Source organism: Streptomyces sp. NPDC026515 (assembly GCF_055567595.1).
Genome location: NZ_JBVHQD010000013.1, coordinates 87,260 through 179,674, shown reverse-complemented (window position 1 = coordinate 179,674; position 92,415 = coordinate 87,260). Strand labels below are relative to the sequence as shown.

Annotated in this window: 83 protein-coding genes; 69 read left to right on the top strand and 14 right to left on the bottom strand. The window is 71.3% G+C overall.

Annotation, left to right across the window (positions count from 1 at the left end; all coding sequences use genetic code 11):
- Nucleotides 1–126: 126 nt before the first annotated feature.
- On the bottom strand, nucleotides 127–852 hold the full coding sequence (locus tag ACZ4O3_RS27030; protein ID WP_467724671.1) for an exonuclease domain-containing protein: 726 nt from the start codon (nucleotides 850–852) through the stop codon (nucleotides 127–129).
- Nucleotides 853–1,021: 169 nt separating this feature from the next.
- Here ACZ4O3_RS27030 and ACZ4O3_RS27025 point away from each other — a divergent pair, with 169 nt between their 5' ends.
- The 3 genes from ACZ4O3_RS27025 to thrS all read left to right on the top strand — a co-directional run bounded on the left by ACZ4O3_RS27025 (nucleotide 1,022) and on the right by thrS (nucleotide 4,898).
- The gene (locus tag ACZ4O3_RS27025; RefSeq protein WP_362732319.1) at nucleotides 1,022–1,588 is read left to right on the top strand and encodes a DUF4365 domain-containing protein; all 567 of its coding nucleotides are present in this window, start codon (nucleotides 1,022–1,024) and stop codon (nucleotides 1,586–1,588) included.
- Nucleotides 1,585–2,811: a serine/threonine-protein kinase gene (locus ACZ4O3_RS27020; RefSeq protein WP_384993761.1), complete on the top strand. Its 1,227-nt coding sequence runs from the start codon at nucleotides 1,585–1,587 to the stop codon at nucleotides 2,809–2,811. The genes ACZ4O3_RS27025 and ACZ4O3_RS27020 overlap by 4 nt, the downstream gene beginning before the upstream one ends.
- Nucleotides 2,812–2,921: 110 nt before the next feature.
- On the top strand, nucleotides 2,922–4,898 hold the full coding sequence (gene thrS, locus ACZ4O3_RS27015) for a threonine--tRNA ligase (protein ID WP_362719333.1): 1,977 nt from the start codon (nucleotides 2,922–2,924) through the stop codon (nucleotides 4,896–4,898).
- A gap of 30 nt (nucleotides 4,899–4,928) precedes the next feature.
- Here thrS and ACZ4O3_RS27010 read toward each other — a convergent pair whose 3' ends face one another.
- Complete coding sequence (locus tag ACZ4O3_RS27010) at nucleotides 4,929–5,612, bottom strand: potassium channel family protein (RefSeq protein WP_362719330.1); 684 nt, start codon at nucleotides 5,610–5,612, stop codon at nucleotides 4,929–4,931.
- 67 nt (nucleotides 5,613–5,679) lie between these two features.
- Between ACZ4O3_RS27010 and ACZ4O3_RS27005 the strand changes: the two genes are divergently transcribed.
- Nucleotides 5,680–6,246 (top strand): HIT family protein, encoded by a 567-nt coding sequence (locus ACZ4O3_RS27005; protein ID WP_362719327.1) that lies wholly within the window; start codon nucleotides 5,680–5,682, stop codon nucleotides 6,244–6,246.
- A 56-nt stretch (nucleotides 6,247–6,302) separates the two neighbouring features.
- Here the strand turns inward: ACZ4O3_RS27005 and ACZ4O3_RS27000 are convergent, their stop codons facing one another.
- Together ACZ4O3_RS27000 and ACZ4O3_RS26995 are read right to left on the bottom strand one after the other, a co-directional pair.
- Nucleotides 6,303–7,946, bottom strand: coding sequence for a hypothetical protein (locus ACZ4O3_RS27000; protein ID WP_467724668.1), 1,644 nt, complete (start codon nucleotides 7,944–7,946; stop codon nucleotides 6,303–6,305).
- A 170-nt stretch (nucleotides 7,947–8,116) separates the two neighbouring features.
- Nucleotides 8,117–10,315, bottom strand: a complete 2,199-nt coding sequence (locus tag ACZ4O3_RS26995) for an elongation factor G-like protein EF-G2 (RefSeq protein WP_362719322.1) — start codon at nucleotides 10,313–10,315, stop codon at nucleotides 8,117–8,119.
- A 280-nt stretch (nucleotides 10,316–10,595) separates the two neighbouring features.
- Between ACZ4O3_RS26995 and pgsA the strand changes: the two genes are divergently transcribed.
- The 15 genes from pgsA to ACZ4O3_RS26920 all read left to right on the top strand — a co-directional run bounded on the left by pgsA (nucleotide 10,596) and on the right by ACZ4O3_RS26920 (nucleotide 26,558).
- On the top strand, nucleotides 10,596–11,273 hold the full coding sequence (gene pgsA / locus ACZ4O3_RS26990; RefSeq protein WP_467724666.1) for a phosphatidylinositol phosphate synthase: 678 nt from the start codon (nucleotides 10,596–10,598) through the stop codon (nucleotides 11,271–11,273).
- Nucleotides 11,270–12,178 carry a phosphatidylinositol mannoside acyltransferase gene (locus ACZ4O3_RS26985; protein WP_362719316.1) on the top strand — a complete coding sequence of 303 codons (909 nt, stop codon included), beginning with the start codon at nucleotides 11,270–11,272 and terminating at the stop codon, nucleotides 12,176–12,178. Before pgsA ends, ACZ4O3_RS26985 begins: the two co-directional genes overlap by 4 nt.
- Nucleotides 12,175–13,335, top strand: coding sequence for a glycosyltransferase family 4 protein (locus ACZ4O3_RS26980; protein WP_384993781.1), 1,161 nt, complete (start codon nucleotides 12,175–12,177; stop codon nucleotides 13,333–13,335). The genes ACZ4O3_RS26985 and ACZ4O3_RS26980 overlap by 4 nt, the downstream gene beginning before the upstream one ends.
- Before the next feature lie 122 nt (nucleotides 13,336–13,457).
- A complete protein-coding gene (locus tag ACZ4O3_RS26975) occupies nucleotides 13,458–14,009 on the top strand; it encodes a LemA family protein (RefSeq protein ID WP_362726737.1) in 552 nt (183 codons plus the stop codon).
- Nucleotides 14,010–14,113: 104 nt separating this feature from the next.
- Nucleotides 14,114–15,019 (top strand): pyridoxal 5'-phosphate synthase lyase subunit PdxS, encoded by a 906-nt coding sequence (gene pdxS / locus ACZ4O3_RS26970; RefSeq protein WP_362726733.1) that lies wholly within the window; start codon nucleotides 14,114–14,116, stop codon nucleotides 15,017–15,019.
- The gene (gene pdxT / locus ACZ4O3_RS26965) at nucleotides 15,019–15,621 is read left to right on the top strand and encodes a pyridoxal 5'-phosphate synthase glutaminase subunit PdxT (RefSeq protein ID WP_362726730.1); all 603 of its coding nucleotides are present in this window, start codon (nucleotides 15,019–15,021) and stop codon (nucleotides 15,619–15,621) included. The genes pdxS and pdxT overlap by 1 nt, the downstream gene beginning before the upstream one ends.
- 52 nt (nucleotides 15,622–15,673) lie before the next feature.
- Nucleotides 15,674–16,426 carry a YebC/PmpR family DNA-binding transcriptional regulator gene (locus ACZ4O3_RS26960; protein WP_362643727.1) on the top strand — a complete coding sequence of 251 codons (753 nt, stop codon included), beginning with the start codon at nucleotides 15,674–15,676 and terminating at the stop codon, nucleotides 16,424–16,426.
- A 153-nt stretch (nucleotides 16,427–16,579) separates the two neighbouring features.
- A complete protein-coding gene (gene ruvC, locus ACZ4O3_RS26955; protein WP_362726725.1) occupies nucleotides 16,580–17,119 on the top strand; it encodes a crossover junction endodeoxyribonuclease RuvC in 540 nt (179 codons plus the stop codon).
- Nucleotides 17,116–17,721 carry a Holliday junction branch migration protein RuvA gene (ruvA, locus tag ACZ4O3_RS26950; RefSeq protein ID WP_467724662.1) on the top strand — a complete coding sequence of 202 codons (606 nt, stop codon included), beginning with the start codon at nucleotides 17,116–17,118 and terminating at the stop codon, nucleotides 17,719–17,721. The genes ruvC and ruvA overlap by 4 nt, the downstream gene beginning before the upstream one ends.
- 27 nt (nucleotides 17,722–17,748) lie before the next feature.
- The gene (gene ruvB / locus ACZ4O3_RS26945) at nucleotides 17,749–18,816 is read left to right on the top strand and encodes a Holliday junction branch migration DNA helicase RuvB (RefSeq protein ID WP_384993790.1); all 1,068 of its coding nucleotides are present in this window, start codon (nucleotides 17,749–17,751) and stop codon (nucleotides 18,814–18,816) included.
- A gap of 850 nt (nucleotides 18,817–19,666) precedes the next feature.
- Nucleotides 19,667–20,218, top strand: a complete 552-nt coding sequence (gene yajC, locus ACZ4O3_RS26940; RefSeq protein WP_362713779.1) for a preprotein translocase subunit YajC — start codon at nucleotides 19,667–19,669, stop codon at nucleotides 20,216–20,218.
- Nucleotides 20,219–20,359: 141 nt separating this feature from the next.
- On the top strand, nucleotides 20,360–22,150 hold the full coding sequence (gene secD / locus ACZ4O3_RS26935) for a protein translocase subunit SecD (RefSeq protein ID WP_467724660.1): 1,791 nt from the start codon (nucleotides 20,360–20,362) through the stop codon (nucleotides 22,148–22,150).
- 3 nt (nucleotides 22,151–22,153) lie between these two features.
- Nucleotides 22,154–23,266 (top strand): protein translocase subunit SecF, encoded by a 1,113-nt coding sequence (gene secF / locus ACZ4O3_RS26930; protein ID WP_362713783.1) that lies wholly within the window; start codon nucleotides 22,154–22,156, stop codon nucleotides 23,264–23,266.
- Nucleotides 23,263–23,802, top strand: coding sequence for an adenine phosphoribosyltransferase (locus tag ACZ4O3_RS26925; protein ID WP_362713785.1), 540 nt, complete (start codon nucleotides 23,263–23,265; stop codon nucleotides 23,800–23,802). Before secF ends, ACZ4O3_RS26925 begins: the two co-directional genes overlap by 4 nt.
- Nucleotides 23,803–24,029: 227 nt before the next feature.
- Nucleotides 24,030–26,558: a RelA/SpoT family protein gene (locus tag ACZ4O3_RS26920; protein ID WP_362713787.1), complete on the top strand. Its 2,529-nt coding sequence runs from the start codon at nucleotides 24,030–24,032 to the stop codon at nucleotides 26,556–26,558.
- Between the two features lie 74 nt (nucleotides 26,559–26,632).
- Here the strand turns inward: ACZ4O3_RS26920 and ACZ4O3_RS26915 are convergent, their stop codons facing one another.
- Together ACZ4O3_RS26915 and ACZ4O3_RS26910 are read right to left on the bottom strand one after the other, a co-directional pair.
- Nucleotides 26,633–27,862 (bottom strand): DUF349 domain-containing protein, encoded by a 1,230-nt coding sequence (locus ACZ4O3_RS26915; protein WP_362713789.1) that lies wholly within the window; start codon nucleotides 27,860–27,862, stop codon nucleotides 26,633–26,635.
- A gap of 135 nt (nucleotides 27,863–27,997) precedes the next feature.
- Entirely contained in the window at nucleotides 27,998–28,819 is an 822-nt protein-coding gene (locus tag ACZ4O3_RS26910) for a peptidylprolyl isomerase (protein ID WP_362713791.1), read from the bottom strand.
- A 178-nt stretch (nucleotides 28,820–28,997) separates the two neighbouring features.
- Between ACZ4O3_RS26910 and ACZ4O3_RS26905 the strand changes: the two genes are divergently transcribed.
- Together ACZ4O3_RS26905 and hisS are read left to right on the top strand one after the other, a co-directional pair.
- Entirely contained in the window at nucleotides 28,998–29,705 is a 708-nt protein-coding gene (locus ACZ4O3_RS26905; RefSeq protein ID WP_362713793.1) for an MBL fold metallo-hydrolase, read from the top strand.
- 13 nt (nucleotides 29,706–29,718) lie between these two features.
- Nucleotides 29,719–30,981, top strand: a complete 1,263-nt coding sequence (hisS, locus tag ACZ4O3_RS26900; RefSeq protein ID WP_362713795.1) for a histidine--tRNA ligase — start codon at nucleotides 29,719–29,721, stop codon at nucleotides 30,979–30,981.
- Between the two features lie 41 nt (nucleotides 30,982–31,022).
- On the opposite strand, the gene ACZ4O3_RS26895 is transcribed toward hisS, so the two are convergent.
- Complete coding sequence (locus ACZ4O3_RS26895) at nucleotides 31,023–31,763, bottom strand: response regulator (protein ID WP_467724656.1); 741 nt, start codon at nucleotides 31,761–31,763, stop codon at nucleotides 31,023–31,025.
- Nucleotides 31,748–32,197 carry an ATP-binding cassette domain-containing protein gene (locus tag ACZ4O3_RS26890; RefSeq protein ID WP_467724654.1) on the bottom strand — a complete coding sequence of 150 codons (450 nt, stop codon included), beginning with the start codon at nucleotides 32,195–32,197 and terminating at the stop codon, nucleotides 31,748–31,750. The genes ACZ4O3_RS26895 and ACZ4O3_RS26890 overlap by 16 nt, the downstream gene beginning before the upstream one ends.
- 145 nt (nucleotides 32,198–32,342) lie before the next feature.
- Between ACZ4O3_RS26890 and ACZ4O3_RS26885 the strand changes: the two genes are divergently transcribed.
- The 3 genes from ACZ4O3_RS26885 (at nucleotide 32,343) to rpsD (ending at nucleotide 35,316) form a co-directional block, all read left to right on the top strand.
- Complete coding sequence (locus ACZ4O3_RS26885; protein WP_362713801.1) at nucleotides 32,343–32,999, top strand: vitamin K epoxide reductase family protein; 657 nt, start codon at nucleotides 32,343–32,345, stop codon at nucleotides 32,997–32,999.
- Nucleotides 33,000–33,042: 43 nt separating this feature from the next.
- Nucleotides 33,043–34,398 carry a replication-associated recombination protein A gene (locus ACZ4O3_RS26880; RefSeq protein WP_362713803.1) on the top strand — a complete coding sequence of 452 codons (1,356 nt, stop codon included), beginning with the start codon at nucleotides 33,043–33,045 and terminating at the stop codon, nucleotides 34,396–34,398.
- A 303-nt stretch (nucleotides 34,399–34,701) separates the two neighbouring features.
- Nucleotides 34,702–35,316, top strand: coding sequence for a 30S ribosomal protein S4 (rpsD, locus tag ACZ4O3_RS26875; protein ID WP_351707197.1), 615 nt, complete (start codon nucleotides 34,702–34,704; stop codon nucleotides 35,314–35,316).
- Nucleotides 35,317–35,343: 27 nt separating this feature from the next.
- Here rpsD and ACZ4O3_RS26870 read toward each other — a convergent pair whose 3' ends face one another.
- Nucleotides 35,344–37,509: an ATP-binding protein gene (locus ACZ4O3_RS26870; protein WP_467724652.1), complete on the bottom strand. Its 2,166-nt coding sequence runs from the start codon at nucleotides 37,507–37,509 to the stop codon at nucleotides 35,344–35,346.
- A gap of 148 nt (nucleotides 37,510–37,657) precedes the next feature.
- On the opposite strand from ACZ4O3_RS26870, the gene ACZ4O3_RS26865 reads away from it, so the two are divergent.
- The 13 genes from ACZ4O3_RS26865 (at nucleotide 37,658) to nusB (ending at nucleotide 50,554) form a co-directional block, all read left to right on the top strand.
- Complete coding sequence (locus ACZ4O3_RS26865) at nucleotides 37,658–38,098, top strand: DUF948 domain-containing protein (RefSeq protein WP_384993818.1); 441 nt, start codon at nucleotides 37,658–37,660, stop codon at nucleotides 38,096–38,098.
- Nucleotides 38,099–38,109: 11 nt separating this feature from the next.
- The gene (locus ACZ4O3_RS26860; protein WP_362713809.1) at nucleotides 38,110–38,457 is read left to right on the top strand and encodes a hypothetical protein; all 348 of its coding nucleotides are present in this window, start codon (nucleotides 38,110–38,112) and stop codon (nucleotides 38,455–38,457) included.
- Nucleotides 38,457–41,129: an alanine--tRNA ligase gene (gene alaS, locus ACZ4O3_RS26855; RefSeq protein WP_467724649.1), complete on the top strand. Its 2,673-nt coding sequence runs from the start codon at nucleotides 38,457–38,459 to the stop codon at nucleotides 41,127–41,129. Before ACZ4O3_RS26860 ends, alaS begins: the two co-directional genes overlap by 1 nt.
- 15 nt (nucleotides 41,130–41,144) lie before the next feature.
- Nucleotides 41,145–41,609, top strand: a complete 465-nt coding sequence (gene ruvX, locus ACZ4O3_RS26850) for a Holliday junction resolvase RuvX (RefSeq protein WP_467724647.1) — start codon at nucleotides 41,145–41,147, stop codon at nucleotides 41,607–41,609.
- A gap of 122 nt (nucleotides 41,610–41,731) precedes the next feature.
- Complete coding sequence (mltG, locus tag ACZ4O3_RS26845; RefSeq protein WP_362728045.1) at nucleotides 41,732–43,441, top strand: endolytic transglycosylase MltG; 1,710 nt, start codon at nucleotides 41,732–41,734, stop codon at nucleotides 43,439–43,441.
- Complete coding sequence (locus tag ACZ4O3_RS26840; RefSeq protein WP_362728043.1) at nucleotides 43,422–44,261, top strand: shikimate dehydrogenase; 840 nt, start codon at nucleotides 43,422–43,424, stop codon at nucleotides 44,259–44,261. Before mltG ends, ACZ4O3_RS26840 begins: the two co-directional genes overlap by 20 nt.
- Before the next feature lie 168 nt (nucleotides 44,262–44,429).
- Nucleotides 44,430–45,614 carry a chorismate synthase gene (gene aroC, locus ACZ4O3_RS26835; protein ID WP_362728041.1) on the top strand — a complete coding sequence of 395 codons (1,185 nt, stop codon included), beginning with the start codon at nucleotides 44,430–44,432 and terminating at the stop codon, nucleotides 45,612–45,614.
- A gap of 32 nt (nucleotides 45,615–45,646) precedes the next feature.
- The gene (locus ACZ4O3_RS26830; protein WP_384994068.1) at nucleotides 45,647–46,129 is read left to right on the top strand and encodes a shikimate kinase; all 483 of its coding nucleotides are present in this window, start codon (nucleotides 45,647–45,649) and stop codon (nucleotides 46,127–46,129) included.
- Nucleotides 46,126–47,217 carry a 3-dehydroquinate synthase gene (gene aroB, locus ACZ4O3_RS26825; RefSeq protein ID WP_362732269.1) on the top strand — a complete coding sequence of 364 codons (1,092 nt, stop codon included), beginning with the start codon at nucleotides 46,126–46,128 and terminating at the stop codon, nucleotides 47,215–47,217. Before ACZ4O3_RS26830 ends, aroB begins: the two co-directional genes overlap by 4 nt.
- 142 nt (nucleotides 47,218–47,359) lie before the next feature.
- Entirely contained in the window at nucleotides 47,360–48,193 is an 834-nt protein-coding gene (locus ACZ4O3_RS26820) for a Pro-rich N-terminal domain-containing protein (RefSeq protein WP_467724644.1), read from the top strand.
- A gap of 209 nt (nucleotides 48,194–48,402) precedes the next feature.
- Nucleotides 48,403–49,509 carry an aminopeptidase P family protein gene (locus ACZ4O3_RS26815; protein WP_362731103.1) on the top strand — a complete coding sequence of 369 codons (1,107 nt, stop codon included), beginning with the start codon at nucleotides 48,403–48,405 and terminating at the stop codon, nucleotides 49,507–49,509.
- Nucleotides 49,510–49,553: 44 nt separating this feature from the next.
- Nucleotides 49,554–50,120 carry an elongation factor P gene (efp, locus tag ACZ4O3_RS26810; protein ID WP_384993843.1) on the top strand — a complete coding sequence of 189 codons (567 nt, stop codon included), beginning with the start codon at nucleotides 49,554–49,556 and terminating at the stop codon, nucleotides 50,118–50,120.
- Between the two features lie 2 nt (nucleotides 50,121–50,122).
- On the top strand, nucleotides 50,123–50,554 hold the full coding sequence (nusB, locus tag ACZ4O3_RS26805) for a transcription antitermination factor NusB (protein WP_384993846.1): 432 nt from the start codon (nucleotides 50,123–50,125) through the stop codon (nucleotides 50,552–50,554).
- Nucleotides 50,555–50,837: 283 nt separating this feature from the next.
- Here the strand turns inward: nusB and bldD are convergent, their stop codons facing one another.
- The gene (gene bldD / locus ACZ4O3_RS26800) at nucleotides 50,838–51,341 is read right to left on the bottom strand and encodes a transcriptional regulator BldD (protein WP_020938842.1); all 504 of its coding nucleotides are present in this window, start codon (nucleotides 51,339–51,341) and stop codon (nucleotides 50,838–50,840) included.
- Nucleotides 51,342–51,595: 254 nt separating this feature from the next.
- On the opposite strand from bldD, the gene pyrR reads away from it, so the two are divergent.
- From pyrR to ACZ4O3_RS26730, 14 genes are all read left to right on the top strand, one after another.
- The gene (pyrR, locus tag ACZ4O3_RS26795; RefSeq protein WP_362721538.1) at nucleotides 51,596–52,171 is read left to right on the top strand and encodes a bifunctional pyr operon transcriptional regulator/uracil phosphoribosyltransferase PyrR; all 576 of its coding nucleotides are present in this window, start codon (nucleotides 51,596–51,598) and stop codon (nucleotides 52,169–52,171) included.
- Between the two features lie 85 nt (nucleotides 52,172–52,256).
- Nucleotides 52,257–53,237, top strand: a complete 981-nt coding sequence (locus tag ACZ4O3_RS26790; RefSeq protein ID WP_362721535.1) for an aspartate carbamoyltransferase catalytic subunit — start codon at nucleotides 52,257–52,259, stop codon at nucleotides 53,235–53,237.
- A 5-nt stretch (nucleotides 53,238–53,242) separates the two neighbouring features.
- The gene (locus ACZ4O3_RS26785; protein WP_362721532.1) at nucleotides 53,243–54,529 is read left to right on the top strand and encodes a dihydroorotase; all 1,287 of its coding nucleotides are present in this window, start codon (nucleotides 53,243–53,245) and stop codon (nucleotides 54,527–54,529) included.
- Nucleotides 54,526–55,095, top strand: a complete 570-nt coding sequence (locus ACZ4O3_RS26780; RefSeq protein ID WP_362721529.1) for a PH-like domain-containing protein — start codon at nucleotides 54,526–54,528, stop codon at nucleotides 55,093–55,095. The genes ACZ4O3_RS26785 and ACZ4O3_RS26780 overlap by 4 nt, the downstream gene beginning before the upstream one ends.
- Nucleotides 55,092–56,246 carry a glutamine-hydrolyzing carbamoyl-phosphate synthase small subunit gene (carA, locus tag ACZ4O3_RS26775; protein WP_362721527.1) on the top strand — a complete coding sequence of 385 codons (1,155 nt, stop codon included), beginning with the start codon at nucleotides 55,092–55,094 and terminating at the stop codon, nucleotides 56,244–56,246. The genes ACZ4O3_RS26780 and carA overlap by 4 nt, the downstream gene beginning before the upstream one ends.
- Nucleotides 56,239–59,547, top strand: a complete 3,309-nt coding sequence (gene carB / locus ACZ4O3_RS26770) for a carbamoyl-phosphate synthase large subunit (RefSeq protein ID WP_362721524.1) — start codon at nucleotides 56,239–56,241, stop codon at nucleotides 59,545–59,547. The genes carA and carB overlap by 8 nt, the downstream gene beginning before the upstream one ends.
- Before the next feature lie 121 nt (nucleotides 59,548–59,668).
- Nucleotides 59,669–60,775 (top strand): quinone-dependent dihydroorotate dehydrogenase, encoded by a 1,107-nt coding sequence (locus tag ACZ4O3_RS26765; RefSeq protein WP_362723819.1) that lies wholly within the window; start codon nucleotides 59,669–59,671, stop codon nucleotides 60,773–60,775.
- Entirely contained in the window at nucleotides 60,772–61,617 is an 846-nt protein-coding gene (gene pyrF / locus ACZ4O3_RS26760; RefSeq protein ID WP_467724640.1) for an orotidine-5'-phosphate decarboxylase, read from the top strand. Before ACZ4O3_RS26765 ends, pyrF begins: the two co-directional genes overlap by 4 nt.
- A gap of 299 nt (nucleotides 61,618–61,916) precedes the next feature.
- Entirely contained in the window at nucleotides 61,917–62,240 is a 324-nt protein-coding gene (locus ACZ4O3_RS26755; RefSeq protein WP_003977346.1) for an integration host factor, read from the top strand.
- Nucleotides 62,241–62,300: 60 nt separating this feature from the next.
- Nucleotides 62,301–62,894 carry a guanylate kinase gene (gene gmk, locus ACZ4O3_RS26750; RefSeq protein WP_362723824.1) on the top strand — a complete coding sequence of 198 codons (594 nt, stop codon included), beginning with the start codon at nucleotides 62,301–62,303 and terminating at the stop codon, nucleotides 62,892–62,894.
- Between the two features lie 51 nt (nucleotides 62,895–62,945).
- Entirely contained in the window at nucleotides 62,946–63,218 is a 273-nt protein-coding gene (gene rpoZ, locus ACZ4O3_RS26745) for a DNA-directed RNA polymerase subunit omega (protein ID WP_039649019.1), read from the top strand.
- 151 nt (nucleotides 63,219–63,369) lie between these two features.
- On the top strand, nucleotides 63,370–64,575 hold the full coding sequence (gene coaBC, locus ACZ4O3_RS26740; protein ID WP_467724638.1) for a bifunctional phosphopantothenoylcysteine decarboxylase/phosphopantothenate--cysteine ligase CoaBC: 1,206 nt from the start codon (nucleotides 63,370–63,372) through the stop codon (nucleotides 64,573–64,575).
- 239 nt (nucleotides 64,576–64,814) lie between these two features.
- Nucleotides 64,815–66,023: a methionine adenosyltransferase gene (gene metK / locus ACZ4O3_RS26735; protein WP_362723830.1), complete on the top strand. Its 1,209-nt coding sequence runs from the start codon at nucleotides 64,815–64,817 to the stop codon at nucleotides 66,021–66,023.
- A 402-nt stretch (nucleotides 66,024–66,425) separates the two neighbouring features.
- A complete protein-coding gene (locus ACZ4O3_RS26730; protein WP_467724636.1) occupies nucleotides 66,426–68,573 on the top strand; it encodes a primosomal protein N' in 2,148 nt (715 codons plus the stop codon).
- A gap of 82 nt (nucleotides 68,574–68,655) precedes the next feature.
- Here ACZ4O3_RS26730 and ACZ4O3_RS26725 read toward each other — a convergent pair whose 3' ends face one another.
- A complete protein-coding gene (locus ACZ4O3_RS26725) occupies nucleotides 68,656–69,204 on the bottom strand; it encodes a hypothetical protein (RefSeq protein WP_384993872.1) in 549 nt (182 codons plus the stop codon).
- A 276-nt stretch (nucleotides 69,205–69,480) separates the two neighbouring features.
- Between ACZ4O3_RS26725 and fmt the strand changes: the two genes are divergently transcribed.
- The 4 genes from fmt (at nucleotide 69,481) to ACZ4O3_RS26705 (ending at nucleotide 73,919) form a co-directional block, all read left to right on the top strand.
- Nucleotides 69,481–70,413: a methionyl-tRNA formyltransferase gene (fmt, locus tag ACZ4O3_RS26720; RefSeq protein WP_362731286.1), complete on the top strand. Its 933-nt coding sequence runs from the start codon at nucleotides 69,481–69,483 to the stop codon at nucleotides 70,411–70,413.
- Between the two features lie 84 nt (nucleotides 70,414–70,497).
- Entirely contained in the window at nucleotides 70,498–71,925 is a 1,428-nt protein-coding gene (locus ACZ4O3_RS26715) for an RsmB/NOP family class I SAM-dependent RNA methyltransferase (protein ID WP_384993878.1), read from the top strand.
- Between the two features lie 185 nt (nucleotides 71,926–72,110).
- A complete protein-coding gene (gene rpe, locus ACZ4O3_RS26710; RefSeq protein WP_362717080.1) occupies nucleotides 72,111–72,797 on the top strand; it encodes a ribulose-phosphate 3-epimerase in 687 nt (228 codons plus the stop codon).
- A gap of 78 nt (nucleotides 72,798–72,875) precedes the next feature.
- Nucleotides 72,876–73,919 (top strand): sugar-binding transcriptional regulator, encoded by a 1,044-nt coding sequence (locus ACZ4O3_RS26705; protein WP_360495407.1) that lies wholly within the window; start codon nucleotides 72,876–72,878, stop codon nucleotides 73,917–73,919.
- Nucleotides 73,920–73,975: 56 nt separating this feature from the next.
- Here ACZ4O3_RS26705 and ACZ4O3_RS26700 read toward each other — a convergent pair whose 3' ends face one another.
- Together ACZ4O3_RS26700 and ACZ4O3_RS26695 are read right to left on the bottom strand one after the other, a co-directional pair.
- Complete coding sequence (locus ACZ4O3_RS26700) at nucleotides 73,976–74,578, bottom strand: TetR/AcrR family transcriptional regulator (RefSeq protein WP_467724633.1); 603 nt, start codon at nucleotides 74,576–74,578, stop codon at nucleotides 73,976–73,978.
- A 54-nt stretch (nucleotides 74,579–74,632) separates the two neighbouring features.
- On the bottom strand, nucleotides 74,633–75,928 hold the full coding sequence (locus tag ACZ4O3_RS26695; RefSeq protein WP_467724631.1) for an MFS transporter: 1,296 nt from the start codon (nucleotides 75,926–75,928) through the stop codon (nucleotides 74,633–74,635).
- A 260-nt stretch (nucleotides 75,929–76,188) separates the two neighbouring features.
- Between ACZ4O3_RS26695 and ACZ4O3_RS26690 the strand changes: the two genes are divergently transcribed.
- The 4 genes from ACZ4O3_RS26690 (at nucleotide 76,189) to ACZ4O3_RS26675 (ending at nucleotide 79,923) form a co-directional block, all read left to right on the top strand.
- The gene (locus ACZ4O3_RS26690) at nucleotides 76,189–77,160 is read left to right on the top strand and encodes a Dyp-type peroxidase (RefSeq protein WP_467724630.1); all 972 of its coding nucleotides are present in this window, start codon (nucleotides 76,189–76,191) and stop codon (nucleotides 77,158–77,160) included.
- Nucleotides 77,161–77,242: 82 nt separating this feature from the next.
- Nucleotides 77,243–77,554, top strand: coding sequence for a barstar family protein (locus ACZ4O3_RS26685; RefSeq protein ID WP_362717068.1), 312 nt, complete (start codon nucleotides 77,243–77,245; stop codon nucleotides 77,552–77,554).
- A gap of 171 nt (nucleotides 77,555–77,725) precedes the next feature.
- Nucleotides 77,726–79,168 carry a GuaB1 family IMP dehydrogenase-related protein gene (locus ACZ4O3_RS26680; RefSeq protein WP_362717066.1) on the top strand — a complete coding sequence of 481 codons (1,443 nt, stop codon included), beginning with the start codon at nucleotides 77,726–77,728 and terminating at the stop codon, nucleotides 79,166–79,168.
- A gap of 302 nt (nucleotides 79,169–79,470) precedes the next feature.
- Entirely contained in the window at nucleotides 79,471–79,923 is a 453-nt protein-coding gene (locus ACZ4O3_RS26675) for an Lrp/AsnC family transcriptional regulator (RefSeq protein WP_046726552.1), read from the top strand.
- Between the two features lie 87 nt (nucleotides 79,924–80,010).
- Here the strand turns inward: ACZ4O3_RS26675 and ACZ4O3_RS26670 are convergent, their stop codons facing one another.
- Nucleotides 80,011–80,751 carry a GntR family transcriptional regulator gene (locus ACZ4O3_RS26670; protein WP_362717063.1) on the bottom strand — a complete coding sequence of 247 codons (741 nt, stop codon included), beginning with the start codon at nucleotides 80,749–80,751 and terminating at the stop codon, nucleotides 80,011–80,013.
- 239 nt (nucleotides 80,752–80,990) lie between these two features.
- Between ACZ4O3_RS26670 and ACZ4O3_RS26665 the strand changes: the two genes are divergently transcribed.
- From ACZ4O3_RS26665 to ACZ4O3_RS26620, 10 genes are all read left to right on the top strand, one after another.
- Nucleotides 80,991–82,151, top strand: coding sequence for an ABC transporter substrate-binding protein (locus ACZ4O3_RS26665; RefSeq protein ID WP_384993901.1), 1,161 nt, complete (start codon nucleotides 80,991–80,993; stop codon nucleotides 82,149–82,151).
- Nucleotides 82,148–83,047: an ABC transporter permease gene (locus ACZ4O3_RS26660; protein WP_362717058.1), complete on the top strand. Its 900-nt coding sequence runs from the start codon at nucleotides 82,148–82,150 to the stop codon at nucleotides 83,045–83,047. Before ACZ4O3_RS26665 ends, ACZ4O3_RS26660 begins: the two co-directional genes overlap by 4 nt.
- On the top strand, nucleotides 83,032–83,850 hold the full coding sequence (locus tag ACZ4O3_RS26655; protein WP_362717056.1) for an ABC transporter permease: 819 nt from the start codon (nucleotides 83,032–83,034) through the stop codon (nucleotides 83,848–83,850). Before ACZ4O3_RS26660 ends, ACZ4O3_RS26655 begins: the two co-directional genes overlap by 16 nt.
- A gap of 3 nt (nucleotides 83,851–83,853) precedes the next feature.
- Nucleotides 83,854–84,927, top strand: a complete 1,074-nt coding sequence (locus tag ACZ4O3_RS26650) for an ABC transporter ATP-binding protein (protein WP_467724626.1) — start codon at nucleotides 83,854–83,856, stop codon at nucleotides 84,925–84,927.
- Nucleotides 84,928–84,982: 55 nt separating this feature from the next.
- Entirely contained in the window at nucleotides 84,983–86,434 is a 1,452-nt protein-coding gene (locus ACZ4O3_RS26645; RefSeq protein ID WP_467724625.1) for an HAD-IA family hydrolase, read from the top strand.
- A 94-nt stretch (nucleotides 86,435–86,528) separates the two neighbouring features.
- Nucleotides 86,529–88,787, top strand: a complete 2,259-nt coding sequence (locus ACZ4O3_RS26640; protein ID WP_467724623.1) for a sensor histidine kinase — start codon at nucleotides 86,529–86,531, stop codon at nucleotides 88,785–88,787.
- Nucleotides 88,777–89,205 carry a roadblock/LC7 domain-containing protein gene (locus tag ACZ4O3_RS26635; protein ID WP_362733171.1) on the top strand — a complete coding sequence of 143 codons (429 nt, stop codon included), beginning with the start codon at nucleotides 88,777–88,779 and terminating at the stop codon, nucleotides 89,203–89,205. The genes ACZ4O3_RS26640 and ACZ4O3_RS26635 overlap by 11 nt, the downstream gene beginning before the upstream one ends.
- 7 nt (nucleotides 89,206–89,212) lie before the next feature.
- Complete coding sequence (locus tag ACZ4O3_RS26630) at nucleotides 89,213–89,593, top strand: DUF742 domain-containing protein (protein ID WP_467724621.1); 381 nt, start codon at nucleotides 89,213–89,215, stop codon at nucleotides 89,591–89,593.
- Between the two features lie 151 nt (nucleotides 89,594–89,744).
- Nucleotides 89,745–90,533 carry a carbon-nitrogen hydrolase family protein gene (locus ACZ4O3_RS26625; protein ID WP_467724620.1) on the top strand — a complete coding sequence of 263 codons (789 nt, stop codon included), beginning with the start codon at nucleotides 89,745–89,747 and terminating at the stop codon, nucleotides 90,531–90,533.
- Nucleotides 90,534–90,592: 59 nt separating this feature from the next.
- Nucleotides 90,593–92,290 carry a flavin monoamine oxidase family protein gene (locus ACZ4O3_RS26620; protein ID WP_362730382.1) on the top strand — a complete coding sequence of 566 codons (1,698 nt, stop codon included), beginning with the start codon at nucleotides 90,593–90,595 and terminating at the stop codon, nucleotides 92,288–92,290.
- Nucleotides 92,291–92,415: the final 125 nt, after the last annotated feature.

Below are 92,415 nucleotides of genomic sequence, written 5' to 3'. Positions count from 1 at the left end.
AGGGAGTCTCTCCCGGGGTTTTCCCGGGAGAAACTCACGAAAAAAAAACCCAGAAAGAAAAAAAAACCCCAAGAAAAAAACCACTCCGGCACGGGGCGGGGCGCGGGGGGCCCGCCCCCCCGCCACTCACGCTGCCGCCGGCAGTTCCGGCCGCAGCGGCCAGTACGTGTTCACCGTCTCCGGTGTGCCGCTGCGCGCGAACCACGCCTGCAGCCCGCGTGCCTGCGCCGCGTGCCACGTCGTCTGCAACGTGTGCAGCTCGGCGGGGCTCAGGCGCTCCAGCCGGGCCGCGAACCTGCGGCCCAGCGCTCGTACCAGATCCAGTGAGGCCAGCGCGTCGGCGGCCGCGTCGTGCGCGCCCTCCAGGGTGACCTCGTAGTGCGCACAGAGGTCGGTCAGGGTCCGACGGCCCTTGCGGTAGCGGTCCAGATGCTTGTCCAGGACCCGCGGGTCGAGGACGAGCAGGGGGCTCGCCTCGAACCAGCGGTCCAGTGCGGACGCCCGGTGCCGCCTCAACTCGCGGTCCAGCAGCGTCAGATCGAACGGCGCGTTCATCACCACCAGCGGGCGGTGCATCGCCGCGTGCTCGGCCAGATGCTCGGCTATCTCGTACATCACCGGCGCCGGCCAGCGGCCGTTGCGCTGCAGGTGTTCGTCCGTCAGCCCGTGCACCGCCGTCGCCGCTTCCGGCACCGGCATGCCCGGGTTGACCAGCCAGCGGGTCACCCGGGGCCGGGTGCCCGGGGCGTCCTGGACGACGACCGCGGCGGACACGATGCGGTCGGTCTCCACGTCCACGCCCGTGGTCTCCGTGTCGAAGGCCGCCAAGGGCCCCTCGTACCAGCACGTCATGCCAATACAACTCCTTGTTCACCCACGGCAGCTGACGTTCCGTCTTCTGCCTGTTTGGTGATACCCGGGCCGTTTGCGGCGTACGCCGGAAGGACACAACAGGAGTGCGGGTCTTTGCAGTTCAGCGGCTCGCCACGGGGAAACTCTTTGGCTGGGAAGGCTGTTGGTCATGGCGATAGCGCAGCCCGAGCGGGGCGGGCTGCTGCCCGAACGCACGGGCCCCCATCGCGGCACACTCGCCACCACCGCCTGCATGGAGACACTGCAGGTGGGATATCTGCACGCCGTCGCCGCGGCGGCCGGCTGCTCGCTCTCGCAGCCGTTCCCGGACAACGGCATCGACTGGCACGTCAGCCACGGCTCGCCCGGTCACACCGTCGACGACGAGGTGACGATAAAGGTGCAGCTGAAGTGCACGTACCAGGTCCCACCCAACCCTCCGGGACGTTTCTTCTCCTTCACGCTGGACAACGACCACCTGCGCAAGCTCGCCCGCACACCGGTGTCGGTGCACAAGATCCTCGTGGTGATGCTGGTTCCGCGCTCCCAGGACGACTGGCTGCGCGCCAGCCACGACCGGCTCGATCTGCGCCACTGCTGCTACTGGGTCAACCTGGCAGGGCATCCGATCACCGGCCGGAACCGGACCACCGTGCGGATTCCGGCCTCGCGCATCTTCGACGACCGGGCGCTCTGCGAGATCATGACGCGGGTCGGGACGGGAGGACGACCATGAGGCACCGTCCGTACGAGGAGCAGCTGAGGGAAGTCCGGCCGCATCCGGTGGACCCCCACTGGAACCGTCCTCCCGAGCCCACCGACGTCGACCCCGCGGTCCTCGGCGCCCTGCTGCGCAGGCACGGCTGGCAGCGGCGCGGGGGAGCCCCGGGGCGTTACGGCCGCTGGACTCCACCCGGGCCGGGCAACACCGGCACCAGCCTGCTGGTACCCGAGAGCCGCGCCTTCCCGGACAGTGACGACCTGCTCGGGGAGGCGCTCACGGCTCTCGTGCGCAGCGGGACGCCCGCCGCCCGGGAGGTGCTGGTCGCTCTCGCGGTACCCAGCGACGAGATCCGCTGGTGGCGCGATGTGCCGGGCGGGCCCGCGGACACGGCGCCCTGGACGGTCGAGGAGCAGCTGCGCACCGCCGCCCGGCAGACACTGCTGGCCGGCGCGCTCGCCACGCGCGCGCGTGCCGGTTACTACGGCGCCCGGCACAAGCGCGCGGCCGCCGCCCTGCTGGAGACCGTCCTGGTCGGCTCGGCGGAGGGCGGCCGGGGCCTGACCGCCTTCGTGCCCGTGGGTACCGGACGGCCCCTCGCCGTACGCCTCCACCAGGCTTTGTACGCCACCCGTGAGGCCATCGACTACCAGCGGGCCACCGGCGGCATGGACGCCTTCGACGGAGCCGTCGAGGCCGGCGTGAGCCGTGAGCTCACCGACGCCCTGATCACGCTCGTGCGCGGCACCGAGGGCGCCCGGATCTCCGTCGAGTGGGCGCCGGGCGCCGGGGCCCCCGACGACTGCGCGTCGACCGCCGAGCCCGTCGAGTTCTCGCCCGGCGACCTGCCCGTGCTGCGCGAGGCGGGCGCCCGCTTCCTGCGCGACGAACCCTCCGTACCGGTCCGGATCACCGGCACCGTGGTCCGGATGCGCCGCCCGGAGCCGCGCGGTGCCGGCACGGTACGGCTGCGGGTCCTGGCCGGCGCCGAGGTGCCCTACGTGCGGCTCACCCTCGACGAGGAGGACTACCGCATCGCCGGGCAGGCCCACCTGGTCGGCCTCCCGGTGCGGGTGCACGGGCGGCTGGAGAGCCGGGGCGGGTTCCGGCGGCTGTCGGGGGCCGGCGGGGTCGTACCGGTGCAGGTGGACGAGGCCGAGCGGGACCGGCTGGTGAAATCGCTGCAGGAGAACCTCGACTTCTTCGAGGAGGCGTGCAGTGGCGACGACTGCGACTGACCGGCGACTGCGGGTAACCGTTTAGCGGTCGGTGGGGCCGGGTCGGTACGATCCGGTATTGCGCGCGCTCCTGGTATGGCGCCGCATCCACCTTCAGGCAGGAGAGACCGGTGTCAGACGTCCGTGTGATCATCCAACGCGATTCCGAGCGGGAAGAACGCGTGGTGACGACGGGCACTACGGCCGCCGAGCTCTTCGCCGGCGAGCGCTCGATCATCGCCGCGCGGGTGGGCGGCGAGCTCAAGGACCTCGCGTACGAGCTGAAGGACGGCGAGACCGTCGAGGGCGTCGAGATCTCCTCCGAGGACGGACTGGGCATCCTGCGCCACTCGACCGCGCACGTCATGGCCCAGGCCGTGCAGGAGCTGTTCCCCGAGGCGAAGCTCGGCATCGGCCCGCCCGTCAAGGACGGCTTCTACTACGACTTCGACGTCGAGAAGCCGTTCCATCCCGATGACCTCAAGGCCATCGAGAAGAAGATGCAGGAGATCCAGAAGCGCGGGCAGAGGTTCTCCCGCCGGGTGGTGACCGACGAGGCCGCCCGCGAGGAGCTGGCGAACGAGCCGTACAAGCTGGAGCTGATCGGCCTCAAGGGCTCGGCCTCCAGCGACGACGGCGCGGACGTCGAGGTCGGCGCCGGTGAGCTGACGATCTACGACAACCTGGACGCCAAGACCGGCGAGCTGTGCTGGAAGGACCTCTGCCGCGGTCCCCACCTGCCCTCCACCCGCCTCATCCCGGCGTTCAAGCTGATGCGCAACGCGGCCGCCTACTGGCGCGGCAGCGAGAAGAACCCGATGCTCCAGCGCATCTACGGCACCGCCTGGCCGTCCAAGGACGAGCTGAAGCAGTACCTCGACTTCCTCGCCGAGGCCGAGAAGCGCGACCACCGCAAGCTGGGCAACGAGCTGGACCTGTTCTCCATCCCGGAGCAGATCGGCTCCGGCCTCGCCGTCTTCCACCCCAAGGGCGGCGTGGTCCGCCGGGTGATGGAGGACTACTCGCGCCGCCGGCACGAGGAGGAGGGCTACGAGTTCGTCTACACCCCGCACGCCACGAAGGGGAAGCTCTTCGAGACGTCCGGGCACCTGGACTGGTACGCCGACGGCATGTACCCGCCCATGCAGCTCGACGAGGGCGTGGACTACTACCTCAAGCCCATGAACTGCCCGATGCACAACCTGATCTTCGACGCGCGCGGCCGCTCCTACCGTGAACTGCCGCTGCGGCTCTTCGAGTTCGGGACCGTGTACCGCTACGAGAAGTCCGGTGTCGTGCACGGCCTGACCCGGGCCCGCGGCTTCACCCAGGACGACGCGCACATCTACTGCACCAAGGAGCAGATGGCGGAGGAGCTCGACAAGACGCTCACCTTCGTCCTGAACCTGCTGCGCGACTACGGCCTCACCGACTTCTACCTGGAGCTGTCGACCAAGGACCCGGAGAAGTTCGTCGGATCCGACGAGGTCTGGGAGGAGGCGACCGAGACGCTGCGCGCGGTCGCCGAGAAGCAGGGCCTCCCGCTCGTCCCCGACCCGGGCGGCGCCGCCTTCTACGGCCCGAAGATCTCCGTGCAGACCAAGGACGCCATCGGCCGCACCTGGCAGATGTCCACCGTCCAGCTCGACTTCAACCTGCCCGAGCGGTTCGACCTGGAGTACACCGCGGCCGACGGCTCCAAGCAGCGCCCGGTGATGATCCACCGTGCCCTGTTCGGCTCCATCGAACGGTTCTTCGCGGTGCTCCTGGAGCACTACGCGGGCGCCTTCCCGGCGTGGCTGGCGCCGGTCCAGGCGGTCGGCATCCCGATCGGCGACGGACACGTCGAGTACCTGCAGAAGTTCGCGGCCGAGGCCAAGAGGAAGGGCCTGCGGGTCGAGGTCGACGCGTCGTCGGACCGGATGCAGAAGAAGATCCGCAACGCCCAGAAGCAGAAGGTGCCCTTCATGGTCATCGCGGGCGACGAGGACATGGCGGCCGGCTCGGTCTCCTTCCGCTACCGCGACGGCTCGCAGGAGAACGGCATCCCGTTCGAAGAGGCCATCGCCAAGATCGCGAAGGTGGTCGAGGACCGGACCCAGGTCTGATCCCGCACCCCTGAGACAGGCCCCCGGGGATCACTTCTCCGCGGGCCTGTCGTCCGTCCGGCCCACCAGCGCGTCCTCCTCGCCCTCCAGCGCGAACCGTTGCAGCAGCATCGAGGAGAACGAACCGGTGACCGCGCCCAGCAGAGCGATCCCGCAGGCCATCAGCCCGACCGCGATGGTCCGGCCGAGCGTGGTCACCGGGGTGACGTCGCCGTAGCCGACGGTCGACAGGGTCGAGCACGTCCACCACACGGAGTCGCCGAAGGTGCGGATCGTGGCGTTCGGGGCGCCGCGTTCGACCTGGTAGACGGCGAGCGCCCCGGCGAAGCCCAGCAGGGCGATCGACAGGCTCGCGTAGGCCATCACGCGGGCCTGCAGCGCGAGCCGGGTGTGCCCGTGCCTGCGCTGCATCGCCTCGTAGGTGCGCACGATCCGCACCGGCCGCAGCAGGGGCAGCAGCAGGACGACCGTGTCCAGCCACTGCCGTCGTACGAAGTACGGGCCGTCACCGCTGATCCGCCAGCGCACCCCGTAGTCGACGGCGAACAGCGCCCACGTCCCGTAGGTCAGCGACAGGAACAGGTCGTGTACGCCCCCGGGCAGACCGGGCGCCAGCACATGCACCGCGTACGCGCCCAGGAACACCAGGGACGCGATGGCGAGAGGAAGGTCCGTCCCGTGCTGCCAGCGGTCCAGGCGGCTGTCGTCGTCCATCCGCCCAGCTTCGCCGCACGGCCGTTTCCGCTGGCCCCGGCGACACGCCGCGAACGGGCGAAGCCATATGCTGCCTAGCATGACGAGTGAGCCGGAGCAGCAGATCGGAGTGGGGACGCAGGACGCGTTCCAGCGCCTGTGGACGCCCCACCGGATGGCCTACATCCAGGGTGAGAACAAGCCGACCGGCCCGGGGGCCGACGACGGCTGTCCCTTCTGCTCGATCCCGGCCAAATCCGACGAGGACGGGCTGATCGTCCGGCGCGGCGAGCACGTCTACGCGGTGCTCAACCTCTACCCGTACAACGGCGGCCACCTGATGACGGTCCCGTACCGCCATGTCGCCGACTACACGGACCTGACCGGCCCGGAGACGGCCGAACTGGCCGAGCTGACCAAGCAGGCGATGACCGCGCTGCGCACGGCGTCCGGTGCCCACGGGTTCAACATCGGCATGAACCAGGGCACGGTGGCGGGTGCGGGCATCGCGGCCCACCTGCACCAGCACATCGTCCCCCGCTGGGGCGGCGACACGAACTTCATGCCGGTGGTGGGCCACACCCGGGTGCTGCCCCAGCTGCTCGCCGACACCCGCAAGATGCTGGCCGAGGCCTGGACGGCGGCGCGGGCCTGACGGTTCCCTCCCCGGGGACGGTTTCCCCGGTGAGCGTCTCCCGGCGCGGGGAGGGGTCACGCGTCGTACTTGTCGGCCTTCTTGGGCGACGCCTCCTGGACCGACCCGCTGAGCGCTCCGGCCCGCGAGTTGAACTTGTCGAGGTTGACGTCGTGCTCCCTGAGCACGCTGAGCGCGGCCCGGTGCACGGCACGGAGTATCGGCGTGGCCGCGCGCAACGCGTCGTCGGCCATGAAGCGGTGGTCCCAGGGCTGGTCGGCCCAGGCGTGCCGCAGACCGAACGGCTCGGGCAGGCCTATCGAACCGCCGAGCCACTTCAGCAGCGGCGGGTACCAGCTGATGGTGGCACGGGCGCCGAGCCGGACCACCTCGTCGGGGGTGACCAGCGGCAGCTTGACGGTACGGGTCTCCCAGAACCGCACGGTCTTGGCGACCGTCTTGGTGGGGGCGGCGGGCTTCTCGTTGAACAGGCCGTTGACCGGGCCCAGGGCGTGTCCGGTGACCTCGATGCGGAGGGTCTCCTTCAGCACGGTCACGGTCGCCATCATCGTGATGATCAGGTCACCGTTCCACAGGTGGGGCCACTGCACGCCCAGGTAGTGCCGGTCGCCCTTGTCGAAGTGGTTGTTGTTGCAGATGTCCTCGACGACCTTGGGTCCCACCTTGTAGTCGGTGCCCTCGGACCGGGACACCGCCTTGGCGCCCGCTCCGACATGGGTGACGATCCAGTGCCTGACCTGGGGTTCGGGGAAGCCGCCCGTCTTCAGGTGCTGCCGGTGCAGCACGCTCAGCTCCTTCTCGATCTCCCGGACGACCGTCCAGGCCCGGAACTCGTGGACGCCCTTGACCGGATCGAGCGGGAGCAGTTCCTCCGCGAGCACCCAGGAACCCCAGCGGGTACCCATACCGAGTATGCCCTTGGTGCCGGCGTAGAAGACCGAGTTGGACTGCTGCTCGGCGCTGAGCCGGGCCAGTGACTGGCGCAGCTGCTCGGCCGCGGCCTGGTCGGGGCTGGTCGGCACCGCCTCGGGGACCTTCGCGCCGACGCTGCCGCCGGAGAGCAGGCCGTCCCAGGCCGCGCGCAGGTCCGTCGCGGTCCTTTCGCAGAGCCGCTTGGCCAGGTACCAGCCGACCACGGGGAGCACGATGCAGCCGCGCGCGTACCAGCCCCAGAAGCCGGTGAACGGCATCCTGATCAGGAAGATCACCGCGAGGACGCCGACGGCGGCCAGCAGGGCGCTGCCGAACCCGGAGACCCGCTTGTCGCCGGCCTTCAGCATGGTCGCGCGGAGCTGGAAGACCAGCAGCCAGATCACCAGGCCGGGCAGGAACAGCACGCCGCACAGGAACATGATGGCGGTCAGGCGCTGGTCGCGTTCCTTGCGGATGCGGTTGGCCGCCAGGCAGTGCTCGACGACCACCTGGGGTTCGCTGCCGAAGGACTGGATGAGCGGTTTGCGGCCGACACCCAGCATCCGGTCGATGACCGCCTGGGAGTACGCCTCACCGAAGTTGGGCCGGAAGATCTTCGCCCATGCGCGGCCCTCGTTGACCGTGGACTGGTGCCACTCGTTGTCGGCCTTCTTGATCTCCTCCATCGGCGTGTCCCGGTAGGCCGCCGAGGCCAGGGCATAGGTCGGGGCCTGCGCCTCGCCACCCGGCCTCGGCACCTGTGGCCCGAAGAAGTCCTCGAAGCTCATTCCCGCCCCCTTGCCGCCGTCCCGCTTCTGCGGCCTTCCCGACTTCCGTACTCCGCACACCTGTTGATCAAGTACTCAGGGTATCCCCGGCCACCGACAACCGTCGGCGGACGGCCGAAGCCGTCCGCCGGACGTCCGTGTCGGGTCCTTGCCGTCGACTATGAGGCCTCCTACGAGGCTTCCCCGACCTGTTCGCGAATCTTCTCGGCGATCTGTGGCGGCATCGGCTCATGACGGGCGTACGCGCGGCTGAAACGCGCCGTACCGTGCGCGAGGGAGCGCAGGTCGACCGCGTACCGGCCGATCTCGAACTCGGGCACCTCGGCCTTGATCAGCGTCCGTCCGCCATTGGTCTGCTCGGTGCCCAGCACCCGGCCGCGCCGTCCGGACAGGTCGCTCATCACCGCGCCCACGTAGTCGTCGCCGACCAGCACGGAGACCTCGGCCACCGGCTCCAGGAGATGGATCCTGGCGTCCGCCGCGGCCTCCCGCAGCGCCAGTGCGCCCGCCGTCTGGAAAGCGGCGTCGGAGGAGTCCACCGAGTGCGCCTTGCCGTCGAGCAGGGTGACCCGCACGTCGACCAGCTGGTAGCCGGCGGCGACCCCCTTGGTCGCCTGGGCCCTGATGCCCTTCTCGACGGACGGGATGAACTGCCGGGGCACCGCGCCGCCGACGACCTTGTCGACGAACTCGATGCCGGAGCCGCCCGGCAGCGGCTCCACCTCGATCTCGCAGATCGCGAACTGCCCGTGCCCGCCTGACTGTTTGACGTGCCGTCCGCGCCCGGCGGACCGGCCGGCGAACGTCTCCCGCAGGGACACCTTGTGCGGTACGACGTCGACCTGGACCCCGTACCGGCTGCGCAGCCGCTCCAGGGCGACGTCCGCGTGCGCCTCCCCGAGGCACCACAGCACCACCTGGTGGGTGTCCGGGTTCTGTTCGAGCCGCATGGTCGGGTCCTCGGCGACCAGGCGGGCGAGGCCCTGCGAGAGCTTGTCCTCGTCAGCCTTGCTGTGTGCCTGGATGGCCAGCGGCAGCAGCGGGTCGGGCATCTCCCACGGTTCCATGAGCAGCGGGTCGTCCTTGCCGGAGAGGGTGTCCCCGGTCTCCGCGCGGCCGAGCTTGGCCACGCACGCGAGGTCGCCGGCGATGACATGGGTGACCGGCCGCTGCTGCTTGCCGAAGGGCGTGGACAGGGCGCCGATCTTCTCGTCGACGTCGTGGTCCTCGTGGCCGCGGTCGGCGAGGCCGTGCCCGGAGACGTGGACCGTCTCGTCGGGGCGCAGGGTGCCGGAGAAGACCCGGACCAGCGAGACCCGGCCGACGTACGGGTCGGAGGCGGTCTTCACCACCTCGGCGACCAGCGGACCGCCCGTGTCGCAGGGCTTGATCTCGCGCGGCTCGCCGCCGATGGTGGTGACCCCCGGAGTGGGGTGCTCGAACGGGGTCGGGAACCCGCCCGTGATCAGCTCCAGCAGTTCCACCGTGCCGAGCCCCTGGCGGGCGCCGTCGGTGGCCGGAGCGGCGGCCAGCACGGGGAAGAACGCCCCGCGTGCCACGGCCCGCTCCAGGTCCTCGATCAGCGTCTTGAGGTCGATCCGCTCGCCGCCCAGATAGCGGTCCATGAGCGTCTCGTCCTCGCTCTCCGAGATGATCCCCTCGATCAGCCGGTTGCGGGCCTCGTCGATGTCCGGCAGCTGGTCGGGCCCGGGCTCGGACTCCCTGCGCTCCCCGGACGAGTAGTCGAACAGCTTCTGCGTGAGCAGCCCGACCAGGCCGGTCACCGGCGCGTGTCCGTCCGGCCCCTGCGCGCCGTGCAGCGGCAGGTAGAGCGGGAGCACGGCGTCGGGGTCGTCGGCGCCGAACGCCTCGGCGCACACCCGGGTCATCTCCTCGAAGTCCGCGCGGGCGGCCTCCAGGTGCGTGACGACGATCGCCCGGGGCATCCCGACGGCCGCGCACTCCTCCCAGACCATCCGCGTCGAGCCGTCCACCCCGTCCGAGGCCGAGACGACGAAGAGGGCCGCGTCCGCCGCACGCAGACCGGCCCTCAGCTCACCGACGAAGTCGGCGTATCCCGGGGTGTCCAGGATATTGATCTTGATTCCGTTCCATTCGACCGGTACCAGTGACAGCTGTACGGACCGCTGCTGCCGGTGCTCGATGTCGTCGTAGTCCGAGACGGTGCCGCCGTCCTCCACCCGGCCCGCCCGGTTCACCGCTCCCGCGGTCAGCGCGAGAGCCTCCACCAATGTCGTCTTGCCCGATCCGCAGTGGCCGACCAGCACCACATTCCGTACGGACGCGGGGTGGTCGGCCGCTGTCGCCCTGCCGGCGGCTCCGGGGTGTTCCCTGACCTTGTCGCCCATGGCTATGCCTCCCGTGCACGGTGAGGTCTGTGTGGGCGCGGGCGAGCGAGCCGGGCCGCGTGCGGCGGCGGCTGCGATGACGCCCGCGGTTATTCGAGCTTTCCACTCCCGTCACGGTGCGTCCATACGAAGGACGCGACCCTGCCCGTGCGCCCCCCGGCACCCCGCCACCGGTCGCGACTGCGAGTGCCCACCCGTCGCACCCCCGCGCGCGTGGCTACGATGGGCCAGCCGGGGTGGCCAGCAGGGGCCGCACGGCGCAACGACCGTCGGGAAGGCCATGCTGAACAAGTACGCGCGTGCATTTTTCACGCGTGTCCTCACGCCGTTCGCCACGTTTCTCATCCGCCGGGGTGTGAGCCCGGACACGGTCACGCTCCTCGGCACGGCCGGAGTGGTCGCGGGCGCGCTGGTCTTCTTCCCCCGGGGCGAGTTCTTCTGGGGGACGATCGTGATCACGCTCTTCGTCTTCTCGGACCTGGTGGACGGCAACATGGCCCGCCAGCTGGGCCGTACCAGCCGCTGGGGCGCCTTCCTGGACTCCACCCTGGACCGGGTCGCCGACGGCGCCATCTTCGGCGGCTTCGCCCTCTGGTACGCGGGCAACGGCGACAACGACGTCCTGTGCGCGGTCTCCATCTTCTGCCTGGCCAGCGGCCAGGTGGTGTCGTACACCAAGGCGCGCGGCGAGTCGATCGGACTGCCGGTGGCCGTCAACGGCCTGGTCGAGCGGGCCGAGCGCCTGGTGATCTCGCTGGTGGCCGCCGGTCTGGCCGGTCTCCACAAGTTCGGTGTGCCGGGCATCCAGATCCTGCTCCCGATCGCCCTGTGGGTCGTCGCCGTGGGCAGCCTGGTCACCCTCGTGCAGCGGGTCGTCACGGTCCGCCGGGAGTCCGCCGAGGCGGAGGCCGCGGCCGAGCGGGAGAAGACCGCCCACGGGAGCGAGGCCGGGCAGTGACCGCCGCCGACCGGCTCACCGACGGTCTGTACGGGCTCGGCTGGAGCACCGTGAAGAAGCTGCCCGAGCCGGTCGCCGTGCGCCTCGGCAGGACGGTCGCGGACCTCGCCTGGCGGCAGCGCGGCAAGGGCGTCCAGCGCCTGGAGTCCAACTACGCGCGCGTGCTGCGCGACGCGAGCCCTCAGCGGCTGCGCGAGCTGTCCCGTGCGGGCATGCGGTCGTACCTGCGGTACTGGATGGAGTCCTTCCGGCTGCCGGCCTGGAGCGAGGACCGGATCCGGGCCGGCTTCGACGTCAAGGACGTCCACCACCTCACCGACGGCCTCGCCTCCGGCCGGGGCGTGATCATCGCGCTGCCGCACCTTGCCAACTGGGACCTGGCCGGCGCCTGGGTCACCACCGAGCTGGAGACCCCGTTCACCACGGTCGCCGAGCGCCTCAAGCCGGAGACGCTCTACGACCGTTTCGTCGCCTACCGCGAGGGCCTCGGCATGGAGGTCCTGCCGCACAGCGGCGGCTCCGCCTTCGGCGCGCTGGCCCGCAGGCTGCGCGACGGCGGCCTGATCTGCCTGGTCGCCGACCGTGACCTGTCCGCCTCCGGCGTCGAGGTCGACTTCTTCGGCGACACCGCCCGGATGCCCGCGGGACCGGCCCTGCTGGCCCAGCAGACCGGCGCCCGCCTGCTCCCTGTGACCCTCTGGTACGACGACACGCCCGTCATGAAGGGCCGGGTGCACGCCCCGATCGACGTACCCGAGTCAGGTGACCGGGAGTCCAGGACGTCTGTCATGACACAGGCGCTGGCGGATGCCTTCGCCACCGGGATCGCCGACCATCCGGAGGACTGGCACATGCTCCAGCGACTGTGGCTGGCCGACCTCGACCCCGCGAAGGGACCGTCGTGAGGATCGGCATCGTCTGCCCCTACTCCTGGGACGTGCCCGGTGGCGTCCAGTTCCACATCAGGGACCTCGCCGAGTACTTCATCCGCCTCGGCCACGACGTCTCCGTCCTGGCTCCCGCGGACGACGACACCCCTCTCCCGCCCTACGTGGTCTCGGCCGGCCGCGCCGTCCCGGTGCCGTACAACGGCTCCGTGGCCCGCCTCAACTTCGGTTTCCTGTCCGCCGCGCGGGTACGGCGCTGGCTGCACGACGGCGCGTTCGACGTGGTCCACATCCACGAGCCGGCCTCGCCCTCCCTGGGCCTGCTGACCTGCTGGGCTGCGCAGGGCCCGATGGTCGCGACCTTCCACACCTCCAACCCGCGCTCCCGCGCGATGATCGCGGCCTACTCGATCCTGCAGGCTGCCCTGGAGAAGATCAGCGCCCGGATCGCGGTCAGCGAGTACGCCCGCCGCACCCTGGTGGAGCACCTGGGCGGTGACGCGGTGGTCATCCCCAACGGCGTCGACGTCGACTTCTTCGCCAAAGCCGAGCCGCGCCCCGAGTGGCAGGGCGACACCATCGGCTTCATCGGGCGGATCGACGAGCCCCGCAAGGGCCTGCCGGTGCTGATGAAGGCCCTGCCCAAGATCCTCGCCGCCCGTCCGCAGACCCGGCTCCTGGTGGCCGGCCGCGGCGACGAGGAGGCCGCGGTCGAGTCCCTGCCCGCCGAGCTGCGCTCCCGCGTCGAGTTCCTCGGCATGGTGAGCGACGAGGACAAGGCCCGCTTCCTGCGCAGCCTCGACCTGTACATCGCGCCCAACACGGGCGGCGAGAGCTTCGGGATCATCCTGGTCGAGGCCCTCTCCGCCGGGGCGCCGGTCCTCGCCTCCGACCTCGACGCCTTCGCCCAGGTCCTCGACCAGGGGGCGGCCGGTGAGCTCTTCGCCAACGAGGACGCCGACGCACTGGCCGAGGCGGCGGTACGGCTGCTGGGGAACCCGGAGCGCCGGGCAGAGCTGCGGGAGCGCGGCAGCGTCCATGTGCGCCGCTTCGACTGGTCGACCGTGGGAGCGGACATCCTGTCGGTCTACGAGACGGTGACGGCGGGCGCGGCGGCGGTGGCGGCGGACGAACGCCCGGGGTTGCGGGCGCGGTTCGGGCTGGCGCGGGACTGAACGCTCCGCCGGGACGGCCGCGGTGCGTCGTCCGACGGCCGCGGCGCCCTTGTGGCCGGGCGCCCGGTTCCCCGCGCCCCTGACGGGGCGCTGCCGCGGGCGTTTCCTATAGCGTTCCGCCCGTGACCGCAACGCTCATCTGGACGCTCTGGATCCTCGCCGCCCTCGTGGTGACCGGCCTGTACCTGAGCTGGACCGCAGGCCGTCTCGACCGGCTGCACTCGCGCATCGACGCCGCCCGTGCCGCCCTCGACGCCCAGTTGCTGCGGCGCGCCTCGGTGGCCCAGGAGCTGGCGACCTCGGGCGTACTGGACCCGGCCTCCTCGATCGTGCTGTACGAGGCCGCGCACGCCGCCCGGCAGGCCGAGGAGGACCAGCGGGAGGTCGCCGAGAGCGACCTGAGCCAGGCCCTGCGCGCGGTCTTCGAGCACCCTCAGCAGGTCGAGGAGGTCCGCGCGGCGCCCGGCGGTGAGGCCGCCACGGGCGAGCTGGCCGAGGCCGTACGCCGGGTCCCGATGGCCCGCCGCTTCCACAACGACGCCGTCGGTGCCGCCCGCCGGCTGCGTGAACACCGCAAGGTCCGCTGGTTCCGGCTGGCCGGACACGCCCCCTTCCCGCTGGCCTTCGAGATGGACGACGAACCGCCGGCCGCGCTGGTGGAGCGCACGGCCTGACCGGAAAACGATCCACCGCCTTCCCATTGGCCCTTGCTGTGGACTGGTCCACTCGCGTTTCCTCGGTGTTTGCAGAAACCCTCTTTCAGCGAGTGAGGTCACCCGTGTCCACCATCGACAACCAGGCCCCCGAGACCGGTACCGCCCGTGTGAAGCGCGGCATGGCCGAGCAGCTCAAGGGCGGCGTGATCATGGACGTCGTCACGCCGGAGCAGGCGAAGATCGCCGAGGACGCGGGCGCCGTCGCCGTCATGGCCCTGGAGCGGGTCCCGGCGGACATCCGCAAGGACGGCGGAGTGGCCCGCATGTCCGACCCGGACATGATCGAGGGCATCATCGAAGCCGTCTCCATCCCGGTCATGGCCAAGTCCCGGATCGGCCACTTCGTCGAGGCCCAGGTCCTCCAGTCGCTCGGTGTCGACTACATCGACGAGTCCGAGGTCCTCACCCCGGCCGACGAGGTCAACCACTCCGACAAGTGGGCCTTCACCACCCCCTTCGTCTGCGGCGCCACCAACCTCGGCGAGGCCCTGCGCCGGATCGCCGAGGGCGCGGCCATGATCCGCTCCAAGGGCGAGGCCGGCACCGGCAACGTCGTCGAGGCCGTCCGTCACCTGCGCCAGATCAAGGGTGAGATCGCCAAGCTGCGCGGCTGCGACAACAACGAGATCTACGCCGCGGCCAAGGAGCTGCGCGCCCCGTTCGAGCTGGTCAAGGAGGTCGCCGAGCTCGGCAAGCTGCCGGTGGTGCTGTTCTCCGCCGGCGGTGTCGCCACCCCCGCCGACGCCGCCCTGATGCGCCAGCTCGGCGCCGAGGGCGTCTTCGTCGGCTCCGGTATCTTCAAGTCCGGCGACCCGGCCAAGCGCGCCGCCGCCATCGTCAAGGCGACCACCTTCTACGACGACCCGAAGATCATCGCCGACGCGTCCCGCAACCTCGGCGAGGCCATGGTCGGCATCAACTGCGACACCCTCCCCGAGACCGAGCGCTACGCGAACCGGGGCTGGTGATGACCACTCCCGTGGTCGGCGTGCTCGCGCTCCAGGGCGACGTACGGGAGCATCTCGTCGCCCTGGCCGCGGCCGACGCCGTGGGCCGGCCGGTCCGCCGTCCCGAGGAACTCGCCGAGGTGGACGGCCTGGTCATCCCGGGCGGCGAGTCCACCACCATCTCCAAGCTGGCCGTGCTGTTCGGCGTGATGGAACCGCTCCGCGCGCGCGTGCGGGCCGGAATGCCCGTCTACGGCACCTGCGCGGGCATGATCATGCTCGCCGACAAGATCCTCGACCCGCGCTCGGGCCAGGAGACGATCGGCGGCATCGACATGATCGTGCGCCGTAACGCCTTCGGACGGCAGAACGAGTCGTTCGAGGCGGCGGTCGACGTCAAGGGTGTCGCGGGCGATCCTGTAGAGGGCGTGTTCATCCGCGCGCCCTGGGTCGAGTCGGTCGGCGCCGCGGCCGAGGTGCTCGCCGAACACGGCGGCCACATCGTCGCGGTCCGCCAGGGCAACGCGCTCGCCACGTCGTTCCACCCGGAGCTGACCGGCGACCACCGAGTGCACTCCCTGTTCGTCGACATGGTGCACGCGAACCGGGCGGCGGAGTCCTAGTAGGATCTCTGGCGTTCGTTGCAGAGATGGGTTACGCGAAGGAGACAGGCAGATGTCCGGCCACTCTAAATGGGCCACGACGAAGCACAAGAAGGCCGTGATCGACGCCAAGCGCGGCAAGCTCTTCGCGAAGCTGATCAAGAACATCGAGGTCGCTGCCCGGATGGGCGGCGTCGACATCGAGGGCAACCCGACCCTCTACGACGCCATCCAGAAGGCGAAGAAGCAGTCGGTCCCGAACAAGAACATCGACTCCGCGGTCAAGCGCGGCGGTGGACTCGAGGCCGGCGGCGCCGACTACGAGACGATCATGTACGAGGGCTACGGCCCGAACGGTGTCGCGGTGCTCATCGAGTGCCTCACCGACAACCGCAACCGCGCGGCCTCCGACGTCCGGGTCGCCATGACCCGCAACGGCGGCTCCATGGCCGACCCCGGCTCGGTGTCGTACCTCTTCAACCGCAAGGGCGTCGTGATCGTCCCCAAGGGCGAGCTCTCCGAGGACGACGTCCTCGGCGCCGTCCTGGACGCGGGCGCCGAGGAGGTCAACGACCTCGGTGAGTCCTTCGAGGTGCTCAGCGAGGCCACGGACATGGTCGCCGTCCGCACCGCCCTCCAGGACGCCGGGATCGACTACGACTCCGCCGAGGCCAACTTCGTCCCGACCATGCAGGTCGAGCTGGACGAGGAGGGCGCCCGGAAGATCTTCAAGCTGATCGACGCCCTCGAGGACAGCGACGACGTGCAGAACGTCTTCGCCAACTTCGACGTCAGCGACGAGGTCATGGAGAAGGTCGACGCGTAGCGCCGCCGCGCGGGCTGAGCCGACCGAGCGGGCCGACGGGACACACCCGTCGGCCCGTCGTCATGTCGGCCGTTGTCGGTGGCACCGGCTAGCCTGCACGAACTGGGGGCACCTCCCAGCGACAGCCGGGAGAGAGCGAAGGGAGGGGGCGCGGTGCGCGTACTGGGGGTGGACCCGGGACTGACCCGATGCGGCGTCGGGGTCGTCGACGGCGTCGCAGGACGGCCGCTCACCATGGTCGCGGTGGGAGTCGTCCGCACGTCCGCGGACGCCGAACTCGGCCATCGCCTGGTCGCCGTCGAGCGGGGCATCGAGCGGTGGCTGGACGAGCACCGGCCCGAATTCGTCGCCGTGGAGCGGGTGTTCAGCCAGCACAACGTCCGGACCGTGATGGGCACCGCCCAGGCCAGCGCCGTCGCCATGCTGTGCGCCGCCCGCCGGGGCATCCCGGTCGCCCTGCACACCCCCAGTGAGGTCAAGGCCGCCGTCACCGGCTCGGGGCGCGCCGACAAGGCCCAGGTCGGCGCCATGGTCACCCGGCTGCTACGGCTCGACGCGCCGCCCAAGCCGGCCGACGCCGCCGACGCCCTCGCGCTCGCCATCTGCCACATCTGGCGCGCCCCCGCACAGAACCGACTCCAGCAGGCCGTCGCCCTGCACGCAGCCAACGCAACGAAAGGCCGTACGGCATGATCGCCTTCGTGAGCGGCCCGGTCGCCGCCCTCGCCCCGGACTCCGCGGTCGTCGAGGTGGGCGGGATCGGCCTCGCGGTCCAGTGCACGCCCAACACTCTGTCCGGGCTGCGCATGGGCCAGCAGACCAGGCTCGCCACCTCCCTCGTCGTCCGGGAGGACTCGCTCACCCTGTACGGCTTCGCCGACGACGACGAGCGCCAGACCTTCGAACTGCTGCAGACGGCGAGCGGGGTCGGACCCCGCCTCGCCCAGGCCATGCTGGCGGTGCACAGCCCCGACGCCCTGCGCCGGGCCGTCGCCACCGGCGACGAGAAGTCGCTCACCGCCGTCCCCGGCATCGGCAAGAAGGGTGCCCAGAAGCTGCTCCTGGAGCTGAAGGACCGGCTCGGCGAGCCCCTCGGCGCCCCCGCGACCGGCGCGCCGGTCAGCCAGGGCTGGCGCGATCAGCTGCACGCCGCGCTGATCGGCCTCGGCTACGCGACCCGGGAGGCCGAGGAGGCCGTCACCGCCGTCGCCCCGCAGGCCGAGGCCGCCGCCGGCACCCCGCAGGTGGGCCAGCTCCTCAAGGCGGCCCTGCAGACCCTCAACCGCGCCCGCTGACCCCACCACCGCTGAGGCACATCACTTATGAACTGGGACGACACGACCGACACCGGCGCCGACGCGGAGCGGTTGGTGGGCGCCGTCGCCGACCGTGAGGACCAGGCCGTCGAGGCCGCCCTGCGCCCCAAGGACCTCGGCGAGTTCATCGGCCAGGAGAAGGTCCGCGAGCAGCTCGACCTGGTCCTGCGGGCCGCACGCGCGCGCGGCGCCACCGCCGACCACGTGCTGCTCTCCGGCGCCCCCGGCCTCGGCAAGACCACCCTCTCGATGATCATCGCGGCGGAGATGGGCGCTCCCATCCGCATCACCTCGGGCCCCGCCATCCAGCACGCCGGTGACCTGGCCGCGATCCTCTCCTCCCTCCAGGAGGGCGAGGTCCTCTTCCTCGACGAGATCCACCGCATGTCCCGGCCCGCCGAGGAGATGCTGTACATGGCGATGGAGGACTTCCGGGTCGACGTCATCGTCGGCAAGGGCCCCGGCGCCACCGCCATCCCCCTGGAACTGCCCCCGTTCACCCTGGTCGGCGCCACCACACGCGCGGGGTTGCTGCCCCCGCCGTTGCGTGACCGTTTCGGTTTCACCGCCCACATGGAGTTCTACGAGCCGAGGGAACTGGAGCGGGTGGTGCACCGGTCGGCGCACCTGCTGGACGTCGAGATCGACCCGGCCGGTGCCGCCGAGATCGCAGGCCGCTCGCGCGGCACGCCCCGGATCGCGAACCGCCTGCTGCGCCGCGTCCGCGACTACGCGCAGGTCAAGGCCGACGGACTGATCACCCGCGAGATCGCGCACGCGGCACTGGCCGTCTACGAGGTGGACGAGCGCGGCCTGGACCGGCTCGACCGGGCGGTACTGGAGGCGCTGCTCAAGCTGTTCGGCGGCGGTCCGGTCGGCCTGTCCACGCTGGCCGTGGCGGTGGGGGAGGAACGCGAGACGGTCGAGGAGGTCGCCGAGCCCTTCCTGGTCCGCGAGGGCCTCCTCGCCCGCACCCCGCGCGGCCGCGTCGCCACCCCCGCCGCCTGGGCCCACCTGGGCCTGACGGCTCCCCGGGGGACGGGATCAGGCCAGCAGGACCTGTTCGGCACCTGACACGGGGCGGACCCCCGGGTTCCGCCGCGCACCGCCGTGCCGACGCCGCGGTCACCATCGGCTCCGGACGCCGGGGCCGCGAGGCGCGCCGCACTCGGCGGCAGCACCGGCCGCGGGATGCTGCGGGCCGGCGCTCGCCTGTCGCCCAGGCCGCGAACCGCACCCCGCTCGGCTGCCGTCGTGTCGCAGCGGCCACCGGATCCGCGGCGCTCGGCTGTCGCGTCGGGCGTCGGGCGTCGGGCGGGCCGCTGTCGCGCCGGTCTTCGGGTGGGACTCGGCCGGCTGTCGCGTCGGGCTGGGGATGGTGCGGTTTCCGGCCGTTGCGTCGGGTGTCGGTCGGCGGTTGCACACGCCCCGGCACGTGCTGCGGTCGGTTCGCGTACGGCCGCGGGATGTCGCGGTGCTCGGCCGTCGTGTCGCAGCGGCCACCGGATGCGCGGCGCTCGGCCGTGGCGGCCGGCGCCGGATGGGCCGCGTTCTGCTGTCGGACCGGGCGTCGGGAGCGGGGGGCCGGGGTGGTCGGGCCCGATGGGCCCGGGCTCGGTGTGCGGCGTCGGCCGTGCCGTGCCCGGTACGCGTGTCCGCGGCGGGATGTGTCCCGTCTCTCCCTCACCTCTTACCCTTGACCCGGTCGTCGGGCCGCCGCCCCGCGGGGCCCGTGGGGCAGACGTGATCTCTTCGTGACGGCGGGGCATTGGCGGGTGCAGGAACCCAGGTGCCATGCTGAGCGTTGTTCCATGCGCGCGGACTCGCTTAGACTCCGCCGATGCTGCCTTTGCGGGCGGCGCCGACCACACCCCCATCATCCAGGCCGCTCTCCGCCGCGGCTGCGCGAAGGAAATTCCGTCTCGTGAATACCTTGCCTCTTCTCTTCTTCATCGTCCTTATCGCAGCCATGTTCCTGATGACGCGTTCCAACCGGAAGCGCCAGCAGCAGGCGAAGCAGATGCGGAACGAGATGCAGCCCGGCAGTGGCGTCCGCACCATCGGGGGCATGTACGCGACGGTCAAGGAAGTCAACGAGGACACGGTCCTCCTCGACGCCGGCCCGGGTGTCGACCTCCTCTTCGCGAAGAACGCGATCGGCGCTGTGCTGACCGACGACGAGTACAACCGCATCGTGCACGGCATCGAGCACGACCTGAAGTCCGACACCGACATCGTTCCGGACAACGCCTCCTCCCTCACCGAGACCGACGGCGAGCCCGCCGGCGCTGCCGCCGCCTCCGGCGACAAGACCGTCGACTTCGGCAAGAAGGACGTGGCCGGGGAGAAGGCCGACGAGAAGGCCGACGAGAAGGCCGAGGACACGGTGGCGGCCAAGGCCGAGGAGACGGAGCCCTCCGAGGCGAAGGCCGACGAAGAGCCGAAGAAGACCGACGGCGACTCCGACACGAAGTAGCCGTGTCCCGGGGAGCACGGCGCGCGTCAGGCGTGCCGGGCGCACCCCGGGCGCGTCTGTTTCCCGCACGGGATCCCGACACCATGTCATGGCCGACCGCGCCGACCAGGCGCGCGGCGGCCCGAGAGGGAGTACGAGAAGGTGGCAGCACCTAAGAGGGGCCGGAGCGCGAGCGCCCAGAGCAAGCCAGGGCGCTCGCTGGCCTTGATCCTGATCGCCATCGTGGCGCTCACCGGAGGGATGTTCGCCTCGGGGCACACCACTCCGCGTCTCGGCATCGACCTTGCCGGCGGCACGAGCATCACGCTGCAGGCGGAGAACGAGCCGGGCCAGCCGAACGCGATCAACAAGGCCAACATGGACACCGCGGTCGACATCATGAACCGCCGTGTCAACGGCCTCGGTGTGTCCGAGGCGGAGGTACAGACCCAGGGGACGAGCAACATCATCGTCAACATCCCCAAGGGCACCAACTCCGAGGAGGCCCGCCAGCAGGTCGGCACCACCGCGAAACTGTACTTCCGTCCGGTCCTGGCCAGCGAGGCCAGTGCCGGCGCCGCTGCGTCCGCCTCCCCGAGCGCGTCCGCGAGCGGCGGCTCCAGCGCCTCCCCGAGCACCAGCGCGAGCCCGTCGAGCAGCGCGTCGTCGTCCGAGAAGGCGACCGGTTCGTCCGCCTCGCCCTCCTCGTCCGCCACCTCCCAGGGCCGCGCCCTCACGGACGCCCTGAAGGCGGACTCCACGCCGTCCTCCTCGGCGTCCGCGAACCCGTCCGCGAGCCCCTCCGCCTCGGTCGACCCGAGCGCCTCCGCCGCGGCCAGCAAGCTGGAGGCCCAGTACACCGCGCTGGACTGCTCCAAGGCCGCCCAGCGCGCCACGGCCGGCAAGAGCGCCAAGCCCACCGACTCGACGGTGGCCTGCGGGCAGATCTCCGGCGTCTGGTACAAGTACGTGCTCGGCCCGGCCGCCGTCGACGGCACCGAGGTCAAGAAGGCCCAGGCCGTCTTCGACACGCAGACCGCCGCCGGCTGGCAGGTCCAGATGAACTTCAACTCCAGCGGAGCCAAGAAGTTCGCGGACATCACCGCCGAGCTGGCCAAGAACCAGCAGCCGCAGAACGAGTTCGGCATCGTCCTGGACGGCGAGGTCGTCTCCAGCCCGTACGTGAGCCAGTCGATCACCGGCGGACAGGCGGAGATCTCCGGCAGCTTCACGCAGGAGGAGGCCCAGAGCCTCTCCAACATGCTGTCCTACGGCGCGCTCCCGCTGTCCTTCAAGGAGCAGAGCGTCACCACCGTCACCGCCGCGCTCGGCGGCGAGCAGCTGCACGCCGGTCTGCTGGCCGGTGCCATCGGCCTCGCCCTGGTCGTGATCTACCTGGTGGTCTACTACCGCGGCCTGTCGCTGGTCGCGATGGCCTCCCTGCTGGTCTCCGCGATCCTGACCTACGTGCTCATGGCGCTGCTCGGCCCGGCCATCGGCTTCGCGCTGAACCTGCCGGCCGTCTGCGGTGCGATCGTCGCGATCGGTATCACGGCGGACTCGTTCATCGTGTTCTTCGAACGCATCCGGGACGAGATCCGCGAGGGCCGCACGCTGCGTCCCGCCGTCGAGCGGGCCTGGCCGCGCGCCCGGCGCACCATCCTGGTCTCCGACTTCGTGTCGTTCCTGGCCGCGGCCGTGCTGTTCATCGTGACCGTCGGCAAGGTCCAGGGCTTCGCGTTCACCCTCGGTCTGACCACGGTGCTCGACGTGGTCGTCGTCTTCTTCTTCACCAAGCCGCTGATGACGATCCTCGCCCGGCGTAAGTTCTTCGCGAGCGGCCACAAGTGGTCCGGGCTCGACCCGAAGGGTCTGGGCGCCAAGCCCCCGCTGCGCCGCACCCGCCGTCCCGCCGGTCCTGTCGCCGGCCCTGTCGACCCGAAGGAAGCGTGAGCGATGTCGAAACTCGGCAGCCTCGGCGCCCGACTCCACCGCGGCGAGATCAGCTACGACTTCGTCGGCAAGCGCAAGATCTGGTACGGCGTCTCCATCCTGATCACCATCACGGCCATCGTCGGCCTGGCGGTGCGCGGCCTGAACATGGGCATCGACTTCCAGGGCGGTGCGGTCTTCACCACCCCGAAGACCAGCGTCTCGGTCTCCCAGGCGGAGACCTACGCGCAGCAGGCCGCCGGTCACGACGCGGTCGTGCAGAAGCTCGGCACGGGCGGTCTGCGCATCCAGATCGCCGGCATGGACACCGAGAAGTCGGACGCCACCAAGGCCGAACTGGCCAAGGACATGAAGCTGGACCCGGAGTCCATCGCCGCCGACCTGGTCGGGCCCAGCTGGGGTGACCAGATCGCCAACAAGGCCTGGGAAGGCCTCGCCATCTTCATGGTCCTCGTGGTGATCTACCTGGCGATCGCCTTCGAGTGGCGGATGGCGATCGCGGCCCTGGTCGCGCTGATCCACGACATCACGATCACGACCGGCATCTACGCCCTGGTCGGCTTCGAGGTCACGCCCGGCACGGTCATCGGTCTGCTGACGATCCTCGGTTACTCGCTGTACGACACGGTCGTCGTCTTCGACAGCCTCAAGGAACAGACGAAGGACATCACCAAGCAGACCCGGTTCACCTACAGCGACATCGCCAACCAGTCGATCAACGGCACCCTGGTCCGTTCGATCAACACCACGGTGGTCGCGCTGCTGCCGGTCGCGGGTCTGCTGTTCATCGGCGGCGGCGTCCTCGGCGCGGGCACGCTGAACGACATCTCGCTGTCGCTGTTCGTCGGTCTGGCCGCGGGTGCCTACTCGTCGATCTTCATCGCCACGCCGCTGGTCGCCGACCTCAAGGAGGCCGAGCCGCAGATGAAGGCGCTGCGCAAGCGCGTCCTCGCCAAGCGGGCCCAGGCCGCCGCCGAGGAGGAGCTCGCCGGGGCCCGGGTCGGTGGCGCGGAGGGACCCGAGGACGCCGCTCCGGCCGTCGTCGGCCCGCGCAACCAGCCCGCCTCCCCCCGCAACAGGGGCGGCCGCGGGCGTCCGTCGGGGAAGCGCCGATGACCGACATCCGGGAGCTGCTGCTCAGCCGCATCCGGGACGTCGCGGACTACCCGGAGCCGGGCGTGATGTTCAAGGACATCACCCCGCTGCTGGCCGACCCCGCCGCGTTCACCGCGCTCACCGACACCCTCGCGGAGATCGCCACGCGCACCGGTGCCACCAAGATCGTCGGTCTGGAGGCCCGCGGCTTCATCCTCGGCGCCCCGGTCGCGGTCCGGGCCGGCCTCGGCTTCATCCCGGTCCGCAAGGCGGGCAAGCTCCCCGGAGCGACCCTGAGCCAGGCCTACGACCTGGAGTACGGCTCGGCCGAGATCGAGGTGCACGCCGAGGACGTCGGCGTGCGCGACCGGATCCTGATCGTCGACGACGTGCTCGCCACCGGCGGCACCGCCGAGGCCTCGATCCGGCTGATCCACCGGGCCGGCGCCGCGGTCGCGGGCGTCGCGGTCCTGATGGAGCTGGGCTTCCTGAGCGGCCGCGCCCGCCTGGAACCGGCCCTGGACGGAGCGCCGCTGGAGGCTCTCCTCCAGATCTGAGCGTCGTACGACTGATCGAACGGCCGCCCCTCGGGGGCGGCCGTTCGCGTGTGTCCGGGGCCCGCGCAACCCTTGAGGACACCCGCTTGGAATCCCTCGGTGGCCTCCCGTGTTACTCCCGTATACGGTTCCCGGTTCCGCCTGCAGGCGATGACATGGCCCAGGATCGCTACCATGGGCACTCCGGAGCCTGACCGGGGGACCCGGATCGCGCACGAGGAGCCCTCTTGCCAGACGAGGCCCAGCCACTGACCGCCGCCAAGCCCGAGCACGCCTCGGCGCCCGCGGCCAAGCCCGCGCCGAACGTGTCGCAGACCAAGAACGACACCCGTGGGCCGGTCGAGCACGCCCAGTCCGCGCCCGCCGAGAAGTCGGCCGAGTCCTCGCGCCCCAAACCGGCCCCGGCCGAGCGTTCCACGACCCGCCCCAACAGCGGCCAGCCCGCGCGCACCGGCTCCTCGAACCGCGTCCGTGCCCGCCTGGCCCGTCTCGGCGTGCAGCGCGCCAACCCGTACAACCCGGTCCTCGAACCGTTGCTGCGCATAGTCCGCAGCAACGACCCCAAGACCGAGAACGCCACGCTGCGCCAGATCGAGCGCGCCTACCAGGTCGCCGAACGCTGGCACCGCGGGCAGAAGCGCAAGAGCGGCGACCCGTACATCACCCACCCGCTCGCGGTGACCACGATCCTTGCCGAGCTGGGCATGGACCCGGCGACCTTGATGGCGGGCCTGCTGCACGACACCGTCGAGGACACCGAGTACGGGCTGGAGGACCTGCGCCGCGACTTCGGCGACGTCGTCGCGCTGCTGGTCGACGGCGTGACCAAGCTGGACAAGGTCAAGTTCGGCGAGGCGGCGCAGGCCGAGACCGTGCGCAAGATGGTCGTCGCCATGGCCAAGGACCCGCGCGTCCTGGTCATCAAGCTCGCCGACCGGCTGCACAACATGCGCACCATGCGCTACCTCAAGCGCGAGAAGCAGGAGAAGAAGGCGCGCGAGACCCTGGAGATCTACGCGCCGCTCGCCCACCGCCTGGGCATGAACACCATCAAGTGGGAGCTGGAGGACCTCGCCTTCGCGATCCTCTACCCCAAGATGTACGACGAGATCGTCCGGCTGGTGGCCGAGCGCGCCCCCAAGCGTGACGAGTACCTGGCCATAGTGACCGACGAGGTCCAGGCCGACCTGCGCGCCGCCCGCATCAAGGCGACCGTCACCGGCCGGCCGAAGCACTACTACAGCGTCTACCAGAAGATGATCGTCCGCGGCCGGGACTTCGCGGAGATCTACGACCTGGTGGGCATCCGCGTCCTGGTGGACACCGTCCGCGACTGCTACGCGGCCCTGGGCACCGTCCACGCGCGCTGGAACCCGGTTCCGGGGCGCTTCAAGGACTACATCGCGATGCCCAAGTTCAACATGTACCAGTCGCTGCACACCACGGTCATCGGCCCCAACGGCAAGCCCGTCGAACTCCAGATCCGCACGTTCGACATGCACCGCCGTGCCGAGTACGGCATCGCCGCGCACTGGAAGTACAAGCAGGAGGCCGTCGCCGGCGCCTCCAAGGTCCGCACCGACGTGCCGAAGTCGTCCGGGAAGGGCAAGGACGACCACCTCAACGACATGGCGTGGCTGCGGCAGTTGCTGGACTGGCAGAAGGAGACCGAGGACCCCAGCGAGTTCCTGGAGTCCCTGCGCTTCGACCTGTCCCGCAACGAGGTCTTCGTCTTCACCCCCAAGGGCGACGTCATAGCGCTCCCGGCCGGGGCCACCCCGGTCGACTTCGCGTACGCCGTGCACACCGAGGTCGGCCACCGCACGATAGGCGCGCGGGTCAACGGCCGCCTGGTACCGCTGGAATCCACCCTGGACAACGGCGACCTGGTCGAGGTCTTCACCTCCAAGGCACCGGGGGCCGGCCCCTCCCGGGACTGGCTGGGCTTCGTCAAGTCACCGCGCGCCCGCAACAAGATCCGCGCCTGGTTCTCCAAGGAGCGTCGGGACGAGGCGATCGAGCAGGGCAAGGACGCCATCGTCCGCGCGATGCGCAAGCAGAACCTGCCGATCCAGCGCATCCTCACCGGCGACTCGCTGGTCACGCTCGCCCACGAGATGCGCTACCCGGACATCTCCTCGCTGTACGCGGCGATCGGCGAGGGCCATGTCGCCGCGCAGAACGTCGTGCAGAAGCTGGTGCAGGCGCTCGGCGGCGAGGAGGCCGCCACCGAGGAGATCGACGAGGCGGTACCGCCGTCCCGCGGCCGGCGCAGCAAGCGCCGCAGCAGCCAGGACCCCGGTGTGGTGGTCAAGGGCGTCGACGACGTCTGGGTCAAGCTGGCCCGCTGCTGCACGCCCGTACCCGGCGACCCGATCATCGGGTTCGTCACCCGCGGCAGCGGCGTGTCGGTGCACCGCAGCGACTGCGTCAACGTGGAGTCGCTGTCCCGGGAACCGGAGCGCATCCTCGACGTCGAGTGGGCGCCCACCCAGTCCTCGGTCTTCCTGGTCGCCATCCAGGTCGAGGCCCTGGACCGCTCCCGGCTGCTGTCCGACGTCACCCGTGTCCTGTCCGACCAGCACGTCAACATCCTCTCCGCGGCGGTCCAGACCTCCCGCGACCGGGTGGCCACCTCCCGGTTCACCTTCGAGATGGGCGACCCCAAGCACCTGGGCCACGTCCTGAAGGCCGTACGGGGCGTGGAGGGCGTCTACGACGTCTACCGGGTCACGTCGGCCCGCAACCGGTCGTAGGGCCCGGGAGACGACGAGAGGGGCCCCGCACGACGTCGTATGGGGCCCCTCTCGTGGGAATCGTCCTGCGCGCGCTAGCCGCCGAACTCCTGGAGGCCCTTCAGAGCCTGGTCCAGGAGCGCCTGGCGGCCTTCCAGCTCACGCTCCAGCTTCTCCGCCTTCGACGTGTTGCCCTGGGCGCGGGCCTGGTCGATCTGCCCCCTCAGCTTGTCCACGGCGGCCTGCAGCTGGCCGGTCAGACCCGCGGCACGCGCGCGTGCCTCCGGGTTGGTCCGCCGCCACTCGGTCTCCTCGGCCTCCTGGATGGCCCGGTCGACGGTGTGCATCCGGCCCTCGACCTTCGGACGCGCGTCGCGCGGCACGTGGCCGATGGCCTCCCAGCGCTCGTTGATCGAGCGGAAGGCGGCCCGCGCGGACTTCAGGTCCGTGATCGGCAGGAGCTTCTCGGCCTCGACGGCCAGCTCCTCCTTCAGCTTCAGGTTCTCGGTCTGCTCCGCGTCCCGCTCGGCGAAGGCGGACCCGCGGGCCGCGAAGAACACGTCCTGGGCGCCGCGGAAGCGGTTCCACAGGTCGTCCTCGTGCTCGCGCTGGGCGCGGCCGGCGGCCTTCCACTCCGTCATCAGCTCGCGGTAACGCGCGGCCGTCGGACCCCAGTCGGTCGAGTCCGACAGCGCCTCGGCCTCGGCGACCAGCTTCTCCTTGGCCTTGCGGGCGTCCTCGCGCTGCGAGTCGAGCTGCGCGAAGTGCGCCTTGCGGCGCTTGGAGAACGCCGACCGGGCGTGCGAGAAGCGGTGCCACAGCTCGTCGTCCGACTTGCGGTCCAGCCGGGGCAGGCCCTTCCAGGTGTCCACGAGGGAGCGCAGCCGTTCACCGGCGGCCCGCCACTGGTCGGACTGGGCCAGCTGCTCCGCCTCGACGACCAGGTCCTCCTTGGCCTTGCGGGCCTCGTCGGACTGCTTGGCACGCTGCGCCCGGCGCTCCTCGCGACGCGACTCGACGGTCTTGACCAGCTCGTCGAGCCGGTTCCGCAGCGCCTGCAGGTCACCGACCGCGTGGTGCGCCTCCACCTGCTCGCGCAGATGGTCGATGGCGGCCTGGGCGTCCTTGGCGGACAGGTCGGTGGTCCGCACTCGCTTCTCGAGGAGGCCGATCTCGACAACCAGGCCTTCGTACTTGCGCTCGAAGTAGGCCAGCGCCTCGTCAGGGGAGCCGGCCTGCCAGGAACCGACGACCTGCTCGCCGTCGGCCGTACGCACGTACACGGTCCCCGTCTCGTCGACGCGGCCCCACGGGTCGCTGCTCACAGCGCCTCCTCCACATGATGCCCGCGAGGGGCCTCAGCGCCCCCGGGCATCGTCCACAGTTTCGTCACGGCCAACATAGGCGACCGGCGGGTTGCCTGTCCGCATCCCGCGCGACCGAAGTTTCGCAGTCCGACCTCAGGATTTCGTGACCGTCGCCTTGTTGATGACGACCGTCGCGTTCGGGGCCCCGTCACCGGCTCCGGTGCTCTCGCCGGCGGCCGCGATCTTCTTGAGGACCTTGAGTCCGGCGGCGTCCACCGTGCCGAACGGGGTGTAGCTGGCCGGCAACTGGCTGTCCTGGTAGACCAGGAAGAACTGGCTGCCGCCGGTGTGCTTCTGGCCGGTGTTGGCCATCGCGATCGTGCCCGCCGGGTAGACGCCGCCCGTCAGGCTTTTGTCCTTGAGATTCTCGTCGGGAATCGTGTACCCGGGACCGCCGCTGCCGGTGGCCGTCGGGTCGCCGCACTGCAGCACGTAGATGCCGTTGGTGGTGAGCCGGTGGCACTTGGTGTGGTCGAAGTACCCCTTCGACGCGAGGAAGTCGAACGAGTTCACCGTGTGCGGGGCGGCCGCCGTCTTCAGCGCCACGTCGATGTCACCGCAGGTCGTCGCCAGCTTCATGGTGTAGTCCGCCGACGTGTCGATCGACATCGCCGGCTCCTTCTTCCAGCTCAGCTTCGCCACCTTGCCGGCGGCGGGCTTCGCACACGGGTCCGCCGGCTTGCTGGCGGACGGCGCGGCGCTCGGGGTCGTCTCCGAGCTGGCGTTCGCCTTGTCGTCGTTCTTCAGCACGCCGGTCGTGTACAGCGCCACACTGCCGATCACGATCACGCCGAGGACGGACGCGATCACGGAGTTGCGCATGCGTGACTTGCGCCGTGCGCTGGTACGCCGCTGCTGCTGCCGCAAGAACTTCTCCCGGGCGAGCTGACGCCGCCGCTGCTCCTGGGTGACCACCGGGTTCTCTCCTCATGCGTGTCGTATGTCGACCGGTACGCGTGCGTCCTGTGCGCTGTGTGAGCCGACCACTGCGTGTAGCCCCGTACCGTATATGGGTTCGCTGAGGAAACGGCAGCGCCGGTAGGCTCTGGACCACAGCTGGTAGCCACCCGAACCGACACAACAAAGGACGATCGTGCTCATTGCCGGGTTCCCCGCCGGGGCCTGGGGGACGAACTGTTATCTCGTCGCCCCCGCCGCCGGTGCGGAGTGCGTGATCATCGACCCCGGCCACCAGGCCGCCGAAGGCGTCGAGGAAGCACTGAAGAAGCATCGGCTCAAGCCCGTCGCCGTCGTCCTCACCCACGGCCACATCGACCATGTGGCCTCGGTCGTCCCCGTGTGCGGCGCGCACGACGTGCCGGCCTGGATCCACCCCGAGGACCGGTACATGATGAGCGACCCCGAGAAGGCGCTCGGCCGGTCCATCGGCATGCCGCTGATGGGCGAGCTGACGGTGGGGGAGCCCGACGACGTCTTCGAACTGACCGACGGCGCGAAGCTGGAGCTGGCCGGACTCGAACTCTCCGTCGCGCACGCGCCGGGCCATACCAAGGGGTCGGTGACCTTCCAGATGCCGCAGACGGCCGACGTCCCGTCGGTCTTCTTCTCGGGCGATCTGCTCTTCGCCGGCTCCATCGGACGCACGGACCTGCCGGGCGGCTCCATGGACGACATGCTGGCCTCACTGGCCCGTGTCTGCCTGCCGCTCGACGACTCCACCGTGGTGCTGTCCGGCCACGGCCCCCAGACGACCATCGGCCAGGAGCGCGCCACCAACGCCTATCTGCGGCAGGTGGCGACCGGCCTCGGGAGCGCGGACGCTCCCCGACGAGGAATGTGACGAGAGACCTTCCGTGAGCACCTTTCAGGCCCCCAAGGGCACCTACGACCTGATCCCGCCGGAGAGCGCCAAGTACCTGGCCGTGCGTGAGGCGATCGCCGCGCCGCTGCGCGGCTCCGGCTACGGCTACATCGAGACGCCCGGCTTCGAGAACGTGGAGCTGTTCGCGCGCGGGGTGGGCGAGTCGACCGACATCGTCACCAAGGAGATGTACGCCTTCGAGACGAAGGGCGGCGACAGGCTGGCGCTGCGCCCCGAGGGCACCGCGTCCGTCCTGCGCGCCGCCCTCGAGGCGAACCTGCACAAGACCGGCAACCTGCCGGTCAAGCTCTGGTACTCCGGCTCGTACTACCGCTACGAGCGTCCGCAGAAGGGCCGTTACCGCCACTTCTCGCAGGTCGGTGCCGAGGCCATCGGCGCGGAGGACCCGGCGCTGGACGCCGAGCTGATCATCCTGGCCGACCAGGCGTACCGCTCGCTGGGCCTCAGGAACTTCCGCATCCTGCTGAACAGCCTGGGCGACAAGGAGTGCCGTCCGGTGTACCGGGCCGCGCTCCAGGACTTCCTGCGCGGCCTGGACCTGGACGAGGACACCCTGCGCCGGGCGGAGATCAACCCGCTCCGGGTCCTGGACGACAAGCGGGAGTCGGTCCAGAAGCAGCTGGGCGGTGCCCCGCTGCTCCGCGACTACCTCTGCGACGCCTGCAAGGCGTACCACGAGGAGGTCCGTGAACTGATCACGGCCGCGGGCGTGGCCTTCGAGGACGACCCGAAGCTGGTACGGGGCCTGGACTACTACACCCGTACGACCTTCGAGTTCGTCCACGACGGTCTGGGTTCGCAGTCCGCGGTGGGCGGCGGCGGCCGCTACGACGGCCTGTCGGAGATGATCGGCGGCCCCGCGCTGCCGTCCGTCGGCTGGGCGCTGGGCGTCGACCGCACGGTGCTGGCGCTGGAGGCGGAGGGAGTCGGACTCGACATCCCCTCCCCGACGAGCGTCTACGCGGTACCGCTCGGCGAGGAAGCCCGCCGGATCCTGTTCGCCAAGGTCACCGAGTTGCGCCGGGCCGGCGTCGCGGCGGACTTCTCCTACGGCGGCAAGGGCCTCAAGGGCGCGATGAAGAACGCCAACCGCAGCGGGGCCCGCTACGCGATCGTCGCCGGCGAGCGCGACCTCGCCGAGGGCGTCGTCCAGCTGAAGGACATGGAGTCCGGCGAGCAGACGTCGATCGGCGTGAACGAGATCGTGGCGGAGCTGGAGTCGAGGCTGGGCTGAGCCCGGCAGGGTGAGGGGGCCGCGGGCCCCCTCACCCCCGCTCAGTCCAGCAGCCCGAACCGCATCGCGCGCGTCACCGCCGCCGTCCGGTCGTCCACACCGAGTTCGGCGAAGGCCCGCGGCAGGTGCGTCATCACCGTCGACTCCCCGATGAAGAGCCGGCGGCCGATCTCCGCGTTCGTGCAGCCGTCGGTGACCGGGCGCGGCGCCGCCACCTCACGCTCCGAGAGGCGGGGGCGCTCCGGGCGGACCCGCAGCGGGTCCACCAGCCGCGCCGCCACCGACGACGCCAGCACCGTCTCGCCCCGCGCGGCCGCCCGTACCGCGTCCGCCAGTTGACCCCGGAGCAGGTAGCCGGCGGCACCCGCCTCGACGGCGCGCAGGATGTCCCCGCCGTTCTCGTACGTGGTCAGCACCACCACCCGGCAGGGCAGCCCCGCCTCGGACATGCGGACGATCGCGTCGACGCCCGCGCCGCCCGGCATCCGCAGGTCCATCAGCACGATGTCGGGGCGGAGTTCCGCCGCCAGCGCCTCCGCCAGCGCCTCCGCCTGCGGCCCGCTGGCCGCGTCGGCTACCACCCGGCCGGCGGCCACGATCGCCAGCCGGTCCGCGAGCGCCTCCGCCTCCTCCAGGTAGTGGGTGGCGAGCAGGATCGTGGTGCCCTCGTCCGCGAGGAGCCGGACGAGATCCCGGAACTGTCGCCTGGCCGCCGGGTCGAAACCGGTCGTCGGCTCGTCCAGGAGGAGCAGTTCGGGGCCGCCGATCACCCCGAGCGCCACGTCCGGCCGGCGGCGCTGGCCCCCGAGAGTGCCTTGACCTGGCTGTCGGCCTTGGCTTCGAGACCGACCAGGGCGGTCACCCGCTCCGGGTCGCGCGGCCGCGGGTAGTAGTGCGCGAAGTGCCGCACCGTCTCGCGGACCGTCAACTCGGCGGGCGCCGATTCGTCCTGCCAGACGATTCCCACCCGGGACCGCCACGCGCGCGTGCCCGTCGCCGGATCCGCCCCCAGCACCGAGACCTCGCCGCCGTCCCTGGTCCGGTTGCCCTGGAGGATCTCCACCGTCGTGCTCTTGCCCGCCCCGTCGGGTCCGAGCAGGCCGAACACCTCACCTCGCCGGATGCCCAGGTCGACACCGTCCACCGCGGTCACGCCCCCGTACCGCTTGCGCAGCCCCCGGACGTCCCCCGCGAGTTCGTTCGCGTGTGCTGTCATGCCCCGGGCATCGGCCAGAACCGGACGCTCCGGGAGGACCGTGCGTACTTCCTTATGTCCACCGAACGGTGGACAGGGCGCCTCGTGCGGCACAATGGCCCCTGCCCGAAGGAGTTCCAACTCTCACACAGACGGAATCGGCGTGATGAGCAAGACGACAGTCCACGACGTCTCCACCGAGCCCGAGCCCGAGCACGCCTCCGCGGCACCGCGGACCGAGGGTGGCAGCCTCGCCTTCGGGCTGCTGCTGATCATCACCGGCGCCGCCGGCCTGCTGGCCGCCTGGGTCATCACGATCGACAAGTTCAAGCTGCTGGAAGCCAAGGCCGAAGGCAAGACGTTCACCCCCGGGTGCAGCCTCAACCCGGTCGTCTCCTGCGGCAGCGTCATGGAGTCCAAGCAGGCCGCCGCCTTCGGTTTCCCGAACCCGATGCTCGGCCTGGTCTGCTACGGCATCGTCGTCTGCGTCGGCATGAGCCTGCTGGCCCGTGCCCGCTTCCCCCGCTGGTACTGGCTGACCTTCAACTTCGGCACCCTCTTCGGCGTCGGATTCTGCACCTGGCTGCAGTTCCAGTCCCTGTACCGGATCAACGCGCTGTGCCTGTGGTGCTCGCTGGCCTGGGTCGCCACGATCATCATGTTCTGGTACGTGACCTCCTTCAACGTCCGCAAGGGCTTCCTGCCGGCCCCGAACTGGCTGAAGTCGTTCTTCGGCGAGTTCACCTGGGTGCTGCCGGTCCTGCACATCGGCATCATCGGCATGCTGATCCTGACCCGCTGGTGGGACTTCTGGACCAGCTGACAGCGCGCGCCGCGTTGTCAGTGCGGTGATTTAGGGTTTCAGCGTGGAACCCGACCTTTTCACCGCAGCCGCGGAAGACCGCCAGGAGAAGGACCCCGCCGGCAGCCCCCTGGCAGTGCGGATGCGCCCGCGCACCCTCGACGAGGTGGTGGGCCAGCGGCATCTGCTGAAGCCGGGGTCCCCGCTGCGCAGGCTGGTCGGCGAGGGATCGGGCGGCCCCGCCGGCCCCTCCTCGGTGATCCTCTGGGGCCCGCCCGGCACCGGCAAGACGACCCTCGCCTACGTCGTCTCCAAGGCGACCGACAAGCGGTTCGTGGAGCTCTCCGCGATCACCGCGGGCGTCAAGGAGGTCCGCGCGGTCATCGACGGAGCCCGCCGAGCCACCGGGGGATACGGCAAGGAGACCGTCCTCTTCCTCGACGAGATCCACCGCTTCAGCAAGGCCCAGCAGGACTCCCTGCTCCCGGCCGTCGAGAACCGCTGGGTCACCCTGATCGCGGCGACGACGGAGAACCCGTACTTCTCGGTGATCTCCCCGCTGCTCTCCCGGTCCCTGCTGCTCACCCTCGAACCGCTCACCGACGACGACGTCCGCGGCCTGCTGCGCCGGGCCCTGACCGGCGAGCGCGGCCTGAAGGGCTCCGTCGCCCTTCCCGAGGACACCGAGGAGCACCTGCTGCGGATCGCCGGCGGCGACGCCCGCCGCGCCCTGACCGCCCTGGAGGCCGCCGCCGGAGCCGCCCTCGACAAGGGCGAGACGGAGATCGGCCTGGTGACCCTGGAGGAGGTCGTCGACCGGGCCGCGGTCAAGTACGACCGGGACGGCGACCAGCACTACGACGTCGCCAGCGCCCTCATCAAGTCCATCCGGGGCTCCGACGTCGACGCGGCCCTGCACTACCTGGCCCGGATGATCGAGGCCGGGGAGGACCCCCGCTTCATCGCCCGCCGCCTGATGATCTCCGCCAGCGAGGACATCGGCCTCGCCGACCCGAACGCGCTGCCCACAGCGGTGGCGGCCGCCCAGGCCGTCGCCATGATCGGCTTCCCCGAGGCCGCCCTCACCCTCAGCCACGCCACCATCGCCCTCGCCCTGGCTCCCAAGTCCAACTCCGCGACCACGGCGATCGGCGCCGCCCTGGAGGACGTACGCAAGGGGCTGGCCGGACAGGTGCCCCCGCACCTGCGCGACGGCCACTACAAGGGCGCCGCCAAGCTGGGGCACGCGCAGGGGTACGTCTATCCGCACGACCTGCCCGAGGGCATCGCCGAGCAGCAGTACGCCCCCGACCCGATCAAGGACCGTGAGTACTACGCCCCGACCCGGCACGGCTCCGAGGCGCGCTACGCGGACGCGGTCGAGTGGACCAGGAAGCACCTCGGTCGCAGGCGGTCCTGAGCAGCCTGTAGAATCCCTCGCAGCGCTGAGTCCCGCGCTGTCAGAGCGGGACAGTCGGCCGGAACCCTCGCAAGGGGGTTCCAGGAGCGTCGCGCACCGTCGAACGGTGTCGCGGGCAGCCCACCACCCCTCGCCGCACGGCGGGACCGGCCGGTGGGCCACTCGCGTGCTGCACGTATGTGCCCAGACCAGGGGAGCGGCTGCCCACCAGGCCCGGCAACGGGTTCCGGAGGGTCTCCCCGGCTGCGGATTGCGACCTCCCTCAACCCTGACGAGCCGATATCAGAAGGAAGAAAGAGACAAGTGGCGAACCAGTCCCGCCCCAAGGTCAAGAAGTCGCGTGCCCTCGGTATCGCGCTGACCCCGAAGGCCGTCAAGTACTTCGAGGCCCGCCCCTACCCGCCGGGTGAGCACGGCCGCGGCCGCAAGCAGAACTCGGACTACAAGGTCCGTCTGCTCGAGAAGCAGCGTCTGCGCGCGCAGTACGACGTGTCCGAGCGCCAGCTCGTCCGCGCCTACGAGCGTGCCTCCAAGGTGCAGGGCAAGACCGGTGAGGCCCTGATCATCGAGCTGGAGCGTCGCCTCGACGCGCTGGTCCTGCGTTCGGGCATCGCCCGCACGATCTACCAGGCCCGCCAGATGGTCGTCCACGGCCACATCCAGGTCAACGGTCAGAAGGTCGACAAGCCGTCCTACCGCGTGCGTCCGGACGACGTGATCCAGGTTCGCGACCGCTCCAAGGACAAGACGCTCTTCCAGATCGCCCGTGAGGGTGGCTTCGCCCCCGACGGCGAGATCCCGCGCTACCTGCAGGTGAACCTCAAGGCCCTGGCGTTCCGCCTGGACCGCGAGCCGAACCGCAAGGAAGTTCCGATCATCTGTGACGAGCAGCTCGTCGTCGAGTACTACGCCCGCTGATCCCAGCCCCGGCGCAGCACTCCAGCGTCAGCCCGCCGTCTCCCCGCCCTTGCGGGTGGGGGAGGTGGCGGGCTTTCGCATGCCGGCACCGTCCTCCCGCCGCGGTACCGGCCCGCGCGGCGACGGCAGCGCGTCCAGCGGCCGTAGCCCGAAGTACTCCAGGGCTCGGGCCACCGCCGCTTCCCGGTCCAGCAGGGCCCCCTGCCGTAAGCACTCCGCGTACCGCTCTTCGCCCAGCGCCCGCCGGGCCGTCGCCTCGCACAGCTCGTGCGGGGCGTTGTAGTGGGCCGAGCCGAACAGCGGCAGCCCCACCGACGGCCACATCCGCCCCGCCGCACCCTGCAGCACCGCCGCCTCCGCCGGATCCCCCTCGGTCACCGTCACCAGGGCGAGCAGCTCGATCGCCAGCACCGAACCCAGCAGGTCGTGGAAGCCGTGCGCATGGCCCAGGCAGTCGGTCAGCAGCTCGCGGGCGGCCTCGTGATCGCCGTCCCGCCAGGCCGCGTACGCCAGCACATACAGCGCGTACGACCGGGTCCAGCGCTCGCCGTGGTCCTCGCACACCTGCCGCACGTCCTCGCACAGCCGCACGGCGTCCGGCAGATCGCCGAGGAACGCCCGGACCATCGCCAGTTCGACCTGGCCCATCAGGACGTTGCTGTTGAGTTCGCCGATCTCCCGGTAGCGGCCGAGCGCCGAGCGCAGCAGCGTCTCCGCGCGGGCCATGTCGTCGGTGACCAGGGCCAGACAGCCCGTGCGGTGCTCCGCGTACGCCACCGCCGTCGGGTCGGCGGCCAGTTCGGCCTCCTCACGGCACTCCTGGAGCGCGGCCAGCGCGGGCATCGCGTCGCCCTGCAGGATCGCCACGTAGCCGAGCACCCACAGCGCCTTCAGCCGGGACCGCGGGTACCCCGAGTCCAGCTCCAGGCTCAGCTCCAGCCAGCGCCGCCCCTCCGAGAGCCGCCCGCAGCCGGCCCAGTAGAACCACAGCGAGGCCGCCAGGTACTGGCCCAGATGCGCCTCGTCCGGCTCGGTCAGGCAGTGGTCCAGGGCGGCTCGCAGGTTCGCCAGCTCGGCCTCGGCACGCGCGGCCACCTCGCCCTGCCGCGGCGAGAACCAGTCCAGCTCGCACCAGGTCGCCAGTCCCATGAACCAGTCGCGGTGCCGGCGCCGCAGCCGCCCCGCGTCCCCGATCGCCGCCAGCCAGTCGGCGCCGTACGCCCGTACGGTGTCGAGCATCCGGTAGCGCACCCCCGCCGGGGTCTCCTCCCGGGACACCACCGACTGCGCGAGCAGCTCCGCCAGCACGTCCAGGACCCCCTCGGACGACAGCCCGTCCCCGCCGCACACGTACTCGGCGGCCTCCAGGTCGAAGGTGCCCGCGAACACCGACAGCCGCGCCCACAGCAACCGCTCGGCGGGGGTGCACAGTTCATGACTCCAGCCGATCGCGGTGCGCAGCGTCTGATGGCGGGGGAGCCCGTCGCGCCCGCCGCCGGTCAGCAGCCGGAACCGGTCGTCGAGCCGCTTCAGGAGCTGCCCCGGCGACAGCATCCGCAGGCGGCCCGCCGCCAGCTCGATCGCCAGCGGGATCCCGTCGAGGCGCCGGCACACCTCCCGTACCTCCGTGCCGTCCCGGACCCCCAGCCCCTGCCGCTCGGCGCGCTCGGCGAACAGCTCGACCGCCTCGTCCTCGCCGAGCGGTGCCAGCGGGAACAGCCGCTCGCCCGCCACGCCGAGCGGCCGCCGCGCCGCCGCCAGCACGGTCAGTCCGGGCAGCCGCCGCAGCAGGTCGGCCACCAGGTCCGCGCACCTCTCGACCAGGTGCTCACAGCCGTCGAGCAGCAGCAGGCAACGGCGGCCGGCCAGGTGTTCCAGGAGTGTCTCGCGCGGCAGCCGGGTGGTGTGGTCTGTCAGCCCCAGCGCCTCCACGACCGCGTACTCCACGAACCGCGGATCGCGCACCGCGGCCAGCTCCACCCGCCACACCCCGTCGCGGGGCGCCGCCGCGGCGGCCGCCCGCGCCGCCAGCCGGGACTTGCCGACCCCGCCGACCCCGGTCACCGTCACCAGCCGGCCGGACTCCAGGGCCCCGGCCAGCTCGCGGAGTTCGGCCGAGCGGCCCACGAACGCGGTCAGTTCCAGGGGCAGATTGCCGTCCGCCGGGGGGTCGGGGCGCTGAGGACCTCGCATGGGACACGGAGCGTACTTAACCGTGTTCGGTCCGTACAATCGGTTCCCGCAACTCCGCCGCTCGCGCGCGGTAATCCGGTTCGGAGCCCGACGCCCCGCGCGATAGGCTCGGGGCTCCATTGATTTTTCGCGGAAGAGCGGGAAGCAGGTGCGCGCGGTGTCCGGTGGAGAGGTGGCCGGGATCCTGGTGGCCGTCTTCTGGGCGATCCTGGTCTCTTTCCTCGCGGTGGCTCTCGTGAGGCTGGCCCAGACGCTCAGGGCGACCACCAAGCTCGTGGCGGACGTGACCGACCAGGCCGTCCCGCTGCTCGCCGACGCCTCCGCGGCCGTACGCTCCGCGCAGACCCAGATCGACCGGGTCGACGCGATCGCCTCCGACGTCCAGGAGGTCACCTCCAACGCCTCCGCGCTGTCGACCACCGTCGCCTCCACCTTCGGCGGCCCGCTGGTCAAGGTCGCGGCGTTCGGCTACGGCGTGCGCCGGGCACTGTCCGGCCGCAAGGCGGACGTGCCCGCCAGGGAGCCCAGGCGTACCGTGATCGTGGGCCGGACCGTGCCCGCCGCGCGGCGGAAGAACCGGGGAAAGTAGGAGCCAGGCAGATGTTCCGCCGTACCTTCTGGTTCACCACCGGTGTCGCCGCCGGTGTCTGGGCCACCACCAAGGTCAACCGCAAGCTCCGGCAGCTGACCCCGGAGAGCCTCGCCGCCACCGCCGCGAACAAGGCGCTGGAGACCGGCCACCGGATCAAGGACCGGGCGATCGGCTTCGCGCTCGACGTCCGCGAGAACATGGCCCAGCGGGAAGCGGAGCTGGGGGACGCGCTGGGCATCGACGCGGACCCCGAACTTCCCGCACCCCGGCGGTTCACCGCCGTCGAGAACAACCGCAGCAACCCGAAGTACATCGAGAACACGACGTACTCGTACGACCGGAATGAGGACCACTGATGGAGTCGGCAGAGATCCGCCGCCGCTGGCTGAGCTTCTACGAGGAGCGCGGTCACACCGTCGTCCCTTCGGCGTCGCTCATCGCGGACGACCCGACTCTGCTCCTCGTCCCGGCCGGCATGGTGCCCTTCAAGCCCTACTTCCTCGGCGAGGTCAAGCCGCCGTGGGCGCGCGCCACCAGCGTGCAGAAGTGCGTGCGCACCCCCGACATCGAAGAGGTCGGCAAGACCACCCGGCACGGCACCTTCTTCCAGATGTGCGGCAACTTCTCCTTCGGCGACTACTTCAAGGAAGGCGCCATCAAGTACGCCTGGGAGCTGCTCACCAGCCCCCAGGACAAGGGCGGTTACGGCCTGGAGCCGGAGAAGCTCTGGATCACCGTCTACCAGGACGACGACGAGGCCGAGCGCATCTGGCACGAGGTCGTCGGCGTGCCCAAGGAGCGCATCCAGCGCCTCGGCATGAAGGACAACTACTGGTCCATGGGCGTCCCCGGACCCTGTGGCCCGTGCTCCGAGATCAACTACGACCGCGGCCCCGAGTTCGGCGTCGAGGGCGGCCCGGCCGTCAACGACGAGCGGTACGTGGAGATCTGGAACCTCGTCTTCATGCAGTACGAGCGTGGCGAGGGCATCGGCAAGGACAACTTCGAGATCCTCGGCGAGCTGCCGAGCAAGAACATCGACACGGGCCTCGGCCTGGAGCGACTCGCCATGATTCTGCAGGGCGTGCAGAACATGTACGAGATCGACACCTCCATGGCCGTCATCGAGAAGGCCACCGAGCTGACCGGCGTGGCCTACGGCGACGCGCACGGCTCGGACGTCTCGCTGCGCGTGGTCACCGACCACATGCGCACGTCGGTGATGCTCATCGGTGACGGCGTCACCCCCGGCAACGAGGGCCGCGGTTACGTGCTGCGCCGGATCATGCGCCGCGCCATCCGCAACATGCGGCTGCTCGGCGCCACCGGTCCGGTCGTCCTCGACCTCATCGACACCGTGATCCGGATGATGGGCCAGCAGTACCCGGAGCTGGTCACCGACCGCGAGCGCATCGAGAAGGTCGCCGTCGCCGAGGAGAACGCCTTCCTCAAGACGCTGAAGGCCGGCACCAACATCCTCGACACCGCCGTCACCGAGACCAAGGAGTCCGGCGGCACGGTCCTCGCCGGCGACAAGGCCTTCCTGCTCCACGACACCTGGGGCTTCCCGATCGACCTCACCCTCGAAATGGCCGCCGAGCAGGGCCTGGCCGTGGACGAGGAGGGCTTCCGCCGCCTGATGAAGGAGCAGCGGGACCGCGCCAAGGCCGACGCCCAGGCCAAGAAGACCGGGCACGCCGGCGCCGGCGCCTACCGCGAGATCGCCGACAAGACCGGCGAGACCGACTTCATCGGCTACTCCGACACCGAGGGCGAGAGCACGATCGTCGGCATCCTCGTCGACGGCGTCTCCTCGCCGGCCGCCACCGAGGGCGACGAGGTCGAGATCGTCCTGGACCGCACCCCGTTCTACGCCGAGGGCGGCGGGCAGATCGGCGACACCGGCCGGATCAAGGTCGACACCGGTGCCGTCATCGAGATCCGCGACACCCAGAAGCCGGTGCCCGGCGTCTACGTCCACAAGGGCGTCGTCCAGGTCGGCGAGGTGACGGTCGGCGCCAAGGCCCACGCCGCGATCGACCAGCGCCGCCGGACCGCCATCGCCCGCGCCCACTCGGCCACCCACCTCACCCACCAGGCGCTGCGCGACGCCCTCGGCCCGACGGCCGCCCAGGCCGGTTCGGAGAACCAGCCCGGCCGCTTCCGTTTCGACTTCGGATCGCCGTCCGCCGTCCCGACGGCCGTGATGACCGACGTCGAGCAGAAGATCAACGAGGTGCTCGCCCGCGACCTGGACGTGCGCGCCGACATCATGGGCATCGACGAGGCGAAGAAGCAGGGCGCCATCGCCGAGTTCGGCGAGAAGTACGGCGAGCGGGTGCGCGTGGTGACCATCGGCGACTTCTCCAAGGAGCTGTGCGGCGGCACCCATGTGCACAACACCGCCCAGCTGGGCCTGGTGAAGCTGCTCGGCGAGTCGTCGATCGGCTCGGGTGTGCGCCGTATCGAGGCCCTCGTCGGCGTCGACGCCTACAACTTCCTGGCCCGTGAGCACACGGTCGTCGCCCAGCTCCAGGAGCTGATCAAGGGCCGCCCGGAGGAGCTCCCCGAGAAGGTCTCCGCCATGCTCGGCAAGCTGAAGGACGCCGAGAAGGAGATCGAGAAGTTCCGTGCCGAGAAGGTGCTGCAGGCCGCCGGCGGTCTGGTCGACTCGGCGAAGGACGTCCGCGGGATCGCCCTGGTGACGGGGCAGGTCCCGGACGGCACCACGCCGGACGACCTGCGCAGGCTGGTCCTCGACGTGCGGGGCCGCATCCAGGGCGGACGCGCCGCCGTGGTCGCCCTGTTCGCGGTCAACAACGGCAAGCCGCTCACGGTCATCGCCACCAACGACGCCGCGCGCGACCGCGGCCTCAAGGCCGGTGACCTGGTCCGTACCGCCGCCAAGACCCTCGGCGGCGGTGGCGGCGGCAAGCCGGACGTCGCCCAGGGCGGCGGCCAGAACCCGGCCGCCGTGGGCGAGGCCATCGACGCCGTCGAGCGTCTCGTGGCCGAGACCGCCAAGTAAGAAACGGTTACGAGGATGCGCAGAGGACGTCGGCTCGCCGTCGACGTCGGGGACGCCCGGATCGGGGTCGCCTCGTGCGACCCCGACGGGATCCTGGCGACCCCCGTCGAGACCGTCCCCGGCCGGGACGTCCCCGCCGCCCACCGCCGGCTGCGGCAGCTGGTCGAGGAATACGAGCCGATCGAGGTCGTCGTCGGCCTCCCGCGCTCCCTCAAGGGGGGCGAGGGTCCGGCCGCCGTCAAGGTCCGGGCCTTCGCCCAGGAGCTGGCCAAGGGCGTCAGGCCGGTGCCGGTCCGGCTGGTCGACGAGCGGATGACGACCGTGACGGCCAGTCAGGGACTGCGCGCCTCGGGAGTGAAGTCCAAGAAGGGACGCTCGGTCATCGACCAGGCGGCCGCGGTCATCATCCTTCAACAGGCGTTGGAATCCGAACGGGTGTCAGATAAACCACCCGGCGAGGGCGTCGAAGTGGTCATCTGATCGCGATACGGTAACGTTCCGCGCGATGCGATGGTTTTCGAACAGCCACCGCACAGCAAGAGTCGGTACGACAACCGGCCCACCAGCCGCGTTTCGCGCCGCCTCGCGGCTCTAGGGGATCGATGACTGAGTATGGCCGGGGCGAAGGCTCCGAACCGTGGCATCCGGAGGACCCGTTGTACGGGGACGGCGGATGGGGAGGACAGCAGGCCCACGTGGGTCAGCAGTCCCCCTACGGCGGCCAGCCGCAGCACTATCCGCAACAGCCGCAGCAGCAGTACGGCGAGTGGAGCCGGCACCAGCAGGGCGGGTACGACCAGCACCAAGGCGGGCAGCAGTACGCGTACTACGACGAGCAGGGGCAGCTTCGGTACGCCGACGGACAGGGCCGGCAGCAGTACGACCAGCAGCACGCCGGCCAGGCACAGCAGCAGTACCACCAGGGCGGTTGGGACGCGACCGGCACCCACGGCCAGGTGCCCTACGCCGCCGACCCGGGCGACCCCTACGGCCAGCAGCCGGTGGCGTACGGCGGGGAGCAGCCCGACTTCTACGGCACCGACGACGCCTACCCGCCGCCGGAGCCGCCCGGCCGCCGGCGCCCGGATCCGCAGCCGGAGCCCGCCGTCGAGGAGGAGGAAGACCAGCACCCCTTCTTCACGGGTGCCGACGACGGTGACGATGATGACGACGACCCGAAAGGGCGCCGCGGTGGTGGCCGCGGCAAGGACGCGAAGGGCGGCAAGGGAGCCAAGAAACGGCGCAACGGCTGCGCCTGTCTGGTGGTCTGCCTGGTCTTCGGCGGGGGTGCGGCCGGAGTCGGCTACTACGGCTGGCACTTCTACCAGAACCGTTTCGGCCCGGCCCCCGACTACGCGGGCGGCGGCAGCGGCTCGGTGACCGTCGAGATTCCGAAGGGCGCGGGCGGATACGACATCGGCAGGCGGCTGAAGGACGCCGGTGTCATCAAGAGCGTCGACGCGTTCGTGGCCGCACAGTCGCAGAATCCCGACGGAAAAACGATTCAGGCAGGCGCTTATCTCCTGAAGAAGGAGATGTCCGCAGCCAGCGCCGTGCAGTTGATGCTCGACCCGAAGAGCAAGGCCAATGTGGTGGTCACCCCGGGCGAGCGCGCGGCGGCCGTCTATGTGGCCCTCGACAAACAGCTGGGCCTCTCCTCCGGCACCACCAGGAAGGTCGCCAAGAACGAATACAAGAGCCTGGGGCTGCCGAGCTACGCGAACACCGACAGTAAGATCATGGACCCACTGGAAGGCTTCCTCTTCCCGGGTACCTATCCCGCGGCCAAGGGCATGAAGCCCGACGCGATCCTGAAACAGATGGTCGCCGCGGCGAAGGAGGAATACGCCACCTACGACCTCGCGGGCCAGGCCAAGAAGTACGACCTGGACAACCCGCTGCAGGTCATCACGGTCGCGAGCCTCGTCCAGGCCGAAGGAAAGACGCACGACGACTTCCGCAAGATGGCGGAAGTGGTCTACAACCGTCTCAAGTCCACGAACACCGAGACGAACCGGTTGCTCCAATTCGACTCGACCTTCAATTACCTGAAGGGCACGAGCAACATCCATATCAGCGAGTCGGAGATCAACAGCAACCAGGACCCGTACAACACGTACACCCAGAAGGGTCTCCCGCCCGGCCCGATCGGCAACCCCGGCGACGAGGCACTGAAGGCCGCGCTGAATCCGACCGACGAGGGCTGGATGTATTTCGTGGCGACCGACGGCGTGAACAACACCGAATTCGCCAAGACCAACAGCGAATTCGAGAAGCTCAAGGAAAAGTTCAATGCCACCTCGGGCCACTGACGCCCGCAGGGCAGCCGTGCTCGGCAAGCCCATCGCCCACTCGCTCTCCCCGGTGCTGCACCGGGCCGCGTACGACGAACTCGGGCTCACCGAGTGGTCGTACGAGCGCTTCGAGGTCGACGAGACCCGGCTGCCCGGTTTCCTCGGGCAGCTGGGACCGGAGTGGGCGGGGCTGTCGCTGACCATGCCGCTGAAGCGGGCGGTCATCCCGCTGGTCGACGAGATCAGCGAGACGGCCGCCTCGGTCGACGCGGTCAACACGGTCGTCTTCACGGAGGACGGCCGACGCCTGGGGGACAACACCGACATCCCGGGCATGGTCGCCGCGTTGCGTGAGCACGGCATCGAACAGGTCGACTCCGCCGCCGTCCTCGGCGCCGGGGCCACCGCCTCCTCGGCGCTGGCCGCCCTCGCCCGGATCTGCACCGGCGAGGTCGTCGCCTACGTCCGCAGCGAGGAGCGCGCCGCCGAGATGCGGCACTGGGGCGAGCGGCTCGACGTCGACGTCCGCACCGCCGACTGGGCCGACGCCGCACAGGCCCTGCACGCCCCCCTGGTGATCGCCACCACCCCGGCCGGCACCACCGACGCGCTCGCCGCGGCCGTACCCGAGCGCCCCACCACCCTCTTCGACGTCCTCTACCACCCCTGGCCCACGGCGCTGGCCGCACGCTGGTCCATGTTCGGGGGAGCCGTGGTGAGCGGGCTCGACCTCCTGGTGCACCAGGCCGTGCTCCAGGTCGAAGAGATGACCGGACGGGTTCCGGTGCCGGTGGACGCGATGCGCCGGGCCGGGGAGAAGGCGCTCGCCGAGCGCTGACCCGGTCCACGTCCGCGTCCGTCTGCTGGACCGGGGACCGGGTCCACCACCCGGACGTGGGAGGATCGGACACGGCGGACCGGGGCCGCGCACCCGGTCGGGCCGTCGCCGTACGCGAGGACGCGTGTACGCAGGGCAGTACCAGGGCGCGAGCACTGAGGAGCACCGTTGAGCAGGCTGCGTTGGCTGACCGCGGGGGAGTCCCACGGTCCCGCACTTGTCGCGACGCTGGAGGGCCTTCCCGCCGGCGTGCCGATCACGACCGAGATGGTCGCCGACCACCTCGCGCGGCGGCGGCTCGGTTATGGGCGCGGTGCGCGCATGAAGTTCGAGCAGGACCAGGTCACCTTCCTCGGCGGGGTCCGGCACGGTCTCTCGCTCGGCTCGCCGGTCGCGATCATGGTGGGCAACACCGAGTGGCCCAAGTGGGAGCAGGTCATGGCGGCCGACCCGGTCGACCCCGAGATCCTCGCCGGGCTGGCCCGCAACGCCCCGCTGACCCGTCCGCGTCCCGGCCACGCCGACCTCGCCGGCATGCAGAAGTACGGCTTCGACGAGGCCCGGCCGGTACTGGAGCGCGCCTCCGCGCGGGAGACCGCGGCCCGGGTGGCGCTCGGCGCGGTCGCCCGGTCGTACCTGAGGGAGACGACCGGCATCGAGATCGTCTCGCACGTCGTCGAGCTGTGCTCCGTGAAGGCACCGAAGGGCGTGTACCCCACCCCGGCCGACGTCGAGAAGCTCGATGCCGACCCGCTGCGCTGCCTGGACGCCGACGCGTCCAAGGCGATGGTCGCGGAGGTCGACCAGGCCCACAAGGACGGCGACACCCTCGGCGGCGTGGTCGAGGTCCTCGCCTACGGCGTACCGGTCGGACTCGGCTCCCACGTCCACTGGGACCGCAAGCTGGACGCCAGGCTCGCCGGGGCCCTGATGGGCATCCAGGCGATCAAGGGCGTCGAGATCGGCGACGGCTTCGAGCTGGCCCGGGTGCCCGGCTCCCAGGCGCACGACGAGATCGTCGGCACCCCCGAGGGCATCCGCCGCGCCTCCGGCCGCGCCGGCGGCACCGAGGGCGGCCTGTCCACCGGTGAGCTGCTGCGGGTACGGGCCGCGATGAAGCCGATCGCCACCGTGCCGCGCGCCCTGCAGACCGTCGACGTCACCACCGGCGAGGCCACCCAGGCCCACCACCAGCGCTCCGACGTCTCCGCCGTGCCGGCCGCCGGCATCGTCGCCGAGGCGATGGTCGCGCTCGTCCTCGCGGACGCGGTCGCCGAGAAGTTCGGCGGCGACTCGGTGCCCGAGACCCGCCGCAACGTCCGCTCGTACCTCGAGAACCTGGCCATCCGGTGAACCGCGCACCGAGGGTGGTGCTGGTCGGACCGATGGGCGTCGGCAAGTCCACGGTCGGCGAGCTGCTCGCCCAGCGGCTCGGGATCGGCTACCGCGACACCGACGGGGACATCGTCGCCGCCGAGGGCCGCGCCATCGCCGACATCTTCGTCGCCGACGGCGAGGCGGCCTTCCGGGAGATCGAGAAGCGGGCGGTACGGGTGGCGCTGGCCGAGCACGAGGGGGTCCTCGCCCTCGGCGGCGGCGCGATCCTCGACGCGGACACGCGGGCGCTGCTCGCCGGCCGGCGGGTGGTCTACCTCTCCATGGAGGTCGAGGAGGCCGTGAAGCGCACCGGCCTCAACGCGGCCCGGCCGCTGCTGGCCATCAACCCGCGCAAGCAGTGGCGGGAACTGATGGAGGCGCGGCGGCACCTGTACGAGGAGGTCGCCACGGCCGTCGTGGCGACCGACGGGCGCACGCCCGAAGAGGTCACCCAAGCAGCGCTGGACGCACTGGAGTTGAAGGAAGCATGAGCGAGGCAGTCACCCGGATCCAGGTCGGCGGCACGGCGGGCACCGAACCGTACGAGGTCCTGGTGGGCCGGCAACTGCTCGGCGAACTGGGCGGGCTGATCGGTGAGCGGGTCAAGCGGGTCGCGGTGATCCACCCCGAGGCGCTCGCCGAGACCGGCGACGCCCTCCGCGCGGACCTGGCCGGGCAGGGCTACGAGGCGGTCGCCATCCAGGTGCCCAACGCGGAGGAGGCCAAGACCGCCGAGGTCGCCGCCTACTGCTGGAAGGCGCTCGGACAGTCCGGGTTCACCCGCTCCGACGTCGTCGTCGGCGTGGGCGGAGGGGCGACGACGGACCTGGCCGGTTTCGTCGCCGCCACCTGGCTGCGCGGGGTCCGCTGGATCGCGGTTCCGACCACCGTCCTCGCCATGGTCGACGCGGCGGTCGGCGGCAAGACCGGCATCAACACCGCCGAGGGCAAGAACCTGGTCGGTGCCTTCCATCCGCCGGCGGGCGTGCTCTGCGACCTTGCCGCGCTGGACTCCCTCCCGGTCAACGACTACGTCTCCGGGCTCGCCGAGGTCATCAAGGCCGGTTTCATCGCCGACCCGGCGATCCTGGACCTCATCGAGTCCGACCCCGGGGCCGCGCGCACCCCGGCCGGCCCGCACACGGCCGAGCTGATCGAGCGCTCCATCCGGGTCAAGGCCGAGGTCGTCTCCTGCGACCTCAGGGAGTCGGGGCTGCGGGAGATCCTCAACTACGGCCACACGCTCGGCCACGCCATCGAGAAGAACGAGCGCTACAAGTGGCGGCACGGTGCCGCGGTCGCCGTCGGCATGCACTTCGCCGCCGAACTGGGCCGGCTGGCCGGACGCCTGGACGACGCGACGGCAGACCGCCACCGCGCGATCCTGGAGTCGGTGGGGCTTCCGCTGCACTACCGGTACGACCAGTGGCCCAAGCTGGTCGAGACCATGAGGGTCGACAAGAAGTCCCGCGGTGACCTGCTCCGCTTCGTCGTCCTGGACGGCCTCGCCAAGCCGACCGTCCTGGAGGGCCCGGACCCGGCCGTGCTGCTCGCCGCCTACGGCGAGGTCGGACAGTAGGTCCGCGGCTGTTCCTTCTGCCCGGTTCGCCTCCCGGCACGGGCACTTCGTACCGCCCCCGGCCGTTTCACCAAACGACGACCGGGGGCGGTACCGTTCGGTAACGAGCGCAGCCGAACATGACGAGACGGAGTGGCACCGGATGCAGCACGCAGTGGGATCTCCGCTGCCGCCGCCCCATCAGCCGGGGCAGGGACCGACCGGCTGGCCGCCGGCCGCACACCACCCGGGAGCGGCGCAGGGCCCCGCGCCCGTGCCGCCGCCCCCGGCCGCACCCCCGCAACCACCGGTTCCGCCGCCACCGTTGCCCTCGGCCCCGCCGCCCCCCGACGCCACGGGCCATGTGCCGCTGCCGCCGGGCGCCCCGGTGGGCATCCCCGCCGCCCCCCCGGCCGCGACCGCCGTGCCCGACGCGACCAGCACCACCCTGGCCGTCCTGCTCATCGGCCCGGCGGGCGCGGGCAAGACCAGCGTGGCCAAGTACTGGGCCGGCCACCGCAGGGTCCCGACCGCCCACATCAGCCTCGACGACGTCCGCGAATGGGTCCGTTCCGGTTTCGCCGACCCCCAGTCCGGGTGGAACGACAACTCCGAGGCCCAGTACCGCCTGGCCCGCCGCACCTGTGGCTTCGCCGCGCGCAACTTCCTGGCCAACGGCATCTCGTGCATCCTCGACGACGCGGTCTTCCCCGACCGCCCGGTCGTGGGCCTCGGCGGCTGGAAGCGCCACGTCGGCCCCGGCCTGCTCCCCGTCGTCCTGCTGCCCGGACTCGACATCGTCCTGGAGCGCAACGCCGAACGCACGGGCAACCGCCGCCTCACCGACGAGGAGGTGGCCCGCATCCACGGCCGCATGGCGGGATGGTACGGCTCGGGCCTCCCGATCATCGACAACTCCCAGCTGGACGTGGAGAGCACGGCCCGGGTGCTGGACGAGGTGCTGGCGCGGGCGATAGCGAGCCCACCGAGCTGGTGAGGACGGGTGGCACCGGCTCCCTGATTCCCGGGAGGCGCGGTCAGGTGTGCTTCCGGGGGCGCGGGGAACCGCGCGATCGGCCCCCGCCGGCCCGCACCGGGACCCGCACCCGGATCCGCACCGGAGCCCGCATGCGGCAGGAGCGCCCGGTCACCCCACTCGGCTCTCCCCAACCGGCACAAACCGCCCGCGACTCCTACGCTCGACTCATGTCAGAGGTGTACGCCACCCGCCGAGCCCGCCTACGGGACCGCTGCCAAGCCGGCGGCAGCGCCTCCGCCCTGGTCTCCCGCCCGGCCAACGTGAGGTACCTCGCCGGCGCCGCTCCGGCCGGCTCCGTCCTGCTGCTCGGCAGACGCGAGGACCTCCTCGTCAGCCCCGGCCCGCAGGACGACCGCCCCACCGAGGCCCGACCCGACGACTCCCTTCGACAGCACCTCCTGGAGGGACCCGGCGGCGACCCCGCCGTGGCGGCGGCCGGTCTCGCCGCCGACCAGGACGCCGACGCCCTCGCCGTCGAGGAGCATCACCTCACGGTGACCCGGCACCGCGCCCTCGCCTCGGTCGCGCCCCGGCTCCGCCTCACCGACCTCGGCAGCGCCGTCGAGCAGCTGAGGGTGGTGAAGGACGAGGAGGAGATCTCCTGTCTCCGCATCGGTGCCGAGATCGCCGACCAGGCCCTCGGGGAGCTGCTGGAGTCGATCCTCGTCGGCCGCACCGAACGGCACCTCGCCCTGGAGCTGGAGCGCCGCCTGGTCGACCACGGCGCGGACGGCCCGGCCTTCCCGACTTCCGTGGCGACCGGACCGAACTCGGGGCGCCGCGGTCACCGCCCCACCGACCGGCGGGTCGAGGAGGGCGACTTCCTCTCCGTCTGCCTCGGTGCCGCCTACCGCGGCTACCGCTGCGAGATCGGCCGGACCTTCGTCATCGGCACCTCGCCCGCCGACTGGCAGATCGAGCTCTACGACCTCGTCTTCGCCGCTCAGCGGGCCGGCCGGGAGGGCCTCGTACCAGGGGCGGCCTGCCGTGACGTGGACCGCGCCGCACGCCAGGTGCTGGACTCCGCGGGCTACGCCGGGGGACTGCAGCCCCTCACCGGACACGGAGTCGGACTCGAAATCGACGAGGACCCGCAGCTCGCCCCGTCGTCCATGGGTAAACTGGACGCTTGCGTGCCGGTCACCGTCGAACCGGGGGTCCACCTCCCGGGCCGGGGCGGTGTCCGGATCGATGACACGCTCGTCGTACGCCCTGAGGCGGACGGCGGACCCGAGCTACTCACCATCACGACCAAGGAGCTGCTCGCGCTGTAGCGCGTGACCCGAAGTCGTACGTCAGTCCAGGAGATTCCGCAACCGTGGCTTCCACGAACGACCTCAAGAACGGCCTGGTGCTCAAGCTCGACGGGGGCCAGCTCTGGTCCGTCGTCGAGTTCCAGCACGTCAAGCCCGGCAAGGGCCCGGCCTTCGTGCGCACCAAGCTGAAGAACGTGCTGTCCGGCAAGGTGGTCGACAAGACCTTCAACGCCGGCGTCAAGGTCGAGACGGCCACCGTCGACAAGCGCGACATGCAGTACTCGTACAAGGACGGCGAGTACTTCGTCTTCATGGACATGGAGACCTACGACCAGCTGCACATCGACCCGAAGGCCGTCGGGGACGCCGCGAACTTCCTCATCGAGGGCTTCACCGCGGTCGTCGCGCAGCACGAGGGCGAGGTGCTCTTCGTCGAGCTGCCCGCCGCCGTCGAGCTGGTCGTCGCCGAGACCGAGCCGGGCGTCCAGGGCGACCGCTCCACCGGTGGCACCAAGCCCGCCACGCTGGAGACCGGCCACCAGATCCAGGTCCCGCTGTTCATCACGACCGGCGAGAAGATCAAGGTCGACACCCGTACGAGCGACTACCTCGGCCGGGTGAACAGCTAACCGTGGCTGCCCGCAACACGGCCCGCAAGCGCGCCTTCCAGATCCTCTTCGAGGGCGACCAGCGCGGGGCCGACGTCCTGACCGTTCTCGCGGACTGGATCAGGCTCTCCCGGGACGACACCCGACAGCCGCCGGTGAGCGAGTACACGATGCAGCTGGTCGAGGGCTACACCGAGCACGCGCGGCGGATCGACGAGCTGATCTCGCAGTACGCGGTCGGCTGGACGCTCGACCGGATGCCGGTCGTCGACCGCAACATCCTGCGCCTCGGGGCCTACGAGCTGATCTGGGTCGACGAGACGCCGGACGCGGTCGTCCTCGACGAGATGGTGCAGCTGGCGAAGGAGTTCTCGACGGACGAGTCGCCCTCGTTCGTGAACGGGCTTCTCGGACGGCTGAAGGAGCTCAAGCCGTCGCTGCGCCGGGAGGCGTGAGCCGACGAACGCCGGAGGGCCCGCAGCCGTGTGCTGCGGGCCCTCCGGCGTTCGTGTGCCCCGTGGGGCGCATGGTGCGGTCGTCGGGCGGCTGCAGGGCCTGTGGGGGGCTTGCCGGGCCGTTCCTCCCGCGGTCTTCGGCCGGGGGTGCCCCCAGCGCCCCTGGTGGGGCGTGCGGCCGCCCGTCACCACGTGACGGCCGATGACAAAAAGCGGCCGGAGCGACCGGAACCATCGAGTTCCGGCCACTCCGGCGGCACGTTTCTGCTGAAGCGTCGTGGGGTCAGGCGTCCTCGTGGGTCGCGACCGCGCGGCGCGCGTCCGCGTCCAGGACGCCCCAGCTGATCAGCTGCTCGGTGAGGACCGAGGGGGACTGGTCGTAGATGACGGCCAGGGTGCGCAGGTCGTCCTGGCGGATCGACAGCACCTTGCCGTTGTAGTCACCGCGCTGGGACTGGATGGTCGCCGCGTAGCGCTGCAGCGGGCCCGCCTTCTCGGCCGGCACGGTGGCCAGCCGCTCCAGGTCCAGGACCAGCTTCGGCGGCGGCTCGGCGGCACCGCCGGGGGTGGTGCCCGGGAGCAGCTCCTGCACCGGCACCCCGTAGAAATCCGCCAGCTCGGCAAGTCGCTGCACGGTCACGGCACGGTCGCCGCGCTCGTACGAACCGACGACCACGGCCTTCCAGCGACCCTGGGACTTCTCCTCGACACCGTGGAGGGAAAGGCCCTGCTGGGTGCGGATGGCCCGGAGCTTGGCCCCGAGCTGTTTGGCGTATTCGCTGGACATATAGCTCCCCGGACACTGTGTCGACGCGGCCGGCTTTTGGTTCGCGCCGCGCGGCTGGTAACTCACTGTGAGGTTACGCAGCGTTACTCTCTCGCGTCAAGCCGAATGGTCCGCACCGACTCTTCCGTGGTCGCGGTGGCCGATTACGCCAAGGGGGTGATCGGAGGCCTCTCCGGCGCCTGATACGGTGGATGGCGCAAATCCGACGTCCTTTAAGGTCCGTCCCGTGAGGCGGAGAAGGGGGTCCGTTTCGTATGGACAAGCAAGTAAAGCCAGACCTTCAGACATCCGATGCCCGGCCCGTTCTCGAGGGGCCCGACATCGCGCGGGTACTGACCCGCATCGCCCACGAGATCGTCGAGCGCGCCAAGGGCGCCGACGACGTGGTGCTCCTCGGCATTCCCACCCGCGGTGTCTTCCTCGCCCGGCGGCTCGCCGCCAAGCTGGAGGAGATCACCGACCGCAAGGTGCCCGTGGGTTCGCTCGACATCACCATGTACCGCGACGACCTGCGCATGCACCCGCCGCGTGCGCTGGCCCGCACCGAGATCCCCGGTGACGGCATCGACGGCAGGCTGGTCGTCCTCGTCGACGACGTGCTGTTCTCCGGCCGCACCATCCGCGCCGCCCTCGACGCCCTGAACGACATCGGGCGCCCACGCGCGGTCCAGCTCGCGGTCCTCGTCGACCGGGGCCACCGCGAACTGCCCATCCGCGCCGACTACGTCGGCAAGAACCTCCCCACGTCGCTGCGGGAGACGGTCAAGGTCCTGCTCGCCGAGGAGGACGGTCGCGACACCGTGCTGCTCGGCGCGAAGCCGACCCCCTAGCAAGCCCCGGGGCCCGCACCGCACCGGTGCGCCCACGCTTGCCCGTAATCTCCCGATATGTGAACTGTCTTACGGAGCCTGACAGATGCAGCGTCATCTCATCTCGGCCGCCGACCTCACCCGCGACGACGCCGTCCTGATCCTCGACACCGCCGAGGAGATGGCCCGGGTCGCCGACCGGCCGATCAAGAAGTTGCCGACCCTGCGCGGCCGCACCGTGGTCAACCTCTTCTTCGAGGACTCGACCCGGACCCGGATCTCCTTCGAGGCCGCGGAGAAGCGGCTGTCGGCGGACGTCATCAACTTCACCGCCAAGGGGTCGAGCGTCTCCAAGGGCGAGTCCCTGAAGGACACCGCCCAGACCCTGGAGGCGATGGGCGTCGACGCCGTCGTCATCCGGCACGGCGCCTCCGGAGCCCCCTACCGCCTCGCCAACTCCGGCTGGATCGACGCCGCCGTCATCAACGCGGGCGACGGCACCCACCAGCACCCCACCCAGGCCCTCCTCGACGCCTTCACCATGCGCCGCCGGCTCGTCGGCCGGGACGCCGGGATAGGGCAGGACCTGGCCGGCAAGCGCATCACGATCGTCGGCGACGTCCTGCACAGCCGGGTCGCCCGCTCCAACGTCGACCTGCTGCACACCCTCGGCGCCGAGGTCACTCTGGTCGCCCCGCCCACCCTGGTTCCGGTCGGCATCGGGAACTGGCCCTGCGAGGTGTCGTACGACCTCGACGCCGTCCTGCCCAAGTCCGACGCGGTGATGATGCTGCGCGTCCAGCGCGAGCGCATGAACGCCGCGTTCTTCCCGACCGAGCGCGAGTACTCGCGGCGGTACGGCCTCGACGGCGAGCGCATGGCGAAGATGCCCGAGCACGCCATCGTGATGCACCCCGGCCCGATGGTCCGCGGCATGGAGATCACCGCCGAGGTCGCCGACTCCGACCGCTGCACCGTGGTCGAGCAGGTCGCAAACGGAGTCTCCATCCGGATGGCCGTTCTCTACCTTCTGCTCGGCGGCAACGAACCCGCCGTCAGCCACGCCCGCACCATCGAGGAGAAGTAACACCCATGAGCAAGATCCTGATCCGTGGTGCGAAGGTGCTCGGCGGTGAGCCGCAGGACGTCCTGATCGACGGCGAGGTCATCGAGGCGGTGGGCGGCGGGCTGTCCGCCGAGGGCGCCGAGGTCGTGGAGGCCGCCGGCAAGGTGCTGCTGCCGGGCCTGGTCGACCTGCACACCCATCTGCGCGAGCCGGGCCGCGAGGACTCCGAGACCGTGCTGACCGGCACCCGCGCGGCCGCGAGCGGTGGCTACACGGCGGTGTTCGCCATGGCCAACACCTTCCCCGTCGCGGACACCGCAGGCGTGGTCGAACAGGTCTACCGGCTCGGCCGGGAGCACGGCTACTGCGACGTCCAGCCCATCGGCGCCGTCACCGTCGGCCTGGAGGGCAAGAAGCTCGCCGAACTGGGCGCCATGCACGAGTCGGCCGCCGGGGTCACCGTCTTCTCCGACGACGGCAAGTGCGTGGACGACGCGGTGATCATGCGCCGCGCGCTGGAGTACGTGAAGGCCTTCGGCGGCGTCGTCGCGCAGCACGCGCAGGAGCCGCGGCTGACCGAGGGCGCCCAGATGAACGAGGGCGTCGTCTCCGCCGAGCTGGGCCTCGGCGGCTGGCCGGCCGTCGCCGAGGAGTCGGTCATCGCGCGGGACGTCCTGCTCGCCGAGCACGTCGGCTCCCGCGTCCACATCTGCCACCTCTCGACCGCCGGGTCCGTCGAGATCGTGCGCTGGGCCAAGTCCCGGGGCATCGACGTCACCGCCGAGGTCACCCCGCACCACCTGCTCCTCACCGACGAGCTGGTGCGGTCGTACAACCCGGTCTACAAGGTCAACCCGCCGCTGCGCACCGAGCGCGACGTCCTGGCCCTGCGCGAGGCACTGGCCGACGGCACGATCGACATCGTCGCCACCGACCACGCCCCGCACCCGCACGAGGACAAGGACTGCGAGTGGGCCGCGGCCGCCATGGGGATGGTCGGTCTGGAGACCGCCCTGTCGGTGGTGCAGGAGACCATGGTGGACACGGGCCTGCTGACCTGGGCCGGCGTCGCCGACCGGATGTCCGTCGAGCCCGCGCGGATCGGGCGGGCCGCCGGGCACGGCCGCCCCGTCTCGGCTGGTGAGCCCGCCAACCTCACGCTCGTCGACACGGAATACCGTGGCACGGTGGACCCCGCGGGCTTTGCCTCGCGCAGCCGCAACACCCCGTACGAGGGGCGAGAGCTGCCGGGCCGTGTCACCCACACATGGCTGCGGGGCAAGGCGACGCTCGTGGACGGGAAGCTGACGTGACACCTCTGATCCTGCTGGCCGACGACAAGAAGTCGGCCGCGGTCACCGACTGGGCCGCGCGCATCGGCTGGCTCGTCGGCCTCGCCCTCTTCGTCGCGCTCGTCTACTGGCTGATGCGCGAGGGCTGGAAGTGGCGCGGCACCCTCCAGGGCGACCTCCCGGACCTGCCCACCGCGCCGGACGACCCGGGCCCGGCGAGACTGACGATGAGCGGCCGTTACCACGGCTCCACCACCGCCGGGCAGTGGCTGGACCGGATCGTGGCCCACGGCCTCGGCTCCCGCAGCCGGGCCGAGCTCACCCTGACCGACGCGGGCCTCGACGTCGTACGCCCCGGGGCGACCGACTTCTTCATCCCCGCCGCCGCGCTCCGCGAGGCCCTGCTCGGCAAGGGCATCGCGGGCAAGGTCCTCACCGAGGGCGGACTGCTCGTGGTGACCTGGCAGCACGGCGACCGGCTGATCGACTCCGGATTCCGGTCCGACCACGCGGCCGAGCACGCCGAGTGGGCCGACACCCTCAACTCCATGATCAAGACACCCAGCACGGAAGGCGCCGAACGATGACGACCTCCACCAGGGGAACCGCCTCTGCCAAGAAGGCGACTCCCGCCGTACTCGTCCTGGAGGACGGCCGGATCTTCCGTGGCCGCGCCTACGGGGCCGTGGGGGAGACCTTCGGCGAGGCCGTGTTCTCCACCGGCATGACCGGCTACCAGGAGACCCTCACCGACCCCTCGTACGACCGCCAGATCGTGGTCGCCACCGCCCCGCAGATCGGCAACACGGGCTGGAACGACGAGGACGACGAGTCCGCCCGCATCTGGGTCTCCGGCTACGTCGTGCGCGACCCCTCACGCGTGCCCTCCAACTGGCGCGCGCGGCGTTCCCTGGACGACGAGCTGGTCGCGCAGGGCGTCGTCGGCATCTGCGGGATCGACACCCGCGCCCTCACCCGGCACCTCCGTGAGCGCGGCTCGATGCGCTCCGGCATCTTCTCGGGCGAGGCGGTCGCCGCCGACTCCGAGCTCCTCACGCGTGTGCAGGCCCAGCCGCACATGAAGGGCGCGAGCCTCTACGAGGAGGTCGCGACCAAGGAGGCGTACGTCGTCCCGGCCGTCGGGGAGAAGCGGTTCACCGTCGCCGCCGTCGACCTCGGCATCAAGGGCATGACCCCGCAGCGGATGGCCGAGCGTGGCATCGAGGTGCACGTGCTGCCCGCGACCGCCACCGAGGAGGACGTGTACGCCGTCTCCCCGGACGGCGTGTTCTTCTCCAACGGTCCCGGCGACCCGGCCACGGCCGACGGCCCGGTGGCCCTGATGGCCGCCGTCCTGGCACGCAGGACCCCGCTGTTCGGCATCTGCTTCGGCAACCAGATCCTCGGCCGCGCGCTCGGCTTCGGCACCTACAAGCTGAAGTACGGCCACCGGGGCATCAACCAGCCGGTCCAGGACCGTACGACCGGCAAGGTCGAGGTCACCGCGCACAACCACGGCTTCGCCGTGGACGCCCCGCTCGACCAGGTCAGCGAGACCGAGTTCGGCCGCGCCGAGGTCTCCCACGTGTGCCTGAACGACGACGTCGTGGAGGGGCTGCAGCTGCTCGACCAGCCGGCCTTCTCCGTCCAGTACCACCCCGAAGCGGCGGCCGGCCCGCACGACGCCGCCTACCTGTTCGACCGCTTCGTCTCCCTGATGGAGGGCCAGCGTGCCTAAGCGCACCGATATCCAGTCCGTCCTGGTCATCGGCTCCGGCCCGATTGTCATCGGCCAGGCCGCCGAGTTCGACTACTCCGGCACCCAGGCCTGCCGCGTGCTGCGCGCCGAGGGCCTGAGGGTCATCCTGGTCAACTCCAACCCGGCGACGATCATGACCGACCCGGAGATCGCCGACGCGACCTACGTCGAGCCGATCACCCCGGAGTTCGTCGAGAAGATCATCGCCAAGGAGCGCCCCGACGCCCTGCTGCCCACCCTGGGCGGCCAGACGGCCCTGAACACCGCGATCTCGCTGGACGAGAACGGTGTCCTCGCCAAGTACGGCGTCGAGCTGATCGGCGCCAACGTCGAGGCCATCAACAAGGGCGAGGACCGCGATCTCTTCAAGGACGTGGTGGCGGAGGTCCGCCGCAAGATCGGGTACGGCGAGTCCGCGCGCTCGGTCATCTGCCACACCATGGACGAGGTGCTCGCCGGGGTCGAGGAGCTCGGCGGCTACCCGGTCGTGGTCCGTCCCTCCTTCACCATGGGCGGGGCCGGCTCCGGCTTCGCCCACGACGAGGAGGAGCTGCGCCGGATCGCCGGCCAGGGCCTGACCCTCTCGCCGACCACCGAGGTGCTCCTGGAGGAGTCCATCCTCGGCTGGAAGGAGTACGAGCTGGAGCTGATGCGGGACAAGCACGACAACGTCGTGGTCGTCTGCTCCATCGAGAACTTCGACCCCATGGGCGTCCACACCGGAGACTCGATCACCGTCGCCCCCTCCATGACGCTCACCGACCGCGAGTACCAGATCCTGCGGGACATCGGCATCGCCGTGATCCGCGAGGTCGGCGTGGACACCGGCGGCTGCAACATCCAGTTCGCGGTGAACCCCGAGGACGGCCGGGTCATCGTCATCGAGATGAACCCGCGCGTGTCGCGGTCCTCCGCGCTCGCCTCCAAGGCCACCGGCTTCCCGATCGCGAAGATCGCAGCCAAGCTGGCCGTCGGCTACACGCTCGACGAGATCCCCAACGACATCACGCAGGAGACCCCGGCCTCCTTCGAGCCCACGCTCGACTACGTGGTCGTCAAGGCCCCGCGGTTCGCCTTCGAGAAGTTCCCGCAGGCCGACTCCACGCTGACCACGACCATGAAGTCGGTCGGCGAGGCGATGGCCATCGGCCGCAACTTCCCCGAGGCCTTCCAGAAGGCGCTGCGCTCGCTGGAGAAGAAGGGCAGCCAGTTCACGTTCGTGGGCGAGCCCGGGGACAAGGAGACCCTGCTGCGCGAGGCGGTGCGGCCCACCGACGGCCGCATCAACGCGGTCATGCAGGCCATCCGCGCGGGCGCCACGCCCGAGGAGGTCTTCGAGTTCACGAAGATCGACCCGTGGTTCGTGGACCAGCTGTTCCTGATCAAGGAGATCGCCGACGAGCTGGCGGCCGCCGCCGAACTCACCCCCGACCTGCTCGCCGAGGCCAAGCGGCACGGCTTCTCCGACCAGCAGATCGGCGAGATCCGCGGCCTGCGCGAGGACGTCGTCCGCGAGGTCAGGCATGCGCTCGGCGTCCGCCCGGTCTACAAGACGGTCGACACCTGCGCGGCCGAGTTCGCCGCCAGGACGCCGTACTTCTACTCCTCCTACGACGAGGAGACCGAGGTCGCCCGGCGCGAGAAGCCGGCCGTGATCATCCTGGGCTCCGGTCCCAACCGCATCGGCCAGGGCATCGAGTTCGACTACTCCTGCGTGCACGCGTCCTTCGCGCTGTCGGACGCCGGGTACGAGACCGTCATGGTCAACTGCAACCCGGAGACCGTCTCCACCGACTACGACACCTCCGACCGGCTGTACTTCGAGCCGCTCACCCTGGAGGACGTCCTGGAGATCGTGCACGCCGAGCAGCAGGCCGGTCCGGTGGCCGGCGTGGTGGTCCAGCTGGGCGGACAGACCCCGCTGGGCCTGTCGCAGGCGCTGAAGGACAACGGGGTGCCGATCGTCGGCACGTCCCCCGAGGCCATCCACGCGGCCGAGGACCGGGGCGCCTTCGGCCGGGTCCTGGCCGAGGCGGGCCTGCCGGCCCCCAAGCACGGCACCGCGACCACCTTCGCCGAGGCCAAGGCCATCGCCGACGAGATCGGCTACCCGGTGCTCGTGCGGCCGTCCTACGTCCTCGGCGGCCGCGGCATGGAGATCGTCTACGACGAGACCCGCCTCGCCTCCTACATCGCCGAGTCGACCGAGATCAGCCCCTCCCGGCCGGTGCTCGTCGACCGGTTCCTCGACGACGCGATCGAGATCGACGTCGACGCGCTGTACGACGGCCAGGAGCTGTACCTCGGTGGCGTGATGGAGCACATCGAGGAGGCCGGCATCCACTCCGGCGACTCGGCGTGCGCCCTGCCGCCGATCACGCTGGGCGGCTTCGACATCAAGCGCCTGCGGGCCTCGACGGAGGCCATCGCGAAGGGCGTCGGCGTCCGCGGCCTGATCAACATCCAGTTCGCGCTGGCCGGGGACATCCTCTACGTCCTCGAGGCCAACCCGCGCGCGTCCCGTACCGTCCCCTTCACCTCGAAGGCGACCGCGGTGCCGCTGGCGAAGGCCGCCGCCCGGATCTCGCTGGGCGCGACCGTCGCAGAACTGCGTGCCGAGGGGCTGCTGCCGGCCCGCGGCGACGGCGGCGAGCTGCCGTTCGACGCGCCGATCTCCGTCAAGGAGGCGGTCATGCCGTGGTCGCGCTTCCGCGACATCCAGGGGCGCGGTGTGGACACCGTGCTCGGCCCGGAGATGCGCTCCACCGGCGAGGTCATGGGCATCGACTCGGTCTTCGGCACGGCGTACGCCAAGTCGCAGGCGGGGGCCTACGGCCCGCTGCCCACCAAGGGCCGCGCCTTCATCTCGGTCGCCAACCGCGACAAGCGCTCGATGATCTTCCCGGCGCGTGAGCTGGTCGCCCACGGCTTCGAGCTGCTCGCCACGTCCGGCACGGCCGAGGTGCTCAAGCGCAACGGCATCAACGCGACGGTGGTGCGCAAGCAGTCCGACGGCATCGGGCCGAACGGCGAGCGGACGATCGTCCAGCTCATCCACGACGGCGAGGTGGACCTCATCGTCAACACCCCGTACGGCACGGGGGGTCGCCTGGACGGGTACGAGATCCGGACGGCCGCGGTGGCCCGGTCGGTGCCGTGTCTGACGACGGTGCAGGCGCTGGCGGCGGCCGTGCAGGGGATCGATGCGCTGAACCACGGGGACGTGGGGGTGCGGTCGCTCCAGGAGCACGCGGAGACGCTGACCGCGGCTCGGGACTGAAAGGTCGTAGCGAGACTGCGGGCCGGCCGTGGCCGGTCGCGCAGTTCCCCGCGCCCCTCTGGGGCGCTCGGCTGAGGGGGGACACCGGAGACGGCGTCCCCCCTCCGTATGAGGACAGTCGATGTACAAGATCTTCTTCCAGCTCGTCTTCCGGCGGATGGATCCCGAGGCCGCCCACCACCTGGCCTTCCGGTGGATCCGGCTCGTCGCCCGCGTTCCCGTGCTGCGTACCTTCGTCGCCGCCGCGCTGGCTCCCCGTCACCAGGAGCTGCGCACCGAGGCCTTCGGGCTGCGGATGCACGGACCCTTCGGGCTGGCCGCCGGGTTCGACAAGAACGCCGTCGCGATCGACGGGATGTCGATGCTCGGGTTCGACCACGTCGAGATCGGGACCGTGACCGGTGAGGCGCAGCCCGGAAATCCCAGGAAGCGGCTGTTCCGGCTGGTGGCCGACCGGGCGCTGATCAACCGTATGGGCTTCAACAACGACGGTTCGCTGACCGTCGCCGCGCGGCTGGCCACCCGTGAGCCGGTCTTCCGGACCGTGGTGGGCGTCAACATCGGCAAGACCAAGGCCGTACCGGAGGCCGAGGCGGTCGGCGACTACGTGAAGTCCGCCGAGCGGCTCGCCCCGTACGCCGACTACCTGGTCGTGAACGTGTCGTCGCCCAACACGCCGGGCCTGCGCAACCTCCAGGCCGTCGACCACCTGCGTCCGCTGCTGACGGCCGTGCGCGAGGCCGCCGACCGGGTGGCGGCGAACCGCCGGGTGCCGCTCCTGGTGAAGATCGCCCCGGACCTCGCCGACGAGGATGTCGACGCCGTCGCCGACCTGGCCGTCGAGCTGGGTCTCGACGGGATCATCGCGACCAACACCACCATCGCACGCGAGGGCCTCGGGCTGCGCTCCGGCCCCGAACTGGCCGAGGAGACCGGGGGGCTGTCGGGGGCGCCGCTGAAGGCGCGGTCCCTGGAGGTGCTGCGACGGCTGTACGCGCGCGTGGGCGACCGGATCACCCTGGTCGGGGTGGGCGGCGTGGAGAACGCCGAGGACGCCTGGCAGCGCATCCTGGCCGGTGCCACGCTGGTCCAGGGCTACAGCGCCTTCATCTACGAGGGGCCCTTCTGGCCCCGTGCCGTCCACAAGGGGCTCGCGGCCCGCCTGCGCACCAGCCCGTACGCCACGCTCGCCGACGCGGTCGGCGCCGATGTGAGGAAGACCGTATGAGCCCGTTGGAACCCTTCGGCGCGCGGCTGCGCCGTGTGATGGACGAGCGTGGTCCGCTGTGCGTCGGCATCGACCCGCACGCCTCGCTGCTCTCCGAGTGGGGTCTGAACGACGACGTGGCCGGAATCGAGCGGTTCAGCCGTACCGTCGTGGCGGCGGTGGCCGACCGGGTCGCGGTCATGAAGCCGCAGAGCGCCTTCTTCGAGCGGTTCGGCTCGCGCGGCGTGGCCGTCCTGGAACGGGTGGTGCGCGAGGCGCGGGACGCCGGGACGCTGGTCGTCATGGACGCCAAGCGCGGCGACATCGGCTCCACCATGGCCGGATACGCCGAGGCCTTCCTGAGCAAGGACGCGCCGCTGTTCTCGGACGCCCTGACCGTCTCGCCGTACCTCGGCTACGGCTCGCTCAGTCCGGCCGTGGCGCTGGCCCGGGAGAGCGGGGCCGGCCTCTTCGTGCTGGCGCTGACCTCGAACCCGGAGGGCCCCGAGGTGCAGCACGCGGTGCGTGGCGACGGGCGGACGGTCGGCGCGACGATGCTGGCCCACCTGGCCGCCGAGAACGCGGGGGAGGAGCCGCTGGGCTCCTTCGGCGCCGTGGTCGGGGCCACGGTCGGTGACCTGTCGTCGTACGACCTCGACATCAACGGTCCGCTGCTCGCGCCGGGCGTCGGCGCGCAGGGGGCGACGGCGGCCGACCTTCCCGCGGTCTTCGGGACGGCGGTGCGCAACGTGATTCCAAACGTGAGCCGAGGTGTTTTGCGTCACGGTCCCGATGTCGGAGCCCTGAGGGGGGCCGCGGAGCGGTTCGCGGACGAGATCCGGGACGTCGTCGCAGGTAGGTGAGTCCTCCGAGGAGTGCTCCTGAGGGCGCTCCGGCGACGGGCCGAGCGTGAATACATTCTCAAATGCAGGGCAGTATGTCTGAAAAGTCCGGCCTCACGGAGGCTGACCAGGACTTTTCCGCTGTTCTCGCTGACTCCGGCCCACTTGCCCGCTAGTCTCCGAGCAGTGGGGGCACCCCCACACCCTTTAAGTAGTGGGGGGCAACGGGCGAGCGTGTTGCTCGTGGCTCCTCAGGTGTGGGGCGACTAGGTTCCTCACCGGTCCGTATCCGACAGTTCGACATCCGAGGTGACGTAGGCGTGGCTCTTCCGCCCCTTACCCCTGAACAGCGCGCAGCCGCGCTCGAAAAGGCCGCCGCGGCTCGCCGGGAGCGGGCCGAGGTCAAGAATCGACTCAAGCACTCCGGCGCCTCTCTCCACGAGGTCATCAAGCAGGGTCAGGAAAACGACGTCATCGGCAAGATGAAGGTCTCCGCCCTCCTTGAGTCCCTGCCGGGCGTGGGCAAGGTCCGCGCCAAGCAGATCATGGAGCGGCTCGGGATCTCCGAGAGCCGCCGGGTGCGTGGCCTCGGTTCCAACCAGATCGCGTCCCTGGAGCGCGAGTTCGGCAGCACCGGCTCCTGATCACCGGGCGGTCCGGGACAGCCGTCCCGGGCAGCCGGCGATTGCTGGAATAATCGCCGCATGGCTGCAACATTCCGGGGGACGACCCCCGAGCCCCCGGACGTACGTCCGCGGCTGACCGTGCTCTCCGGCCCCTCCGGGGTCGGCAAGAGCACGGTCGTCGCCCATATGCGCAAGGTGCACCCCGAGGTCTGGCTCTCGGTGTCGGCCACCACCCGCAAGCCCCGCCCGGGCGAGAAGCACGGAGTGCAGTACTTCTTCGTCTCCGACGAGGAGATGGACAAGCTCATCGCCAACGGCGAACTCCTCGAGTGGGCCGAATTCGCGGGCAACCGCTACGGCACCCCGCGGCAGGCGGTGCTGGAACACCTGGAGTCCGGGGTGCCGGTGCTGCTGGAGATCGACCTCCAGGGCGCCCGGCAGGTCCGCGAGTCCATGCCGGACGGCCGGCTGGTGTTCCTGGCTCCTCCTTCCTGGGAGGAGCTGGTGCGCAGGCTCACCGGACGGGGCACCGAGCCGCCCGAGGTGATCGAGCGCCGTCTGGACGCGGCCAGGATCGAGCTGGCGGCCGAGCCGGAGTTCGACGAGACGCTGGTCAACACCTCCGTCGAGGACGTGGCGCGCGAGCTGCTAGCCTTGATGGACGTTGTGTGATCGTCGCTGATCATTCAGACTGAATCTTTCCCATCCATCGGAAGGCAGAGCGTGTCCTCTTCCATCACCGCGCCCGAGGGCATCATCAACCCTCCGATCGACGAGCTCCTCGAGGCCACCGACTCGAAGTACAGCCTCGTGATCTACGCGGCCAAGCGTGCCCGTCAGATCAACGCGTACTACTCGCAGCTCGGCGAGGGTCTCCTGGAGTACGTCGGTCCGCTCGTCGACACCCACGTCCACGAGAAGCCGCTCTCCATCTCCCTGCGTGAGATCAACGCGGGTCTGCTGACCTCCGAGGCCATCGAGGGCCCGGCGCAGTAGTACTTTCAGATTGCGATTGACTTATCCTCAGGCCCGGCAGTCACTCCCCCAGCTACCGCTGGGAGGGACCCCCTGCCGGGCCTGTGGTGTGTGAGGGACTCGTCGGTCCAACGAGTCGGTTCAACGAGTCGGTTCAACGAGTGGAGGCCCGGTGGACAAGCCGAAGGTCGTGCTGGGGGTCAGCGGCGGCATCGCCGCGTACAAGGCCTGCGAGCTGCTGAGAAGGTTCACCGAGTCGGGTCACGACGTCCGGGTCGTGCCCACCGCCTCCGCGCTGCACTTCGTCGGCGCCGCCACCTGGTCCGCCCTGTCCGGCAACCCCGTCTCCACCGAGGTCTGGGACCACGTCGAAGAGGTCCCGCACGTCCGGATCGGCCAGCACGCCGACCTGGTCGTGGTCGCCCCCGCCACCGCCGACCTGCTCGCCAAGGCGGCCCACGGCCTCGCCGACGACCTGCTCACCAACACCCTCCTGACGGCCCGCTGCCCGGTCGTCCTCGCCCCCGCGATGCACACCGAGATGTGGGAGCACCCGGCCACCCAGGAGAACGTGGCCACGCTGCGCCGCCGCGGCGCCGTCGTCATCGAACCGGCGGTCGGCCGTCTCACCGGCGTCGACACCGGCAAGGGCCGGCTGCCCGACCCGGCGGAGATCTTCGAAGCCTGCCGCCGCGTCCTCGCGCGGGGGGTGCGGGAGCCCGACCTGGCGGGCCGCCATGTCGTCGTCTCGGCCGGCGGCACCCGCGAACCCCTCGACCCGGTCCGCTTCCTCGGCAACCGCTCCTCCGGCAAACAGGGATACGCCCTCGCCCGCACGGCGGCCGCGCGGGGTGCCCGGGTGACACTGGTCGCGGCCAACACCACCGGCCTGCCCGACCCGGCCGGCGTGGACGTCGTCCCGGTCGGTACGGCCGTACAGCTGCGGGAAGCCGTGCTGAAGGCGGCCGCCGACGCCGACGCCGTGGTCATGGCCGCCGCCGTCGCCGACTTCCGCCCGGCGGTCTACGCGGCCGGGAAGATCAAGAAGAAGGACGGCCAGGAGCCCGAGCCGATCGTCCTGGTGCGCAATCCGGACATCCTCGCGGAGATCTCGGCCGATCGGGCGCGGTCCGGACAGGTGATCGTCGGCTTTGCCGCGGAGACCGACGACGTCCTCGCCAACGGCCGCGCCAAACTGGCGCGCAAGGGCTGCGACCTGCTCGTGGTGAACGAGGTGGGGGAGCGCAAGACCTTCGGCTCCGAGGAGAACGAGGCCGTGGTGCTGGGCGCCGACGGCACCGAGACGCCGGTGCCGCACGGGCCCAAGGAGGCCCTCGCCGACATCGTGTGGGATCTGGCGGCGGCCCGACTGGGTTGACTTCCCCAGGCCCGCTGTCCACTTTTCCGGACGCCACATCCGGGTGCGGGGGCCCTGTTCAACGCCGCCCCCCATTGGGCAGAATGCGCGTGCCGCAGGTCACAGCACTCCCGAGTGTCGAGACGGGTGGGCCTGCGGCAGGGTACGACCGATAAACTGTTCTCGGACGATGCCGGGCGCAGCTCCCCGTGTCGTCCGCCAATGATCAGCCAGCAGCCGCTGCAACCCCAGGGAGCGTTGTGTCCCGTCGCCTGTTCACCTCGGAGTCCGTGACCGAGGGTCACCCCGACAAGATCGCTGACCAGATCAGCGACACCATTCTCGACGCGCTTCTGCGCGAGGACCCGACCTCCCGGGTCGCCGTCGAGACGCTGATCACGACCGGCCTGGTGCACGTGGCCGGCGAGGTCACGACCAAGACGTACGCGGACATCGCGACGCTGGTCCGCAACAAGATCCTCGACATCGGCTACGACTCGTCCAAGAAGGGCTTCGACGGCGCCTCCTGCGGCGTGTCGGTCTCGATCGGCGCGCAGTCCCCGGACATCGCGCAGGGCGTGGACACGGCCTACGAGAACCGGGTCGAGGGCGACGACGACGAGCTCGACAAGCAGGGCGCCGGCGACCAGGGCCTGATGTTCGGCTACGCGACCGACGAGACGCCGACCCTGATGCCGCTGCCGATCTTCCTGGCGCACCGCCTGTCCAAGCGCCTGTCCGAGGTCCGCAAGAACGGCACCATCCCCTACCTGCGCCCCGACGGCAAGACGCAGGTCACCATCGAGTACGACGGCGACAAGGCCGTCCGCCTCGACACGGTCGTCGTCTCCAGCCAGCACGCCTCCGACATCGACCTGGAGTCGCTGCTCGCCCCCGACATCCGCGAGTTCGTCGTGGAGCCGGAGCTGAAGGCCCTGCTGGACGAGGGCATCAAGCTCGACACCGAGGGCTACCGCCTGCTGGTCAACCCGACCGGCCGTTTCGAGATCGGCGGCCCGATGGGCGACGCCGGCCTGACCGGTCGCAAGATCATCATCGACACCTACGGCGGCATGGCCCGCCACGGTGGCGGCGCCTTCTCCGGCAAGGACCCGTCCAAGGTCGACCGTTCCGCCGCCTACGCCATGCGCTGGGTCGCCAAGAACGTCGTCGCGGCGGGCCTCGCCTCCCGCTGCGAGGTCCAGGTGGCCTACGCGATCGGCAAGGCCGAGCCCGTCGGGCTGTTCGTGGAGACCTTCGGCACCGCCAAGATCGACTCCGAGAAGATCGAGAAGGCGATCGACGAGGTCTTCGACCTGCGTCCGGCCGCGATCATCCGCGACCTCGACCTGCTCCGCCCGATCTACGCGCAGACCGCGGCGTACGGTCACTTCGGCCGTGAGATCCCGGAGTTCACCTGGGAGAACACGGACCGCGTGGACGCCCTGCGCAAGGCCGCGGGCCTGTAACCCCGAGCCACCTCGACGACGGCCCGGTTCCCCCTCGGGAGAGCCGGGCTTCGTCGCGTCCGAGGACCGCGGAAACCGGGTCGCCGCGCAGACGGGGTGGTCAGTACGGTGGTGCAGTCCCGGTGCGATGGCCGCGGTTACTTCCGTGGAGTGCGCCTTCGGGCGCGCGGTGAAGCCGATGCGTTCCGACCGCCGCCGAACCGATCTCGGGACACCGGCACCGCCCGGTGCGAGGTCTCGGATACTTTCTTCCGGGTGATCCCCCGCAGGTTCGAATCCTGCTGCCGGTCCCGGACCGGTACGGCCGAGCGGCCCAAGGCAGAAGACCGCCGTACGGCGTTCCGCGGCCGGAGTGATCTCGGGCGGTCCCGGTTGTCAGTGGCGTTTGGTAAGAATGCAGGCGTGAGCAGCGAGAACGGGCAGGGGGGCGGGGGCGCCGAAGGGGCGCCGCCGGAGCAGCTCGCGCTCATCCGGGAGAGCGTGCGGGGGGCCAGGGTGCCCCGGGCCAAGCCGCGGACCTGGCGGGGGGCCGCCCTGGCCGAGCGGCTGCCGGTCGCCCGGGTGCTCGTGGACAAGGGCGTACTGCACCTCGACCGGTACTTCGACTACGCCGTCCCTGCCGAACTGGACGCCGACGCACAGCCGGGGGTCCGGGTCCGGGTGCGGTTCGGAGCCGGCCGGCATCGGGTGCGGGACGGGCGCCGGGAGGGCGGCGGGCTCATCGACGGGTTCCTCGTGGAGCGGCTCGACGAGTCCGACTACGCGGGGCCGCTGGCCGCGCTGGCCCAGGTGGTGTCGCCCGAGCCGGTACTGAGCGAGGAGCTGCTGCGGCTCGCCAGAGCCGTCGCCGACCGGTACGCGGGAAGCCTTGCGGACGTGTTGCAGCTGGCCGTGCCGCCGCGCAGCGCGCGGGCCGAGAAGCGGCCCTCCCCCGAACCGTTGCCGCCGCCGCCGGTGCCCGACGCCGGATCCTGGACGCGGTACGAGCACGGGGCCGACTTCCTCGAGTCGCTGGCCTCCGGCGGCGCGCCCCGGGCGGTGTGGAACGCCCTGCCCGGGCCCCGGTGGAGCGAGGAGACCGCCCGGGCCGTCGCCGCCACGCTCGCCTCGGGACGCGGCGCGCTCGTCGTCGTACCGGACGGGCGGGCCGCCGCGCGGGTCGACGCCGCCCTGACGCGGGTGCTGGGCGACGGGCGGCACGCGCTGCTCACGGCCGACGCCGGGCCCGAGAAGCGGTACGCGCAGTGGCTCGCGGTCAGCCGCGGGTCGGTGCGGGCGGTGGTGGGGACGCGGGCCGCCATGTTCGCGCCGGTCCGGGATCTCGGGCTCGTCGCGATCTGGGACGACGGGGACGACAGCCACAGCGAGCAGCACGCCCCGCAGCCGCATGCCCGGGATGTGCTGCTGCTGCGCGCCGCGCTGGACAAGTGCGGCTTCCTGCTGGGGAGTTGGAGCTGCACGGTGGAGGCCGCGCAGCTTGTGGAGAACGGCTGGGCGCGGCCCCTGGTGGCGGGGCGGGAACAGGTGCGGCGGGCCGCGCCCCTGGTGCGGACGGTGGGTGACGGGGACCTCGCGCGGGACGAGGCCGCGCGGGCCGCGCGGCTGCCGACGCTCGCCTGGCAGGCCGTCCGGGACGGACTGCGGCACGGGCCGGTGCTGGTGCAGGTGCCCCGTCGCGGGTACGTGCCGCGGATGGCCTGCGACCGGTGCCGGGCTCCGGCGCGCTGCCGGCACTGCGCCGGTCCGCTGGAGGCGCGGGAGGCCGGGGCGCTGGGGTGCGGGTGGTGCGGACGGGCCGAGGGCGACTGGCACTGTCCCGAGTGCGGCGGTTTCCGGCTGCGGGCGCAGGTGGTCGGCGCCCGGCGGACCGCCGAGGAGCTGGGGCGGGCGTTTCCCGCCGTACCCGTGCGGACCTCGGGGCGCGAGCAGGTGCTGGACACCGTGCCGGGGACGCCCGCGCTGGTCGTGAGCACACCGGGCGCCGAACCGGTCGCCGAGGGCGGCTACGCGGCCGCCCTGCTGCTGGACGGCTGGGCGATGCTCGGGAGGCCCGACCTGCGCGCCGGTGAGGACGCGCTGCGGCGGTGGATCGCGGCCGGGGCGCTGGTGCGGCCGCAGGAGGAGGGCGGCACCGTGGTCGTCGTCGCGGAGCCGACGCTGCGGCCGGTGCAGGCGCTGGTGCGCTGGGATCCCGTGGGGCACGCGGTACGGGAACTCGCCGAGCGGGCCGAGCTGGGGTTTCCCCCGGTGTCGCGGATGGCGGCGGTGTCGGGTCCGGCGGAGGCGCTCGCGGAGTTCCTCGCGGCGGCCGAACTGCCGCCGGACGCCGAGGTGCTGGGGCCGGTTCCGGTGCCCGAGGCGCGGGCCGGGGCGCCGCGGCGGGCGGGAGCGCCGCCGGCCGGGGAGCACTGGGAGCGGGTGCTGGTACGGGTGCCGCCCGGGACCGGCGCCGCGCTGGCGGCCGCGCTGAAGACGGCTCAGGCCGCGCGGATGGCACGGGGCAGCGGAGAGGCCGTCCGCGTGCGGGTCGATCCGCCCGACATCGGCTAGCGGAAGCGATTGCCGGGGAAGGCGGCTGCCCTCCCGGGTGCGCGCCGGGAGGGCGGAGGGCGAGCGGGGCAACGCCCTGAGGTCAGCCGTTGCGCGGGCCGGGGAAGGCTGTCGGCCTCGCCTCGTCACGGAGGGCGGGGCTGCCCGCGGTCGGCTGGGTCGGCATGGAGCGGGCGGCCGGGACCGTGGGTACCGTGGGCAGGCCCACGCCCATGGTGAGCGCGCGGGTGCCGGCCGGCTCGGTCGGCCGTTCGGTCTCGGCGGCCGGTGCCTGCTGGGCCGCGGCGCGGCGGGCGCCGTAACGGCGGTGCACCGCCTGCTTGGTCACACCGAGCGCGGAGCCCACCGCGTCCCACGAGAAGCCGAGTGAGCGGTCGAAGTCCACGGCGGCCGTGACCAGGGTTTCGACGCTGTCCCGGAGTTCCTGGGCGAGTCGGACCGTCGGGGCGGGAGCGCGTCCGTAGACGACGAAGCCCGTGGAGGGGCCGGAACGGCGCGGGCGGTAGACGTTGCCCAACTGGGCGGTGAGCGTGCGCAGTGCGTCCACCTGTCGGCGGACCCGCTCGATGTCCCGCACCAACAAGTGCAGGCTGGCCCGGGCCTGGGCGTCGTGGGTTGCGTGGTCGGCCATGAACAAGCCTCTCGAACCGGCGTTGAAAGGAATGGGCCGCGTATGCGGCCCGTTGTGGTCAACTCTCACTTGACCAACGCGTGGGCGCGCCGCTGGTCACGGTGTGGGGGCGTATGGGCATATGCGTACGCCGGGTTTTCCCGCCCGCGCACCGCCCCTCCGGCCGGCCGAGCGGCCGAGCGGCCCACCGGGTGTTCGCCGTCGGCGGCCCGCTCCTCGCCGCATAGACTTGGGTGTTGCCCGTGTCCGTCGTGTCCGAGAGGCCCTCACTCGCCCATGAAGCTTGTCTTCGCCGGTACCCCCGAAGTCGCCGTTCCCGCTCTGGACGCGCTCATCGCCTCCGGGCGGCACGAGGTGGCCGCCGTGGTCACGCGGCCCGACGCACCGGCCGGGCGGGGCCGCAGGCTGATCGCCTCGCCGGTGGCCGAGCGGGCGATGGAGGCCGGCATCGAGGTGCTGCGGCCGCTCAAGCCGCGCGATCCGGAGTTCCTGGAGCGGTTGAGGGAGATCGGGCCGGACTGCTGTCCGGTGGTCGCGTACGGCGCCCTGCTGCCCAGGGTCGCCCTCGACGTGCCCGCCCACGGGTGGGTCAACCTGCACTTCTCGCTGCTGCCGGCCTGGCGTGGGGCGGCGCCGGTCCAGCACTCCATCATGGCGGGCGACGAGATCACGGGAGCCTCCACCTTCCTCATCGAGGAGGGCCTCGACTCCGGGCCCGTCTACGGGACCGTCACCGAGGAGATCCGCCCCACCGACACCAGCGGCGACCTGCTGACCCGGCTCGCGTTCGCCGGGTCGGGACTGCTCGTCGCCACCATGGACGGCATCGAGGACGGCGCGCTCAAGGCCGTACCGCAGCCGGCCGAGGGCATCACCCTTGCTCCGAAGATCACCGTCGAGGACGCCAGGATCGACTGGGCGGCCCCCGCGCTGCGGATCGACCGGGTGGTACGCGGCTGCACTCCCGCCCCCGGCGCCTGGACCACCTTCCGCGGTGAGCGGCTCAAGCTGATCCAGGTCACGCCGGTGCCCGAGCGCACCGATCTCGCGCCGGGCCGGATCGCCGTCGGGAAGAACAGCGCGCACGTGGGGACGGGGTCGTACGCCGTGGAACTGCTCTGGGTACAGGCCCAGGGCAAGAAGCCGATGCGGGCCGCCGACTGGGCGCGTGGCGTGCGGATCGGAGCCGAGGAGACCCTCGGCGACTGAGCGGCCCCTCCTCAGCAGCGGCTTTCCGGTGCGCGCGGCGTACGCTGGGAGTCGCATCGTTCCCATACCCGGAGCACCTTTTTCGTGAGCCAGCAGTCCCGGGGGCCGCGCCGGCCCGCCAAGCCCTACCGCCGTCCTCAGAAGGACCCCGTCCGTCTCCTCGCCTTCGAGGCGCTGCGCGCCGTGGACGAGCGGGACGCGTACGCGAACCTCGTCCTGCCGCCGCTGCTGCGCAAGGCGCGTCAGAAGGAGGGCCCCGACAAGTTCGACGGGAGGGACGCGGCCCTCGCCACCGAGCTGGTCTACGGGACGCTGCGCCGGCAGGGGACGTACGACGCGATCATCGCCGAGTGCGTGGACCGGCCGCTGCGCGAGGTCGACCCGCCGGTCCTCGACGTACTCAGCCTCGGTGCGCACCAGCTGCTCGGCACCCGGATCCCCACCCATGCCGCCGTGTCCGCCTCCGTCGAGCTGGCCCGCGTGGTACTGGGCGACGGGCGGGCCAAGTTCGTCAACGCCGTGCTGCGCAAGATCGCGCAGGACGATCTCGACGGCTGGCTCGCGAAGGTCGCACCGCCCTACGAGCAGGACCCCGAGGACCATCTCGCCGTCGTGCACTCGCACCCGCGATGGGTCGTCTCCGCGCTCTGGGACTCGCTGGGCGGGGGACGAGCGGGGATCGAGGAACTGCTGTCCGCCGACAACGAACGGCCCGAGGTGACGCTGGTCGCCCGGCCCGGTCGGGCCACCACCGAGGAACTGCTCGTGGAGGAGGCGGCCGTGCCGGGGCGCTGGTCTCCGTTCGCGGTGCGGCTCAGCGAGGGCGGGGAGCCCGGCGCCGTCGAGGCCGTGCGCGAGGGGCGGGCCGGAGTGCAGGACGAGGGCAGTCAGCTGGTGGCCCTCGCGCTCGCCAACGCGCCCGTGGAGGGCCCGGACGCGACCTGGCTCGACGGCTGCGCCGGGCCCGGCGGCAAGGCCGCGCTGCTCGCCGCGCTCGCCGCGGAACGCGGGGCCGTCCTCCTCGCCTCGGAGAAGCAGCCGCACCGGGCCGGCCTGGTGGCCAAGGCGCTGCACGGCAATCCGGGGCCCTACCAGGTCATCGCGGCCGACGGCACGCGGCCGCCGTGGCGACCGGGGACCTTCGACCGGGTACTGATGGACGTCCCGTGCACCGGTCTCGGGGCCCTCCGCAGGCGCCCGGAGGCGCGCTGGCGCCGCCGGCCCGAGGACCTCGACAACTTCGCCCCGCTGCAGCGCGCGCTGCTGCGTACGGCGATCGACTCGGTGCGGGTCGGCGGGGTCGTCGGGTACGCCACGTGCTCGCCGCACCTCGCGGAGACCCGGGCGGTGGTCCAGGACGTGCTGAAGCAGCGGCCGGACACGGAGCTGCTGGACGCGCGTCCGCTGCTGCCGGGCGTGCCCGCGCTGGGCGAGGGCCCCGACGTCCAGCTGTGGCCGCATCTGCACGGCACGGACGCGATGTACCTGGCCCTGATCCGCCGGACCGGCTGAGGCGGGGGCAGGGGCACTCGGCGGGCGTGACCCCGGCCCCCTCGCAGGAGCGCGGGGCCGCGTTCCGCATGCGGCCGCCGCCGCGTGGGCGCGATCAGCCCCCGCCGGCCGGCGGCCGGCGCCCGACCGCGACCATCCCCGAACCCCACGCAGCCCTCCCCGGCGGGGCATGGCACGCTTGACGCATGGCCGCGCAGATCAACCCCAGCATCCTGTCCGCCGACTTCGCCCGCCTCGCGGACGAGGCCAAGGCGGTCGAAGGCGCCGACTGGCTCCACGTCGACGTCATGGACAACCACTTCGTCCCGAACCTCACGCTCGGTGTGCCGGTCGTAGAGTCCCTGGCCCGGGCCACGGACACCCCGCTGGACTGCCATCTGATGATCGATGCCCCCGATCGCTGGGCCCCCCAGTACGTCGAAGCGGGTGCCTCTTCGGTCACCTTCCACGTGGAGGCGGCGGCGGCCCCGGTGCGGCTCGCGCGCGAGATCCGGGCGAAGGGCGCGCGTGCCTCCATGGCGCTCAAGCCCGCGACGCCCGTCGAGCCGTACGAGGACCTGCTCCCCGAGCTGGACATGCTGCTCATCATGACCGTGGAGCCGGGCTTCGGCGGCCAGGCGTTCCTCGACATCATGCTGCCGAAGATCCGCCGCACCCGGGAACTGATCAGCAAGCACGGGCTGGAGCTGTGGCTGCAGGTCGACGGAGGAGTTTCGGCGACGACGATCGAGCGGTGCGCGGACGCCGGCGCCGATGTTTTTGTTGCAGGCTCGGCGGTGTACGGGGCAAACGACCCGGCAGAGGCGGTACGTGCACTACGCACTCAGGCCGAGGCGGCCACCGCTGCCGCGTCCTGGGCGTGCGACCACTGAGGTACGGGAACGTGAACGGCTCCGATCAGGGCTGATCGACTGCGCCGGATCTGCGAGGATGAACGGCGTATCCAGAGTGTGAACAGCAGTGAGGAGATGGCCGTGTCGGGTATGTCGGCGGGCCGGTCAGCCATGCGGATGGGACCCGCTGAGCTGGTGCAGGCGGCGGCCATGGCCCGCCGCTTCTACCTTGAGGGCAAGTCCAAGATCCAGATCGCGGAGGAGTTCGGCGTCAGCCGCTTCAAAGTGGCCCGGGTCCTGGAGACTGCCCTCGAAAGGGATCTCGTACGCATCGAGATCCGTGTACCGGCCGAACTGGACGCCGAGCGCTCGGACGCGCTCCGCGCCCGTTACGGCCTGCGGCACGCCGTCGTGGTCGAGTCCCCGGCCGAGGCGGAGGAGACCCCCGATCCCGAGAACCTCGGTGAGGTGGCCGCCGACCTGCTCGGCGAGCTCGTCAACGAGGGCGACGTGCTCGGTCTCGCCTGGGGCCGGTCCACCATCCACATGGCGGCGGCGCTCGACCGGCTGCCCCCGTGCACGGTGGTGCAGCTGACGGGCGTGTACGACGCCGGGACCTCCGAACGCGGTTCGGTCGAGGCGGTCCGGCGCGCCGCCCAGGTGTCCGGCGGTGACGCGCACCCGATCTACGCGCCGATGCTGCTGCCGGACGCGGCCACCGCGGCCGCACTGCGCAACCAGACCGGCATCGCCCGGGCCTTCGAGTACTTCGACAAGGTCACGGTCGCCTGTGTCTCGATCGGGTCCTGGGAGCGCGGTATCTCGACGGTGCACGACATGCTCAGTGACGAGGAGCGCGCGCACTACGCGACGCTCGGCGTCGCCGCCGAGATGGCCGCGCACCTCTTCGACGCCGAGGGCCGCCGGGTCGGACGCGACCTGGGGGAGCGGTGCATCACGGTCAAGGCGGACCAGCTGCGCCGCATCCCCGAGGTGGTCGCGATCGCGGGCGGGCAGCGCAAGGCGGCCGCTATCGACGCGGTGCTGAGGTCGGGGCTGGTCACCAGCCTGGTCACCGACACCTCGGCCGCCGACTACCTGATGACGGCGGGGCCGACGCCCAAGCCGACGCTGAACCGTTCCGACCCCGACGGTTCCTGACGGCCATCGCCGCGGCGGCACCGGTACCGGTGACAACGCTGCCGCGGCGATCACCGTCAGGAAACGGGCTGAACGGTGCCCGTCGCCAGCGCCGCGTCGATCAGGACGGTGGCCGCCTGCCGGGCGAACTTGCCCGCGGACGGGTCGCGGTCCATCCGTGCGGACACCCCGCCCCCGTCGTAGAGCAGGTGGAGCTGGCGGGCGAGGCTCCCGGGATCCGGAGCGCCGGCTTCCCTGGCGAGATCGGTGAACAGGGCCCGGACCCACGCGCGGTAGGTGTCGGAGACTTCCTCGATGGCGCTGCCCTGCTTGGCCTCCGCGCTGGCCGCCACGAAGGCGCACCCGTGATATCCCTGCTCGGCGAAGAGCGCGGCCTGCGCGTCGAAGACCGCCAGCAGCCGCTCCCGCGGATCCTCGGTGCCGTCGACGGCGCGCAGCAGGCGAGCGGACATCCTGGCGTAACGGGAGTCGAGATAGGCCCGGATGAGCTGTTCCTTGCCACCGAAGGTGTTGTACAGGGATGCCTTGGCGACCCCGGCGCGCTCGATGATCCGGTCGATCCCGACCGACTGCACGCCCTCCGCGTAGAACAACTCGTTCGCGGCCGAGAGCAGCCGCTCGCGGGCCGTGGGAGCCTTGGCACTCACCGTCTTCGTCATGCCACCCACCTTCTCGGACTTTCACTCTGCGACTGGCCGGACCGGTCTACTCGGTCACCGGGACGCCGCGTCGGCCCGCTCGGTCTCCGGGGCCTGGACGGCGGGCGAGCCGCCCGCGGCCACCAGCACCCCGGGTGCGCTCCGCGGCCCGCGGCGCAGCAGCAGGGCGGCCAGGGCCAGCAGTGCCAGGGCGATGACCACCGCGCCGTACTCCTCGGAGGTCGGGACCAGGCCGCCGCCGTGCACCACCAGCGTTCCGGCGACGACGGAGGGGATCCCCATGCCGAGGTAGGCGACGACGAACAGCAGGGAGAGCACGCCCGAGCTCTCGTGCGGCCTGGTCAGCGGCAGTACGGTGCGGATGCCGCCCTGGAAGCCGCTGCCGAAGCCGAAGCCGGCGACGGCCGTGCCGACGAAGAACAGCACCGGTGCGCTCTGGCCGACGGCCAGCAGTGTGACGGCGACACCGGCGACCAGCGCGCCGATCCCGGTGTACATCACGGTCGTCGCCCGGGCGTCGCGCAGTACGAGGACGGAGAGGGCCGCGACGAACGCGAGGACGAAGAGGCCGAGACCGCCCCAGACAGCGGAGTCGGAGCCGACCAGGGTGCGGACCAGGGCGGGGCCGAGGGAGCCGTAGAACCCGGCGAGCGCCCACACGGCGAAGATCACCGGTGCCGCGGCGAGGGCGGCACCGCGGACCGCGCGCGGGAGCCTGATCTCGGGCACCAGCGTGGCCAGGGCGCCGGGCGCGCGGGTGACGGTCTCGTCGATCAGGGCGATGGCGAGGGCCTGGGCCACGAACACGCCGAGCAGGCCGAGGTAGATCGCGTGGGTCGGCGCGGGCAGGTACTGCACGACGAAACCGCTGACCAGGGCGCCCGTCGCGGTGCCCAGACCGGGGGCGAGGGCGTTCGCCACGGTGCCGCGCGAGCGGTTGATGTCCATCATCGCGGCGCCGACCGCGCCGAGCGCGGCGCCGGTGGACAGGCCCTGCACGACCCGGGCGAGAAGCAGTTCGCCGACGCCCCCGGCCGTGGAGAAGAGCACCATCGCGACGGCCTGCGCGGTGATCGCGGAGATCAGGACGGGGCGGCGGCCGACGTGGTCGGAGAGCTTGCCGAGGACCAGCAGGCCGGAGAGCACGGCGATCGCGTAGATGCCGAAGACCACGGTGGTGGTGATCGGGCTGAAGCCCCATTCCGCCTGGTAGGAGGCATAGAGCGGGGTCGGCGCGCTGGAGGCGGCGAGGAACGAGACGACGACGGAGGCGAGCACGTAGAAGGCCGCGCGTGGCGGGATCGGCCTGCCCGGCGCCTTGGTTCGATCGTGCGGTGCCAGCTGGTTCATCGGAGAGATCCTTCGCGGGACGGCGCCGGAATCATCGGTTCGCGGATGCCTGATGTGAGTAGACCGGTCTGTCTATACGTAGTGATCAACCCCGTAGACGGGTCCGCCTATTCCAGTGGCGCGAAAAAATCTCCGGGGAAGTGGGGCGGCGGCGCGCCGTCGCATGGGAGCGTCTGCGTCCGCCGGGCGCCCCGAACCCCGATCATGTGTATGACATAGGTGTACGACAGGCCGAGAGCCGATCGCATCGGGAGGACGCGGTGACCACTGAACCCCAGCCCGCACGGGGCGCCGAACCACAGCCGGTGCTAGGGCCGTTGACCACCGCCGCGATCTTCCTGGTGGTCAGCGTCCGCCCCGGGCAAGAGGAGCCGGTGCGGGACGTGCTGGGTGATCTCGCCGCGCTCCGGCGCAGCTTCGGGTTCGGCGCCCCGGACGCCGCCCTGAGCTGTGTCGCGGGGATCGGCTCCGAAGCCTGGGACCGGCTGTTCGACCACCCGCGCCCGGCCGGACTGCACCCCTTCCAGCCCCTGGAAGGCGCTCGGCACACCGCCGTCGCGACCCCCGGCGACCTCCTCTTCCACATCCGGGCCACCCGCTTCGACCTCTGCTTCGGGCTGGCCTCCGAGATCATGCGCCGGCTGCGGGACGCGGTCACCGTCGAGGACGAGGTGCAGGGCTTCACGTACCTCGACGCCCGCGACCTGCTGGGCTTCGTCGACGGCACCGAGAACCCGGTCGGCGCCGCCGCCCGCAGGGCCGTCCTGATCGGCGCCGAGGACCCGGCGCACGCCGGTGGCAGCTATGTGGTCGTCCAGAAGTACCTGCACGACCTGGACGCCTGGAACGCGCTGCCGGTCGAGACGCAGGAGCGGATCATCGGCCGCACCAAGGCCACCAACATCGAGCTGGAGGAGCCGGGCTCGCACGTCGAACTGAACACCGTCACCGGAGCGGACGGCCAGGAGCAGGACATCCTGCGCGACAACATGCCCTTCGGCAGCCCCGGCCAGGGCGAGTTCGGCACCTACTTCATCGGGTACGCACGTACCCCGGACGTCATCGAGCACATGCTGCGCAACATGTTCCTCGGCACGCAGGACGCCCGGCACGACCGGATCCTCGACTTCTCGACGGCGGTCACCGGCACCCTCTTCCACGTGCCGTCCGCCGACTTCCTCGACGACCTGCCCGCGGCCCCCCAGGCTGCCGTGGCCGCCGAGAAGGCATGACGCGGGTGCGTGTTGCCTCCCGGCGCACCGGTGGGATCCACTGCACCGGTGAACCCTTCAACTCCTCCTGGACGGTGCTGAGATGACGACGAGTCCGCATCTGGTCGTGCTCGACCTCGCCGGAGTCGCCGACAAGGCCGGTCTCATGGACCGTGCCGTCGCCGCGCTGAGCCTGCCCGACTGGTTCGGCCGCAACTGGGACGCCCTCACCGACAGCCTTCGCGACCCTTCGCTCTGGCCGCCCGAGGCGGCCGGCCGCGGGCTCCTCCTGGTGGTGACCGGCTGGCAGGGCTACGCGGGAACCCGGCCGGACGAGTGGAAGACCGCCCAGGACGTGTTCGCCCACGCGGCCGCCGACGAACCGCGACTGACGGTGGCGCTCGCCCTGCGGTGACCCGGCAAGCCCTGCCCGGGTCCCTTGGAGGTTCCTCCCAGACACTCCTGACCTGCCTGGATGTTCGTCCCGGACACCGCATACCGGTCGCCATGGGACAATGAAGTACGTGCTCTTCCCCTTGGCCGGCCGGTCCGGGGGTCACCTCTGATCGACCGGGATGTGCGGCACGTGCGTTTCCTCAATGACATCCAGCCCGCGTACGACCTGACGTACGACGACGTCTTCATGGTGCCGAGCCGCTCCGCGGTCGGCTCGCGGCAGGGCGTGGACCTCGACTCGCCGGACGGCACCGGCACCACCATCCCGCTGGTCGTCGCCAACATGACCGCGATCGCGGGCCGGCGGATGGCCGAGACGGTGGCCCGGCGCGGCGGCCTCGTCGTCATCCCGCAGGACATCCCGATCGACGTGGTCACCGACGTCATCACCTGGGTGAAGAGCCGCCATCTGGTGCTGGACACCCCGATCGTGCTCGCCCCGCACCAGACCGTCGCCGACGCGCTGGCCCTGCTGCCCAAGCGCGCGCACAACGCGGGCGTCGTCGTCGACGAGGACGGCCGCCCCGTCGGTGTCGTCACCGACCGAGACCTCAACGGCGTCGACCGCTTCACCCAGCTCGCCGAGGTCATGTCCCGTGACCTGCTGCTGCTCGACGCGGACATCGACCCGCGCGAGGCGTTCAACAAGCTGGACGGGGCCAACCGCCGCTACGCGCCCGCCGTCGACCGGGACGGCAAGCTGGCCGGCATCCTCACCCGCAAGGGCGCCCTGCGCGCCACCCTGTACACCCCGGCCACCGACGCGCGGGGCAGGCTGCGGATCGCCGCCGCCGTCGGGATCAACGGGGACTTCGCCGACAAGGCCAAGCAGCTGCTCGACGCGGGGGTCGACACGCTCGTCATCGACACCGCGCACGGCCACCAGGAATCGATGATCAGCGCGATCAAGCTGGTCCGCGGCCTCGACCCGAAGGTTCCGGTCGCGGCCGGCAACATCGTCTCCGCCGAGGGCGTCAAGGACCTCGTGGACGCGGGCGCGGACATCATCAAGGTCGGCGTGGGCCCCGGCGCCATGTGTACCACCCGCATGATGACCGGCGTCGGCCGGCCGCAGTTCTCGGCGGTCCTGGAGTGTGCCGCGGAGGCGAGGAAGTACGGCAAGCACGTCTGGGCCGACGGTGGTGTGCGGCACCCGAGGGACGTCGCGATGGCGCTGGCCGCGGGCGCGTCCAACGTGATGGTCGGCTCCTGGTTCGCCGGCACGTACGAGTCGCCGGGCGACCTCCAGCAGGCCGCCGACGGGCGGCTGTACAAGGAGTCCTTCGGCATGGCCTCGGCGCGCGCGGTGCGCAACCGCACATCGGACGAGTCGGCCTACGACCGGGCCCGCAAGGCGCTCTTCGAGGAGGGCATCTCCACGTCCCGGATGTTCCTCGACCCGGCCCGGCCGGGCGTGGAGGACCTGATCGACTCGATCATCGCGGGCGTGCGCTCCTCCTGCACCTATGCCGGCGCGGGATCCCTGGAGGAGTTCGCCGAGAAGGCGATCGTGGGGATCCAGAGCGCGGCGGGCTACGCGGAGGGCAAGCCGCTGCACGCCAGCTGGAGCTAGGACCTGTCGTTTGGATCCCGCGGACGCGGGGTCCGGCGCGCACGTCTGCGGCGTTGTCGCCGGTCGCCGACGCCCCCCGGCCTTCGGCCGGAAGGTGCCTCCACCGCGTCGACCGCCTCCTCCGCCCTGCAGCCGCACGCACCAGACCCCGTTCACCGGCGCCGATCAGCACCGTCGCTGTCCTGCGACCTGTTCCGACAACAGGCCCTGGCCGCTTCGCGGACGGCGGCCGGGCTCGTGTTCTACTTCGGGTACGGCTGTCGCCGGTCCCGTCCTGCACCACCTGAAAGCTGAACGACCCCTTGCTGAACGATCTCGACGAACGCATCGTGCACGCCCTCGCCGAGGACGCCCGCCGCTCCTACGCGGACATCGGGCAACTGGTCGGCCTGTCCGCGCCCGCCGTCAAACGGCGCGTGGACCGGCTGCGCGCCACCGGAGCGATCACCGGTTTCACCGTGCGGGTGGATCCGGCGGCCCTCGGCTGGGAGACGGAGGGATTCGTCGAGATCTACTGCCGGCGCAACACCTCGCCCGAGACGATCCAGCGGGGGCTGGAGCGGTACCAGGAGGTGGTGGCCGCGTCCACGGTCACCGGCGAGGCCGATGCGGTCGTGCAGGTCTTCGCGTCGGACATGCGGCACTTCGAACGGGTCCTGGAGCGGATCGCGGGGGAGCCGTTCGTGGAACGCACCAAGTCGGTGCTGGTGCTGTCCCCGCTGCTGAGGAGGTTCTCCTCGGGGGCCCCGGGCTGAGCTGTCGTATGCCGGGTGCGGACGAGTGGGAACCGCGCGGGCGGCCACGAACCACCCGCACCGGCGTACGACGGCGCACCCGGTCCGCTATTCCGCGGTCATCCGGGCCAGCGCGTTGCTGCCGATGGAGTTGTGGACGCTGAAGCTCACCGCGTCCGACCGGTAGCGGTCGTCGGACCACTCCACCGGGCGTCCTTCCCGGGTCGTCGTCACCCGCCGCACCCGCAGCAGCGGGCTCGACCGGCGGACCCCCAGCAGCTCGGCGTCCCGCGCGCCGCAGGCGACCGCGTCGATCACGTGCTCGCCGTAGGCGAAGACCAACCCCGTGTTCTCGTACAGGCGTTGGGTCACCGACGGGCACTCCGGCTCTATCGCCGCCACCGCCGGGGAGATCCAGTCCGCGTACACCGTGCGCTCCAGCAACACCGGCTCGCCGTCCAGGCCGCGCACCCGCAGCACATGCAACACCTGCGTACCGGGGGGGAGTTGAAGGCGGACCGCGTCCTCCTGGGTGGCCGGGCGGTATTCCTGGGACACCACGTGTCCGGTCGCCTCGCGGCCCATCGACCTCGCCCACTGCGCGAAACTGCGCAGCTCCGCGAAGCTCTGGCTGCGCCGGCTGGCCAGCACCACCCGGCGGGCGCCCTGGCGGGAGCCGATCAGCCCCTCCGAGGTGAGCGCGGCGACGGCCTGGCGGACGGTGCCGCGGGAGACTCCGTACTGCGCCGCCAGCTCCGTCTCGGCGGGCAGCCGGCTGCCGACGGTGTACTCCTCGCGGTCGATGGCGCGCCGCAGCTCGTCGGCGATCTCCTCGTGTCGCGCCGTCATGCTTCCCCTCTGATCAGGCTGTTGTGCACAGCGTGACCAGCCTAATCGACGTCCCGGGGTGATTCGTGTCAGCCGCGAATGTGCAGGGAATCAGGGCCCGGTGTTTCCGTCGTATTCATGAACAGGTCACCCGCGCCGGGCGTACTGTGGTCAACTTGTTCAGACAAGTTCGCTCGGTGCCCGCCACAGTGCCGCCCCCACAGCGCCACCCACCCTCGTGCGTACTCCCTGGAGAGACCGTGACCGTGTCCCTGCCGAGAACCGCCGTCCTTGGCGGCTCCCTCGCCGTCGTAGCCGCGCTCGCCCTGAGCGCCTGCGGCGCCGCCCCCGACAACGCGTCGTCCACCACCTCCGACGGCAAGAACGCCGCCACCGCGACCTCCGCCGCCGACCTCGGCGGCATGGACAAGCTGGTCGCCGCCGCGAAGAAGGAGGGCGCGCTGCACATCATCGCCGTGCCCCGTGACTGGGCCAACTACGGTGCCATCATCGACGGCTTCCAGAAGAAGTACGGCATCAAGATCGAGGACGAGAGCCCCGACGGCTCCAGCCAGGACGAGATCAACGCCGTGACCTCCCGCAAGGGCCAGGACCGTGCGCCGGACGTGCTCGACCTCGGTTCCTCCTTCGCGCTCAGCGCGGCCCAGCAGGGACTGCTCGCGCCGTACAAGGTGACCACGTACGGCGACATCCCCACCGCCCAGAAGGACCCGCAGGCCCGCTGGTACAACGACTACGGCGGCTACATCTCCATCGGCTGCGACGCCAAGCGCGTCAAGACCTGCCCGACCACCTTCGCCGACCTGCTCAAGCCGCAGTACAAGGGCCAGGTCGCCCTCAACGGCAACCCGACCAAGTCCGGCTCCGCCTTCGGCGGCGTCTACGCGGCCGCGCTCGCCAACAAGGGCTCCTTCGACGACATCCAGCCCGGCCTGGACCTCTTCGCCAAGCTGAAGAAGAACGGCAACTACACGCCCGTCGAGTCCACCCCGGCCACCGTCGAGAAGGGCGAGACGCCCATCTCCATCGACTGGGACTACCTGAACGCCGGCTACGCCGACGAGTTCAAGTCCAAGGGCGTGGACTGGAAGGTCAGCATCCCGACCGACGGCCAGTACGCCCAGTACTACTCGCAGGCCATCAACAAGGACGCCCCGCACCCGGCGGCCGCCCGCCTGTGGCAGGAGTACCTGTACAGCACCGAGGGCCAGAACCTGTGGCTCAAGGGCTACGCCCGTCCGGTCCTGATGACCTCCATGGAGTCGGCCGGCACGCTGGACAAGACCGCGGCCGCCAAGCTGCCCGCGGTCACCGGCACGCCGTCCTTCCCGACCGAGGCCCAGCAGGACAAGGCCAAGACGGTCCTCTCGACGGGCTGGTCGAAGGCCGTCTCCGGATGACGGCCACGCTCACGCGGGCCGACGTGGCGTCCGCCGCTTCCCAGAAGCGGCGGCGCCGCGCCCCCGGCTGGCTGGCCGTCGTCCCGCTGCTCGCCTTCACGGCGGTCGCGTTCGGGCTGCCGGCCGTGGCCATGCTGAACGGCGCCTTCACGGTCAAGGACCCGGCGAGCGGCGTGTCCTCGTACACCGGGCGGAATCTCACGGACTCGCTCCAGGGGCCGTACCTCACCGCCCTGGTCGGCAGCGTCAAGCTGTCCGCGCTCTCCGCCCTGATCGCCGCCGTCCTCGGACTGCCGCTCGCCCAGGCCGTGGTCAGCTCGCGCTCCCGGGCGCTGCGCGAGGCCGTGCTCACCGCCTCCGGTGTGCTCGCCAACTTCGGCGGCGTGCCGCTGGCGTTCGCCTTCGTGGCGACCCTCGGCAACGCCGGTGTGCTGACCGTGCGCCTCCATCTCGCCGACCACGGCTGGAACCTGTACAGCTTCTGGGGACTCGTCCTGGTCTACCTGTACTTCCTGATCCCGCTGATGGTCCTCACCATCACGCCGGCCCTGGACGGACTCCGGGCGCAGTGGCGGGAGGCGGCGCTCAACAACGGCGCCACCGGCGTGCAGTACTGGCGGTTCGTGGCCCTGCCCGTGCTCGCGCCCTCGCTGCTCGGCGGCTTCGTGCTGCTCTTCGGCAGCGCCTTCGCCGCCTACGCCACCGCCGCCGCGATGGTCGGCAGCGCGGTCCCGCTGGTCACCCTGCAGATCGCCGACGCCCTCTCCGGCAACGTCCTGGTCGGCCAGGAGAACGTGGCCCTCGCCCTGAGCCTGGACATGGTGCTGGTGGCGGGCGTGGTGATGGCCGTCTACCTGCCCCTGCAACGACGGAGTGCCCGATGGCTCGACGCCTGACCCCGTGGCGCTGGGCCGTCCTCGGTCTCGCCGCCCTGTACTTCCTGGTCCCGCTGGGCGCCTCCGTCGTCTTCACCGTCGACGTGCCCGGCCAGGGCGTCACCTTCGACGCCTACAGCCAGATCCTGTCCGCCGACGGCTTCCTCTCCAGCCTGCTGCTCTCGCTGGAACTGGCCCTCGCCACGATCGTCGTCGTGCTGCTGCTGATGGTGCCCGCCGTGGTCGCCCTCAGGCTGAGCGCGCCGCGGCTGCGGCCCGTCGTCGAGATCGTCTGCTCGCTGCCGCTGGTGGTGCCGCCGATCGCGTTCGTCGCCGGCATCGCGAGCGTCCTGAAGTGGGGGCCGGACCACCTCTCCAGGACCCCGCTGTTCCAGACGTTCGTCGCCATCCAGAACCCGGACTTCCCCGTCGTCCTGGTCCTCGCCTACGTCGTGATGGCGCTGCCCTTCGTGTACCGGGCGCTGGACGCCGGACTGCGCGCGATCGACGTGCGCACCCTGGTCGAGGCCGCCCGCAGCTGCGGGGCCTCCTGGCCGCAGGCCCTGGTCCGGGCCGTGCTGCCCAATCTGCGCGGGGCGCTGCTCAACGCGGCCTTCCTCACCCTGGCGCTGGTGCTCGGCGAGTTCACCGTCGCCCGGCTGCTCGGGTTCCAGCCCTTCGCCGTGTGGATCTACAACGTCGGCGGCTCGCAGGCCCAGATGTCCGTCGCCGTGTCCGTGCTCAGTCTCCTGGTGACCTGGGCCCTGCTCCTCGCGCTCGCCGGTGCCGGCGGCCGTGACCGTACCGCTTCGTCCCGGGGATGAACCATGAGTGTCAGCACGCCTGAGAAGGCCGCCACCGCCACCACCGTCGAATTCCGTTCCCTGCGACGGGAGTTCGGCGCCACCGTCGCCCTCGACGGATTCGACCTGACCGTCCGCCCGGGGGAGTTCCTGGCCCTGCTCGGCCCCTCCGGCTGCGGCAAGACCACCGCGCTGCGCATGCTCGCCGGGTTCGAACACCCCGACTCCGGCGCGGTGCTGGTGGACGGCTCGGACGTCACCTCGGTCCCGGCGCACCGCCGGGACGCCGGGATGGTCTTCCAGTCGTACAGCCTCTTCCCGCATCTGAACGCCGTCGACAACGTGGCGTTCGGGCTGCGCATGCGCAAGGTCCGCACGTCCGAACGGCGGTCCCGGGCAGCCGAGTTGCTGGAGCTGGTCGGGCTCGGCGACAAGGGGGAGCGGTTCCCCCACCAGCTCTCCGGCGGACAGCAGCAGCGCATCGCGCTCGCCCGTGCCCTCGCCCTGCGGCCCCGGGTGCTCCTCCTCGACGAGCCGCTGTCGGCCCTCGACGCCAAGGTCCGGCTGACGCTCCGCGAGGAGATCCGCCGGCTCCAGCAGGAACTCGGCATCACCACCCTGTTCGTGACGCACGATCAGGAGGAGGCGCTGTCCGTCGCCGACCGGGTCGCCGTGATGCGCGCCGGGCAGCTCGAACAGTGCGCCGAGCCCGCCGAGCTGTACGGCCGGCCGGCCACCGCCTTCGTCGCCGAGTTCGTCGGCACGATGAGCCGGATCCCGGGCACCGTCAAGGACGACCGGGTCGAGGTACTGGGCCGGCGGCTGCCGCTCGACGGACCGGCGCCGGACGCGAGCGAGGTCGACGTGCTCGTACGGCCCGAGGCGGTCCAGGTGCGCGCGGACGGCACCGGTACGGCCACCGTCGTCGCCACCGCCTTCCTGGGCGCGGTCGTCCGGGTCACCGTACGACTCGCCGACGGCACCGAGGCCAAGGCCGACCTGGCCGCCCACGAGGCCACCGGTCTGGGCGCCGGAGCCGCGGTGAGCGTGTCGCTGCCCGAGCGGCCGGTACTGGTGGCGAGCCGCACCCACAAGTAGTGCCTCCGGAACTCCGGATGTGTCCACAAGCCCTGACGTGAGGAATGACAACAACGTGACCCCCCACCCCCGACTCCCCCTCCAGGCCGTCCTGTTCGACATGGACGGAACGCTCGTCGACACCGAGCGGCTGTGGTGGGAGGCGGTGGAACGCGTTGCCGGGCGGACGCTCGGCGCGGCCGACGAACCCGATGTGCTGGGCCGGCCGGTCGAGCACACCGCCCACTGGCTGGCCGGCAGCACCGGCAGGTCCGGCGCCGGCCTCGCGGCCGAGCTGCACCGGGAGTTCGCGGACCGTGTCCGCACCGGCATCGTGCCCCGCCCCGGCGCCCTCGACCTGCTGGACGCGCTCGCCGCGGCCGGCGTTCCCACCGCCCTGGTCACCGCGTCCCCACGCGCGGTGGCCGACCTCGTGCTCGACGCGCTCGGCGCCGGCCGGTTCGCCGCCTCCGTCACCGCCGACGACACCGGCCGCACCAAGCCCGCCCCCGACCCGTACCTCGCCGCCTGCCGTGCCCTCGGCGTCGACCCGGCGGCCTGTGTCGCCGTCGAGGACACCGAGACCGGGGTCGCCTCCGCCGAGGCCGCCGGCTGTGCGGTCCTCGCCGTGCCCTCGCTCGCGCCGATCGGCGACGCCCCCGGCCGGACCGTGCGGGACAGCCTCGTCGGGGTCACTCCCCGGCAGCTCAGTGACATGGCGGTACCCGAACTGCGGGTCATGTCCTGGAACCTGTGGCTCGGCGGCGGCCGGATCGACGACCACCGGGCCAAGCAGATCAAGGCCGTCGCCGACGCGGGGGCGGACGTCGTCGGCCTCCAGGAGACCGCCGGCACCTCGGCCCGGGAACTGGCCGAGGCCCTCGGCTGGCACCACCACACGGCCGGCGAGAACCTCGGGATCATCAGCCGCTATCCGATCACCGCCCGCCTCGGAGACCCGGAGGTGGGGTTCTACGGAGCCGCCGGGGTGCGGATCGCCGTACGCCCCGGACGGGAGGTCGACATCTGGACCGCGCATCTGCACTGCGCCCCCTACGGGCCCTACGAGTTCCACTTCGCAGGGCTCGGGGCGGCCGAACTGATCGACCACGAGGAGGTACGGCTCGGGCAACTGCGCGAGGCGCTGGAGCTGATCGGGGACGGCACGGTGCCCGTGGTGCTCGTGGGGGACTTCAACTGCCCCTCCCACCTGGACTGGACGGACGTCGAGTGGCCGGTGACCAAGGCCGCCGAGGAGGCCGGGTTCCGCGACTCCTACCGGGAGGTCCACCCGGATCCGGTGGCCGCGCCGGGGCACACCTGGTCGCCGATCCACCCGGTGGCGGAGGACGGCAGCGGGCGGCCCGAGCCGCAGGACCGGATCGACTACGTGCTGCACAGGGGGCTGCGCGTACTCGACTCCCGGACCTGGGTGAGCGGGGCGCCCGCGTCCTGGCCGGAGGTGGCGGGCAACGACTGGCCCTCCGACCACGCGGCCGTCGTCAGCACGTTCGCCGTCGAGTCCTGACCCGGTGTTACCGAAGGCAACCATTGCGGTGACCGAGGGCATCCCGTAGTTTGTGCCGGGCTCCTTACTCGCTGGTAACACCGGTAGGCAATCCATGCGCTGGACCGTCGGCCGACCCACCACCGTCCGCGCGCGGATCGTGGCGCTCGCCCTCGCCCCAGCCGTCGCGCTGACGGCTCTGTGGAGCTTCACCATGGTCTCCGTCACCACCGAACTCCGCGCGCTGATCCGGGTCCAGGGGGTGTACGACGACTTCGGCACCCCGGTCGACACCGCCGTCGGGCAGATCCAGATCGAACGGCGGCTGTCGGCGGCGTACCTGGGTGCCCGGCTCGACACGGTGGCAGCCGCCGGCCTGCTGACACAGCAGCGGCGCACCGACCGGGCCGTGGACGCCATGCGCGCCGCGGTCCGGGGCGGTGACCGCGGACGCCTCAGCGGCCGGCAGCGCCAGGCCCTGGACGCGATGGTGACCGCCACCGGCAGGCTGGAGTCACTGCGCGAGCGGGTGCTGTCCCGGAAGATCGCGTGGAACACCGCCGTCACCGACTACAGCGCCCTGGTGGAGCCCGGCTTCGGCGTCCAGTCCGCCCTCACCGCCCTCCAGGCCGGACAACTGGCCCGGGAGGCGCAGGTGGTCGTCGAGCTGGTCCGGGTGCGGGAGTTCGTCTCGCGCGAGGACGCGCTGGTCGCGGGGGCCAGGGCAGCCGGACGGCTCACCCAGGGACAGTACCGGGAACTCGCCGCGGCCATCGAGGACCGCCGCGTCTTCGAGCGGACCTACGTCCCCGACCTGCCCGCCGACTCTCGGGCGCCGTTCCAGCGGTTCCAGCGCGGTGAGCTGTACGGATCGCTGGAGCGTGGCGAGGACGCGCTGCTGCGGGCCGGTGCGGACCGGGCCGGTGCGGCCGTGGCCGCGGACACCTGGCGGTCCACCACCGACCGGGCCGTCAGGCAGTACATGCTGCTGTGCACAGAGTCCGCCCGGAACTCCGCGGAGCGCGGACGGACCTTCGCCTACCGGGAGCTGGCCAGGGCCGCCGTCGTCGGTGTCGTCGGGCTGGCGGCGGTGGGGCTCTCGCTGTGGTTCGCGGTGCGCGGGGCGCGCCGCGTCTCCCGCCGGCTGGAGAACCTGCGGGACGCTGCCGACCTGCTCACCGCGCACCAACTTCCCGCCCTGATGGACCGGTTGAGCGCCGGCGAGGACGTGGACCCGGTCGCCGAGGCACCGCCGCTGGCCGCCGGCGAGGCCGGTCGCGACGAGATCGGGGACGTCGGCCGGTCGTTCAACAGGGCGCGGCTGGCCGCGGTCGAGGCGGCGGTGAAGCAGGCCACGCTGCGCAGGGGCCTGTTCGCGGTACTCCTCAACATCGCACGCCGCAACCAGGCCCTCGTCCACCGGCAGCTGAAACTCGTCGACACCCTGGAGCGGCGCACCGGCGACCCGGCCGTCCTGGGCGAGCTGTTCCGCATCGATCATCTGACCACCCGGATGCGCCGGCACGCGGAGAGCCTGATCATCCTCTCCGGAGCCACCCCCGGACGGCGCTGGCGGCGGCCGGTGCCCGTCGCCGACGTGGTGTCCTCGGCGGTCGGCGAGATCGAGGACTACCCACGGGTCGTGGTGCCGCCGATGCCCGGGGTGGGGATCGCCGCGGAGGCCGTCGCCGACGTCGTGCACCTGCTCGCCGAGCTGCTGGAGAACGCCACCGTGTTCTCGCCGCCGCACACCCAGGTCACCGTGCGCACCGGCCGGGCCGGCCACGGCTTCACCCTGGAGGTGGACGACCGGGGCCTCGGCCTGGACGCCGGCCGGCTCGCCGAGGCGCACCGCACCCTCACCGACCCCGAGGCCTTCGATCCGGCCCGCCACGACCGCCTCGGTCTCTACGTGGTGGGCCGCCTGGCCGCTCGGCACGGCATCGAGGTGACCCTGCGGGAGTCGCCGTACGGCGGCACCACCGCGGTGGTGCTGCTGCCGGCGGCGGTGCTGGCGGAGACGGACCCCCGCCCGGACGGGCCTGACGGGCCGGACGTGATGACCGAGACGGACGCGTTGCCGCGCGGGTGCGCCGGGACGGCCAAGGCCGGTTCCGGCGGGTCCCGCGCCCCCGCCGCCCCCGCGCTGCCCACCCGCAGGCGGCAGGCCTCCCTCGCCCCCGAACTGCGCACCGAGCCCGCGCCCGAACCGGAGCCCGGGTCCGGGCAAGGGCGTGACCTGGACGCCGACGAGATGCGGGTGGTCTTCGGGGCGTTCCAGCGCGGCCTGGACCTGGGGCGCAGGGGACTGCCCCGTGACACGGACGAGCCGACCCGCCCCGAGGAAAGGACGCCTTCCGCCGATGACCAGTGACAACCACCCCGCCCCGGACCCCGGCGCGCCGCCCGGCAGCGACCTCGGCTGGCTTCTCGACGACCTGGTCGCCCGGACCGACCACGTCCGCCAGGCCGTGCTGCTGACCGCGGACGGACTGCCGCTCAGCCAATCCGAGGGCATGCGGCGGCGGGACGTCGAGCATCTCGCGGCCGTCTGCTCCGGCTTCCACAGCCTGGCCCGCTCGGCCGGAGACCGGTTCGCCGCCGGAGAGGTGCGGCAGACCATGGTGATGCTCGACGACGCCTACCTCTTCGTGACCCCGGCCGGGCACGGCAGCCGGCTCGCCGTCCTCAGCGACGTCCGCACCGACATCGGCCAGCTGGCTCACGAGATGGCACTGCTCGTCCGCCGCCTCGGCCGTCACCTGGACGCGGCCGCGCGCTCGGCTCCGTGACCCCGCGGTGAGCGACGAGCACTGGTACGAGGACGAGACCGGCTCGCTGGTCCGCCCCTACACCGTGACCCGGGGGCGGACCGAGCCGTCCAAACGGCACACCATCGACCTGATGTCCCAGGTCACGGCGGTGGACGCGGACGTGGCCGAGGCGGGTGTCGACCATGCCCGGGCCGCCCTGCTCGCCCTGGTGCGGCGCGGCGCCCGCCCGGTCGTCGAGCTCGCCGCGGACGCCGACCTGCCGCTCACCGTCGTCCGCGTCCTGCTGGGCGACCTCGCCGAGGCCGGCCTGGTCCGCATCGACCGGCCGCGCCGCGTGGAACCGGCCGGTCCGGCCGCCGACCCGGCCCTGCTGAAGGAGATCGTCGAACGGCTGAAGGAGCTGTAGGGATACGCCCGGCGCAACGAATCGCCGCCATACACCTGAATCACGCAACGAACCGTCCGGCCACGCGCAACGGCTCCTCCTTGTCCGGCCCGGCCCGCCGACCTACCGTCTAAATGGCCACAGACCCCCTCCGTACCCGGTGAGGACCCGCATGCGCACCGCCCTGCTCCAGAGCTCCGGCCGTCCCGGCTCGACCGTCGAGAACCTCAAGGCGCTCGACGAGGCCGCCGGCCGGGCCGCCGCCGAGGGCGCCGCGCTGCTCGTCGCACCCGAGATGTTCCTGACCGGCTACGCGATCGGCGACGACATCGGCCGCCTCGCCGAGCCGGCCGACGGCGACTGCGCCGACGCGATCGCCGAGCTGGCCCACCGGCACGGCCTGGCGATCACCTACGGTTACCCGGAGCGCGCAGGTGACGTGGTATACAACTCCGCCCAGCTGATCTCCGCGGACGGCACCAGGCTCGCGAACTACCGCAAGACCCACCTCTTCGGCTGCTTCGAGCGCGACCACTTCACACCGGGCGAGCAGCCGGTCGTCCAGGCCGAACTGAACGGTCTCACCGTCGGGATCATGATCTGCTACGACGTGGAGTTCCCGGAGCCGGTCCGCGCGCACGCCCTGGCCGGCACCGACCTGCTGGTCGTCCCGACGGCGAACATGCACCCGTTCCAGTTCGTCGCCGAGTCCCTGGTCCCGGTGCGGGCCTGGGAGAACCAGATGTACGTGGCGTACGTCAACCGGACCGGCCAGGAGGGCGAGTTCGACTTCTTCGGGCTGTCCGGGCTGACCGGCCCCGACGGCGTGACACGGGCCCGTGCCGGACGCGGCGAGGAACTCGTCCTCGCCGACGTCGACTCCGCCCTGCTCGCCGCCTCCCGCGAGGCGAACCCCTACCTGAAGGACCGCCGGCCCGGCCTCTACGGGTCCCTGGTCTGACCTTCCCCTCTCCTCCCCGTTCTTTTCGCAGGTCGCAAGTCGCAAGGAGTCCGTACCCCATGACGTCCACCGTGCCCAACGCCGTCGAGCACGCAGACGAGCAGCAGCCGCCGATCACCATGTTCGGACCGGACTTCCCCTACGCGTACGACGACTTCCTCGCCCACCCGGCGGGCCTCGGCCAGATACCCGCGACCGAGCACGGCACCGAGATCGCGGTCATCGGCGGCGGGCTGTCCGGCATCGTGGCCGCGTACGAGCTGATGAAGATGGGCCTGAAGCCGGTCGTGTACGAGGCCGACAAGATCGGCGGCCGGCTGCGGACCGTCGGCTTCGAGGGCTGCGACCCCTCGCTGACCGCCGAGATGGGCGCGATGCGCTTCCCGCCCTCCTCCACCGCCCTCCAGCACTACATCGACATGGTGGGACTGGAGACCCGCCCCTTCCCCAACCCCCTTGCGGAGGCCACCCCTTCGACGGTCGTGGACCTCAAGGGCGAGTCGCACTACGCCGAGACGGCCGCCGACCTGCCGCAGGTCTACCGTGACGTCGCCGACGCCTGGAACAGGTGCCTCGAAGAGGGCGCCGACTTCTCCGACATGAACCGCGCCCTGCGCGAGCGGGACGTGCCGCGCATCCGCGAGATCTGGTCCCGGCTGGTCGAGAAGCTCGACAACCAGACCTTCTACGGCTTCCTCTGCGACTCCGAGGCCTTCAAGTCCTTCCGGCACCGCGAGATCTTCGGCCAGGTCGGCTTCGGCACGGGCGGCTGGGACACGGACTTCCCGAACTCGATCCTGGAGATCCTGCGCGTCGTCTACACCGAGGCCGACGACCACCACCGGGGCATCGTCGGCGGCAGCCAGCAGCTTCCGCTGCGGCTCTGGGAGCGCGAGCCGGAGAAGATCGTGCACTGGGCGTACGGCACCTCGCTCGCGAAGCTGCACGACCACGGCGAGCCGCGCCCCGCCGTGACCCGGCTGCACCGCACCAGCGGCAACCGGATCACCGTGACGGACGCCCATGGCGACATCCGCACGTACCGCGCGGCGATCTTCACGGCCCAGTCCTGGATGCTGCTGTCGAAGATCGCCTGCGACGACTCGCTCTTCCCGATCGACCACTGGACCGCGATCGAGCGCACCCACTACATGGAGTCCTCGAAGCTGTTCGTCCCGGTCGACCGGCCGTTCTGGCTCGACAAGGACGAGGAGACCGGGCGGGACGTCATGTCGATGACGCTCACCGACCGGATGACCCGCGGCACGTACCTCCTGGACGACGGCCCGGACAAGCCCGCCGTCATCTGTCTCTCCTACACCTGGTGCGACGACAGCCTGAAGTGGCTGCCGCTGTCCGCGAACGAGCGGATGGAGGTGATGCTGAAGTCGCTCGGCGAGATCTATCCGAAGGTCGACATCAGGAAGCACGTCATCGGCAACCCGGTGACCGTCTCCTGGGAGAACGAGCCCTACTTCATGGGTGCGTTCAAGGCCAACCTGCCCGGCCACTACCGCTATCAGCGGCGCCTGTTCACGCACTTCGTGCAGGACCGGCTGCCCGCGGACAAGCGGGGCATCTTCCTCGCCGGCGACGACATCTCGTGGACGGCGGGCTGGGCCGAGGGCGCCGTCCAGACCGCGCTGAACGCGGTCTGGGGCGTCATGCACCACTTCGGCGGCACCACCGACCCGGCCAACCCGGGTCCCGGTGACGTCTACGACGAGATCGCGCCGGTCGAACTCCCCGAGGACTAGGTCGTGTTGCGAAAGTCCCGTCGTTCGCCCGAACAAACGAAAGGGACTTCTCAAAAAAAACCCGGGAGAAAAATCAAACCCCCGCCGCCCCGGGCCTCTTCTCGACCTCCCTCGCGACATCCTTC

Excerpts from the sequence above, each read along its gene's own strand:
- ACZ4O3_RS27030 (WP_467724671.1), bottom strand. The coding sequence starts at position 852 with ATGACGTGCTGGTACGAGGGGCCCTTGGCGGCCTTCGACACGGAGACC.
- ACZ4O3_RS27025 (WP_362732319.1), top strand. The coding sequence starts at position 1,022 with ATGGCGATAGCGCAGCCCGAGCGGGGCGGGCTGCTGCCCGAACGCACG.
- ACZ4O3_RS27020 (WP_384993761.1), top strand. The coding sequence starts at position 1,585 with ATGAGGCACCGTCCGTACGAGGAGCAGCTGAGGGAAGTCCGGCCGCAT.
- ACZ4O3_RS27010 (WP_362719330.1), bottom strand. The coding sequence starts at position 5,612 with ATGGACGACGACAGCCGCCTGGACCGCTGGCAGCACGGGACGGACCTT.
- ACZ4O3_RS27005 (WP_362719327.1), top strand. The coding sequence starts at position 5,680 with ATGCTGCCTAGCATGACGAGTGAGCCGGAGCAGCAGATCGGAGTGGGG.
- ACZ4O3_RS27000 (WP_467724668.1), bottom strand. The coding sequence starts at position 7,946 with ATGAGCTTCGAGGACTTCTTCGGGCCACAGGTGCCGAGGCCGGGTGGC.
- ACZ4O3_RS26995 (WP_362719322.1), bottom strand. The coding sequence starts at position 10,315 with ATGGGCGACAAGGTCAGGGAACACCCCGGAGCCGCCGGCAGGGCGACA.
- pgsA (WP_467724666.1), top strand. The coding sequence starts at position 10,596 with ATGCTGAACAAGTACGCGCGTGCATTTTTCACGCGTGTCCTCACGCCG.
- pdxT (WP_362726730.1), top strand. The coding sequence starts at position 15,019 with ATGACCACTCCCGTGGTCGGCGTGCTCGCGCTCCAGGGCGACGTACGG.
- ACZ4O3_RS26960 (WP_362643727.1), top strand. The coding sequence starts at position 15,674 with ATGTCCGGCCACTCTAAATGGGCCACGACGAAGCACAAGAAGGCCGTG.
- ruvA (WP_467724662.1), top strand. The coding sequence starts at position 17,116 with ATGATCGCCTTCGTGAGCGGCCCGGTCGCCGCCCTCGCCCCGGACTCC.
- ruvB (WP_384993790.1), top strand. The coding sequence starts at position 17,749 with ATGAACTGGGACGACACGACCGACACCGGCGCCGACGCGGAGCGGTTG.
- secF (WP_362713783.1), top strand. The coding sequence starts at position 22,154 with ATGTCGAAACTCGGCAGCCTCGGCGCCCGACTCCACCGCGGCGAGATC.
- ACZ4O3_RS26925 (WP_362713785.1), top strand. The coding sequence starts at position 23,263 with ATGACCGACATCCGGGAGCTGCTGCTCAGCCGCATCCGGGACGTCGCG.
- ACZ4O3_RS26890 (WP_467724654.1), bottom strand. The coding sequence starts at position 32,197 with ATGACAGCACACGCGAACGAACTCGCGGGGGACGTCCGGGGGCTGCGC.
- ACZ4O3_RS26885 (WP_362713801.1), top strand. The coding sequence starts at position 32,343 with ATGAGCAAGACGACAGTCCACGACGTCTCCACCGAGCCCGAGCCCGAG.
- ACZ4O3_RS26870 (WP_467724652.1), bottom strand. The coding sequence starts at position 37,509 with ATGCGAGGTCCTCAGCGCCCCGACCCCCCGGCGGACGGCAATCTGCCC.
- ACZ4O3_RS26860 (WP_362713809.1), top strand. The coding sequence starts at position 38,110 with ATGTTCCGCCGTACCTTCTGGTTCACCACCGGTGTCGCCGCCGGTGTC.
- alaS (WP_467724649.1), top strand. The coding sequence starts at position 38,457 with ATGGAGTCGGCAGAGATCCGCCGCCGCTGGCTGAGCTTCTACGAGGAG.
- ruvX (WP_467724647.1), top strand. The coding sequence starts at position 41,145 with ATGCGCAGAGGACGTCGGCTCGCCGTCGACGTCGGGGACGCCCGGATC.
- mltG (WP_362728045.1), top strand. The coding sequence starts at position 41,732 with ATGACTGAGTATGGCCGGGGCGAAGGCTCCGAACCGTGGCATCCGGAG.
- ACZ4O3_RS26840 (WP_362728043.1), top strand. The coding sequence starts at position 43,422 with ATGCCACCTCGGGCCACTGACGCCCGCAGGGCAGCCGTGCTCGGCAAG.
- ACZ4O3_RS26830 (WP_384994068.1), top strand. The coding sequence starts at position 45,647 with ATGGGCGTCGGCAAGTCCACGGTCGGCGAGCTGCTCGCCCAGCGGCTC.
- aroB (WP_362732269.1), top strand. The coding sequence starts at position 46,126 with ATGAGCGAGGCAGTCACCCGGATCCAGGTCGGCGGCACGGCGGGCACC.
- ACZ4O3_RS26820 (WP_467724644.1), top strand. The coding sequence starts at position 47,360 with ATGCAGCACGCAGTGGGATCTCCGCTGCCGCCGCCCCATCAGCCGGGG.
- ACZ4O3_RS26815 (WP_362731103.1), top strand. The coding sequence starts at position 48,403 with ATGTCAGAGGTGTACGCCACCCGCCGAGCCCGCCTACGGGACCGCTGC.
- bldD (WP_020938842.1), bottom strand. The coding sequence starts at position 51,341 with ATGTCCAGCGAATACGCCAAACAGCTCGGGGCCAAGCTCCGGGCCATC.
- pyrR (WP_362721538.1), top strand. The coding sequence starts at position 51,596 with ATGGACAAGCAAGTAAAGCCAGACCTTCAGACATCCGATGCCCGGCCC.
- ACZ4O3_RS26790 (WP_362721535.1), top strand. The coding sequence starts at position 52,257 with ATGCAGCGTCATCTCATCTCGGCCGCCGACCTCACCCGCGACGACGCC.
- ACZ4O3_RS26785 (WP_362721532.1), top strand. The coding sequence starts at position 53,243 with ATGAGCAAGATCCTGATCCGTGGTGCGAAGGTGCTCGGCGGTGAGCCG.
- carA (WP_362721527.1), top strand. The coding sequence starts at position 55,092 with ATGACGACCTCCACCAGGGGAACCGCCTCTGCCAAGAAGGCGACTCCC.
- ACZ4O3_RS26765 (WP_362723819.1), top strand. The coding sequence starts at position 59,669 with ATGTACAAGATCTTCTTCCAGCTCGTCTTCCGGCGGATGGATCCCGAG.
- pyrF (WP_467724640.1), top strand. The coding sequence starts at position 60,772 with ATGAGCCCGTTGGAACCCTTCGGCGCGCGGCTGCGCCGTGTGATGGAC.
- gmk (WP_362723824.1), top strand. The coding sequence starts at position 62,301 with ATGGCTGCAACATTCCGGGGGACGACCCCCGAGCCCCCGGACGTACGT.
- ACZ4O3_RS26725 (WP_384993872.1), bottom strand. The coding sequence starts at position 69,204 with ATGGCCGACCACGCAACCCACGACGCCCAGGCCCGGGCCAGCCTGCAC.
- fmt (WP_362731286.1), top strand. The coding sequence starts at position 69,481 with ATGAAGCTTGTCTTCGCCGGTACCCCCGAAGTCGCCGTTCCCGCTCTG.
- rpe (WP_362717080.1), top strand. The coding sequence starts at position 72,111 with ATGGCCGCGCAGATCAACCCCAGCATCCTGTCCGCCGACTTCGCCCGC.
- ACZ4O3_RS26700 (WP_467724633.1), bottom strand. The coding sequence starts at position 74,578 with ATGACGAAGACGGTGAGTGCCAAGGCTCCCACGGCCCGCGAGCGGCTG.
- ACZ4O3_RS26695 (WP_467724631.1), bottom strand. The coding sequence starts at position 75,928 with ATGAACCAGCTGGCACCGCACGATCGAACCAAGGCGCCGGGCAGGCCG.
- ACZ4O3_RS26685 (WP_362717068.1), top strand. The coding sequence starts at position 77,243 with ATGACGACGAGTCCGCATCTGGTCGTGCTCGACCTCGCCGGAGTCGCC.
- ACZ4O3_RS26670 (WP_362717063.1), bottom strand. The coding sequence starts at position 80,751 with ATGACGGCGCGACACGAGGAGATCGCCGACGAGCTGCGGCGCGCCATC.
- ACZ4O3_RS26660 (WP_362717058.1), top strand. The coding sequence starts at position 82,148 with ATGACGGCCACGCTCACGCGGGCCGACGTGGCGTCCGCCGCTTCCCAG.
- ACZ4O3_RS26655 (WP_362717056.1), top strand. The coding sequence starts at position 83,032 with ATGGCTCGACGCCTGACCCCGTGGCGCTGGGCCGTCCTCGGTCTCGCC.
- ACZ4O3_RS26650 (WP_467724626.1), top strand. The coding sequence starts at position 83,854 with ATGAGTGTCAGCACGCCTGAGAAGGCCGCCACCGCCACCACCGTCGAA.
- ACZ4O3_RS26640 (WP_467724623.1), top strand. The coding sequence starts at position 86,529 with ATGCGCTGGACCGTCGGCCGACCCACCACCGTCCGCGCGCGGATCGTG.
- ACZ4O3_RS26635 (WP_362733171.1), top strand. The coding sequence starts at position 88,777 with ATGACCAGTGACAACCACCCCGCCCCGGACCCCGGCGCGCCGCCCGGC.
- ACZ4O3_RS26625 (WP_467724620.1), top strand. The coding sequence starts at position 89,745 with ATGCGCACCGCCCTGCTCCAGAGCTCCGGCCGTCCCGGCTCGACCGTC.
- ACZ4O3_RS26620 (WP_362730382.1), top strand. The coding sequence starts at position 90,593 with ATGACGTCCACCGTGCCCAACGCCGTCGAGCACGCAGACGAGCAGCAG.